We start from the raw sequence: 110,770 nt of genomic DNA on the forward strand, positions 1-110,770 counted from the left end.
GGAAATCTCGTTCATGAAGCTGATCTTGGTGGCCAGCATGGCGTTGGCCGCGTATTTGGTGAGCTCCGCCTCCCGCACGCCCATGAACATCAGCTTGTCGTGGTTGCGGTTGTAGGGCGCGTAGCATTCCCGCATCGCCTCGCGCACCGCCTCGGAATCGGTTCCCACCACGATCCGCGCACCGCGCGTGAAGTCATCGATGGCGTTGCCTTCCTTGAGGAATTCGGGGTTGGAGCAGACATCGAACGCCACGTCGACGCCCCGCTCCTTGAGGCGGGCGGCGATGGTCGCACGAACCTTGTCTGCGGTTCCGACCGGCACGGTCGACTTGTCCACGATCACCGTGCGGTGCGAAAGGTTGTCGCCGATCATGGCCGCCACGTTCAGCACGTGCTTCAGGTCAGCCGCTCCGTCCTCGTTGGACGGCGTGCCTACCGCGATGAAAATCAGCTCCGCGTCTTCGATCGCCGGCGCCGCCTCAGTCGTGAACGAGATGCGCGACTGCCGGATGTTGCGCGCGATCATCTCGGCAAGGCCGGGCTCGAAGATCGGCACTTCGCCGCGTTTCAGCGCCGCCACCTTGCCGGCATCGACGTCCACGCAAACCACCTCGTGGCCGACATCCGACAGGCAAGCACCGGTAACCAGGCCCACGTAACCCGAGCCGAATATGACAATCTTCATGATCGTAGTCCCGACGGTTGCGCAAAAGTCATCAGCAATGTCCGCTGACCCGCTATAGCCAAACCGGCCCTGCGTCAAACGTCGAGCCATGGCACAAGCGGCGCCGCGCAGCCGTCAAAAGCGGCACGCGCCAGCCATCCGGCTTGCGCAAGACGTGGACGGATACGCCTTTCGGAGACGTCCCATCGGCGCAGGGATGCCGCCCGGAACCGTTGGTTGGACAGCCCTCCGGCAAAGTCGGGAGAAGCGCACCGGCGCCGACTGCTTGACCGGTTTTTTTCCCGTCGAATAATGCTCGGCGCTTGCCACCGGCAGGCGCACATCGTTTCCTACGGGGCGCAATCATCCGATGGCCAGGACAGCCCTCATCACCGGGATTACCGGACAGGACGGCTCCTATCTCGCCGAACTGCTGCTGGAAAAGGGCTACGACGTGCACGGCATCAAGCGCCGGGCCTCGCAGTTCAACACGCAGCGGATCGATCACCTCTACCGCGATCCGCATGCCAACCACGTGGCGATGCGGCTCCACTACGGCGACCTCACCGACACCAGCAACCTGACCCGCATCCTCAACGACGTGCGGCCGGACGAAGTCTACAATCTGGGCGCCCAGTCCCATGTCGCGGTCAGCTTCGAGGCCCCCGAATACACCGCCGATGTCGACGCCATCGGCACGCTGCGCCTGCTGGAGGCGATCCGCTTTCTCGGGCTCGAGGGAAAGACCCGCTTCTACCAGGCCTCGACGTCCGAACTCTACGGTCTCGTGCAGCAGGTGCCGCAGGGCGAGACGACGCCGTTCTACCCGCGCAGCCCCTATGCCGTGGCCAAGCTCTATGCCTACTGGATCACCGTCAATTACCGCGAAGCCTACGGCCTTTATGCCTGCAACGGCATCCTCTTCAACCACGAGTCGCCGCGCCGGGGCGAAACCTTCGTGACGCGCAAGGTGACGCGCGCCCTGTGCAACATCGCCCAGGGTCTGGAAAGCTGCCTCTTTCTCGGCAACATCGACAGCCTGCGCGACTGGGGGCATGCGCGCGACTATGTGCGCATGCAGTGGATGATGCTGCAACAGGACGAGCCCGAGGACTTCGTCATCGCCACGGGCAGGCAGTATTCGGTGCGCCAGTTCATCACCTGGGCCGCCGCCGAACTGGGGCTGGAACTGGAGTTTTCCGGCAAGGGCGTGGACGAAATCGCCACCGTGGCCGCCGTCTGCGGAGACCAGGCGCCGGCGCTGCGGCGCGGCGACGTCATCATGCGCATCGACCCGCGTTATTTCCGGCCGGCCGAGGTGGAAACCCTGCTCGGCGATCCGGACAAGGCAAAGCGGAAGCTCGGGTGGGAGCCCACGGTAACGGTCCGCGAGATCTGCGCGGAAATGATCGCCGAAGACCTGCGCACCGCCCGCCGCCACGCGCTGTTGAAGGCGCACGGCATGGATTTTCCCGTCTGCGTCGAAGACTAGCACCGAAGGGACACAGGCCGCCGATGAAGATCTACGTCGCCGGGCACGCAGGCATGGTCGGCAGCGCCATCCGGCGGCGGCTGCGGCAGGAGGGCAGCCATGAGATCGTGACGCGCTCGCGCGCCGAACTCGACCTGACGGACCAGGCGGCGGTGCGCATCTTCCTGGAGGCGCAAAGGCCCGACCAGGTCTATCTCGCCGCCGCGCGGGTCGGCGGCATCTACGCCAACAACACGTTTCCGGCCGACTTCATCTACGAAAACCTGATGATCGAGGCCAATGTCATCGAGGCCGCCCACCGTGCCGGCGTGCAGAAACTGCTCTTCCTCGGCTCCTCCTGCATCTATCCGAGGATGGCCGGACAGCCGATGCGCGAGAACGCGCTGCTGACCGGCCAGCTCGAACCCACCAACGAGCCCTACGCCATCGCGAAGATCGCCGGCATCAAGCTGTGCGAGAGCTACAACCGGCAGCATGGCCGCGACTATCGCAGCGTCATGCCGACCAATCTCTACGGGCCGGGCGACAATTTTCATCCCGACAACGCCCATGTCATTCCCGCCCTGATGCGGCGCCTATACGAGGCGGTGGAAAGCGGTGCCAGCGAGGTGGCGATCTGGGGAAGCGGCCGGCCGAGGCGGGAGTTCCTGCATGTCGACGACATGGCGGCGGCCAGCGTCTTCGTCATGAACCTCGACGAGGTGACCTATCGCGCCAGCACCGAGCCGATGCTCTCGCATATCAATGTCGGCACGGGGACCGATTGTACGATCCGCGAACTGGCGGAAACGCTGGCCAGGGTAACGGGCTTCAAGGGCAGCCTGCGCTTCGACGCCGGCAAGCCGGACGGCACGCCGCGCAAGCTGCTGGATGTCTCGCGGCTGGAAGCGCTCGGCTGGCGTGCCTCGATCCCGCTGGAGGCCGGCCTGCGCTCGACCTATGCGTGGTTCCTGGCCAACGGGAACTCGCTGCGATTCTGACTGAAGCGCGGCCGTTCCCGACTCAACGGCCGGTCAGCAGGCCACGCCAGCTTTCCGGCGCGTTGCCGTGGCAGACGAAATGCGGGTTCGCCAGGTCGTCGGGCTGGCCCGGCAGCCGTTTGCCATAGGCGAGTGGGCGGCCGTCGAGCGTCAGCGTCGCGCCGCCGGCCGCGCGCAGCACGGCGTCACCGGCGGCGGTATCCCATTCCATGGTGCGGCCGAGACGCGGATAAAGGTCCGCCTCCCCCGCCGCCAGCAGGCAGAACTTGAGCGAGGAGCCGACCGAAACAAGTTCCGCGCCCGGAAAGCGGGCGATCACGTCGTCCGTTTCCGGCGTCCGGTGCGAGCGGCTGGCGACGATCATCGGCGGACTGGCGGCCGCGCGTACCGAGATCGGGGTGCGCCCCTCGATGGTGCCGGAGGCGGTGACCATCGCGCGCCAGGCCTTCCTGCCGCCGCCCGAATAGAGCGCGCCGCGCGCCGGCGCGTAGACGGTGCCGGCGACCGGAACGCCCGCCTCGATCAGCGCGATGTTGACGGTGAAATCCTCGCGCCGGTTGACGAATTCCTTGGTGCCGTCGAGCGGATCGACCAGGAAGAACGCCCCGTCGCCGAGCACGGGCAGCTTGCCGGCGGAAACCTCTTCTTCGGCCACGCATGGAATCTGCGGCCAGGCCTGCCGCAGCCCGGCGAGGATGATGGCCTCGGCCTGACGGTCGGCCTCCGTGACCGGTGAAGCGTCGGCCTTGCGCTCGACATCGATCGGCCCGGCGTAAACCGCCATTATGGCGTCGCCGGCCGCAACGGCCAGCCGTTCGAAGACCGCGACGAAACCTTCCAGTTCGGACTCAGTCGCCATCGTTGCCCTCCAGGTCGGACGGCCGATATTCACGAAGCCAGCGCTCCACGGCCTCGGTCATTTCCTCCGGCGTGCGCCCTACTGTTTCGAGGTGGATTTCGGGGGCTTCCGGCGCCTCGTAGGGCGAGGAAATGCCGGTGAAATTCGGGATTTCGCCCTTCAGCGCCCGCGCATAAAGCCCCTTCGGGTCGCGCCGCACGCATTCTTCGAGCGGGGTATCGACGAAGACCTCGACGAACTCGCCCGGCCGCATCATCTCGCGCGCGGCGCGGCGCTCGGAGCGGAACGGCGAAATGAACGAGACGATGACGATCAGCCCGGCATCGGCCATCAGCTTGGCGACTTCCGCCACGCGGCGGATGTTTTCCACCCGGTCGGCGTCGGTGAAGCCGAGGTCGCGATTGAGCCCGTGGCGGACATTGTCGCCGTCGAGGATGTAGGTATGCTTGCCTTCCGAATAGAGCTTTCTTTCCAGTAGGTTGGCGATGGTCGACTTGCCGGAGCCGGACATGCCGGTGAACCACAGCACGCGTGCATGCTGGTTCTTCAGCGCCGCGCGCGCGCCGCGGTCGACGTCGAGTGCCTGCCAATGGATATTGGTCGCCCGCCGCAGGCCGTGGACGATCATGCCGGCGGCGATGGTGCGGTTGGTGGTACGGTCGATCAGAATGAAGGCGCCGGTGGCCCGGTTGTCCGCATAGGCGTCGAAGGCGATCGGGGTTTGCAGCGAGACATTGCAGCGGCCGATCTCGTTCATCGACAGCGAGGATGCCGCCTCGTGCGCGAAATTGCCGATGTTCACCCGGTATTTCAGCTCCGAGACGGTCGCCGGCGTCTGGTCGTTTTCGGTGCGCAGGATATAGGAGCGGCCCGGAAGCAGGGGGTGCTCGTCCATCCACACGATATCGGCGGTGAACTGGTCCGCGACCTCGGGCGGCCTGTCGGGCGCGACCAGCATATTGCCGCGCGAAAGCTCGATTTCGTCCTCCAGCAGCAGCGTAACGGCCTCGCCGGCGCCCGCGCCGGAAACGCTGCCGCGCGGCGACAGCACCTCGCGTACGCGGGACTGCTTGCCCGACTTGGCGACGCGGACGAGGTCGCCCACCGCCACCCGGCCTGCCGCGACTGTGCCGGCAAAGCCACGGAAATCGAGGTTCGGCCGGTTGACGTACTGGATCGGGAACCGCAACGGCGCATCGACGCGGCTGTCGTCCACGACCACCTGTTCCAGGTGCTCGATCAGCGTCGACCCCTCGTACCAGGGCATGTTTTCGGAGCGGAGGCTGACATTGTCGCCATAGCGCGCCGACAACGGGATCGGGACGATCGAGGCGAAGCCCAGCGTATCGGCGAAGGTACGGTACTCGGCGACGATCGCCTCGTAGCGCGGCTGGTCGAAATCGATCAGGTCGATCTTGTTGATCGCCAGCACGACGTGGCGAATGCCGAGCAGCGAGGCGATGAAGGAATGGCGGCGCGTCTGCGCCAGAATGCCCTTGCGGGCGTCGACCAGCACCACCGCGAGATCGGCCGTTGAGGCGCCGGTCGCCATGTTGCGCGTGTACTGCTCGTGGCCGGGCGTATCGGCGACGATGAACTTGCGAGCCGGCGTGGCGAAGAAGCGGTAGGCCACATCGATGGTGATGCCCTGCTGGCGTTCGGCCTCGAGCCCGTCGACCAGAAGCGCCAGGTCGATATCCTCGCCGGTGGTGCCGAATTTGCGTGAGGCATTCTCCAGGTCGGCAAGCTGGTCCTCGAAGATCAGCTTGGTGTCGTAGAGAAGCCGGCCGATCAGCGTCGACTTGCCGTCATCGACCGAGCCGCAGGTCAGGAACCGCAGCAGGCCCTTGCGCTTCTGGGTGTCGAGATAGGCGCCAAGCCGGGCCTCGGCCTCGTCGCGGGAAGGCGTTTCCACCAGCGCCATCAGAAATAGCCCTCGCGCTTCTTCTTTTCCATCGAGCCCGCCTCGTCCTTGTCGATGAGTCGCCCCTGCCGCTCAGAGGTGCGCGCCGTCAGCATCTCGCCGACGATCTTCTCGACCGTATCGGCCTCGGATTCGATGGCGCCGGTCAGCGGGTAGCAGCCGAGCGTGCGGAAGCGCACCAGGCGATTCTCGACCGCCTCGCCGTCGCGCAGTCTCATGCGCTCGTCATCGCGCATGATCAGCATGCCGTCGCGCTCGACAACCGGGCGCTCCCTGGCGAAGTAAAGCGGCACGATGGGGATGTTTTCGGCCAGGATGTACTGCCAGATATCCAGTTCCGTCCAGTTCGACAGCGGGAACACGCGGATCGATTCACCGGGCATGACGCGCGTATTGTAGATGTTCCACATCTCCGGCCGCTGGTCCTTCGGATCCCAGCCGTGCTGGCGGTCGCGGAACGAAAAGATGCGCTCCTTGGCGCGCGACTTCTCCTCGTCGCGGCGGGCTCCGCCGAAGGCCGCGTCGAACTTGTAATGGTCCAGCGCCTGCCGGAGCGCGACCGTCTTCATCACATGGGTATGGACGCTGGAGCCGCTGTCGAAAGGGTTGACGCCGGCGGCCACGCCTTCCTGGTTGATGTGGACCAGAAGTTCGAACCCCGTCTCGGCCGCCATGCGGTCGCGGAAAGCGATCATCTCGCGGAATTTCCACGTCGTATCCACATGCAGCAGAGGAAACGGCGGCTTTGCCGGGGCGAAGGCCTTCATCGCCAGATGCAGCAGCACCGACGAATCCTTGCCGATCGAATAAAGCATGACCGGATTGGAGAAGGTGGCCGCAACCTCCCGGAAGATGTGGATCGATTCCGCTTCCAGCCGGTCAAGGTGGGTAAGCGCCGCTGGTGTGTGGTTCGAACTGAGCATCGTTATATTTCGGATTTTCTTTCGTGGCCCGTCACCGGACCGCAGGCCGGTAAAATGTATCTACCCCGGCTGGCAGACAAGGTCGATACGCCTATTCGCACCTTCACACGGGAAGGTTCTTTGCAAAATTCATCCCGGACATGGAAATCGAATTTGGCTGACGGGCCGGCTTGAGCCCACGCGGGCACCCTGCGGTCAGCCGGCCTCGCGCATGGCCTCGGCCGCCTGCAGGTCCACCGACACCAGTTGGCTGACGCCCTGCTCGGCCATGGTGACGCCGAACAGCCGGTTCATGCGCGCCATGGTGATCGGGTTGTGGGTGATGACGATGAAGCGCGTCTCGGTCGACGCCGCCATCTCGTCCATGAGGTTGCAGAAGCGCTCAACGTTCTGGTCGTCCAGCGGCGCATCGACCTCGTCCAGCACGCAGATCGGCGCCGGGTTGGTCAGGAACACGGCGAAGATCAGCGACATCGCCGTCAGCGCCTGCTCGCCGCCGGAAAGCAGCGTCATCGTCTGCGGCTTCTTGCCCGGCGGGCGGGCAAGAATTTCGAGGCCGGCTTCGAGCGGATCTTCGGATTCGATCAGTTGCAGTTCCGCCGTACCGCCGCCGAACAGATGCGAAAACAGCCGCTGGAAATGGCCGTTGACCACCTCGTAGGCGGCCAGCAGCCGCTCGCGGCCCTCGCGGTTGAGGCTCTGGATCGCTTGGCGCAGCTTGCGGATCGCCTCGATGACGTCCTCGCGCTCGGAAACGATCGCTTCCAGTTGCTGGGACAGTTCCCGCTGCTCCTCCTCGGCACGCAGGTTGACAGCACCGAGGCGCTCGCGCTCGATCTTCAGCCGCTCAAGGCGGTGCTCGACATCGGCCATATCCGGCAGAGCCTCGTCCGGTTCCAGCCCGGTATGGCGGATGACCAGATGCGGCGGCGTACCGAGCGTTTCCTGGATGCGGGCCTCGACCTCGGCCCGGCGCTCGTCGGCGGCGGTCAGGCGTTCTTCGGCACGGGCACGCGCTTCACGGGCCTCGGCCAGCCCCTGAATGGCGGAAATCGCCGCCTTGTCGAAAGCCGCCTGCCGGTTTTCCGCTTCCTGCAAGCGGTCGGCTGCCGCCTTGCGCAGGGCCTCGGCCTCGGCGATCTGCGATAAAAGGGCACGCCGCCTGGCGTCGATCTCGTCCGGCGCGTCGATCAGTTTCTCGCGCTCGGCCTCGGCTTCGGCCTTGCGCTCGCCGAGTGAGGCGATCTGCGTGGAGGCGTTTTCGGCGCGCGCCAGCCAGTTGTGGCGCTCGGCGCCGATCGCCTCCAGCCGGCGCGTCCGCGCTTCGGCCTCGCGCCGCAAGCCCTCATGCAGGGCGCGCGCATCGGCAAGGGCTGCCCGCTCGCTGGAGACATGGCCAGCGGCCTGCTCAAGCTGCGCCTGCAGGTCGCCGAGATCGGCGGCATCGCGCAACAATTCCTCGGCCTCGACGACCGCCGCCGCCGCTTCCTCGTGGCTATCCACCACCCGCGCGCGCGCCTCCTCCAGCGCGGCACGCCGGCTGGAAAGCTCGCCGGCCGCCTTCTCGGCCTCGGCCAGGGCGCTGCGGGCGGCGTCCAGCCGGTGCTGGGCGTCGCGCCAGCCCTGGCGGGACTCGCGCTCGGCCTCGCCGGCTTGGCGCAGCGCATTTTCCGCCGAGGCCAATGCCTCCTCGGCGGCGCGCAGCGTGCGCGTCGCCTCGACGGCCTTGGCATCGAGTTCGGCCAGCCGATTCTTCTGGGCCAGGCGCAGTGCTGCCGCCGTCGGCGCGTCGGCGCTCGCGCAAAAACCGTCCCAGCGCCACAAAGCGCCTTCGCGGCTGACCAGCCTCTGCCCCGCCGCCAGCAGCCCTTGCAGCCTGCCGCCCTCCCCCTGCTCGACGATGCCGATCTGCGCCAGCCGCCGCGCCAGTTCGGCCGGCGCGCTGACCACCTCGGCAAGGCTTTGCACGCCTTCGGGAAGCGCCGGATCGCCGGGCTGGACGGCACTTTCACCCCAGTGAACGGGCGCGCTGCGGTCGAGCGGGGCGTCCAGGTCCTCGCCCAGGGCCGCGCCCAGCGCCGTCTCGAAGCCGCGCTTGACGCCGATCTTCTCCAGCACGGCCGGGAAAAGGTCGCCGCTGGCGGCATTGAGCATTTTTGCCAGCGTGCGGGCCTCGGTCTCGATCGCGGCCAGCGCCGCCTTTGCGTCCTGCACCGGCGTGCGCGCCGCGGCCTCGGCCGCCCGCGCTTCCGTCACCGCCTGCTCCGCATCCTCGGCAGCGGCGGCGGCCTCCTCCAGCATGGCCTCGGCCTGCTCGGCCAGCACCTTCTTCTGCGCCGGATCGGGCAGCAAGGAGATGCGCGACGCGATCTCGGAAAGCTCGCGGTCGGCCTCGGCAAGCTGGCGGGCGAAGCGGTCGCGGCGCTCGGCGGTTTCGCGCAGGGTGCGCTCCACCTGCGTGCGCGAAGCCGCCGCTTCCGCCCGCTCGGCGGTCAGCCGGGCGAGTTTCGCCTCGCTCATCTCCAGCGTCGCGGCCGCCTGCTCGAAGGCCGCGCGGGTGGCGGCCTCACGCTCGGCCGCGCCGGCGTTGTCGGCATTGAGTTCGGCTTCCTCTTGCGCCAGCCGTTCCAGGATGTCGGCATTGTCGGCCACCATGCGCTCCTCGCGCTCGATGTCGGCATCGAGCTGCTGGAGCCGGCGGATTAGTTCGGCCTGCCGCTGGTTGATGCGCCCGGCTTCCTCGTCAAGCTGCGTGCGGGCGATCGACAGTCGCTGGAAGGCGGCGGCGGCGGCGGCTTCCGCCTCGCGCAGTTCCGGCAGGTGATGGGCACCGATACCCTGCTCCCTCGCTGCCGTCATCTGGGCGGCGGCGCGTTCGCCCACCAGCGCGGTGGCGATCGCCAGCGCCGAGCGCGCCTCGCCTTCCTGCGCCTTGGCCAGCGACCAGCGCAGGTGCAGCAGCGTGGCGTCCGCCTTGCGGATATCGGCCGACAGGCTCTTGAAGCGCGAAGCCTGGCGGGCCTGCCGCTTCAGGCTTTCGATCTGGCTTTCCAACTGGCCGACGACGTCGTCCAGCCGTTCCAGGTTCTGTTCCGCACCCTTCAGCCGCAACTCGGCTTCGTGGCGGCGGGTGTGCAGGCCGGAAATGCCGGCCGCCTCCTCCAGCAGCGCGCGGCGGGCCTGCGGCTTGGCCTGGATCAGTTCGCCGATGCGGCCCTGCCCGACCATGGAGGGCGAGCGAGCGCCGGTCGACTGGTCGGCGAACAGCAGTTGCACGTCCTTGGCGCGGGCTTCCTTGCCGTTGATGCGGTAGACGGAGCCAGCCTCGCGCTCGATGCGGCGCGAAACCTGCAGCTCGTCGGCGTCGTTGAAGGCGGCGGGCGCGGTGCGGCTCGAATTGTCGAGGAAAAGCGTGACTTCGGCCGTGTTGCGGGCCGGACGGGTGCCAGACCCGGAAAAGATCACGTCGTCCATGCCGGACGCGCGCATGTTCTTGTAGGAGCTTTCGCCCATTACCCAGCGCAGCGCCTCGACGAGGTTCGACTTGCCGCAGCCGTTCGGCCCGACCACGCCGGTCAGGCCATGCTCGATGACGAACTCACCGGGCTCGACGAAGGACTTGAAACCGAGAAGGCGCAGGCGCGAAAACTTCATGCGCGCACCGCAGAGGGCGGCCGCGCGCGAGGGCGCGGCCGAAACGGGGCTGCCGTCGCCTTAAAGCAGCGGGTCGATAATGGCCGACATTTCCTCAATGGACATCGCGCCCTTGTAGGTCTTCCCGTTAACGAAGAAGGTCGGCGTCGAGTCGATCTTGAACTCGTCGGCGCCGCGCTTCTGAACCGCTCTCACTTGGTCAAGAAGCGCCTGGTCCGTCAAGCACTTGTCAAAGCTCTCCTGTGTAAAACCGGCCAGCTTGGCAAGTTGCAGCAGCGCATCCTTGACGTTGTCGACCGTCGCCCAGTTCTGCTGCTGCTTGAACAGGACATCGACCATCGCGAAATATTTGTCGCCGGAGCAGCGCGCCAGCATGAAACCGGCCTCGGCGCGCGGATCGAACGGGAATTCGCGCAGGATAAAGCGCACCTTGCCGGTGTCGATGTATTTCGTCTTCAGTTCCGGGAACGTCGTCTCGGCGAAATGCGCGCAGTGCGGGCAGGTCATCGACGCATATTCGACGATGGTGACCTTGGCGTCCGCGCTGCCCAGCGCCTCGTCGGGCAAGGCGCCCGGCTTCAGCAGTTCGGCCATGTCGACCGAACCGGAGGATTCGGGCGCCTGTGCCGCCGCCGCCGACGCGGCCGGCTTCATGGCCGGCGCGGGCTTGGCTTCGGCCGCCTTGGCCTCCTCGCCCGAGTCGCTGCAACCGGCGAGCAAAGCCACGGCGGGTACCGCGACCAGCGAGGACAGGACGGTTCTACGAGACAGGAAGCGGTTCATTCGAATCACCCGATTGAAACTTGGTTGCATTACTGTGGCATGAAAAGGCGCAGTCTCGCGCGACTTAAGACATCCTTTTCGCCGAACCAATCGCCAAAGCTGCGTCCGGCGATCACGAATACGCGAGATTTTACTTCCGCCTGCCGAGAATCGTCGCGCCCAGCCGCTCCAGCGAGGCGCGCAAGCCATCGTCCTCGATCTGCTCCACCGTGGTGGCAAGCTTTTCGTGCTCGGACGCAGACAGCGGCCTGAGCGTCGGTTTCGCCCTGGCCTTGTCTCCGGTCAAGGGCTTTTGCACGATCCGGATGCGGCCGATGGCATTGAAGCCGAGGAAACCGTTGACACGAGCGATCACCTCGCCCGTCTCGTGCTGCAAATGCAGCGCGGCCAGCCCCTCGCAGGCAATGACCAGCACCGCCGGCTGGAACGGGTCATCCTCATGCAGGCGGCGCGGCCACTGGATTTTTTCCGGCCGCGACGACCCGGCAAGGCGCGGCCCGACGATCTCGTCCCACGACTGCACGAGTTCGATCGAAATCCCGGCCCGCTTGCGAAGCACCGGATCGATGACCCCGGCGGCAAGATCGCTCACCGGGACGGGATTGCGGAAACGTGGTTTGCCTGCCATTCGTCAAATCCAGAACCAATCGACACATGAAGGCCGGTCTTTCTTCGATCAATGGCATCCCAGCATCAACCCCGCAAGCCCGACCCGGAAACCGGCGACGCCATCGCCGCCCTGCTGCTTGCCTGGTACGACCGGCATCATCGGGAATTGCCGTGGCGGGTGGCGCCGCGCGAACTGGCGCGCGGGGCACGGCCCGATCCGTATCGCGTCTGGCTTTCCGAGGTGATGCTGCAACAGACCGGGGTCGAGACGGTAAAGCCCTATTTCTCTGCCTTCGTCGAGAAATGGCCAACCGTGGAGGCGCTGGCGGCGGCCGATACCGAGGCGGTCATGAAGGCATGGGCGGGGCTCGGCTATTATTCGCGCGCCCGCAACCTGAAGGCGTGCGCCGAAAAGGTGGCGGCGCTGGGCGGCCGCTTTCCCGACACCGAGGCCGGCTTGCGCGAACTGCCCGGCATCGGTCCCTACACGGCGGCCGCCATCGCGGCCATCGCCTTCAACCGGCCCGCTGCCGTAGTCGACGGCAACATCGAGCGGGTGGTCTCGCGGCTCCACTCGATCGCCACGCCGTTGCCGCAGGCCAAGGCCGAAATCCGCGAGCGGATGGAGCAACTGACGCCGGCTTCGCGGCCGGGCGACTTCGCGCAAGCGATGATGGATCTGGGTGCCACCCTCTGCACGCCCCGCAAGCCGCGCTGCATGCTCTGCCCGCTGGTCGAGAAGTGCAGCGCCGTCATCGCCGGCGACCCGGAATTCTATCCGGTCCGCCCGGCGAAGGCGGAAAAGCCCTTGCGCCGGGGCGCTGCCTTCGTCGCGGTGCGCGCCGACGGAGCGATCCTGCTTCGCAAGCGCCCCGACAAGGGCCTGCTCGGCGGCATGAGCGAAGTGCCGACCACCAATTGGACCGCCCGAAGCGACGGCGAGGCCACCGCGAGCGCCGCGCCGTTTCTTGCGGACTGGCGGCGCGTCGGCAGCATCGGCCACGTCTTCACGCATTTTTCGTTGGAACTGGAAGTGTTCCGCGCCAAAACGGGCGGCGACACGCCCGCCGGACATTTCTGGTCGCTGCCCATCGACATTTCCGGCGAGGCCTTGCCGACCGTCATGAAAAAGGCCATCGAGGCGGCCATTCCGGGCGCAACCAGAAAAACCCTGAAGAGGCCAGCATGACTGCCATCCGCCACATCGTCTTCGACATCGGCCGGGTCCTCATCCACTACGATCCGAACATTCCGTTCAGCCGGCTGATCCCGGACGCGGCCGAGCGCCAGTGGTTCTTCGACAATGTGTGCACGCATGACTGGAACATCGAGCAGGATCGCGGCCGCTCGTGGGAGGAGGCGGAAGCGCTGGCCATCGCGGCGCATCCCGCGCATGCCGAGAACATCCGCAACTTCCGGCGCCACTGGAGCGCCATGGTGCCGCATGCCTATGAGGACAGCGTGGCGCTGATGGACCGGCTGATCGACGCCGGCCACGACGTCACGATGCTGACCAATTTCGCCGCCGACACCTTTGTCGAGGCCAGGCGGCGGTTTCCGTTCCTGCACCGGCCGCGCGGGGTGACGGTTTCCGGCGAAGTGCGCAAGATCAAGCCGGACCGGGAAATCTACGACCACCATGTGGCGGCGTTCGGCCTCGACCCGGCGGCAACGCTGTTCATCGACGACAGCCGGCCCAATGTCGACGGCGCCATCGCCGCCGGCTGGCAGGCGGTGCTTTTCACCGGCGCGGCGAAGCTCGAGTCGGACCTCAGGGCCGCCGGGATCGCCGTTTGATTTGAATCGCTTGGCGGCGCGCCTTCAGGATTCGATTCAGCCGCGCGATCGCCGCCGCGGCACCTCCGCTGGCCGCCGTCATGCGCCGGCGCGCTCCATGCCGAGGCGGGCGATGCGGCGCAACTCGTCGATCGGAGTCAGCCCGCCGTTGCGCTCATAGTGCCAGAACGTCCAGCCGTTGCAGGCGTCGAGCCCCTGCACGCGCGCACCCATCTTGTGGATAGAGCCGGCGGCCTCGCCGATCGCCAGCGTGCCGTCGGCGCGCACCTTGGCGGCGAAGCGCTTGCGCGCGTCGTAGAGCGTGGCGCCGGGCTTCATCAGCCCGGTGTCGATCAGGCTGACGAAGGCGACGCGCGGCTCGGCGCGCTTGCCCGACAGTACCGTCAGGTCCGCGCGATCAAGCGTGGTCACCGCGTCGATGCGCTTCCTTGCAGCGTCGATATAGGCCTGCTCGCGCTCGATCCCGACGAAATGGCGGCCGAGCCGCTTGGCGACCGCGCCGGTAGTGCCGGACCCGAAGAACGGGTCGAGCACGATATCGCCCGGCTGGGTCGAGGCCATCAGGATGCGGGCAACCAGCGCCTCGGGCTTCTGCGTCGGATGGATCTTGTCGCCGTTCTCGTTCTTCAGCCGCTCGCCCCCGGTGCAGATCGGGAACAGCCAGTCGGAACGCATCTGCACGTCGTCGTTGGAGGCCTTCAGCGCCTCGTAATTGAAGGTATAGCCCTTAGACTTCTGGTCGCGGGAGGCCCAGATCATCGTCTCATGCGCGTTCTGGAAGCGGCGGCCGCGGAAGTTCGGCATCGGGTTGGTCTTGCGCCACACGATGTCGTTCAAAATCCAGAAGCCGAGGTCCTGCAGCTTGGCGCCGACGCGGAAGATGTTGTGGTAGGAGCCGATGACCCAGATGGTGCCGTTCGGCTTCAGCACGCGGCGCGCCGCCAGCAGCCAGGCGCGGGTGAAGGCGTCGTAGGCCTCGAAGCTCTCGAACTGGTCCCAGGCGTCGTCCACGGCATCGACCTTGGACTGGTCGGGGCGGTGAAGGTCGCCGTCGAGCTGGAGGTTGTAGGGCGGGTCGGCGAAGATCACGTCCACCGATTTTTCCGGCAGCCGCTCCAGCGCGGACACGCAGTCGCCCTTGAGGATGGTATCGAGCCATTCGGATTGCCGCACGGCAGGAGAAAGGTCGGCGAGAGCACGCACGGCAGACATGATTACACCCGAGATACGCGGTTACTGTTTACGCGCTGTTATGGTTACCGTTTTGCGTAAACATTTAGTGAAGTGCCGCTCGGGGCAGCGCGCCCGGAATTTGCCGTTCAACCTTGCTTGGTGTATGTCGCTTCCCGCCCTGCCCTGCCCGGCATAACCCAGCCCCCGTTTTTCCGGATTGCCATGCACAGACCCGATCTTGTCATTTTCGATTGCGACGGCGTGCTCGTCGATTCAGAAATCGTCGCCGCCCGCGTCGAGGCCGAAATGCTCACGGCCGCCGGGTTCGAAATCTCGACCGAGGAACTGATCGCGGCCTATGCCGGCCTGACCTTCAAGGACATCCTGATGCGGGTCGAGGAAATCTCCAAGATCCCGTTCCAGGTGTCGCTGATCGACCGTACCGAGGAAGCGGTGGGTCGGCGGCTGCGCACCGAGGTGCGCGCGATCGAGGGCGTGCACGAGGCGGTGGCGGCCGTGCCGGTGCCGTTCTGCATCTGCTCCAACTCGCGGACGGAGCGGATCGAGTTCATGCTGGAGAAGGTGCGCCTGCTGCCGCTGTTTGCCGGCCGCATCTTTTCGGCGCTGGAAACGCCGACCGGAAAGCCGAAGCCCGCGCCGGACGTGTTCCTGCACGCGGCCGAAACGCTGGGGGCCGATCCCGCGCGCTGCTTCGTCATCGAGGATTCGGTGCATGGCGTGACGGGCGCCGTCGCCGCCGGGATGCGGGCGATCGGCTTCACCGGCGCCTCGCACAGCTATCCCGGCCATGCCGACGCCCTGACGGAGGCCGGCGCCGAAACCGTCATCCGGCGCTGGCCGGAACTGAAAAGCGTGCTGGCGGCGCTATCGGAATGGTCGGCAGATATCTGACCGCGCGATGACCGGCGCCAGCCTGCCTTTTCCTGCTGCCAGCCTACTTCTTCCTGGAAGGCGGGCCTTCGTCGTAGCCGGCAAAGACCTGGTAGCCCTTGTCGGTCGGCTCGGGAATGGTCACGTTCGGATCGTTGAAGACGAACTGCGTGGCCGCCGAGGTGTCGGTGACCTGAAGCTTGTATTGATGAAGCTGGGAATAGAGCACGTCCGAACCATGCACGACGACGATGCGGATCGGCATGGTGATCGAACCGGCCCCGCCTTTCGGACCGGGCACGACCTTGCCGGCCACGGCGACGTTCATGGTCAGCGAACCGCCGCTGCGGCTGCAATCGCGCGTCACGTCGGTGATGGCGGCCTGGTAGACGATGTTGGCGGAATCGTCGCTGGCCGCCGTGGCCGAGCCGTCCTCGGTGTCCGCTTTCTTCGCCTTCTTGCCGCCCTTGGCGTAGGTGTTGAAATAGGCGGTGCCGTCGCGCAGCGTGATGATCGGGCAGTAGGCCAGCAGATCGCTCGCCTTCACCCTCGTGTCCGCGGCAGCCGCCGCCTGCGGGTCGCCCCCGACGCCGAGCGCGCCTTTGCCGCCCGATTGACAGCCGGCGACGGCAAACATCAAGCCAGTCAGCGCCATACCGGCGAAAATGCGACCGTTAAAACTACCAAACACCATGAATCTGCACTTCCCTCTCGCAAAGTCAGCGGCAGGACCTATAGCAAGCCAACGGCGAAAATGCGACTGACGAAGCGTATAAATCCACGGCCTTGCCACGACCGGGCAGGCCTCGAAGCAACGGACGGCCAGCGATGCAATATGTGAGTACCCGTGGCGAAGCACCCGTTTTGGGGTTTTCCGACACCGTCATGGCGGGGCTTGCGCGCGACGGCGGCCTTTACGTTCCGCGCGAGTGGCCGCATTTCTCGGCGACCGAAATCCGCGCCATGCGTGGCCTCGCCTATCCCGATCTCGCCATCCGCGTGCTCACTCCCTTCCTCGGCGGGGAAATTGCGGCACCGGTCTTCGAGCGGCTGGTTCGTGAGGCCTACGCCACCTTCCGCCACCCGGCCGTCTGCCCGCTGGTGCAACTGGATACCGGCCGCTTCGTGCTCGAACTTTTCCACGGCCCGACGCTCGCCTTCAAGGACGTCGCCATGCAGTTGCTGGCGCGGCTGATGGACCATGTGCTGGCCGAGCGCGGCGAGCGCGCGACGATCGTGGGCGCCACCTCGGGCGACACCGGCGGTGCGGCCATCGACGCCTTTGCCGGGCGCGAGCGCACCGACATCTTCATCCTGTTCCCGCACGGCAAGGTCTCGCCGGTGCAGCAGCGGCAGATGACCACCTCGCGCGCCGCCAACGTGCATGCGCTCGCGGTCGAGGGCAATTTCGACGACTGCCAGGGACTGGTTAAGGGCATGTTCAACAACCATGCCTTCCGCGACCGCGTCGCGCTCTCCGGCGTCAATTCGATCAACTGGGCGCGCATCATGGCCCAGATCGTCTACTACTTCTCCTCCGCGCTGTCGCTCGGCGGCCCCGACCGGCCAGTCTCGTTCACCGTGCCGACCGGCAATTTCGGCGACATCTTCGCCGGCTATGCCGCCAAGAAAATGGGCCTACCGATCGAGCGGCTGGTGATCGCCACCAACGACAACGACATCCTCGCGCGCACGCTGGCCGATGGCGAGTACCGGACCCGGGGCGTGGTCGAGACGACCTCGCCGTCCATGGACATCCAGGTTTCGTCCAATTTCGAACGGCTCCTGTTCGAGGCATCGGGGCGCAACCCGGCGCAGGTGCGGCGCTACATGGACGGGCTGAAGCAGGGCGGGGCCTTCACCATCGAGGCCGGGGAACTGGACAGGATCCGCTCCGAATTCGACGCCGGCCGCGCCACCATGGACGAGACGGCCGCGACGATCCGCTCGACGCTTTCGGCCGGGGGCTACCTGCTCGATCCGCATACGGCGACCGCCGTGCATGTGGCGGCCGGCCAAGCCGGCGGCACGCCGATGGTCCTGCTCGGCACCGCCCATCCGGCGAAGTTCCCCGCCGCCGTCGAGGCCGCAAGCGGGGTGCGCCCCGCCCTGCCCGCATGGCTCGGCGGCTTGATGAGCGCAGAAGAAAGATTCACGGTACTTCCATCCGACCTCAAAATGTTGGAAGATTATGTCAGCCGCCACACGCGGGCGGCGAGTTAGGGAGTCTAGTCTTTATGGGTGTAGAGGTAAGCCGTCTGTCGAACGGCCTGACAGTCGCAACCGAAACCCTTCCGAACATCGAATCCGTCGCGCTGGGTGTGTGGATCAAGTCCGGCGCCCGCAACGAGCGCGACGAAGAGCACGGCATGGCTCACCTGCTGGAGCATATGGCGTTCAAGGGAACCCGACGGCGCAGCGCCTTCGAGATCGCCTCGGAGATCGAGAACGTCGGAGGCGAGATCAACGCCGCCACCAGCGTCGAGACGACTTCCTACTTTGCGCGCGTGCTGGCGGCCGACATGCCGCTCGCCGTCGATATCCTCGCCGACATCCTGCAGGAATCGGAATTCGACCCGGACGAACTGGAACGCGAGCAGCATGTCATCCTGCAGGAGATCGGTGCCGCCCACGACACCCCCGACGACGTGGTTTTCGACCATTTCACCGAGACCGCCTTTCGCCACCAGACCCTGGGGCGCTCGATCCTCGGCACGCCGGAAACGGTGAGATCCTTCACCTCAACGCAACTCCACGACTATATCGGGCGCCAGTACGGCGCCGAGCGCATGGTGGTGGTGGCGGCCGGTGCCGTCGAGCACGACGCCTTCGTGCGCGAGGTCGAAAAGCGGCTGGGCGGCTTCCGCAGCCGCGCCGACGCCACCATGCCGCAGTATGCGCAATATGTCGGCGGCGATTTCCGCGAGAACCGCGACCTGATGGACGCGCAGATCGTGCTCGGCTTCGAAGGCCGCGCCTATCACGTGCGCGACTTCTACGCCTCGCAGGTGCTGTCGATGATCCTCGGCGGCGGCATGTCGTCCCGGCTGTTCCAGGAAGTGCGCGAGAAGCGCGGCCTGTGCTATTCGGTCTATGCCTTCCACTGGGGCTTTTCCGATACCGGCATCTTCGGCGTCCATGCCGCGACCGGCCACGCCAGCCTCGGCGAACTGCTGCCGGTCATCATGACCGAATTGCAGAAATGCGGCGACAGCATCGGGCAGGACGAACTCGACCGCGCCCGTGCGCAGTACCGCGCTGGCCTCATCATGTCGGCCGAAAGCCCGGCGAGCCGCGCCTCGCAGATCGCCCGCCAGTTGCTCCTGTTCGGGCGGCCGGTCACCAAGGAAGAGCTGATGACGCGGCTCGACGCGTTGACGGTCGCGCGGTTGACCGACCTGTCGGGCCGGCTGTTTTCCACCCGGCCGACGCTCACGGCGGTCGGCCCGGTCGGAACGCTGGCGCCCTACGAGGAACTTCTCGACCTGGTCTCGGGTTCGCAGGCCGCCACCCGCAAATTCGCCGTCTGATCCGGGCCCGTGTTGGCGCTTCCCTTCCTACGCCGCGAATTCCCGGCACTGAAGGGTGAGCGCGTCACGCTCCGGGTGCCCATGCAGGGCGATTTCCGCGAATGGTCGACGCTGCGCGGCGAGAGTCGCGCCTTCCTCGAGCCGTGGGAGCCGCGCTGGACGGCGGAGGAACTCGACCGCGCCACCTGGCGCCACCGCATGCACCGCTACCGCGACGACTACGCGCAGGGGCTGGCGATCGCCTTCTTCATTTTCGAGCGCCAGAGCGGCAAGCTTGCCGGCGGCATCACCCTCGGCAACATCCGCCACGGCGTTTCGCAGAGCGCCCATATCGGTTACTGGATCGGCGAGCGCTACGCCGGGCGCGGCCTGATGACCGAGTCCGTCAAGCTTCTTTCGCGCTTCGCCTTCGATACGCTGCGGTTGCACCGGATCGAGGCTGCCTGTATTCCCGGCAACACGCGTTCGATCCGGGTGCTTGAAAAAGCCGGATTCCAGCGCGAAGGACTGCTGCGATCCTATCTCAGGATCAACGGCTTCTGGCAGGACCACTATCTTTACGCTCGCATCGTCGACGACGAGCCGAGTGCCCGAACAAAGGACTGATCTTGACGTATTGCGCGCGAAAAGGATCGTTGCTGGCGATTGTCCTGGCGGCAATCGTCACCGTCCTCGCAGCCACCGCGGCCTTCGCCATCGAGCCCATCAAGATCGCGCGCGACGATGTCGCGCTCGACCTGTCGGGCGCGGTCGAAATCTACCGTAACCAGGGCGAAAACTTCCAGGTTTCCACGGCGCCCGGGCCGGACGGCATCGTGCGGCGCATCGAAGTCGAGGCCAACGACAAGCGCTCCACCGGCGACTGGGCGGTGTTCGCGCTCGCCAACACCACCGACCAGCAGCTCGATCGGCTGATCGTCGCGCCGCATTTCCGCCTCGTCAATTCCGGCATCTTCTGGCCGGACCTCGGCTCGACCCGCATCGCCGCCATCACGCCCAGCGAGGGCTTCGCGCTCGACCGGCAGGCAAGCCCGGACGCCGACGTGTTCCGGGTGACGCTCAACCCCGGCACGGTCGTCACCTTCATCGCCGAGCTCGCCTCGCCGAAACTGCCGCAGGTCTATCTGTGGGAACCGGAATCCTACAAGGACACGGTCAACTCCTACACGCTCTATCGCGGCATCGTCATCGGCATCGCCGGCCTCCTGGCGCTGTTTCTGACCATCCTGTTCGTGGTCAAGGGAACCTCGATGTTTCCCGCCACCGCCGCGCTTGCCTGGGCGGTGCTGGCCTATATCTGCATCGACTTCGGCTTCCTCAACAAGATCATCGAGATATCGCCCGGAAACGAGCAGATGTGGCGGGCGGCGACCGAGGTCGGACTGGCCACCACCTTCGTCGTCTTCCTGTTCGCCTATCTCAATCTCAACCGATGGCACGGCCATTTCAGCTATGGCGCGCTGGCCTGGGTCGCGGCCCTGCTGCTGATCGCCGGCGTCGCCATCATCGATCCGGCCATCGCCGCCGGCATCGCCCGCCTCTCCTTCGCCGCCACCGCCCTGCTCGGCCTCGGCCTGATCATCTATCTCGGCATTCGCGGCTACGACCGCGCCATCATGCTGGTGCCAAGCTGGGTGATGGTGCTTCTGTGGCTGGTCGGCTCGTGGATGGCGGTCACCGGCATGCTCGACAACGACATCGCCCAGCCGGCGCTCGGCGGCGGCCTCATCCTCATCATCCTCCTGATCGGCTTCACCGTCATGCAGCACGCCTTCGCCGGCGGCGCGCTCTACCAGGGCCTGTTCTCCGACCTCGAGCGGCAGGCAATGGCGGTGGCCGGCTCCGGCGACACGGTGTGGGACTGGGACGTGCTGCGCGACCGCGTCGTCACCCGGCCCGACATCAGCGTCGAACTGGGGCTCGCGCCCAACAGCCTGGGCGGCCCTGCGCGCAACTGGCTGCCGGTGCTGCACCCCGACGACCGCGACACCTTCCGCACCACGCTCGACATCGTGCTGGAGCACCGGCGCGGCAAGATTTCGCAGGAATTGCGCCTGCGCGGCGCCGACGGCCATTACCATTGGTTCGCCCTGCGCGCGCGCCCGGTCGTCGGCTCCGACGGGCAGGTCATCCGCTGCGTCGGCACGCTGATCGACATCACCGAGCACAAGAAGTCGGAAGAGCGCCTGCTGCACGACGCGGTGCACGACAACCTGACCGGCCTGCCCAACCGCGAACTTTTGATGAACCGGCTGGAGGCGATCATCTCGATTGCCCGCACCGAGGAAAAGGTGCGCCCGACCGTGTTCGTCATCGACATCGACCGCTTCAAGCAGGTCAATGACGGGCTGGGCATTTCAGCCGGCGACACCATCCTGCTCACGGTCGCGCGGCGCCTTCACCGCCTGCTCAAGCCGAAGGATTCGCTCTCGCGCTTCGCCGGCGACCAGTTCGCGCTGATGCTCCTGTCCGAGCAGGAACCCGGCCGCATCGCGGCGGTCGCCGACGCCATCAAGCACGCGATCAACGCTCCCATCACCTTCGCCAAGCGCGAGATCGTGCTGACCGCCTCCGTCGGCCTGATAAGCTGGACTGCCGACCAGACCTCGGCCGAGAACATGGTCAAGGACGCCGAGCTTGCCATGCAGCAGGCCAAGCGCTTCGGCGGCGATCGCATCGAGCCGTTCCGGCCCGCCTTCCGCACCGCCGGGTCCGACCGGCTGCAATTCGAATCCGACCTGCGCCGCGCCGTCGAGCGCAAGGAATTTACCCTCGCCTACCAGCCGATCGTGCGGCTGGAGGACAACAGCATCGCCGGCTTCGAGGCATTACTGCGCTGGGACAATCCGCGTCGCGGCATGATCCCGCCGGCGGACTTCATCCCCGTCGCCGAAAGCTGCGGGCTGATCGTGCAACTCGGCCTTTTCGCCATGCAGAAGGCCGCCGACGACCTCGCCTCCTGGCAGAAGCAGATCAGCGACGCGCCGCTGTCGGTATCCGTCAATCTCTCCAGCCGCCATCTCATCCGCCGCGACCTGGTCAGCGACGTGCGTTCGGTCATTTCGCGCGCCAACCTGAAGCCGCGCTGCTTCCGGCTCGAACTCACCGAATCGCTGGTGATGGACAATCCCGAGCAGGCCGTGCATGTGCTCAACAAGCTCAAGCACCTCGGCGTCGGCCTCTCGCTCGACGATTTCGGCACCGGCTATTCCTCGCTCTCCTACCTGACCCGCTTCCCCTTCGACACGATCAAGATCGACAAGAGTTTCGTCGACGACACGACGCCCAAGCGCTCGGTGCTGTTGCGCTCCATGGTCAACATGGCGCACGAACTCGGCCTGTCGGTGGTGGCGGAAGGGATTTCGGACGAAAGCGACGCGCTGGAACTGCGCCAGATGGGCTGCGAATACGTGCAGAGCTTTATGTTCGGCCCGCCCATCGACGGCGACATGGTGCTGAAACTGCTGAAGGAGCAGTATCCGCTGGGCGTGAGTTAGGGGAGTAGGGGAGTAGGGGAGTAGGGGAGTAGGGGAGTTTAAAGAACGCCCCTTCGGCCGCCCGCAAGGGAAACATGGTCCCTTACTCCCTTACTCCCTTACTCCCTTACTCCCTTACTCCCTTACTCCCTTACTCCCTTACTCCCTTACCTCACGCGTGGCCGGCGGTGCCGCTCAAGTGGGCGAGGTCGATGCCGATCGAGGCCAGCGCCTTGTCGTACTGGTGGTCGATGTCGGCATCGAACAGCAGTTCGGGCGTGGCCGGGCAGGTCAGCCAGCCGTTTTCGGCGATCTCGTTTTCCAGTTGGCCGGCCGCCCAGCCAGCGTAGCCCAGCGCCATCAGCGCCTGGCGCGGACCATTGCCGCTGGAAATGGCGCGCAGAATATCGACGGTTGCCGTCAGGCAGATGTCGTTGGAGACGACGAGCGAGGATTCCACCCGGTAGTCGCCCGAATGCAGGACGAAGCCGCGGCTGCGGTCGACCGGGCCGCCGTTGCGCACGACGAAATCGCGCGCCGGTGGCGGCAGCCGGATCGCTTCCTGTTCGTCCAGTATGCCGAGTTGCACGAGCAGGTCGGGGAACAGCATCTGCTGGGCCTGGTTGACGATCAGGCCCATCGCGCCCTCGTCGCTGTGGGCGCAGACATAGATGACGGCGCGCGCGAAGCGATCGTCCTTCATACCGGGCATGGCAATCAGGAACTGGTCGTCGAGGAACCCGCCCCGACCGTTGGTGCTCTTGTCGCGTAACAGATCCATAACAGGTAGCCTAACGCGTTTCCGGATAGCTTGAAAGACGACTTTCGTTGATATTCCGGCACCGCGCCGGCCGAACCCGTCACCGAAAGCGCCGCCGGGCTGCCTCGCCCCAGCCCCGCACGTCACACAAATATGATGAGATTTCGCGGCCTCGGCGGTTGCTTCGCCGCGCCGGCGCGGGCAAATCGTTGCCATGCGCATCCTGACAACCTTCGGCCTCGCGGCCGCCGCCACGCTGGCCGCCACGCTTTGCGCCTCTGCTGCCTCCTCCGCCTGGCACGACAGCGAGGGCGGGCGCATCCGGCTCGTCACCAGCGGCCAACCGGACTCCGCCGGCCGCCTCGAAGGCGTGCTCGAGGTCGCGCTGAAACCGGGCTGGAAAACCTACTGGCGCGACCCCGGCGACAGCGGCGTTCCCCCGCAACTCGACGTCTCGGCCAGCACCAATATCAGCCAGGCCGCCCTCTCCTTCCCCCCGCCCCGCCGCCACGAGGACGGCTACGGCGGATGGGCCGGCTACGATCATCCGGTGTCGCTGCCGGTCGTGTTCACGCTGGCAACGCCCGGCAGCCCTGCCGTGATCGACGCCAACGTCTTTCTCGGCATGTGCGAGACGATCTGCATTCCGGTGCAGGCGTCGCTGAAGCTCGACCCGTCCTCCGCGCCTAACGACGCCGGCGACGCAGCACTGGTCCAGGCCGGGTTTTCGGCCCTGCCCGCCGAGGCAAAGGCGGATTTTGGGGCAAAAGCCCTGCCGGGCAGCCATGAAGCGCTGGTGGTGGAAGCGACCGCACCGGGCAAGGCTTCCGCCGTCGATCTCTTCGTCGCCGGGGAAAACGGCTTTATGTTCGGTCCGCCCAGCCGCGAGGAAAGCGGCGGCAAGATCACGTTCCGCATTCCCGTCCTCGACCGGCCCGCCGCCCCGCCGACTGGCGCGGGCCTGCCCTATACACTGACCGGCGAAACGGGCGCCGTCCAGGGACTGCTGCCTTATCCCTGAACAAGCCCGTTCGCCGATTGCCGGGCGCGCCCTAATTCGCTATCGCATCTTCACCCATTCACCCGAGCGAGGATATCCATGACCATTTCCGTAGGCGACAAGCTGCCCGAGGCGACTTTCAAGACCATGACCGACGACGGCGCCAAGGAGATCGGCACCGCAGACATCTTCCCGGGCAAGAAGGTCGTGCTGTTCGCCGTGCCGGGCGCGTTCACGCCCACCTGCAGCAACAACCACCTTCCCGGCTACCTGGAAAACCGCGACGCGATCCTAGCGCGCGGCGTGGACACCATCGCGGTGGTCTCCGTCAACGACGTCCATGTCATGGGCGCGTGGGCGCGCTTCACCGGCGGCGAGGGCAAGATCCTCTACCTGGCCGACGGCAGCGGCGAATTCGCCAAGGCGCTCGGCCTAGACCTCGATCTTTCGGCCGGCGGCATGGGCCTGCGCTCCAAGCGCTATTCGATGATCGTCGAAGACGGCAAGGTCACGGCGCTCAACATCGAGGACAAGCCCGGCCAGGCGGTCGAATCCAGCGCCGCCAAGCTGCTCGAGCAGCTCTGATCGCGGCAGCGCTGCCTCAGTAGCTTTGCGTCGAACGCCGGGGCGTGCGCGCCGCCGGCTTCGGCGCCACGCGTTCCCCGCCCTGCGAACCGCCTGCGGCGGGTGCCTGACGTGCCGGCGTGCGCTTGAACGGCGCCATGCCGGCGCGGGCAAGTTCGTCGGCGCGCTCGTTTTCCGCGTGGCCGGCGTGGCCCTTGACCCAGTTCCAGGTAACCTGGTGACGCCGGTTGGCGGCATCGAGCGCCTGCCACAACTCGCCGTTCTTCACGGGCTTCTTGTCGGCCGTCTTCCAGCCGTTCTTCTTCCAGCCATGGATCCATTTGGAAATGCCGTCCATGACGTATTTGCTGTCGGTGTGAAGCTCGACCTTGCAGGGTTCCTTCAGCGCATCGAGCGCGGAAATCGCCGCCAGCAGTTCCATGCGGTTGTTGGTGGTGACGGCCTCGCCGCCGGACAGTTCCCTGGTCGCGCCGTTGAAGCGCAGGATCGCGCCCCAGCCGCCGGGGCCGGGATTGCCGGAACAGGCGCCGTCCGTGAAGATTTCCACCTGTTTCATGCCGGCGCGCCTTCCATGGTCAGCCCGTATTCCGATGCCGAGCGGATCTGGCGGTGGAAGCGCATGCGCCGCAGGTACTCGATCGGGTCTTTCTTGACGACAAGGCTGCCGGCCGGCGTGTTCAGCCAGTCGTAGAGCCGTGTCAGCATGAAGCGCAGCGCCGCCCCATGCGCGAGCAGCGGCAGCATCCTGGCCTCGGCGGGTGAGATCGGCCGCACCGCCGTATAGGCCGACAGCAGCGCCGTGCCCTTGGTCAGGTTGAAGGAATAATTGTCCTTCTCGAAGCACCAGGCATTGAGGCAGATGGCGAGGTCATAGACCAGGGTGTCGGTGCAGGCGAAATAGAAGTCGATCAGCCCCGACAGTTCCTGCCCGAGAAAGAAGACGTTGTCAGGGAACAGGTCGGCATGGATGACGCCTTGCGGCAGGTCGGTCGGCCAGTTGGCCTCCAGCAGCGCCAGATCGGCCTCCACCTCGCGCGCAAGCCCTTTCTGGACCTCGTCGGCGCGCGCGGCCGCCCGCTCCCACAGCGGCCGCCATCCGCCCACCGAGAGGGCGTTGTGGCGGCGAAGCGGGAAATCCTGCCCGGCAAGGTGCATCGCCGCCAGCGCTGCCCCCACCTCGCGGCAGTGCTCCACCGTCGGCCGGCGCATCCACATGCCTTCGAGGAAGGTCACCACGGCGGCAGGCCGCCCGGCCAGTTCGCCGATCGTGCCGCCATCCTTGCGCTGGACGGGCAGCGGGCAGTTGATGCCCTTGTCGCTCAGATGCTGCATCAGGCCGATGAAGAACGGCAGGTCGTCCGGGTTCACCCGCTTCTCATAAAGCGTGAGGATGTAGGCGCCGCTCGACATGTGCAGCAGGAAGTTGGAGTTCTCGACGCCCTCGGCGATCCCCTTGTAGGAAAGCAGGGTGCCGATGGAATAGGCATCGAGGAAGGACGCCAGTTCCCCTTCGGAAATATCGGTATAGACGGCCATCAGGCGGTTCCGTTGACGAAGGCCATGTCGGCGGGGGTAAGTTCGACGTCCCGCAGCACGCGCATGACCGGGAAATCCTCGGTCTCGGTCGCGGTCACGGCCAGTTCGACGGAAACGTCGAAGCGCGCCCGGAACGCGTCGATGATCTCGTCGACGATGATCTCCGGCGCCGACGCACCGGCCGACAGGCCGAGCGTGGCGATGGTGCCGACGCGCTCCCACGGGATTTCGGCGGCGCGCTGCACCAGCATCGACAATTTCGCGCCGGCGCGCTCGGCCACCTCGACCAGGCGCCGCGAATTGGAGGAGTTGGGGGCGCCGACGATCAGGAACAGGTCGGTGCCGGCGGCCGTTTCCTTCACCGCCTCCTGCCGGTTGGTGGTGGCATAGCAGATCGATTCGGCGGCGGGCGCCTGCAACAGCGGAAACCGCTCCTGCAGCGCCTCCAGTACGTGGGCGGTGTCCTCGACGGAAAGCGTGGTCTGGGTGACGAAGCCGAGCGCTTCGGGATCGGCCGGCGTGAAGGCGCGGGCATCGTCCTCGGTCTCGATCAGCGTCACCGCCCCTTCCGGCAGCTGGCCCATGGTGCCGATCACCTCCGGGTGGCCGGCATGGCCGATCAGCAGAACATGGCGGCCGTGGCGCTGGTGGCGCATCGCCTGCTTGTGCACCTTGGAGACCAGCGGACAGGTGGCGTCGAGGTAAAACAGGTTGCGGGCGGCTGCATCGGCCGGCACCGACTTCGGCACGCCATGGGCGGAAAACACCACCGGGCAGTGCTGGTGTTCCGGTGGGATTTCCGAAAGTTCCTCGATGAACACCGCGCCGAGGTTCTGCAGGCCCTCGACGACATAGCGGTTGTGGACGATCTCATGGCGGACATAGACCGGGCGGCCGTATTTCTTCAGCGCCAGCACGACGATCTGGATGGCGCGGTCGACGCCGGCGCAGAAGCCGCGCGGCTGGCACAGGCTGATCGTCAGGGGAGGTTTGGTCTGGAGCATCTTCTATCGCAATCGCTGGCAGAGAACCGTCGGCTTCGAAATGGGCCGCCGACCTGCCCGCTGTCAAGGGCGGGACGGCGCGCGAGGTCGATACTGTCGCCCCGCTCCTCCTACTTGATGCAAACAATCGCATTGGGAGCAGTGGACCCCCACTCCGGTTTGCTCTCGCAAACCACCTCTCCCTCAAAAGGGGAGAGGAAAAGCGCCACGCCTGGACAACGCTGTTCCTCTCCCCCCGTCGATCGGGGGAGAGGTGGCTCGGCGAAGCCGGGACGGAGTGGGGTCGAACTTCATCCGCGTTTCCCGTTCCCTTGCGTTCTCGCCGGACGGCGCAGCCAGACAAGCAGCACGCCCACCAGCGCCGCCGCAAGCCCGTACCAGGTCACGGCATATTGCAGGTGGTTGTTGGGCAGGTCGATGAGGGTGACGCCGCCGACCGGAAGCCCGTCGGGATTGGGAGCGTTGTTGGCATCGAGCAGGAAGGGCACCAGCCGGTAGCCGGCGGGCAGGCCGGCGGTGGCCGCCATGGCGTCGCGATCCTTCCAGTAGAAGATGTTCTTGGCCGGATCGTTGTCGGGGATCATCCGCGACGGCTTTTGCGTCAGCGGATTGCGGGCGAGCCCCGTCACCGTGACCTCGCCCGTCACCTGTCCGGCCGGCCGTTTGGCGGCATCCTTCAGTTCGTAGGGCACGAAGCCGCGATTGACGAGAAGATAGCGGCCGTCGTCGAGGCGAAGCGGCGTATAGACGTCGAACCCGGAGGCTCCCTCCCAGGTCGAGAAGAAGTGGCGCTCGTCCTCATGCAGGAAGGTGCCGCGCACGGTCACCGGCATGTAGTCGACGTCGCCGGTGGCGGCGAAGCGGGCTTCGGCTTCCGGGAGCGGCACCGCGGGCGCGTGCATGCGCTCGTCGATGGTGTGGAGGAGGTCTTCCTTCCAGTGCAGGCGCTGCACCTGCCAGGTGCCCAGCCCCAGCAGGATGACGAAGGCGACCAGGCCGAAGCCGAGCGCCATGGCGACGCTGCGCCGGGAGCGCCCACCCGCCGGTGTGTCGGGGGCCAGGGTGTCGGGCCTCGTCATCGCATGGTGTCCAGCCGCCCCTCTGCCGCCTGCCGGGCGAACTGAAGCGTCAGCAGCACGCCCTTGATCAGCCGCAGCGCCGTCAGCGCCAGAACCACCGTAAGCGGCAGCCAGACGACGAAGTGGACCCAGAGCGGCGGATTGAGGTTGACCTCCGTCCACAGCGCCAGGCCGACCATGATGAAGCCGATGATGAGGATGGCGAACACCGCCGGCCCATCGCCGGCATCGGCATAGGAATAGTCGAGCCCGCAATTCTCGCAGCTTTTGCCGACGGTAAGGAAGCCGCTGAATAGCCGACCTTCGCCGCAGCGCGGGCAGCGCCCCCGAAGGCCTGCGGGGACGGGATCGACCGGCGGCCAGATTGCCTTGTCTTCGCTCATCGCAGTTTCTTACCAGAAATCGGAAATCCGCTCCAAAAGATAAGGCGGCCACGTTGCCGCAGCCGCCTTTCCTTGCGCCTTTCGGCAGCGATCAATGCGCGATCACGGCACCGGACGAAGCCCAGACATAGATCGACGCGAACAGGAAGAGCCACACCACGTCGACGAAGTGCCAGTACCAGGCAGCTGCCTCGAAGCCGAAATGCTGCTTCGGGGTGAAGTCGCCCTTCATCGCACGGATCAGGCAGACGATCAGGAACACGGTGCCGATGAAGACGTGGAAGCCGTGGAAGCCGGTCGCCATGAAGAAGGTGGCGCCATAGATCGAGTCCTTGAAGGCGAACGGAGCATGCATGTACTCGTAGGCCTGCACGAAGGTGAACAGGACGCCGAGCCCGACGGTGAGCGCAAGCCCGTTGACCAGGCCCTTGCGGTCGCCCGTCAGCAGCGAATGGTGCGCCCAGGTGACCGTGGTGCCCGAGAGCAGCAGGATGATGGTGTTGTAGAGCGGCAGGTGGAAGGGATCGAGCACTTCCATGCCCTTGGGCGGCCACACCCCGCCGGTGAAGGCGGCGCGGGCGTACTGCTCGGATTCGGCCGGGAACAGGCTGGCATCGAAGAAGGCCCAGAACCACGCCACGAAGAACATCACCTCGGAGGCGATGAACATGATCATGCCATAGCGCAGATGCAGCGCCACGACGCGCGTGTGGTGGCCTTCATGCGCTTCCTTGATCGTGTCCGACCACCAGGAGAACATGGTGTAGAGCACGATCAGCAGGCCGACGAAAAAAATCCACGGCGTCGCGACGTTCATGCCGAGAATGTGGAATTCGTTGCCCTTCAGGTACTGCATCCAGCAGACGCCGCCGAACGCCATCACCAGGGCGCCGATCGAGCCTATGAACGGCCAGGGGCTTGGATCGATAATGTGGTAGTCGTGTTGCGGTTTTGCGTGCGCGTCTGACATGTCAACCCCCGAAGCTTTCCTGGGTACCCGAAATTGCCTTGCCGTCCTGGTCCTTGGCCGGAGCCGATGCCACCGGCTTCTCTTCCTCCGGGAACATCGTATAGGACAGCGTGATCGTCTTGATATTCTTTGCCTGCGCTTCGTTGACGATGTCGGGATCGACATAGAAAACGACCGGCATGTCCAGCGTCTCGCCGGGCTGGAGCGTCGTATCGGTGAAGCAGAAGCACTCCACCTTGTTGAAATAGGAACCGGCGATATCCGGCGTGACGTTGAACGTGGCGCGGCCGGTGACCGGCTTGTCGGCCGTGTTGGTCGCGGTGAAATGCGCCTGCGCCGTCTCGCCGATCTTGATCGTCATCGAGCGCTTTACCGGCTCGAACGTCCACGGAATCCCCGCCGTGTTGGTGTCGAAGCGGATGGTGACCTCCTGGTCCAGCACCCGGTCCGCATATTGCGTGGCGCGCTGCGTGGTGCCGCCGTAGCCGGTGACCTGGCAGAACACGCGGTAGAGCGGCACCGCGGCATAGGACACGCCGATCATGCCGCAGAAGAACGCCACGCAAACGCCGAGAATGACCCGGTTCGAGATGCCCTTGCCGGCAGCAGTGCTTTTATCCTCATTCATCGTCATCTCCGTTACCCGATGAACTTGACGATGGTTGCGACGTAGAAAATCACCACCAGCAGGGCAAGCGCCAGCCCGATCGCCAGCGAACGGCTGTTGCGGGCCTTTTCCTGCTTGGGCGTCAGCTTTACCGTTTCCATCTTGTGTTCCTCATCCATGATCAGGAACCGCTCAGGACAAGCACGCGTTCAAACACGCTGTCGGCGAGATAGGCGGCGAAGATGACGAAAAGATAGAGCAGCGAATAGCCGAACAGCGCCTTGGCCGGCTTCATGGCGCGGTCGCTTTCCGGCATCCGCAGCACCGCCCAGGAATACCAGACGAAGCCGATGCCAAGCAGCGCCGCGACGATGCCGTAAGCCACCCCGGCATAGCCGAGGAAGGTGGGGAGGACCGCCACCGGCGCGAGCAGCAGCGCGTAGACGAAGATCTGGCGCTTGGTCGAGGCCTCGCCGGCGACGTTCGGCATCATCGGAACGCCGACGCGGGCGTAGTCCTGCGCCTTGAACAGCGCCAGCGCCCAGAAATGCGGCGGCGTCCACAGGAAGATGATGAGGAACAGGACGACGCTTTCGAAGCTGACCGAACCGGTCACCGCGGCCCAGCCGATCACCGGCGGGAAGGCGCCGGCCGCACCGCCGATGACGATGTTCTGCGGCGTCCACCGCTTCAGCCAGATTGTGTAGATGACGGCGTAGAAGAAGATGGTGAAGGCGAGCAGGCCCGCCGACAGCCAGTTGACGAGGACGCCGAGCGTCATCACCGACAGCGCCGACAGGATCAGCCCGAACGTCAGCGCCTCGCCGGGGCGCACGCGGCCCGCCGGGATGGGACGGCTGGCGGTGCGCGTCATCACCTTGTCGATGTCGGCGTCGTACCACATGTTGAGCGCGCCGGAGGCGCCCGCGCCGATGGCGATCGACAGGATCGCGATGACGGCCAGCAGCGGGTTGATGGCGACGGGAGCCGCGACAAGGCCGACGAAAGCGGTGAATACCACCAGCGACATGACGCGGGGCTTCAGCAGGGCGAAATAATCGCCCGCCGTCGCTTCCGACATGCACAAAGCGGCATTGTCAATCTGCGTATCGTCGATCAGGGCCATGCCTACTACTTACAACTCCAACCGTTCAGTTTCCGGAACCGCCGGCATATGCCGGCGGTTCCGAATCTCCTGCTGCCTTACTTGACGCGCGGCAGCTGCTCCCACTGGTGGTAGGGCGGCGGCGAAGACAGCTGCCACTCCAGCGTGGTCGCACCCTCGCCCCACGGATTGGCGCCGGCGATGCGCTTCTTGGCGAAGGCCTCGACCACGCCGACGAGGAAGATCAGCACGCCCAGAGCCGAGATGTAGGAGCCGTAGGACGACACCAGGTTCCAGCCCGCGAACGCGTCCGGATAGTCGATGTAGCGGCGCGGCATGCCCGACAGGCCGAGGAAGTGCTGCGGGAAGAAGATCAGGTTGACGCCGATGAACGTCACCCAGAAGTGCGCCCGCGCGATCAGCGGCGAGTACATGTAGCCCGACATCTTCGGGAACCAGTAGTACCAGCCGGCGAAGATCGCGAACACCGAGCCGAGCGACATCACGTAGTGGAAGTGCGCCACCACGTAGTAGGTGTCGTGAACCGCGCGGTCGAAACCGGCGTTGGCAAGCTGGACGCCGGTGACGCCGCCCACGGTGAACAGGAAGATGAAGGCGATCGCCCACAGCATCGGCGCACGGAAGGTGATCGAGCCACCCCACATGGTCGCGATCCAGGAGAAGATCTTGACCCCGGTCGGCACCGCGATGACCATCGTGGCGAAGGTGAAGTAGCGCTGCGCGTCGAGCGAGATACCGGACGTGAACATATGGTGCGCCCAGACCACGAAGCCGACAGCTCCGATCGCCACCATCGCATAGGCCATGCCGAGATAGCCGAAGATCGGCTTCTTGGAGAAGGTCGAGATGATGTGGCTGACGATGCCGAAGGCCGGCAGGATCAGGATGTACACTTCCGGATGCCCGAAGAACCAGAACAGGTGCTGGTAGAGGATCGGGTCGCCGCCGCCGTCAGGCGAGAAGAAGGTGGTGCCGAAATTGCGGTCGGTCAGGAGCATGGTGATGCCACCCGCCAGGACCGGCAGCGACAACAGCAGCAGGAAAGCGGTGATCAGCACCGACCAGGCGAACAGCGGCATCTTGTGAAGCGTCATGCCAGGTGCGCGCATGTTGAAGATGGTGGTGATGAAGTTGATCGCGCCCAGGATCGAGGAAGCGCCGGCGATATGCAGCGACAGGATCGCCAAGTCGTTGGCCGGACCCGGCTGGCCCGTCGTCGAGAACGGCGGATACATCGTCCAGCCACCCCCGATGCCGAAGGAGCCAGGGCCGCTCGGAATGAAGAGCGAGAGCAGCAGCAGGAACAGCGCCGGCGGCAGCAGCCAGAACGAGATGTTGTTCATGCGCGGGAACGCCATGTCCGGCGCGCCGATCATAATCGGCAGCATCCAGTTGGCGAAGCCGCCAATCAGCGCCGGCATGACCATGAAGAAGATCATGATCAGGGCGTGCATGGTGGTGAAGGCATTGTACATGCTGCGGCCACCGTCGACGGCGGCGTTGCCTTCCATGCCGTAGACCATCTGCGCTAGGCCGGTGAAGATCTGCACGCCGGGCTCGGCGAGTTCCATGCGCATCATGACGGACATGCCGCCACCGATCACGCCCGCAATGATGGCGAAGATGAGGTAGAGCGTCCCGATGTCCTTGTGGTTGGTCGAGTAGACCCAGCGGACCCAGCCCCGATACGGGGAACGGGAGTGGTCGTCGTGCGTTGCGGCATTTGCCATGGTTGGTTCCGTTTACTGGTCGTTGATCGGCCGCGGAGTCAGTTACCGGCGGATGCTAGCTTGTTCGATTGTTCGATTTCGGCCATCAGGTCCTTGTCGGCCTTGTCGACGTCCGTCCTGGCTGCCTCGAGCCAGGTGCCGTACTGGGCCTCGGACACGACGCGGATGGCGATCGGCATGAAAGCGTGGTTCTGGCCGCACAGTTCGGAGCACTGGCCATAGTAGAGGCCTTCCTTCTCGGCCTTGAACCAAGTCTCGTTGGTACGGCCGGGGACGGCGTCCGTCTTGATGCCGAAGGACGGCATCGCGAACGAGTGGATGACGTCGCTCGCCGTCACCAGCACGCGAACCATCGTGTTCACCGGCACCACCATTTCATGGTCGACGGCCAGCAGGCGCGGATAGGCCTGCTTGTCTTCCTTGCCGAGCTTGGCGCGATCGCCCTCGTCCATCATCGCGGAGTTGAACGAAAGCGGCTGGTCGACCTGGTACTCATAGTCCCAGTTCCACTGGTTGCCGGTCGCCTTGACGGTGAGCTTGGCTTCCTCGGGCGGCGAATACTGGGCGGTCAGGAGCTGGAAGGAGGGAATGGCGATGCAGAGCAGGATCAGGACCGGCCCGACCGTCCAGATCACCTCGATCAGCGTATTGTGGCTGGTGCGCGAAGCGACCGGGTTGGCGCTCGCCCGGAACCTGACGATCGAATAGGCCAGCAGAACCAGCACCAGCAGCGTGATCGGAACGATGAACCACAAGGTGTAGTGCTCGAACCAGGTGATCTGCCGCATGATGTCGGAGCCGGCCGGCTGGAAATTCATCTCCCAGGGAGAGGGCTGAGCCGCATGAGCGGCGACCGTCGCAAAAAGCGAGGCACCAATGCCCGCAAGAAATGTCTTCATCGCTCTCATCATTTCCCCCGCGATCAACCGCAAGCAACTGAAACAGCGCCGGGACGAGAATCCCGTACACTGCGATATCCGGTTCAAACCATACTCTATTCCCTACCGCAAGGAAGGAGGGCCGCCATCCGTGCGGCATTTTTGCGCGCGCGAGCGGACAAAGCCCCTTCGCGCGCGAGGCGGATGCGGTAAAATCCGGCCCTTCGACCGCCAGACGAGGCCGTGTTTGGCGACGGATCGGCCAGAATCGATGTGAAAAACGTATTATTGCCGCAGTCTGCCCCAATTGACCGGGGGCTCGTGCTTTTCCTCGGGCATGACGCGGCTTAAAGTGCCGTGATTCGGGAATGGAGCCGTCATGAACCCTTGGCTTTCGAGAACCTTGGCGAAGGGCGTTTTCCTCGCCGCCTCGCTCTGTGTCGCGCAGGCTTTCGCCGCCCAGCCGAGCGGAACGGTGAAATCGACGCACGGCGCGTGGTCGATCATCTGCGACACGCCGGCCGGCGCCACCTCCGAGCAATGCGTGATGATGCAGAACGTCGTCGCCGAGGACCGCCCGGAAATGGGGCTTTCGGTGGTCGTGCTGCGCACCGCCGACAACAAGGCCGAGATCCTGCGCGTGCTGGCGCCGCTCGGCGTGCTGTTGCCCAACGGCCTCGGCCTCAACGTCGACGGCAAGGACATTGGCCGGGCCTATTTCGTGCGCTGCTTCCAGGACGGCTGCTATGCCGAGGTCATTCTCGAAAAGCCGCTGCTCGAAACGCTGAAGAACGGCAAGGCCGCCACCTTCATCGTCTTCCAGACGCCCGAAGAGGGCATCGGCATCCCCGTCGACCTGCAGGGCTTTGCCGACGGCTTCGCCGCCCTGCCCTGAAACGCGGGTCCTGGCCTGCCCAGCATTGCCGAAACGCCGTGGCGCGCCTACATCCGGGCATTGCCTTTGCTGAAGCGAGACGCGCCATGACGAGCCTGATCGGCCAATTCGACATCTCCGAAGATCGCATCAAGCGGATCGTCGCCGACACCATCCAGGGCGCCGACGACGGCGAGCTTTTCCTCGAAATCAGCCAGAGCGAAGCGCTGATGTTCGACAACGGCAAGCTCAAGACCGCGAATTTCAACACCGACCAGGGCTTCGGCCTGCGCGCGGTGGCCGGGGAGGCCAGCGGCTACGCCCATTCGAGCGAGCTTTCCGAGGCCGCACTGCTGCGCGCCAGCGACGCCGTCTCGGCGGTGAAGGGCGGCTATTCCGGCACGCTGGCGGCGGCGCCAGCGCGCACCAACCGGCATCTTTACGGCGACGAGAACCCGATCCCCTCGCCCTCCTTCGAGGCCAAGGCCAAATTGCTGCAGGAGATCGACGCCTATCTGCGAAGCGCCGATCCGCGCGTGCGGCAGGTCACCGCCTCGCTCGCCTCGTCGTGGCAGCAGGTGGAAATTCTGCGCGCCGACGGCGAGGTGGCGCGCGACGTGCGCCCGCTGGTGAGGGTCAATGTTTCCGTCGTCGTCGGCGACGGCGACCGCCAGGAAAGCGGCTCCTACGGCATGGGCGGGCGCAAGGCCTTCGGCGAGTTCCTGACCGAGGAAAGCTGGCGCCACGCCGCCGACGAGGCGCTGCGGCAGGCGCTGGTCAACCTCGTGGCCGTGCCCACCCCCGCCGGCACGTTCGACATCGTGCTTTCGAGCGGCTGGCCGGGCGTCATGCTGCATGAGGCGGTCGGCCACGGGCTGGAGGGCGACTTCAACCGCAAGAAGACCTCGGCCTTCGCTGGCCTGATGGGCCAGCAGGTTGCCGCCAAGGGCGTGACGGTGGTGGACGACGGGACGATCGCCGAGCGGCGCGGCTCGCTCACCATCGACGACGAGGGCACGCCGTCGGGCCGCAACGTGCTGATCGAGGACGGCAAGCTGGTCGGCTACATGCAGGACCGCCAGAACGCACGGCTGATGGGCATGAAGGCGACCGGGAACGGCCGCCGGCAGGGCTATGCCCACCAGCCGATGCCGCGCATGACCAACACCTACATGACCGGCGGCGACAAGACGCCCGAGGAAATCATCGCCTCGGTGAAGAAGGGCATTTACGCCGTTTCCTTCGGCGGCGGGCAGGTCGACATCACCTCCGGCAAGTTCGTGTTCGGCTGCACCGAGGCCTACATGATCGAGGACGGCAAGGTGACGCAGCCGATCAAGGGCGCGATGCTGATCGGCAACGGCCCGGACGCCATGCACCGCGTCTCCATGATCGGCAACGACATGAAGCTCGACACCGGCATCGGCATGTGCGGCAAGGCCGGCCAGGGCGTGCCGGTCGGCGTCGGCCAGCCGCATCTCAGGATGAACCAGATGACGGTGGGCGGCACGCAGGTGTGAGGCCTTGCCGAGGGGGCCAGGCCCCCTGCGGCTGAGTAGCCGCATCGGGTTCCCCTCTCCGTCTCGGCTTCGCCGAGCCACCTCTCCCCGCAAGCGGGGCGAGGAACTTCTGCCGCAACCTCGGCGCTTTTCCAGCTTGGGTTCCTCGCCCCGCTTACGGGGAGAGGTGGCGCGCGTAGCGCGACGGAGAGGGGCCTTTGCGCCGTCGCCTCACAGCCACGAAGCGGGTGATTTCGGCAGGCGATGTTCCGGGTCGATAACGTCGAGGCGCGGCGCGTCCTTGTCGTTCCAGCGCCACAGCGCCACGCAACTGCCGCCCGGCGACATGAAGGAGGGGTAGATCACGCCGTGCCAGCCCTTGCGCAGCAGGCGCCTGGCGAGCGCATGGGTTTCGGGCACCCGGCCGCGATCCATGGCGTCGCGCCATTCGCAGCGGTGGATGGCAGGTTTCACCGTCAGTTCGGCCAGGACCGCCTCGTCCGTCAGGTCAGCCAGCCGGGCGCCGGATAGGCTCAGCCTGGCGATCAGCGCCGGATGCTGGACGAAACCCTGGTTGTATTCGGCCCAGGCGGTGGACAATTCGCGCGCGGCGTAGATCGCCGGCATGCCGACCGGGTTCCAGCGGCCGCCGAAGCGTGCGGCTCCCTCCCCCGACAAAGGCAGATGCGCCCAACGCGGCACGAAGGCGCGCCATAGTTCGAGCGGCGGTGCGCCGTCAGGCATAGACGCCGGAGCGCACGGCCTCCAGATAGGCCAGCACCTTGTCGGCCTTGCCCTCATGCACCAGGTCGTAGGCGGTCTTGCCTGCCCAGCCGGGGATCGGCTGGTGCTTGAACCAGAGCGCCGCGCGCTGCTCGTCGCCGGCCATCTCGCCGGCCATCGACAGGATGCGCACCACCGGGCTCAGCGCGGCATCGACCTTGCGCGCGCCGGCCTTGGCGGCCAGCGTGTTGCGGGCGACGCCGATCAGGCCCGCCAGTTCGGAAAGCGTTACGCCCAGCAGTTCGGCAACGCGGCGGGCCGATAGGAACGGCGCGCCCTTGTCGCCAAAGCGGGTGACCGGTATTTCAAGGATCGCGGCGGTCATTCACCCATCCTCCTTGCGCGATTTGACATCTACCGGTCAAAATAGGCGCAACGGGGGCGCAATTCAAGCGCAGGGAAGATCGTGGGTAAGAATCCCCTCTGCGTCTTGGCTTCGCCGAGCCACCTCTCCCCGCAAGCGGGGCGACCTTCTATGGCCTTCCCTCACCGCCGCTTGCGCGGCTTCTCCAAGAGTGCCACCGTTTCCACATGCGGCGACCACAGGAACTGGTCGACGGGGGTCACGCTCTTCAGGCGATAGCCGCCGGCAAGCAGGATCGCCAGGTCGCGCGCCAGGGTAACCGGATTGCACGACACCGCGGCCACCAGCGGAACGTCCGAACGGGCAATCTGCTTCGACTGGTCCTCCGCGCCGGCGCGCGGCGGGTCGAACACCAGTCCGTCGAAGGCGTTCAGTTCCTTGAAGGTCAGCGGCCGCCGGAACAGGTCGCGCCGCTCGGTGGTCACCCGCCTCAGGCCGGTGGCGAAGCGAAAACCGTGGTCAAGCGCGGCCAGCGCCGCCGCATCGCCTTCCACGGCATGCACTTCCGCCTTCGCGGCTAGCCGCAGCGCAAAACTGCCGCAGCCGGAGAACAGGTCCGCCACCCTTTTCGCCCGCGCCAGATGCGCGCCGACCCGTTCCGCCATCGCCGCCTCGGCCGCCGCCGTCGCCTGCAGGAAGACGCCAGGCGGCACGTTCACGGCGACATCGCCGAAGCGCACCATCGGCTTCTGCGGCTCGATGACGATTTCGCCATCGACGGAAAGCCGGGCGAAGTGCTGGGCGATGACGAAATCGGCGGCGGCGCGGCGCTGGCGTTCATCCATCTTGCCGGTGTCGGAGGCGGCGATATCGAGTCCCGACCCCGTTGCCGTCACGGTCATGTGGAACGGCTTCGTCGTCACACAGATCAGGCTGGCCAGCGCCTTCAGCGGCTCCAGCCGGGCCATGATCTCCGGCACCGCGATCGGACACTCGCCAATGGAGATGATCTCGTTCGACAGCGCCCGGACGAAGCCGAACAGCATACCGCCGGCGGTCCTGCGGGCGCTGAAGGTGACACGGCGTCGGCTGTGCGGCTCGCAAGGCACGATGGCGTCGACTTCCGCCTCGATGCCCTTCGATCTCAGCGCGTGCTCGACCTTGCCGCGCTTCCATGCGCGATAGGCGTCGGCCTCCAGATGCTGGATGGCGCAGCCGCCGCATTCGATGAAGTGGCGGCAGGCCGGCGCGACCCGCTGCGGCGAAGGCTCGACCACCGCCATCAGCGTAGCGCGGTTCTTCTCGCGCGCCGCGGTGACGGTCTCGCCGGGCAAAGCGAAGGGGATGAAAACCTCGCCCTCCGCCGTCGCGGCGATGCCGTCGCCCTGGGCGCCAAGTCTCTGAACGGTAAAGCGCGTGGTCATCGTGTCTTTTCCCCGCCAAGCAGGAATTCGCGGTTGCCGTCGCCGCCTTCGATGGGCGACGGGCAGAAGCCGATCGCCCGCCACCCGGGCATGCCATCGAGCCAAGTGCGCAGGTCTTCGGCGAGGCGCGGCGCATCCGCAGGATTCTTGAGCAGGCCGCCCTTGCCGATCGCCTCGCGCCCGGCCTCGAACTGCGGCTTGACCAGAAGCACCGCTTTCGCCCCCGCCCTCGCCAGCGCGAGCGCCGGCGGCAGCGCCAGTTTCAGCGAGATGAAGCTGACATCGGAGACGACGAAATCCGGAACGCGGCCGCCGAGGGTCTCCGGCGTCAGGTCACGCGCGTTCAGCCCCTCGATGACGGTCACGCGCGGATCGCCGGCAAGGCTCGGGTGGATCTGGCCGTGGCCTACATCGACGGCGCTGACATGCGTTGCGCCCCGTTCCAGCAGCACCTGCGTGAAACCGCCAGTCGAGGCGCCGATGTCGAGCGCCTCCGCCCCTGCCGGATCGAAGCCGAAATGGTCCAGCCCGGCGACCAGTTTCAGCGCCGCGCGCGAGACATAGGCCTGCGCCGGATCGTCGACAACAACGGCGGCATCAGGCCGGAACGCCTGCCCCGGCTTGCGCACCACCGCGCCGTCGACGGCAACGGTGCCGCGCTCGATGGCGTCGCGGGCGCGCGAGCGGCTGACGAACAGGCCCCGGCCGACGAGCAGTTCGTCGAGCCGCTGGCGCTGGCTGGCTGGCTGATGCGGGTTCATCGGCCTTCCTTGGCGAATGCCGGCCGCCGTGGCAAGAGCCGTCCGACAGGATCAGGTCAAAGACGCGGCACCGACGACGGCGGCAGGCCGGTATTTGCCGCGTTATCCGCGTTTACCGTCGGCATTTCCGCATCCGGGGACCGGGCCTGGTCCTGCCTGACGACAAGTTGCACCTTCTGCGTATAGATGAAGCCGCCGCGAAGGTCGCCGATCTTGCCGGCGACGATCTCCATCGCCGCCTGTTCGAGCTTTCGATCATAGCGCATCTCGGCAAAGGCCGGCGCGGTGAGGATGGCCAGGGCGGCCATTCCGATGACGATAGTGTTCATTCTTGTCGCTCCCTGCCTGGCCACTGCTAGCAGGGAGACTTCAAAAAACCGCCAAGATAAAGGGTAAGGAAAGCCCCAAAGGTCAGCGTGAACAATCGGTTACGGCAAATCGCCGAGACCGTGATTCATCTCGCTCAACTAGTGAATCAGGCGCGCTGGGCCTGCGCCGTGCGGCCGAGCGCGGTAAATACGGCATGCACGATGCCGGCGGCGTCGAGCCCGGCGTCGGCAATCATCTTTTCCGGCTTGGCGTGGTCGGTGAAGGCGTCGGGCAGCACCAGCGGCCTTACCTTCAGGCCGCTGTCGAGCAGCCCCTCGATCGCGAGGAACTGCAGGACATGGCTGGCGAAGCCGCCGATCGCGCCTTCCTCCACCGTCAGCAGCACCTCATGCGAGCGGGCGAGACGACGCACCAGATCCTCGTCCAGCGGCTTGGCGAAGCGGGCGTCGGCCACCGTCGTCGACAGGCCGGCAGCCCCCAGTTCCTCGGCGGCGAGCAGGCAATCGGCCAGGCGCGTGCCGAAGGAAAGCAGCGCCACCTTGGTACCTTCGCGGACGATGCGCCCCTTGCCGATCTCCAGCACGGAACCGCGCTCCGGCAGGTCGACGCCGACGCCGTTGCCGCGCGGATAGCGGAACGAGATCGGGCCGTCGTCATAGGCGGCGGCCGTGCGCACCATGTGGCGAAGCTCGGCCTCGTCGCTGGCCGCCATGACGACGAAGCCAGGCAGGGTCGCAAGGAACGTCGTGTCGAAAGCGCCGCAATGGGTCGGCCCGTCGGCGCCGACGAAGCCGGCGCGATCAATGGGGAAGCGCACAGGCAGGTGCTGGATCGCCACGTCGTGCACGACCTGGTCGTAGGCGCGCTGCAGGAAGGTGGAATAAAGCGCCGCGAACGGCTTGTAGCCTTCGGTCGCAAGGCCGGCGGCGAAGGTCACGGCGTGCTGTTCGGCAATGCCGACATCGAAGGTGCGCTTGGGGAACGCCTTGGCGAACAGGTCGACACCGGTGCCAGACGGCATGGCCGCGGTGATGGCGACGATGCGGTCGTCCTCGCGGCCTTCCTGCACCAGGCTTTCGCCGAATACCTTGGTATAGCTCGGAGCGTTGGCCGGCGCCTTGGCCTGCGCGCCGGTGATGACGTCGAAGCGGTTGACGCCGTGGTACTTGTCGGGCGCGGCCTCGGCCGGCGCATAGCCCTTGCCCTTCTGCGTCACGACATGGATCAGGACCGGGCCGTGGCCGTTGTCGCGCACGTTCTTCAGCACCGGGATCAGGTGCTCCAGATTGTGGCCGTCGATCGGGCCGATGTGGAAAAAGCCCATCTCCTCGAACAGCGTACCGCCGGTGACGTAGCCGCGCGCATGCTCGACGGCGCGGGTGATGGCGCGGTCGATGGTCTTGCCCAGATAGGAGGTCAGTTTCTTGCCGACGTCGCGGATGCCGAGATAGGTCTTGCCGGAGGCCATGCGCGCCAGATAGGCGCTCATCGCTCCGGTCGGCGGGGCGATCGACATATCGTTGTCGTTGAGGATGACGATCAGCCTGGCGTCGAGCGCACCGGCGTTGTTCAGCGCCTCGTAGGCCATGCCGGCCGACATCGCCCCGTCGCCGATGACGGCGATGACGTTGTTCGTGCCGCCGGACAGGTCGCGCCCGACCGCCATGCCGAGGCCGGCGGAGATAGAGGTCGAGGAATGGGCCGTCCCGAACGGATCGTATTCGCTCTCGGTGCGCTTGGTGAAGCCGGAAAGCCCGCCTTCCTGCCGCAGCGTGCGCATGCGGTCGCGCCGGCCGGTGAGGATCTTGTGGGGGTAGGCCTGATGGCCGACGTCCCAGATCAGCCGGTCCTCGGGCGTGTTGAAGACGTAATGCAGGGCGACGGTCAGTTCGACCACGCCGAGCCCCGCGCCGAGATGGCCGCCGGTCTGGGAAACGGTGTCGATCAGTTCGGCCCGGACCTCGGCCGCCAGTTGCGGCAAGTCCTTCTCGGCAAGCTTGCGCAAGTCTGCCGGGATGCTGACCGTGTCGAGAAGCGGCGTGCTGGGTCTTGGATTCAATTTATACCGGCCTGCTGAATATCTGAACACGCACGAGATAAGACGCTGTCCCCGGAAGGTAAAGGCGCGTCAATGCCGCGCCTAGCTTTCGGGCAGCGGAACGAACTCTTCCTCGTCTCCGGGGACAATATCGAAGCGGCCGGTTTTCCATTCCTGCTTGGCCTGCTCGATCCGTTCCTTGGACGAGGACACGAAATTCCACCAGATGTAGCGCCTCGTGGCCAGCGATGCACCCCCGAACAGCATGAAATGCGCGCCGAGCGACGACGAAACGACGATTTCATCGCCGGGTTTGAACACCAGCAGGCGCTGCGCCGGGAAAACATCGCCCGAAATCGCGACCTCGCCTTCCAGCGTGTAGATGGCGCGCTCCTCGGCGTCGGCCGGGATTTTCACCCGCGCGCCGGGCGCGAGCCGGATATCGGCATAAAGCGTTTCCGACGTCGGCCGGACCGGCGAGCGATGCCCGTGAAAATCGCCGATTATGAGGCGCCCGCTGACCCCTTCCGCGTCGAACACCGGCAGTTCGCCGCCGATCGTATGGGCAAAGGAGGGCGCAATCTCCTCCTTGTCCTCCGGCAAGGCGAGCCAGGTCTGCAAGCCGGACACCGACATCGGAGCGCCGCGCAGTTCCTCGGGCGTACGCTCGGAATGGACGATGCCGCGCCCCGCCGTCATCAGGTTCACGTCGCCCGGCTCGATCACCATTTCGGTGCCGAGCGAATCGCGGTGCCTGATCTTGCCGTCGAACAGGTAGGTGACCGTGGAAAGGCCGATATGCGGGTGCGGCCGCACGTCGAGCGCCTGCCCGGCCCGAAGCAGCGCCGGCCCCATCTGGTCGAAGAAGATGAACGGCCCGACCATGCGCCGGCGCGCGGTCGGCAGCGCGCGGCGTACCTCGAAGCCGTCGATGTCGCGCACGTTGGGAATGACCATCAGCTCGATCTGGTCGCAGGCATAGACGTCGCCGATATTGGGATCGTTTCCGGGAAAGAAGCTCATATGTCCGCGTCCTTGGTCATTGCCAGGTGAGTATCCCTGCGCCGTAGCGCGCCAGATGGCGATCGTATGTCACCAATTGCATGTCCTCCACGATCGCCTGCGCCAGCATGAGCCGGTCGAACGGATCGCTATGCAGCAAGGGCAGGCGCTCGACGACGGCGGCGTGCGCGGGCGCGACGTCCAGCAGAGCGAACCCAGCCGTCTCGAAATGCCCTATTGCCTCATGACCGGAAAACGGTGGGCTGTCTGGCCGTTGCAGCCGATGCTTTATCGCGATCTCCCAGATGGCTACCGCTGAAACAGCGACGATATTTTCAGCGCTGCCAAACATTTCCATGAACCGCTGGGGAATGCGCTTAGGCTCAGTAAGGGTCCAGATCGCGACATGCGTATCGAGAAGAAACTTCACTTCTCCTCACCGAGGAACATGGCCTCGATCTCGGCATCCATTGCCTGGAAGGCATCAAAATCCATCGGTGGATACTTGCCGGCAAGCACCCCCAGCCGAAGCTTCTTCTTCGGCGCCTCGACCGGCACAAGCTTGGCCGCCGGCTTGCCGTCGCGCGCGATGATGATTTCTTTCTCGGCGCCGCTTTCCACGGCCTCGACCAACTCGGACAGCGTGGTCTTGGCCTCCAGCATGTTGACCATACCCATCACAGCCTCCTTAGCCAGATTTAGCTAAGTATAAGATGGCAGCGCCGCAGCTTCAACAAGCGCGCCGCGGCTCGGCTACTCGCCGTCCAGCGGCTCGGTGCCGGCCGGCTTGCCGTCGCGCGAAAGGCGAATCTTTTCAACCTTGTCTTCGGCAGCCTTCAACAAGCGGTCGCAATGCGCCTTCAGCGCTTCGCCGCGTTCGTAGATGCGGATCGACTGGTCGAGCGGGACATCGCCGCGCTCGAGGTCGTCGACGATCTTCTCCAGCGCATCGAGCGCCTGCTCGAAGCTCATCTGTGCGACATCCTCGTTCGCTTGGTCAGCCATGATCATCCTTTCATCAGTCGCCCGACATGGGCGGCCACAGAAAACGCCAGTCCTTGCAGATCGTAACCGCCTTCGAGCAGGCTCACCAGCTTGCCCCCGCAGTGGCGATCCGCCCGCTCCATCAACTGGCCGGTCGCCCAGTCGAAGTCGTCCTCGGTCAGGTTGATCTCGGCCAGCGGGTCGAGATGATGCGCGTCGAACCCCGCCGAGACGATGATCAGGTCGGGCGCGAAGTCGTCAATGGCCGGCAGCACCCGCGACTGCATGGCGTCGCGGAACAGATCGCTGCCGGTGCGTGGCGAAAGCGGCGCGTTGACGATGTTGCCCGCGCCGACCTCGCTGGTCGCGCCGGTACCGGGATAAAGCGGCATCTGGTGCGTCGAGCAATAGAGCACCGAGGGATCGTCCCAGAAAATGTCCTGCGTGCCGTTGCCGTGATGCACGTCCCAGTCGACGATGGCGACGCGCCCGACGCCGTATTTTTTCTGGGCATGGCGGGCGGCGATGGCGGCGTTGTTGAACAGGCAGAAACCCATCGCCGTGGTCTTTTCCGCATGGTGGCCCGGCGGCCGCGCGGCGACGAAGACGTTGTCGGCGCGCCCCTCGAACACGTCGTCGACGGCGGCATTGGCCGCTCCGATCGCCGTGATGGCGACCTGCCAGCTTCTGGGGCTGGCGGTGGTGTCGGCGTCGATGCGCGCGATGCCGGTTTCCGGAATTGCGGAGCGCACGCGCGCGACGAACTCGGCCGGATGCGCATGCAGGATGGCCGCCTCGTCGCCCTCCGGAGCCTCGACGCGATCGAGCGCCGCAAAGGCCTCGTCCTCCAGCACCCGCGCGATGGCGCGCAGCCGGTCGGGGCGCTCGGGGTGACCGGGCGGGGTGATGTGCTCAAGGAAAATCGGATGCGTGTAGAGCCGTGTAGCCATGCCCCGATATAGGCGTCCATGGCCGCTTTGACCATGGACAGCGCCATCTAAAGCCAGGCCGTCAACAGTTCAGGCATCCTGCGCGGCCGCTGCCGGACGCCGGCCGCCGAAGCCACCCAGCGCCTGGTCCTTGAGTTCGCGGAACTTGGAGGAAGCCTCCGCCAGCCGCCTGTCCCAGGCCGGATCGGGAACCTGGTCCTCGATCGCCTTGAAGTAGACCTGCATCAGGCAGGCGATGGCGAACGGCTCGACGAAGGCCGCCTTCAGCGCCCAGGCGAAGACGATGGCGAACACGAAGGCCCAGCCGCTCAACTGGCCCGGCATGAAGTAGACCACGGCGCCGGCCGGCGCCAGCATCAGCAGGAAAATGGCACCGGCCACGCCCCACATGATCAGCGCGAGCCAGACGGCGTTCTTGACCATGGCCTTGCCGTTCTGGGCATAGAGCACGACGCCCTGCCTTGCCGTTTCGAACGGCGAGGCCGAATTGACGCGGATATTGTAGCCGAGGATCAATTCGTCGACATAGATCATCGACAGGCGAACGATCGTGTTGATGAAGCCGACCACGCCGCTCAGGCCCGGAATGGGAAGGAAGGCGGCCACGCCGCCGATAAGCCCGGTGACCGCGCGGATCGCGCCCTTGACCAACTGGTCGACCACGAACAGGACGTTGGCCTCGGCAAAGCGCTCGGTCACCACTTCCCGTGCATAGGCAATCTGGCCCTTTCCCGCCGGAACCTCGTGGCCATCGACGAGATGGACCATGACGGCAACATGGCCGGCCTTGACCACGTAGAGGATGTATTCACGCAGCCAGTAGACGACCATCGATACGACCGAGAACCCGGCTATGCCGCCAAGAAGCGCCGCGCTCTGCGGGCCTCCGTCGGCAAGGATATGGCCGACGCCCCAGCCGACCCCGGCGCCGGTGCCGGTCGCCACGATATAGGCCAGCGTGATGCCGAAATAGACGATCATGCGAAGGACAATGAACGGCCATGTCCGAAGCATGACGGACACCGACCTGCCGACGCTGAAATCCCACATTTCCCCCTCCCCCCGAGAAAACGGAGAGCATCGCCAGCCGGCGGCCTTTGTCAATCGCCGGCGAGGCCCTATTCACGGGTGGACGGAAGCTGCTTCAGGCAAGCAGCCCGGTCAGAGAATTTCGGTCCGGGCGATGTGGATGCCGAACCCCTCAAGCCCGACATAATGCCGCTCGCGTGAGGAAATCAGGTCGATCGAGGAGATGCCGAGATCCTTCAGGATCTGCGCGCCGAGCCCGATCTCGCGCCACTCGCTCTCGCGACGGCGCGCTTCCTCGTGGTCCTCGCGCCCTTCCTGCAGGGGCCGCTTGCGGTCCTGGTGCGCAACGCCCACCGAGCCCTCGCGCAAATAGACGATGACGCCGCGCTTGCGCTCGCCCATCAGCTTCATGATGGCGTCGAGGCGATGGTCGGTGCCGAACACGTCGCTGACCACATCTTCGGGGTGCAGCCGCACCGGAACGTCCTCGCCGTCGCGGATATCGCCGAAGACGATGGCGAGGTGATGCATGACGTCCCACGGCAGCGTGTAGGAATAGACGGTCGCCTTGCCGCACGGCGTCGAAATCTCGGCGCAGGCGACGCGCTCGATCAGCTTTTCCTGGCGCTGCCGGTAGGCGATGAGATCGGCCACCGAAATCTGCCGCAGCCCGTGCTCCTCGGCGAACGCCTTCACCTGCGGGCCGCGCTTGACCGTGCCGTCGTCATTGACCAGTTCGGAGATCACGCCGACCGGCGGCAGGCCGGCGAGCTTGCACAAGTCGACCGCCGCCTCGGTATGGCCGGAGCGCATCAGCACACCGCCTTCGCGCGCGACCAGCGGGAAGATGTGGCCGGGACGCAGGAAGTCGGAGCCGGCGACATTGCCGTTGGCGAGGTTGCGCACGGTCAGCGTGCGGTCCTCGGCCGAGATGCCGGTGGTGGTGCCGTGCTTGAAATCGACGCTGACGGTAAAGGCCGTGGTATGGGCCGAATCGTTTTCCGCCACCATCGGGGCGAGGTTCAGCCGCTTGGCCTCTGCATGCGGCATCGGCGTGCAGACGATGCCCGAGGTGTGGCGCACGATGAAGGCCATCTTTTCGGGCGTGCAATGAACCGCCGCGACGATCAGGTCGCCCTCGTTCTCGCGGTCGTCATCGTCGGTCACCACGACGATCTCGCCGCGTTCGAAGGCTCGCAGGGTCTCGACGATTTTCTTCTGGTCGTACATGGCTCGGCTCGCTCGCAAAGGGCAGTAGGGCAGTAGGGCAGTAGGGCAGTAGGGCAGTAGGAAGATAGGGAGGTTGGGCGGAAGCCGGCAAGGGGCAGTTCAACATGCTGCCCTACTGCCTTATTGCCCTACTGCCCTCATCTTCCTGTCTGGCCGCGATGGCGCAGGTAGTGGTCGGCAAGCGCACAGGCCACCATTGCCTCTCCGATCGGCACCGCGCGGATGCCGACGCAAGGGTCGTGGCGGCCCTTGGTGACGACATCGACATCGTTGCCGTCCTTGTCGATGGACTTGCGCGGCGTGAGGATCGAGGAAGTCGGCTTGACGGCGAAGCGCGCCACGATCGGCTGGCCGGTCGAAATGCCGCCGAGGATGCCGCCGGCATGGTTGGAGAGGAACACCGGCTTGCCGTCGTTGCCCATGCGCATTTCGTCGGCGTTCTCCTGCCCGGTGATGCGCGCGGCCTCGAAGCCGTTGCCGATCTCGACGCCCTTGACCGCGTTGATCGACATCAGGTTCGACGCGATGTCCTGGTCGAGCTTGGCGTAGATCGGCGCGCCGAGACCGGCCGGCACGCCGTCGGCGACGATCTCGATGACGGCGCCGACCGAATTGCCCGCCTTGCGGAGGCCGTCGAGATAGTCTGCGAAGACGGGAACCGAGGCCGGATCGGGGGTGAAGAACGGATTTTCGGCGTCGTCGACGAAATTCCAGTTCCAGTTCGCCCGCTCGATCGACTTTTCGCCCATGGAAACGAGCGCGCCGCGCACCACCACGCCCGGCACCACCTTGCGGGCGATCGCGCCGGCCGCCACCCGCGCCGCCGTCTCGCGGGCGGAGGAGCGGCCGCCGCCGCGGTGATCGTGCAGCCCGTATTTCACGTCATAGGTATAGTCGGCGTGGCCCGGCCGGTACTGCCGGGCGATCTCGCCATAATCCTTGGAGCGCTGGTCGACATTCTCGATCATCATCGAAATGGGCGTTCCGGTGGTGATCAGCGTCTCGCCGTCCTCGTCGAGGATGGTGCCGGAAAGGACCTTTACCGCGTCCGGTTCGCGCCGCTGGGTGACGAAGCGCGACTGGCCCGGACGGCGGCGATCGAGTTCGGCCTGTATCTCGGCCACGGTGAAGCGGATGCCGGGCGGGCAGCCGTCGACCACGCAGCCCAGCGCCGGGCCGTGGCTTTCGCCCCAGGTGGTGACACGGAAGAGATGACCGAACGTGTTGTGCGACATGAAAACAAAACCTTCAGCGGCCACGGGCCGGCACGTCGCAGCCTTCTATTGGCGTTTTGAGCGGGGGTCAAACGGGAGAACGGGCACGCAATCCCCAGCCGCGATCTAAGCTTTGACACATTGATCTGGTTTCTGCATCTTCCACCACCAGCCATCATCCCCTCAGGGAAACGGGCGTACGAAAATAAAGGAAGATCATGCGTAACCCAGTCGGACGTGCCCTGCTCGGCGCCGTCACCGCCACGCTGCTGATTTCCACGGCCGCCTTCGCGGCGCAGACGGAGGGCCTGATCAAGAAGATCGACCGCAACGCGCTCACGATCACGCTCGACGACGGCAAGACCTACAAGATGAATGCCGAGACCGATATCGATTCGCTGAAGGAAGGCATGGATATCGTCATCGCCTACGACGTGACCGATAGCGGCAACGTCATCACCGACATGCAGCTGCCGGACGCCGAGGACGCTGACTAGAGCATTTCCAGCAAAAGCATGGAACGCTTTTGCGTCCGGAATGCGGATAAAACAAAGAGATAGAGCGGTTCTGCCGTTTCCGTGGAAACCAGAACCGCTCCAGTTCATATCCACTCGAGGTGGCCGTCCCTTAGCCGCAGCAGGCGATCCTGCGGCGTGTCGAGGCTGGCCGCCACTTCCTTGGGCGTATTCTCGACGATGCGGAACAGGGCGCGGATGACGCCGCCATGCGTGACGCAAACCGTGTCGTGCGAAAGTTCCTCGAACCACGGCCTTATCCGGTCACAGAGCATCTGGTAGCTCTCGGCGCCCTCGCCGGAGGGAAGATAATCCCATTTGTCGAGACTGCGCTCGTTGGAAATGCCGGGGCGCACGGCTTCGAGCTCGGCATAGGTGAAGCCCTGCCAGTCGCCGAAATTCACTTCCACCAGCCGGGGATCGGTCCGGTAGGCATGGGGATCGAGGCCCATCGCGGCCCGCAGAAGTTCCATCGTCTCGCGCGTACGTCTCATCGGGCTGGCGACGAAGTCGAAGCCTTTCGGATCGGCGATCAGCCCGGCCAGCTTGCGGCCGTTCTCGCTCGCCTGCTCGCGCCCGAGCGCATTGAGGTCGGTGTCGGCCTGGCCTTGCAGCCGGTTCTCCGCGTTCCAGTCGGTCTGGCCGTGGCGAACGAAATAGACAAGCAGGGACATCAGTCCAAAGCCTCCGCAGGGGCTTCCGCCCGGCTCCGACACGCGAATGGAAGGGGCGTCAGTCCTTGATGGTGGAAATGTCGGGCGCGTCCACCGCCTTCATGCCGACGACGTGGTAGCCGGAATCGACATGATGGACCTCGCCGGTCACGCCGCGCGACAGGTCGGACAACAGGTAAAGCCCGGACGCGCCGACTTCTTCCGGCGTCACCGTGCGCTTCAGCGGCGAATTGTATTCGTTCCACTTCAGGATGTAGCGGAAGTCGCCGATGCCGGAGGCTGCCAGCGTCTTGATCGGGCCGGCGGAGATCGCGTTGACGCGGATGCCCTTGCCGCCGAGATCGACCGCCAGATAGCGCACGCTGGCCTCCAGCGCCGCCTTGGCGACGCCCATGACGTTGTAGTGGGGCATCACCTTCTCGGCGCCGTAATAGGTCAGCGTCACCAGCGATCCGCCGTCGGGCATCAGCGCTTCGGCACGCTTGGCGACATCGGTGAAGGAGAACACCGAGATTTCCATCGTGCGGTTGAAATTGGCGCGCGTCGTCTCGACGTAGCGGCCGTCCAGTTCCTCCTTGTCGGAGAAGGCGATGGCGTGGACGAGGAAATCGATCTTGCCGAAATGCGCGGCGACATCGGCAAACACCGCGTCGAGGCTCGCCGGATCGGTGACGTCGCAATGGCCGGCGACGTGGGCGCCGAGTTCGGCCGCCAGCGGCTCGACGCGCTTCCTGAACGCCTCGCCCTGATAGGTCAGCGCGATTTCCGCGCCCTGGTCCACGCACGCCTTGGCAATGCCGTAGGCAATCGACCGGTTATTGGCCACGCCCAGGATAAGGCCGCGCTTGCCGGCCATCAGGCCCTGTCCACCCGCCATCGAAAGGCTCTCCGTCACATGTTCCGATTGGCCAGCCTATCGCACAGCCGCCCTTCCCCTTCAAGCGTGCAAACGAGGCCGGGCCGCCGGCAATCGGGCCGGTCTAATCGTTTTGCCTGCGCAAAAGCGCCTCCAGTTCCGCGTTTCCGCCTTCCGGAAGCATGATCTGGACATGGACGTAAAGGTCGGCATGGCCGCCGGTCTTGACCGGCAGGCCGCGGCCCTTCAGCCGCAGTACCTTGTCCGAACTCGACCAGGCGGGCACGGTCAGCGCCAGCCGCCCCGACGGCGTCTCCACCGCCACCTTGGCGCCCAGCACCGCATCCTTGAGCGAAACCGGCAGGTCGACATGCAGGTCGCGGCCCTCGACGCGGTAGCGGCCGTGCTTGCGGAAGCGGATCTTGACCAGCGCGTCGCCCGCCTTGCCGCCGAACGGCGAGGGCTCGCCCTGCCCCTTCAGGCGGATGGTCTGGCCATCCTCGAGATAGGCCGGCAGCTTGACCGCGATCTTGCGCCCGTTAGGAAACATCGCCGTCACCTTGGGCGCGGTCGCGGCTTCCTCGATGGTGACGTCCAGCGTCACCGAAATATCCTCGCCGGCGGGGGCTGCCTGCGTGCGCCGGCCGCCCGCCTGCTGGCCGAAGGCGTCGCCAAAGATCTGGCTGAAGATGTCGCTGTTGCCGTCGAACGGATCGCCGCCCGGCCGCCCGCCCGAGCGGAACTCGAAATGGCTCGCGCCCGGCCCGCCGCGCTGCTGGCGCTGGCGGAAAGCGGCAAAGGGATCGCCGCCGCCCTGGGCGTTCTGGAAGCCTTCGAAACCCTGGAACCGCGGCTTCCCCTCGGCATCGATCTCGCCCCGGTCGAAGGCGGCGCGGTTCTTTTCGTCGCCGACCACCTCATAGGCCTGGTTGGCGGCGGCAAAGCGTTCCTTCGCCTTGGGATCGTCCGGGTTCTGGTCCGGATGATACTTCTTGGCGAGCTTGCGGTAGGCCGATTTTATATCCTTGGCCGAAGCGTTCCTGGCAACGCCCAGCACCTCATAGGGGTCGCGCATATACCCTGCCCTGAACAAAGGTGAAGTTATAGTCGCCTACTATATGCGTGCGACTAGGAAGAAATTCCAGTGCCTGCCGGGCCGGCCGCCGCAGAATCCGGCGCGGCCCAAAAATTCTCGATACGCCAGGCGCCGGTGCCTACCATGCAGGCCTCGCCGCTGAACAGGGTCACCCCGTCGAAGCTTTCGCGCGTGGTCGTGAAGCGCCGGCACAGCCGGCCGGTCACCTTGTCTTCCGCCAGCTTCAGGATGGTGCCGCGCGAGCCGGTCTCGGCATTGGCCCAGGGCAGTTCCTTGCCCGCCAGCGTCTCGACATCGGCCGAGGACACCGCGTTGCGGATCGTCGCCTGATCGGCGGCAAGCGTCGAGTCGTCCGGGGCGGCCGGCGAGCCGACGCTGGAGGTGACGATGGATCTGTCGACATCGGCCTGTTCGAGGCTGAAACCGCCGACGCCGCAACCGCACAGCATGAACAAGCCGGCCAGCAGCCCCGCCTTCAGGCTGGCCGAACCGAAAAGGCTTGCAGGCAGGGTGTCAAATGCTTGCGCAAAGCGCGACAATCGGCAATCTCCCGCCAACGGATAGAGTTTGAAGAAACTATGAGCGATGCCGCGTTAACAGACAGTGACTTCACCGAAAGCACGGAGCCGTTCCGGCTGTTCGCCAAGTGGCTGGAGGACGCCACGAAATCGGAGCCGAACGACCCCAACGCGGTGGCGCTGGCGAGCGTGGACGCCGACGGCCTGCCCGACGTGCGCATGGTGCTGCTGAAGGGTTTCGACGAGCGCGGCTTTGTCTTCTACACCAATTTCGAGAGCGCCAAGGGCAGAGAAATCCTCGGCAACATGAAGGCCGCCATGTGCTTCCACTGGAAGTCGCTGCGCCGGCAGGTGCGCGTGCGCGGGCCCGTCGAGATCGTCAGCGACTCGGAAGCCGACGCCTACTACGCGTCGCGGCCGCGCGGCAGCCGCATCGGCGCCTGGGCCTCGAAGCAGTCGCGGCCGCTGGAAGGCCGTTTCGCGCTGGAAAAGGCGGTCGCCGAATACACCGCGCGCTACGCCATCGGCGACATCCCGCGCCCGAAACACTGGTCGGGCTTCCGCATCCTGCCGAGCCATATCGAGTTCTGGCACGATCGTCCCTTCCGCCTGCACGACCGCGTCGTGTTCGACCGCGAGGGCACGGGAGAGTGGACGAAAACCCGACTTTATCCGTGAGGCCGAGATGAACGCGCTGGAGAGCAAGGCGCAAGCGCTGTTTCTGGACTATAGCCGACTCAGCAATGAGGCCTTGCGCGGCGCCGCCCGCGCCAACATCGATGCCCTGGCCCAGGCCTTTGCCGGCTATTTCGTCGGCGCAAGTCCGACAGGGGTCATGGGCTGGGCAAAGGACGAGACCCTCCCCGCAACCTTGCGGCAGAACTTCGAGGCATATCGCGCCATGGGCGGCACACGCTTCGAGATCGTGCATATGACGGTAGAAGCCCTGGACGGCACGAACGCCATGGTCCGTGCCGATTGGGAATTCGACTATCTGCGCCCCCGCGACGACGCAGCGGGAACCATCGCCTTCCGGAATATCTATTTCGTCAACTTTGCCGGCGACCGACCGGCGATCTTCGCCTGGATCGCCCAGGACGAAGCGCAGGCGATGCGGGATCACGGCTTGGCCTGACGGCTATCCCCGTCACCCCTTCTTGCGCTCCATGAACGCCGTCAGCGCGGCGCGGGCTTCATCGGACTTCAGGCGCTCGCGGAAATGGTCGGCTTCGATATCGATGCGCGCGACGAGTTCCTCGCGGGAGCCACGCATCAGGTCGCGGGCGATCTTCAGCGCCTGCGGCGGCTTGGCGGCGATCCTTTCGGCGGCGGCAAGCGCCGTCTGTTCCAGCAGGTTCTCCTCGACCACGTCGTAGATCAGGCCCATCTCTTTCGCCTCTTCGGCCGAAAGCCCTTCGCCGAGGCCGAGCAGGGCAAAGGCGCGCTGGCGGCCGAGGATTTGCGGCACGAGCAGGCTGGAGCCCGCTTCCGGCACCAGCCCCAGGTCGACGAAGGGCGTGCGAAAGACGGTACGCGGCGTGGCGAAGGTGAGGTCGCAATGCAGGTTGAGCGTGGTGCCGATGCCGACCGCGATGCCGTCGACGCCGGAAACCATCGGCTTTTGGGAACGCGCCAGCGCCAGCAGGAAATCCCAGACCTCCTGCCCGCCCTCGCCGCCGCTGGCGATGGTCAGGAAATCGGCAAGGTCGTTGCCGGCCGAAAAGGCGCCGGGAACGCCGAGGAAAACATGGACCCGCACGGCAGGATCGGCATCGCCAGCGACGAGTGCCCGCGTCATCGCCGCATACATGGCGCGCGTCAGCGCATTCTTCTTGTCCGGCCGGTTCATGCCGATCACCTGCACCGCGCCGCTCCGCTCGACGAGAATCTGGTCGCTCATGCCGCCATTCATTCTGCGATCAGCGCCCTGGCCGCCGCCGCGAGGCTGCCGGCGCCGGCAATGACGCGCTGCTTGAGCGCGGCCACTTCGCCAAGCAGGTTTTCGGCCGCGAACCGGCAGAGCGCGGCGCGGGCCTCGGAGCGGTCGGCAACCGCCGCGCGCGCCAGATAGGCGCAGCCGGCGGTCAGCGAAAGCAGTCGCAGATAGGGTGTCGCGCCTGCCAGCAGCACCTGCTGGTCGCCGGCCGCGAACCGGTCCTGGAGAAACCGCGTTGCCTCCGACACGTCCTCCAGCGCCCGATCCAGCAGATCGGCCGCCTCGCCCAGTTCGGCTATCTCGGCGGTACGGGCTGCGGCGGCGATCGCCACCAGTTCGTCGAGGTAGGCGTGAACGACCTCGCCATTGCCAAGAGGCAGCTTGCGCGTCACCAGATCGATCGCCTGGATGCCGTTGGTGCCCTCATAGATCGGCGCGATGCGCGCGTCGCGGTAAAGGGCTGCGGCTCCCGTTTCCTCGATGAAGCCCATGCCGCCATGCACCTGCACGCCGAGCGAGGCGACCTCGACCCCGACATCGGTGGAAAACGCCTTGGCGAGCGGCGTCAGAAGGTTGGCGCGCTCTCGCCAGTACCCGGCCTCGCCGCCGCGCACCACCCGGCCCATGTCGAGGGCAAAGGCACAGGCGTAGCAAATGCCGCGCGCCATCTGCGTCAGCGCCTTCATGGTCAGGAGATTGCGCTGCACGTCCGGGTGGTGGACGATCGCGGCCATGCCCCCGCCGGCATGATCCGCCGCCTTGCCCTGCCGGCGCTCATTGGCGTAGGCGAGCGCCTTCTGCGTCGCCGCCTCGGCAAGCGCCATGCCCTGGATGCCGACGGCTAGGCGCGCATTGTTCATCATGGTGAACATGCAGGCGAGCCCCTTGTTCTCCTCACCGATCAGCCAGCCGATGGCGCCGGGCTCGGCTCCCGCGAAGCCGTCGCCATAGATCATGGTGCAGGTGGGCGAGCCGTGAATGCCGAGCTTGCGCTCCAGCCCGGAGCAGAACACGTCGTTGCGCCGGCCCAGCGATCCGTCGTCGTTGACGAGGAACTTCGGCACCAGGAACAGCGAAATGCCGCGCGTGCCGGCGGGCGCGTCGGGAAGGCGCGCCAGCACCAGATGCACGATGTTGTCGGAAAAATCCTGCTCGCCGTAGGTGATGAATATTTTTTGGCCGAACAGGCGATAAGTGCCGTCGCCGGCCGGTTCGGCGCGGGTGCGCAGCGCCCCGACATCCGAGCCCGCCTGCGGCTCGGTCAGGTTCATAGTGCCCATCCATTCGCCGGACACCAGCCTGGCCAGGTATTTCGCCTTCAGGTCCTCGGTCGCGTGCTTGTCCAGAGCCTCGATCGCCCCCATGGTCAGCATCGGGCCGAGGCCGAAGGCCATCGCGGCGGAATTCCACATTTCCTGCGTGGCCATCGCCAACTGGGTTGGCAGCGCCTGCCCGCCATAGGCTTCCGGGCCGGACAGCGCGTTCCAGCCGGCCTCGACCCAACGCCGGTAAAGTTCCTTCCAGCCCGGCGGCGTCGCCACCTTGCCGTCCTTCAACAGTGCACCGTGTTCATCGCCGACCCTGGCCAGCGGCGCGATTTCCTCCGAGGCGAAGCGGCCCGCCTCGCCCAGCACGGCATCGACCAGGTCGCTTGTGAGGTCGCCGAACAACCCGGCCTCGAGCGCCTCCTCCAGCCCGGCGACATGCTTCAGCGTAAAGGCGATTTCCTCGACTGGCGCGCGGTACATGCGCTTCCTCCAGATTGGCAACCCGGCCACTATCGCGCCACGCGGGCGGCAAGGCCACTGGTCATTCAGCCTGTCAGGTTTGACGTAAACGTCAAATCTTGTCACGCGGATTCTTGCCGGCAGCGAGGCTGCCCAGTGGAATCAAAACGTTAACCATAAGCGTTCAGGATCAGCGCAAGGTATCGTGGTGATGCCTGCGAGGTCCGGGGCTTGAAGCAGAAGGCGCGATTCCTTTTACGCGCGGCGTTGACCGCCTTCGCCGTCGCGGCGGCCGCGACCGGCGCCGCCGCCTCCGATTTTTCGGAGCCGTGGAAAAGGCCGGACCGGGCGCTGGTCATCGACGCCTACGAATACAATCCGATCGATTGGGCCGCGCTCGCCACCGACAAGCGCATCGCCGGCTTCATCGCCAAGGCATCGGACGGGCTGCCGCCGCCCTATTTCTGTGCCGGCGACGAAACCGCGTACCGGCTGTGCAAGGCGCTGTGGAAACGCCATGCGGTGGCACGCGAGCTTTTCCATACGCGCAAGGCGATGGCCGGCATGCTCGGCCTGAAATGGGGCGCCTACCACCTTGCCCGGCCGGGCAACCCGGTGGAACAGGCCGACAACTTCATCGACTTCGCCGAGCCCGGACCGGACGACCTCATCGCCCTCGACATCGAGGACAACGATCCGGAAAAATGGATGTCTTTGGAAGACGCGGAAGAATTCGTGCGGCAAATCCGCCGCCGCGTCGGCCGTTTTCCCGTGCTCTACACCAATGGCATGACCGCCCGGCACATTGCCGAAAACCGCCTGCGCTACCCGCTGCTGTCGCGGCTGCGGCTCTGGTACGCGCGCTACAAGCCGGAAATCGACGTTCATTTCCCGATGGGGTACTGGCAGAGCTACACGCTGTGGCAGTTCTCCGCGCAGGCCAATTGCGGCCGCGTACATTGCCCTTACCGTGTCGCCGGCACGCCCAACGACATCGACGTCAACGTAGTCCCGATGTCGGCCGAGGACCTGCGCCAGCAATGGCCGTTCGGCGGGCTGGTGGACGCGCCGGCCGAGATGCTGGCCAGCGTACCGGTGCCGATTTCGCGGGAAGAGGCGCTCAAGGGCAACGTTTCCCTGACCTATGTCGCCGTGGCGCCGACGCCGACTTTCGGCGAACTGGTGGCGGCACTTCGCCAGCGCTGGAGCACCTTCCGCAGCGACTGGACGATGGCCGTGGCGCAACTGCCGGCGCAGGCGATGATCGAATTGGCAGCGGCGAAGCTGGAAGGGCCGCCGCCGGAACTGGTGCTGGCAAGTTCACCGGAGCCCGGCATCGACCCCGTCGCCACCGGATCGATCGGCCGCAGGCCTCCTGCCGGCCACCCTTGATCGGAGCGGTTGAGCCCGCGTTTCCGCCTATCCGCCAGTCCTCACCACCTCGCCGTCTTCCTTGACGAAGTCGCCGATGTGCGGATTGGCAAGCACCTCCAGCACCCGCTCCGAGGGCCGCGCCAGCACGGCGCCTTTTTCCGACACGACAATGGGGCGCTGGATCAGGATAGGATGCGCGAGCATGAAATCGAGGATTTCGTCGTCGCTCCATTTTGGATCGCCGAGGCCGAGTTCGGCATAGGGCGTTCCCTTTTCGCGCAGCAACTCGCGCGGCTTCAATCCGAGCAGGCCAAGCAGCTCGACCAGCCGCTCCCGCGACGGCGGCGTCTTCAGGTATTCGATGACCACCGGTTCCTCGCCCGAGGCCCTTATCATGGCCAGCGTATTGCGCGACGTGCCGCAGGCCGGGTTGTGATAGATGGTCACGCTCATTTCGCGGTTTCCCGCTCGACCGCCCGCCAGCCGATGTCGCGGCGGCAAAAGCCCTGCGGCCAGTCGATGCGGTCGACGGCCCGGTAGGCCCGTTCCTGCGCCGCGCCTACTGTCGCCCCCGTGGCGGTGACGTTGAGCACGCGCCCGCCGTTGGCGACCAGCGCGCCGTCCTTCACCGCCGTGCCGGCATGGAAGATCTCGACATGCTCGCCCGACGCCTCGTCGACGCCCCCGATGGGCGAGCCTTTTTCAGGCGTGCCAGGATAACCCTTCGCGGCCATCACCACCGTCAGCGCCGCCTCGTCGCTCCAACGCACCGACATGTGGCCAAGCTGGCCGTCGACGGCGGCGTTGAGCAGCACCAGGAGATCGTCCTTCAGACGCATCATCAGCACCTGGCATTCCGGGTCGCCGAAGCGGACGTTGTATTCGATCAGCTTCGGCCCCTCAGCGGTCATCATCAGGCCGGCGAACAGCACGCCGGAAAACGGCATGCCCATCTCAGCCATGCCGCGCATGGTCGGCTCTATAATCTCGCGCATGGTGGCCTCGACCATGGCCGGGCTCATCACCGGCGCCGGCGAATAGGCCCCCATGCCGCCGGTGTTCGGGCCGGTGTCGCCCTCGCCCACCCGCTTGTGGTCCTGCGCGGTGCCGAAGGGCAGCGCCGTCGTGCCGTCGCACAGGCAGAAGAAGCTGGCCTCCTCGCCGGTCAGGAATTCCTCGACCACCACTTCCGCCCCGGCGCTACCGAACGAACCGTCGAAGCAGGCTTCCAGCGCGGCCAGCGCCTCGGCCATGGTCATGGCGACGGTGACGCCCTTGCCTGCCGCCAGGCCGTCCGCCTTGATGACGATCGGCGCGCCCGTCTTCTCGACATAGGCCCTCGCCGGTTCCAGCCGGTCGAAGCGGCCGTAGGCGGCGGTGGGGATGGCGTAGCGGGCGCACAGGTCCTTGGTGAACCCTTTGGAGCCTTCGAGCTGGGCCGCCGCACGCGACGGGCCGAAGACGCGGATGCCGGCGGCGCGCAGGTCGTCGGCAAGCCCCGCCACCAGCGGCGCTTCCGGCCCGACCACGACGAGGCCGATTTCCTTCTCCCGGCAGAAGGCAGCTACGGACGAATGATCGGCCACGTCGAGCGCCACCAGTTCCGCCTCGCGGGCGATGCCCGGATTGCCGGGGGTCGCGTACAGCTTCTTCAACATCGGCGAGGCCGCCAGTTTCCACGCCAGCGCATGTTCACGGCCGCCGGAACCAAGGAGAAGTACGTTCATGGATATGCCCTCACGGTGATCAGCCGAAGAACCACCCGGTATTTGGCTGTCGGTGCCGGGTCAAGCCACGGTCGCCCCGATAAAGAACTAATCACTGGCTTGACGCGATGCTCCGGCGCTGCCACTCCACCGGCATGGAAACCATACAGTCGAAAGCCTCGCAGGGTCGCGTCGCCGACGCGCCGAGCGGCCACTGGGTCTACCGGGCGCTGCCGCGGTGGCTGTGGCCTTATGCGCAGCTTGCCCGCTGGGACCGCCCGATCGGCTGGCAGTTGCTGTTGTGGCCCTGCTGGTGGTCGGCGGCGCTGGCCGCGAGCGCCTATGCGCGGCCGGGCGATTCGCTGCCGTCGCTGCTGCCGACGCCGTGGACGCTCGTCCTCTTCCTGGTCGGCGCGATCGCCATGCGCGGCGCCGGCTGCACCTATAACGACCTCGTCGACGAAGGCATCGATTCCGAGGTCGAACGCACCCGCTCGCGCCCGCTGCCTTCCGGCCAGGTCAGCCGCCGTCAGGCCTGGACCTTCCTGGTCCTGCAGGCGCTCGTCGGCCTCGCCGTGTTGCTCCAGTTCGAAAGCTTCACCATCGGCCTCGGCATTTCCTCGCTGGCGATCGTCGCCGTCTACCCGTTCGCAAAAAGAGTCACCAACTGGCCGCAACTGGTTCTCGGCCTTGCCTTTTCCTGGGGCGCGCTAATGGGCTGGTCGAACGAGTTCGGCGATATCGACGGGCCGGCCGTGCTGCTCTACATCGGCTCGGTGATGTGGACGATCGGCTACGACACGATCTATGCGCACCAGGACAAGGAGGACGACGCCATCGTCGGCGTGCGCTCCACCGCGCGCCTGTTCGGCGACAATACCAAGTCATGGCTGGTCGGGCTTTATGCCGGCACGCTGATGTGCTTCGCCGCCGCCTTCGCCATCGCCCAGGCGCCGGTGGTGGCGCTCGCCGGCCTGATCGCCGCCGGCGCGCATATGGCGCGCCAGATCCTGGTGCTCGACATCGACAATCCGGAGCAATGCCTGAAGCTGTTCAAGTCGAACAACCAGGTCGGCTGGCTGATCTTCCTCGGCCTGCTCGGCGGCGGCGTATGGGTGGCGCTGAAGCCGCTGGTGTGAGCGCCCGGGACCCTCGACTGCTTTCCGTTTCCGCCCGCCGCACACCGTTCTCAATTGCGGGCGATGATTTCCTCGCCGTGGACGACCAGCCTCAGGCCGAGGTCGCCGGTGGCGCGGCGGGCGAGAAAACGGGGGCGGCGCATGTTCGACACCCTGCCCTTGCGGCGTTCCCTCGGCGGCATCGCCTTGATGGCGGCGCCGAGCGACTCCTCCAGCGTGCGGGCAACGCCGTCCGCCTCGATCAGCAGCATCGGCAGCCGATAGGCGTCGGCCCAGGCGCGCCAGTCGGCGGCGATGTCGGCGAGATCGTCGGCGACCAGAAGCGGCACCGACAGCATCGGGTCATGATGCAGCAATTCCAGCGTCACCGTGACGTTGCCGTCGGGGTCCTCCATGGCGCGTGCGGCGACGCCGCGAAAAGCCATCGCCGGCAGCGCGATCGTCGCCCGCAGGCCGCTCATCTCCAGCATGCGATGCACCACCGCGCCGCGCTGGTCGATGGTGAAGGTCACGTCGCCAAAGGCATCATTGGTGGCATAGCTGACCACCTGCGGCAAACGAAAGGGGTCGAGGCGCATGTTGCGCCCCGCCCAGACTGGCTTCAGTCCGGTGTTCATACGTTGCTTTCCCTGTCTCTCCTGAGAGCCGGTTTTCCGGTCCCTCCGGGCCAGTTTTCCCGGCCTCGTTATGGAAAGAGCCTAGCGCGGGGTCCTTACCGGCGCGCTTAAGAAAGTCAGTTAAATTTTGCTGATCTCGCGAATGGTTATCGGATTGCCACCAGCAACGGGCAATCAGATGACCTTGCCGGGGTTCATGATGCCGGCGGGGTCGAAGGCCGCCTTCACCCGGCGCATCAGGTCGATGGCCATCGGCGGCGCGGTGGCGATCAGTTCGTCGCGCTTCAACTGGCCGATGCCATGTTCGGCCGAGATCGAGCCGCCGAGCGAGCGCACGACCTCATGCACGGCGTGGTTCATCGGCGGATAAAGCGCCAGGAAAACGGCGTTGTCGGCGCCGACCGGCCGGGTGATGTTATAGTGCAGGTTGCCGTCGCCCATATGGCCGAAGCAGACGGGGCGGGCGCCGGGGCTCACGGCCTCCACCGCCTTCGCCGCCTGTTCGATGAAGGCAGGGATGGAGGCGATCGGCACGGAAATATCGTGCTTGATCGAAGCGCCTTCCGGCTTCTGCGATTCCGGCAGCATCTCGCGGAAATTCCAGAATGCGTTGGCCTGCCCGATCGAGGCCGACACCACCGCGTCGCCGACCGTGCCCGCCTCGAGGCCGGCCGAAAGAATGTCCTCGACCAGTCCCCTTGCATCCTCGGCCGAGCGGCCCGAGGAAATCTCCATCAGCACATACCACGGCCAGTCGTCGGCCAGCGGGCGCACCACGCCCGGGGCGTGCTTCAGCGTGAAATCATAGGGCCGCTGCTCCATCAGTTCGAAGGCGGTGAGGCTTGCGCCTGCGCGGTCCATCGCCAGCGAGAACAGGTCGAGCGCGGCGCTGGCCGAGCCGAGGCCGACGAAAGCCACCTCGCGGCCGCGCGGCTTGGGGAAAAGCTTCAGGACGGCCGCCGTGATGACGCCGAGCGTGCCTTCCGCGCCGACGAACAGGTTCTTCAGGTCGTAGCCGGTATTGTCCTTCTTCAGCTTGCGCAGGTCGTCGAACACCTCGCCGGTCGGCAGCACGACCTCCACCCCGAGACAAAGCTCGCGCGCGTTGCCATAGGCCAGCACGCCGGTACCGCCGGCGTTGGAGGAAAGGTTGCCGCCGATCTGGCAGGACCCCTGCGAGGCGAGCGACAGCGGAAACAGCCGGTCCACTTCGTCGGCGGCGTCGTGCAGGTTCTGCAGGATGACGCCGGCTTCCACCGTCGCCGTGTTCGACTTGACGTCGATCTCGCGGATGCGGTTCAGCCGCGACAGCGACAGGATCACCTCGCGGCCGGAAGCATCGGGCATCTGCCCGCCGACCAGCCCGGTATTGCCGCTTTGCGGGACGATGGGCGTCCCGGTTTCACTCGCCAACCTCATGATGCGGCTGACCTCCTCGACGCTGCCCGGGCGCAGCACCAGCGACGTGCTGCCATGCCACAGGCCGCGCGGCTCGATGAGATAGCCGGCGATGTCGCCCGGGTCCCGCAAGGCGTGGCTGTCGCCGACGATGGCGGCGAAGCGCTCGATCAGGGCCGGGTCGAGGGGATGAGACGCCATGGGGCCCGCCTATGGTGCAGCCGAAAGCGCATCGCGGGGAGCCGCGGCACGCCCGAGGCGGTCGTTGATCGCCTCGCCGAGGCCTTCGGGCGGAACCGGCTCGACGACGATGGTGCCCGCGCCGCTCGCGTCCAGCTCCCGCAGGTAGGCGAACAGGTTGCTCGCCGCTTCCCGCAGATCGCCGGCCTCCGAAAGGTTGCGGATCGCCGCCGCATCGCGCCAGCCCTGCGCCCGCACCGGACCGAAGGCGAGCAACGCCTCGCCCTTTTCCACGCTGCCGGCATTGAGCCGTACCGCCGCGCCCGGCGCATAATGCGAGGCCATCATGCCCGGCGCCTGGATGCCGCCCGCCCCGCCTCGGATCGGCCGGATGCCGATGGCCGCCTCGACATCGTCGGCGGTGACGGCGCCCGGCCGCAGCAGCCGCACGGCCTGGCCCTCGACCTTGAGGATCGTCGACTCCAGCCCGACCGTCGTCGCGCCGCCATCCACGACCAGCTTGATCCTGTCGCCGAGCGAAGCCGCGACCGCCGCCGCACTGGTCGGGCTGATGCGGCCCGACGCATTGGCGCTGGGCGCGGCCAATGGCCGGTCGAAACGGGCGATCAGCTTCGCGCCGAAGCCGCGCGGCATGCGCAAGGCGATGGTTTCGAGCCCCGCCGCCACCAGCGGATGGATGCCCGCCTCCGGCCGCAGCGGCAGCACCATGGTCAGCGGGCCCGGCCAGAATTTTTCCGCGAGCTTGCGCGACAGCGGGTCGAAAACGCCGATGCGCTCGGCCATGGCGAGGTCGCTGACATGGGCGATCAGCGGGTTGAAGCGCGGCCGGCCCTTGGCCTCGAAGATGCGCGCCACGGCCGCGCCGTTGGTCGCGGCGCCCGCCAGGCCGTAGACCGTCTCGGTCGGAATGGCGACCACCTCGCCAGCCTCGAGCAGGGCCAACGCCTGCTCCATCGCCTCGTCCGCTCCAACGATCTCAACCAAGACAGCACACCTTTCCGGAGCCTCGGCCCCTCACCGGCGGTGCTATAACGCCATGGCCCGCGCCGCAAGCGCGCGTTGGCGAATTATAAAGCCCCCAGCTGCTACACATCCGACCAAAGCGGCATCGGTGCCCGAAAGAGGCGGGCAGAGGCAGCGGGGGGTTGCTTGTGTTCATGCACATTCCTGGAATGCTGGCCCTGGCGGCCACGCTGACGGCGGGGGCAGCCAGCGCCTCGTCCTTCGCGGTCGTGGAAGGATCTTCGTCCTCGGCAACGCCGTCCATCGTCACGCTTGGCACGGCCGGCCAGCAAACCCCGTCGATCCTGAGCATGGGCGAGCCCTTGCCGGCTGTCGCGAACGAGAAGGTCGCGGCCATTCCATCCCAGCGTCGGCACGGCCGCCCTGCCCCGGCACCGCTGGTCATCCGGGGCGGCGTCGCCGGCAGCGCCTTTGCGCCGGCCCGGCCGGCGGAGAAAACGGCCGAGTCAGCCGCGATTGCCCAGCCGAACGAACAGGCCTCGGCCACGCAAGGAGATGCGGCCGGCCAGACGGCGGCACCCGATACCCCGCCCGCCTACCTGCCCCCGAACGGCTACGGCAAGCACCGGCCGCTGTGACTCGGCCGGCGGAGGCAGCGCCTCAGCCGGCGATCCTGGAAAAATCGGCGACCTGGTCGGTGGCGGCGCGGATGCGCGAAAGCAAGGCCAGCCGGTTTGCCCGCACGGCCGCATCCTCGTCGTTGACCAGCACTTTTTCGAAGAATGAATCGACCGGTTCACGCAAGACGCTGAGCGCCAGCATGGCAGCGGAAAAGTCTTCCTTTTGAATCGCTTCGCCAGCTTTCTTCTCGGCCTGATTCACAGCGTCGAACAGCCTTTGCTCCGCGTCTTCCCTGAACAGCGAAGGGTCGACGGAGGCGGCGACGGCGGTGCCCTTCTTCTCCTCGGCGGCCAGGATATTGGCCGCGCGCTTCGTGCCCGCAAGCAGGTTCCTGCCGTCGTCCGTATCGAGGAAATGGCCCAGCGCCTCGACCTTGCGCACGATGATGAGCAGGTCGTCGTTGGCCGACGGCCCCTCACCCGGCTCGCTGCGCGAGCCACCCTCTCCCCGCCGGGGAGAGGAGGAAGCCGGCGCCGCCCCGCTCTTCTGCCCGCCGGGGAGAAGATGGCCCGAAGGGCCGGATGAGGGGGAAGCGCGGCTCGCCAGCACGGCGTCGATCAGGTCATGCCTTGCCCCCTGATCGCGGAGGTAAACCTTCAGGCGATCATGGAAGAAGGACAGGAGGTCGAACCTGAACGTCGGCATTGCCGCTTCATCGGCTCCTGCGGCCTCCATGAACGCTGGCGCAGTATCCGCGGAAATCACGAAGCTCATTACAGGCAGAAGCGACAGCCTCACCCCGTTCTCGATCAGTATCCGGATCACGCCCAGCGCGGCCCGCCGCAGTGCGAACGGGTCCTTGGAGCCGGTCGGCTTTTCGTCGATGGCCCAGAAGCCGACCAGCGTGTCGAGCTTGTCGGCGAGCGCCACAGCGATCGACACCGGATTGGTGGGCACGCGGTCGGACGGGCCTTGCGGCTTGTAGTGATCCTCGATGGCCGCCGCGACCGAGGCGTGCTCGCCCTGCAGCAGCGCGTATTTGCGGCCCATCGCGCCTTGCAATTCCGGGAACTCGCCGACGATCTCGGTCTGCAGGTCGGCCTTGGCCAGCACCGCCGCGCGTTCGGCCAGGTCCGGATCGGCGCCGACGACCGGCGCCACTTCGCGCGCCAGCCGGCGGATGCGCTCCACCCGCTGCCCTTGCGTGCCCAGCTTGGCATGGAAGGTGACGTTCAGATGATCGAGGCGCGCCATGCGCTGGTCGAGCGGCTTTTTCAGGTCCAGCCCGAATTTTTGCGCCGACGCCGCCAACAGGTCGAAGTCGGGAAGATCGGCCTGGTCGGTTTTCCAGAAATGCACCGCGTCGGAAAGCCTTGCGCGCACCACCTTGCCGTTGCCGCGCGCGATTTCCCGGCCGCCGTCCTTCGCCTCGATGTTGGAGACGAGGATGAAGCGGTTGGACAGGTTCTCGCCCTCGCCCTGCGGGCGGGTGACGAAGCACTTCTGGTTGGCGCGGATGGTGAGCCGGATGACTTCGGCAGGAATCGCCAAAAATTCCTTTTCGAACTCGCCCATCAGTACGACCGGCCATTCCACCAGCCCGGCCACCTCGTCCAGCAGGCCTACGTCCTCGACCAGGTCGAGCCCGCTGGCGAAGGCGAGGTTCTTGGCATCCGACAGGATGATTTCCTTGCGCCGGTCCGCGTCGAGCACGACCTTGGCGGCCTCCAGCTTCGCCGCGTAATCCTCAAAGCGCTTGACGCTAATCGCCTCCGGGGCGTGGAAGCGATGTCCATAGGTGACGTTGCCGGCGCGAATGCCCGCCACCTCGAAATCGACCACGACCGGCTCCTCGGTTTCGGGGCCGAAGGTGCACAGGATGGATTGCAGCGGCCGCACCCAGTGCAGCGCGTCGCCGCCGCAGCCTTCCGTCTGGCCGTAGCGCATCCCCTTGGGGCCGGACGCCGCGCCCCAGCGCATCGACTTCGGCCATGGGAAGCCGCGGATGATGCCCGGCATCAGGCCGGCGATGATCTCTTCTGCCGCCCTGCCCGGCTTCGAGATGCGGGCGACGTAGAAATCGCCTTTCTTCGGGTCGGTATGGACCTGCGCCTCCTCGATCGACGCCAGCCCTGCCGAGCGCAGGAAACCCTGGATCGCCTGTTCCGGCGCCTTGGTCGAGGGGCCCTTGCGCTCCTCGTGGATGTCCTTCGAGCGGGCGCTCACGCCACGGATATCCAGCACCAGCCGGCGCGGCGTAAAATATTCGCGCGTCGCCTCGTAGAGCAGGCCGGCCTCGACCAGCCCGTCGGTCACCAGCTTCTTCAGATCAGCAGCGGCTTTCCGCTGCATGCGGGCCGGAATCTCTTCGGAACGAAGTTCAAGCAGAAGATCGGGCATCAGAGCTGTTCCACCCGCATGCTGTTTTCGTGATTGCGCGTCCTCGCGCCTTCGGCGCTGAGGTCGCGCGGCGGCGCCGGAATTTCCTCGGAGCGGAGTTCAAGCAGAAGATCGGGCATCTACGCGGCCTCCCCGACGAGCGAAAAGCCGCCGGCCTCGGTAAGCAGGAACGCCTCGCCGCAGGCCTTGGCCAGGTTGCGCACGCGCAGGATGTAGCTTTGCCGCTCCGTCACCGAAATGACGCCGCGCGCGTCGAGCAGGTTGAAGCAGTGCGAAGCCTTGATGCACTGGTCGTAGGCCGGCAGCACCATGCGGTGCGCTCCGTCATCCGTCGGCGCGCCGGCGGCGAGCAGCGCCACGCATTCCTTTTCCGCATCGATGAAATGCTGGTGCAGGACGGCGGTATCGGCGAACTCGAAGTTGAAGCGCGAATATTCCTGCTCGGCCTGCAGGAAGACGTCGCCATAGGTGACCTTGCCCTCCCCTTCGCGGCCGTTGAAGTTGAGGTCGTAGACGTTGTCCACGCCCTGCACATACATGGCGAGCCGCTCCAGCCCGTAAGTGAGCTCGCCCGCGACCGGCGAGCACTCGATGCCGCAGACCTGCTGGAAATAGGTGAACTGCGACACTTCCATGCCGTCGCACCAGCATTCCCAGCCCAGCCCCCAGGCGCCGAGAGTCGGGCTTTCCCAGTCGTCCTCGACGAAACGGATGTCGTGCAGCAGCGGATCGACGCCGATCGCCGCCAGCGAACCCAGATAGAGCTCCTGCAGGTTTTCGGGGTTGGGCTTCAGGATCACCTGGTACTGATAGTAATGCTGCAGCCGGTTGGGGTTTTCGCCGTAGCGGCCGTCCTTGGGCCGGCGCGAAGGCTGCACATAGGCGGCGTTCCACGCCTTCGGCCCCAGCGCGCGCAAGGTCGTCGCCGGATGGAAGGTACCGGCGCCCACTTCCATGTCGTAGGGCTGCAGGACGACGCAGCCATAGTCGGCCCAGTAGTCATGCAGGGTAAGGATCAGCCCCTGGAAGGAACGGCTGGGGTGCATATGGGCGGGAAGTTCGACGCTCACGGAACAGGCCTCGGCGGCAATGGCAGGATGGCGCTTTCCCTAGTGCCCCGCCGGGTGAGCGTCAAGGCAAAGGCCAAGCGCCCGCCCTCTCATCGATCCTTAACGGAATCCGCGTAGACTTCGGGCCTGACCTCGATGCGGCCATGGCAACCATGCGTGAGACCTATGCTTGAAGCCCTGATTTTCGTCGTTTTCCCGTTCTGCATGGTGTTTGCCGCGCTGTCCGACATGCTGTCGATGACGATCGCCAACCGCGTTCCGCTGCTGCTCATCGCCGTTTTCGCGCTGGTGGCGCCGCTGACGGGCATGGAATGGTCCACCTACGGCCTGCACTTCGCCGCCGGGGCGATGGTGCTGTGCGCCACCTTTGCGCTGTTCGCCATGGGCGGCATGGGCGGCGGCGACGCCAAGCTGATGGCCGCGACGGCGCTGTGGATGGGCTTCGACATCCAGCTGGTGCAATACCTGCTCATCTCGACCGCCCTCGGCGGCCTGCTCACGCTCGGCATCCTGCTTTACCGCGGATCGGTGCTGGCCATGTTCACGCGCCACAACCAGTTCCTCCAGCACTTCGCCGACGAGACCAACGGCATCCCCTACGGCATCGCGCTGGGGGTCGGCGGCCTGATCACCTACCCGGACTCGCCGCTGATGGTCTGGGCGCTCGCCCGGCTTGCTTCATGACAGGTGTTAAGGGTTTTCTGTTCTCGTTCATCTTAAGTTAATCACGATCATAAGCATTGTATTAACCTTAATTTGACGATTGCGACCGCAATGTCGCTCCCGGCTAGGTGGTTTGCCAGGGGCGAGGTTCGGACAGATGGCAGCATCCCGATTGATTATTCTGGGCGTGGCGGTCGCCGCCGCGGGCGGTGCCGGTTATGTCGCGAAGAACATGGCGGCGCTGGCCCCGCCCGAAGTCGTGGTGAACCCGGGACCGCAGGCGCCGACGATCGCGCTGCAGGACGTGCTCGTGCTTTCCGGCGACGTGCCGATGGGCGAGATGCTCGGCAAGAACATCGCCTGGCAAGCCTGGCCGTCCGACGGCATCAATGCCAATTTCATCACCCGCGCCACCGCCCCGGACGCGCTGGAGAAGCTGAAGGATTCGGTCGCGCGCATGCCGATGTACGCCGGCGAGCCGCTGCGGCGCTCCAAGCTGGTCGGCGAGGGCCAGAGCTTCATGTCGTCGATCCTGCCTTCCGGCAGCCGCGCCGTGGCCACCTCGATCGCCGCCGATACCTCCGCCGGCGGCTTCATCCTTCCCAACGATTTCGTCGACGTCATCATGACGCGCCGCGCCGACGCCGCCTCGGGCGGCACCGGCTTTTCCACCGAGACGATCCTGAAGAACATCCGCGTGCTGGCGATCGACCAGACGATCCAGGAAGACGAGCAAGGCAAGAAGACCCGGGTCGGCCAGACGGCGACGCTGGAGCTGACGCCGCAGCAGGCCGAGATCATCACCGTGGCGCAGCAGATGGCGGACCGCCTGACGCTCTCGCTGCGCTCGATCAAGGACACCCAGGAGAAGATCACCGACGAGGCCGACTATCTGGTGTCCGGCAACGGCCGGCGCGGAACGATACGGCTGATCAAGTCCGGCGAAGTCTCCGAAGTAGGGGCAAGGAAATGAAGTCGACCAGAAAACTGCCGGTGCTCGTCGCCGTTGCCGCCAGCCTTTCCTTCGCCGGCGCCTTCCCGCAGGGCGTCGGCGTGGCGAATGCCGGCAGCGCCCAGGTCACCGCTTCCAGGGCAACCCAGCGCGTGAAGCTCGGGCTCAACAAATCGGTGGTCATCGACCTGCCGAGCGACGCCTACGACATTCTCGTGGCCAACCCCGCGGTCGCCGACGCGGTGACGCGCACGGCGCGGCGCATCTATTTGTTCGGCAAGTCGGTCGGCGAAACCAACATCTTCGTCTTCGGCGCCAATGGCGAGCAGATCGTCAGCCTCGACCTCGCGGTGGAACGCGACGTCGCCGGGCTCGACGGCTACATCAAGCGCTTCATCCCGACCTCGGACGTGCGGGTCGAACTGCTGAACGACAACGTGGTGCTGACCGGCACGGTCGACACGCCGCTCGACGCCAAGCGGGCGGAAGAGCTGGCGACCATCTTCGTCTCCGGCGGCGAGGCCACGACCGGCCAGTATTCGCAGACGGCCGCCGGCGGCTCGGCGCAGAGCGGGGTCGACATCAACAATCCCGACTCCCAGCGCCGCACCTCGCGGATCATCAACCTGATCCAGATCGTCGGCGAGGACCAGGTGACGCTCAAGGTGACGGTGGCCGAAGTCAGCCGCAACGTCATGAAGCAGCTCGGCGTCAAGCTCATCGGCCAGGCCGACGGCATTTCCTTCCAGTCGCTGGCATCCGCGGCCGGGTCCGCCCTGAAGGCCGGCACCAGCGGCTCGGGCGTCGGCGGCGCGAGCTATCTCAGCGGCACGCTCAACGCCATGGAGCAGTCCGGCGTCATGAAGACGCTCGCCGAGCCGACGCTGAGCGCCGTGTCCGGCGAGAAGGCCACCTTCCGGGTCGGCGGCGACTACAAGTTCCGCACCTTGCAGATCAACAACGGCACCACCGTTTCCGGCATCGATTCCATCGAGTACGGCATCGGCCTCGAGTTCCAGCCCGTGGTCCTTTCGGCCGGCCGCATCAGCCTCAAGGTCAGGACTTCCGTTTCCGAGCCGACATCGAACCCGAGCGGGCAGGAAGTGGACGGGGCCATCCTGTCGCTGCGCAAGCGGCTCGCCGACACCACCGTCGAACTGCCCTCGGGCGGCTCGATGATGATCGCGGGCCTCGTCAACGACAATATCCGCCAGACCCTCGACGCGGTGCCAGGCCTGTCCAAGATCCCGGTGCTCGGCACGCTGTTCCGCTCGCGCGAGTTCGTGCGCAACGAAACCGAACTGGTGATCATCGTCACGCCCTACCTGGCGCGGCCGGTGGCGCGCAACGACCTGGTGCGGCCGGACGACAACTTCAATCCGCCGAGCGACGGCGCAGGCATGTTCCTCGGGCGCGTCAACCGCGTCTACGGAACCATGCAGACCGACAAGCCCAACGGTCGCTATCACGGCGTCGTCGGCTTCATCTACAAGTAAGCGGGGAGCGGGGATCATGTCCTCTCAGTCGACACTCGAAGCCAGAGACAGCATGGCGGCCCGCTGCGGCGGCCGCTCAAGAACCTCGCTCGCCGTCGCCCCAGTGCTGGCGGCCCTTGCCATCAGCCTGCTCTCGGGCTGCGCCAACCGCGACTCGGTCACGGTCGGCGCCATTCCGGACGACTACCGCACCAACCACCCGATCGTGATTTCCGAGAAGAACGAGACGCTCGACCTTCCGGTCGCCGCCAGCGCGCGCGGCATGACCCAGTCGCAGCGCGCCACGCTGCTCGGCTTCCTCGACGGCTACGACAAGGGCGCGGCCCCCACCCTGACCATCCTGGCGCCTTCCGGCTCGGCCAACGAAGTCGCGGCCGCGGCGGCAGCCCGCGATTTCTCCCGCCTGGCGACACGAAACGGCGTCCATTCCAGCCGCATCGCCATGCTCTCCTACCAGGCGGACCCGAACGAGGTCTCGGCCCCGATCCGCGTCTCCTACGCCAAGCTCAGGGCGCATACCGACAAATGCGGCCGCTGGCCCGACGACATCGCCGACACGACGGAAAACAGGCACTACGCCAATTTCGGCTGCGCCTACCAGAACAACCTGGCCGCGCAACTGGCCAATCCCGCAGACCTGCTCGGGCCGCGCAAGCAGTCCTCGATCGACGCCGCCAACCGCAGCAGGGTGATCGGCGTCTACCGCAACAGCGGCAACGGCGTGACCGCAGGGGAAGTGAACTACTGAGCGGCGCCTTTCACGGAAAGAGCATGACGATGAGCAATCTGGCTTACGACACCAGCCTCGACAGCGCCGACACCGCGCACCAGGACATTTCGGCAATGCAGGCCGTGCGGCCGATCCCGCGCATTTCGATCCAGGCATTCTGCGAAACCGAGGGCGTCGCCGGGCCGATCGAGCGGGCCGGCGAGGACCGGCGCATGGCGCGCGCGCACCTGAAGGTGCATATGGGCGGCATCCCGACCGCGATCGAGTTCTACCAGTCCGCGCCAACGCCCAACCTGATCATCCTGGAATCGCGCGCGGAACCCAAGCAGTTGCTGGAACAGCTTTACCAGCTTTCCGAACATTGCGACCCGACCTCGAAGGTGGTGGTGATTGGCCACTACAACGATGTCGGCCTCTACCGCGAACTGATCCGCTCCGGCATTTCCGAATATGTGATCGCGCCGATCTCGATGGCTGACATCGTCAGCGTCATCTCCTCGATCTTCGTCGACCCGGAAGCCGAGCCGATCGGGCGTTCGCTCGCCTTCATCGGCGCCAAGGGCGGCGTCGGCTCCTCCACCATCGCCCACAACGTCGCTTGGTCGATGTCGTCGCTGTTCAAGTCCGAGGTGGTCGTGGCCGACCTCGACCTCGCCTTCGGCACCGCCAACATCAATTTCGACCAGGACCCGGCGCAGGGCATGGCCGAGGCGGTGTTTTCGCCCGAACGCATCGACGAGGTCTATCTCGACCGCCTGCTTGCCCAGTGCGCGGAAAACCTGTCGCTGCTGGCCGCGCCCTCGACGCTCGACCGCGTCTATGATTTCGACGCCGAAGCCTTCACGCACATCATCGACACCGCGCAGCGTACGGCGCCCGTGCTGGTGCTCGACGTGCCGCATGCCTGGACCGGCTGGACCAGGAACACGCTGACCAAGGCCGACGACGTCGTCATCACGGCGACGCCGGAACTGGCCAATCTGCGTAATGCCAAGAACCTGGTCGACATGCTGAAGCGCCTGCGGCCCAACGATCCGCCGCCGAAGCTGATCATCAACCAGGCCGGCATGCCGAAGCGGCCGGAAATTTCGGCCGACGATTTTGCCGAGCCGCTCGGCCTCACGCCAATGGCGATCATCCCGTTCGACCCGCTGCTGTTCGGCAACGCCTCCAACAACGGGCGCATGCTGGGCGAAATGGACGCCAAGAGCCCGATCGTGGCTTCGATCGGCGAGATCGCCCATGTGCTGACCGGACGAAGCGACGTCAAGACGAAGAAGAAGGCCGCCCTGGGCTCCCTGCTCGAAAGGCTCAAGCGGGCCAGGAAGTAAGCGTTCACGCGAGATTGGGTATCAGTCATGTTCGGCAAAAGAGGCAGTGACGACGGCAGCCGGTCCATCCCGGAGGTTCGCCAGCCCGTGTCCGTGCCACCGGCACAAGGCGGCGCACGGGTGATGGAGACGGCCGTCCTTTCCCAGCCCGCTGCCTCGGCGATGCCGCCGCGCCGTGCCGTGGAGGCGCCGCCGCTGTCGGCCGAGCCGAAGCCCATGCGGCGCGAGCGCAGCGAAAGCTACTACGACACCAAGAGCCAGGTGTTTTCCGCGCTCATCGACACCATCGACCTGTCGCAGCTCGCCAAGCTCGAGCCCGACAGCGCGCGCGAGGAAATCCGCGACATCGTCAACGACATCATCGCGATCAAGAACTTCGCGATGTCGATCGCCGAGCAGGAGGAACTGCTAGACGACATCTGCAACGACGTTTTGGGCTACGGCCCGCTGGAGCCGCTGCTCGCCCGCGACGACATCGCCGACATCATGGTCAACGGCTCGCGCAACGTCTACATCGAGGTCAACGGCAAGGTCGAGCAGACCAGCGTCCGCTTCCGCGACAACCAGCAGCTCCTCAACATCTGCCAGCGCATCGTCAGCCAGGTCGGCCGCCGCGTCGACGAATCCTCGCCGATCTGCGACGCCCGCCTGCCCGACGGCTCGCGCGTCAACGTCATCGCGCCACCGCTGGCCATCGACGGCACCGCGCTCACCATCCGCAAGTTCAAGAAGGACAAGCTGACGCTCGACCAACTGGTCAAGTTCGGCACCATCACGCCGCACGGCGCCGAGGTGCTCAAGATCATCGGCCGGGTACGCTGCAACGTCATCATCTCGGGCGGCACCGGCTCGGGCAAGACGACGCTCCTCAACTGCCTGACCAACTATGTCGATCGCGAAGAGCGCATCATCACCTGCGAGGACTCGGCGGAACTGCAGTTGCAGCAGCCGCATGTGGTGCGTCTCGAAACCCGCCCGCCCAACCTCGAGGGCGAAGGCGAGGTGACCATGCGCGACCTGGTCAAGAACTGCCTGCGCATGCGTCCCGAACGCATCATCGTCGGCGAAGTGCGCGGACCGGAGGTGTTCGACCTCCTGCAGGCCATGAACACCGGCCACGACGGCTCGATGGGCACCATCCACGCCAACAGCCCGCGCGAATGCCTCAACCGCATGGAATCGATGATCGCCATGGGCGGCTACACGCTGCCGCAGAGAACCGTGCGCGAGATCATCGTCGGCTCTGTCGACGTCATCATCCAGGCCTCGCGACTGCGCGACGGCTCGCGCCGCATCACCCACATCACCGAGGTGATCGGCATGGAAGGCGACGTCATCATCACCCAGGACCTCGTCCTCTACAACGTCAAGGGCGAGGACGCGAGCGGCCGCCTTCTCGGCGAGCATGTCTCGACCGGCATCGGCAGGCCGCATTTCTGGGACCGAGCCCGCTACTTCAACGAGGAACAGCGCCTCGCCAACGCCCTTGAGGCGATGGAGAAGCGCAGCGAGTGAGATAGGGGCGGGGATCGATGTTCGGAATTGACAACACCATGCTCGCCATCGGCGGCCTCGCCGGCCTCAGCGCCGGCGCGGTGGCCTACGCGTTCCTGTTCAACCGCATCGACAACGAAAAGAAGGCCGAACGGCGCTTCCAGACCGTCAGGGCGGCCGAGACCGACCGATCGGTCGTAAAGGCGACGCGCGACCGCATGAACGAGGCCGCCAGGCGGCGCAAGACGGTCCACGACTCCCTGAAGGAGCTGGAGCAGAAGCAGAAGGCGCAGGGCGCCTACCTCAAGAAGCCGCCGATCAAGATCCAGATCAAGCAGGCCGGGCTCAGCGTGACGCCGCGGCGGTTCTATCTCTATTCCGGCGCCTGCGGCGGCCTGCTGGCGCTGGCGGCCGCCATCGCGGGCACCCCGCTGCTGGTGACCCTGGGCGCCCTCGTCGTCGGCGCGCTCGGCCTGCCGCGCTGGTTCGTCTCGTTCTGGCGGGCCCGCCGCGTCAAGGCCTTCCTCAACGAGTTTCCCAACGCGCTCGACATCATCGTGCGCGCCATCAAGTCCGGCCTGCCGCTCAACGACGGCATCCGTCTCATCGCCAACGAGTCCCCGGAGCCGGTCAAGACCGAGTTCCGGCGCATCGTCGATTCACAGCAGATGGGCCTGACGGTCCCCGACGCCGCCCTGCGCATGACCGAAACCATGCCCTGCACCGAGGCCGGCTTCTTCGGCATCGTCCTGCAGATCCAGGCTCAGGCGGGCGGCAACCTTTCCGAGGCGCTCGGCAACCTGTCGCGCGTGCTGCGCGACCGCAAGAAGATGAAGGCGAAAGTCCAGGCCCTGTCGATGGAAGCCAAGGCTTCGGCCGCCATCATCGGCGCGCTGCCGTTCATCGTGGCCGGCCTGGTCTACCTGACCAGCCCCAACTACATCATGCCCCTGTTCACCACCCATGTCGGCAACCTCGTCCTCGGCATCTCGGGCGTGTGGATGCTGATGGGAATACTGGTGATGCGCAAGATGATGAACTTCGAAGTGTAGGGTCCCGGTACCATGACCTCGCTCGTCATCAAGACGTTGACCGATCCGGCGTTTCTCATCGCCCTGCTCGTCAGCATCGCCGTCTTCGCCACCATCCTGACGGTCATACCGGCCTTCGGGGCGAACACGCTGAAAACCCGGATGCGGGCGGTGGCGCTGGAGCGCGACGAACTGCGCGCCAAGCAGCGCGCGCGCCTTGCCGCCGAGGCCGACCGCCGCCAGGGCGGCCTGCGCGAACATCAATCGCTCGGCATGCGCGCCATCGTCGACCGCCTCGACCTGAGGCGCGCGCTGGCCGACGAGAAGACGCTGCAACAGCTCAAGGTGGCGGGCTTTCGCGGACAGAACCCGCTGACCCAGTTCCTGTTCTTCCGCCTCGTCCTGCCCTTCGTCGGCTTCGCGCTGACCTTCGCCTACATCTTCCTTCTCGGCGGGCTCGCGGAAAAGCCGACTTTCGTGAAGCTGTTCGTCTGCATCCTGGGCGCCTATGCCGGCTTCTACGCCCCCAACCTCTATGTCTCGAACCGCGCCACCAAGCGCAAGAAGTCGATCCAGACCGCGTGGCCGGACGCGCTCGACCTGATGCTGATCTGCGTCGAATCCGGCATGTCGGTCGAGGCGGCGATGCGCAAGGTGGCCGACGAGATCGGCTCCCAGTCGGTAGAACTGGCCGAGGAGTTCATTCTCACCAATGCCGAACTGTCCTATCTGCAGGAACGCAAGCAGGCCTATGAGAACCTTGCCAGCCGCACCGGGCTGGAGTCCGTCAAGTCGGTGTCGCAGGCGCTCGTGCAGGCCGAACGCTACGGCACGCCGGTGGCGCATGCGCTGCGGGTGCTGGCCAGCGAAAGCCGCGACGCGCGCATGAACGAGGCCGAGAAGAAGGCCGCCGCGCTGCCGCCGAAGCTGACGGTGCCGATGATCCTGTTCTTCCTGCCGGTGCTGTTCGCCATCATCCTCGGCCCCGCCGGCATCCAGGTCAGCCAGCGCGGCCTGTTCGGCGACAAGCAGCAGACGACCAGCAGCAGCGAGCAATAGCGGGCCCGCACGCCAGCACATTGAAAAAGCCGCCCGGTCGAGGCGGCTTTTTCTTTTACGGCGGAGGGGAAACGGGCTTGCCAGGCCGTCAGTTGGTGGCCGACTTGCCCTTGTCTTCCTTCTTCAACTGGTTCCAGGCGTTCTGCTGGGAAAGCATGGAGCGCAGGTAGGCGACGTTGGCCTGCGCCTGCTCGGGAGAAAGCTCCTGCGAGGCGATCTGCTCGGCTTCGCCGAAGCGCCCCTGCAAACCGACGACCAGCGCCAGGTTCTGGCGCACGCGGCTGTCGGCGCCCGGCTGTGCGACGGCGGTGCGAAGATAGGTCTCGGCGGTGCGGACATCGCCGTCGAGCACGTAGGACATGCCGAGATTGGACAGAACGCTCGGCTCGTTGGGCTTCAGTTCCAGCGCCTTGCGATATTTCTGGCGCGCCTCGTCCTTCTGGCCCAGTTGGTCGAGGATCGCCCCTTCGGCCGAGGCCAGCCGCCAGTCCGGATATTCCGGCGTCTGCGCGCGGCGCACCGCATCCAGCGCCGGCTCCAGCTGGCCGTTGGCGGCCAGCGCCTTGCCATAGGCGGCAAGCACCTCACGGTCCTTGGGATAGGCGATGGCAAGCTTGCGCATCACGGCCAGCGACTGGTCGGCGTCGCCGTTCATCTGCAGTACCGCGGCGTATTTCATCGCCACCGGCTTGTCGCCGGGGTTCCTGGCATAGCTCTGGCCGAGCGAGACGGCAGCGCCCTGCAACTCGCCCGACGTCATGGTGTCGACCGACTTGCCGCCGGCACGGCTGATCGAGCCGGTGGTCATCTTGCTGGTGCCGCAACCGGCGGTCGCCGCCGCCAGCCCGACGACGAAAGCCGTCGTCAAAAGCCGCTTTCCCGTCCTTCGCATTGTGCGATCGCTCCCCATCGGCTTTCGCCTTTCCTTCTGCCCAGCGGATCAGCCCAGCCTGGCCTGCCGGCACCGCCTTTCCCGGCAAAGAAATATTCTGTTAACCCTAACGGATCGTTAAAGCGGCCATGAGTCGTGGCCATCGCGGAGGCGCCAGATGCCCGTCGAACTGCTTGCCAAGAAAACCAGGGCTTCCCTGCCGATCCACCTCGTCGAGGTAGGCGCGCTGGCAAAGGCCGGGCTGACCCCGGCGGATCGCGCCTGGGCGGAAGCCAACGGATTTTCCGGGGAAGCAGGCAGGACGCTGGTGCTGCCCGCGGCCGGCGGGGCGCTGGGCGGCGTCGTGTTCGGCGTCGGCAATGGCGGCGGCGCGCTGGCCCTGGGTGCGCTGGCCAAGGCGCTGCCGGAAGGCGACTGGCATTTCGCCACGCCGCCGCAAAACCCCGATCTGGCGGCGCTGGCGTTGAAACTCGGCAGCTACGCCTTCACTCGCTACGGCAAATCCGGTGGCCGGGCGCTGCGCGTCGCCCTGCCCGCCGGCGCGGATGCCGGCCATGTGCAGCGCGTGGCCGAAGGCGTCTTCCTGGCGCGCGACCTCGTCAACACGCCGACCAGCGACATGGGACCGGAGGCGCTGGAACAGGCGGCGCGCCGGCTGGCAAGCACCCACAAGGCGAGCGTGTCGGTCGTCAAGGGCGACGACCTGCTCAAGAAGAATTTCCCGATGATCCATGCCGTGGGCCGCGCAGCGGCCGAAGCGCCGCGCCTGATCGACCTCGCCTGGGGCCCGAAATCGGCGCCGAAGGTGACGCTGGTCGGCAAGGGCGTGTGCTTCGACACGGGCGGCCTCGACATCAAGCCGGCAAGTGGCATGCTGTTGATGAAGAAGGACATGGGCGGCAGCGCCAATGTGCTGGGCCTCGCCTCGATGATCATGGCGGCCGGGCTGAAGGTCCGGCTGCGCGTCCTCATCCCGGCGGTGGAGAACTCGATCGCCGGCAACGCCTTCCGCCCCGGCGACGTGCTGACGAGCCGCAAGGGCATCACCGTCGAGATCGGCAACACCGATGCGGAAGGCCGGCTGGTGCTGGCGGACGCGCTGGCGCTGGCCGATGAGGAGAAGCCGCACATGCTGGTCGACATGGCGACGCTGACGGGTGCCGCGCGTGTCGCGCTCGGCCCGGACCTGCCGCCCTTCTACACCGACGACGAGGCGCTGGCCGCCGAGATCGCCGCCGCCTCGACGGCGGTGGAGGACCCGCTGTGGCGCATGCCGCTGTGGCAACCCTACCAGGCACGGCTGGCTTCCCGGATCGCCGACACCAACAACGTCACCACCGACGGTTTCGCCGGCTCGATCACCGCCGCCCTCTTCCTCAAGCGCTTCGTCGAGAAGACACCGGGCTGGGTGCATTTCGACATCTTCGCCTGGAACCCGTGGGAGCGCCCGCATGGGCAGATCGGTGGCGAGGCGCAGGGCATCCGCGCGCTGGAAAAGGTCATTTCCGGCCGATTCGGCTGAATAGCCGCCCCCCCGAACTGAAACGGAAGCGAAACGAATTGCCGCCATAGTGGCGTGATGGCGATCGTGATGCGTCCCATCCAGGCTTTGCGGCTGTGGCAGCAGGTAACGCTGTCGCAGGTACGCGGCGACGCGCCCGACCTCACCATGCGCCAGGTGACCATCCTGCTCACCATCTACCTCGATCCGCCGCCGCACACCGTGCGCGGGCTCGCCGAAAAACTCGGCGTGACCAAGCCCGTCATCACCCGCGCGCTAGACACGATGGGCGCGCTGAAGCTGGTTTCGCGCCACCGAGACGAACGCGACAAGCGCAACGTGCTGGTCAAGCGCACGGTGGAAGGCGCGCTTTACATCGAACGCATTGGCGACGATATCATTGCCAAGGCCCTCGACCTGCCCCTGTAAAACGCGACCGAGTGAAAGCGACCGAATTGACCACCCAGGATACCCGCCTCAACGCCTTCCGCGCCGACCTTGCCGATGCCCGGTTGAAGGGCGCGGTCGAGGCCGACCGTTTCGTCGCCGGCCACCCGGGGCGCATCGCCGTCGCTGTCGCCGACGTGCGCAAGGCACCAGCCGCGGATGCCGGCGTCAACACGCAATTCCTGTTCGGCGACGACGTGCAGGTGTTCGAGGAAAGGGACGGGTTCGCCTGGGTGCAGGGCGCGCGCGACGGCTATGTCGGCTATGTCGCGTCCACCGCGCTGGGACCGCGCGACGCAGCGCCCACGCATGTCGTCTCGGTGCCGCGCACCTTCCTCTATCCGGGGCCGGATTTGCGCTTTCCGCCAAGCGGCCGGTTGTCGATGGGCTCGAGCGTGGCCGTCACCGGCAACGCCGAGACGCGGGGGACGGCCTATGCGGTGCTGGAATCCGGCGAAGCGGTGATCGCGCGCCACCTGCGGCCGGTCGCCGACCACGCCGCCGACTACGTCACGGTGGCGGAAGAATTCCTCGGCACGCCCTATCTGTGGGGCGGCGCCTCCGGCTTCGGCATCGACTGCTCGGGCCTCGTCCAACTTGCGATGCGCATGGCGGGGCGAGACGTGCTGCGCGATTCCGACATGCAGGCCGCCAATCTCGGAGAACCGTTCGATCCGGGCGCGGACTTTTCGGCGCTGCGGCGCGGCGACTTGGTGTTCTGGAAGGGCCACGTCGCCATCATGACCGACGACAAGGACATGATCCACGCCAACGGCCACACCATGCTGGTCTCGCGCGAAGGTTTTCGCGAGGCGGTGGAGCGCATCGGATATCTCTACGGCGGGCCGACCGGCTTTCGCCGCCCGTAGAGTCCAGAGCCCTCAGGAATTTCCGGCGCCGCGCCGCAGATGCTCGTCGAGGCGCGGCATGATCTCCACGAAATTGCAGGGCATGTGGCGGTAATCCAGTTGCTGCTTGAGAATGCCGTCCCAAGCGTCCTTGCAGGCTCCGGGGGAGCCCGGCAGCACGAACACGAAGGTCGCGTTGACGACGCCGCCGGTGGCGCGGCTCTGCACCGTCGAGGTGCCGATCTTGTCGTAGGAAATGCGGTGAAAAACTTCCGAAAAGCCGTCCATGCGCTTTTCGAAGATCGCTTCCAGCGCTTCCGGCGTCACGTCGCGGCCGGTAAAGCCGGTACCGCCGGTGGTGATGACCACGTCGATTGCCTTGTCCCGCGACCAGCCGAGCACGATGGCGCGGATTTTTTCCACCTCGTCGGTGACGATCTGCCGGTCGGCCAGAACATGGCCCGCCGCGACGATGCGGTCAGCAAGCGTCTGGCCCGACCGGTCTTCGGCGAGCGAGCGCGTATCGGATACGGTGAGCACCGCGATGCCCACCGGGATAAAGGGACGGCTTTCGTCAAGCGCCATGGAGATCGCCTCCCGCCGGCAGGGTCCGCGTCGCCGCCACGAACCAGTCCGGATGGCGGGCGCGGATCGTAGCGGCCGCCCGCTTGGCGACATTGCCGGTCTCGAACAGGCCGAAACAGGTCGCGCCCGAGCCCGACATGCGGACAAAGCCGGCATCCGCCCGCTTCAGGGCGGCTAGCGCCTTGCCGATCTCGGGCCGAAGCGTGCGCGCTACCGGTTCCAGGTCGTTGCGCGTGGCCTCCAGCCAATTGCGCAGGCTGTGAAAGTCGATGACGCGGGGCAGCGGCGGCAATCCGCCGTTGTCGCGCTTCTGCAGGCCGGCAAACGCTTCCGCCGTCGACACGGCCACGCCCGGATTGACCAGGACGAGCCCGAGCGAAGGGAAATCCGCGACGGCTTCCAGGTCCTCACCGATACCGCGTGCGAGCAGCGGCTCTGCCGCAAGGCACATCGGCACGTCCGCGCCGAGCGCAAGCCCGATGCGCGCCAGGTCGGCCTCCTCCATGGAAAGCCTCCATACGCCAAGCAGCGCGCGCAACGCCGCGGCCGCGTCGCTCGAGCCGCCGCCGACGCCGGAAGCCACTGGCAGGTTCTTTTCCAGCGAAATCCTCACCGGCGGCGTCGCGGCAATGCCGAAACAGCCGCGCAGCGCCTCGCGCGCCCGCACGATCAGGTTGCCGTCGTCGAGCGGTACGGCGGCGGCATATTTTCCGGTGACGACCAGTTCGTCGCCCTCCGCCGGCGCGGCCTCGATGCGGTCGCCGAAGCGGGTGAAGACGGCGAGGCTTTCCAGTTCATGGTAGCCGTCCGCCCTCTGGCCGACGATATGCAGGGCAAGGTTAATCTTGGCGGGAGCCAGACGCGCACCGACACCCGCATTCACCACGGCGAGATCGATGATGGTCAATCCTTAGCCAGACGGTATTCGCCGGTGACCGGATCCTTGACCAGCGTTCCCATGGTTCCGTTGGCGCGCTGCCGTTCGGCGCGGCGCAGCTTGGCGGTAACCCGTTCCGCTTCCTTGACGAAGGCACGGTAGCCGACATAGGCGGCAACGCCGACGGCGGTGAAGAAAATGATCTGCGGCATGTCAAAACACTCCTTCGCGTTCCGGCGCCGGAGGCCTCTGGGGTCGATCAGCGGCATGCTAACGCATAAGCCTTAAAAATCGAAACCGTTTTCTGGGCGGCGTCCTGCGGCAAACCGGCCCTGTAAACCCGCGCTGCCAATTCGATGGCACCAGTTCCGCAAGGTTCCCGAACTTAAAGGCCGAAACGTGACCACAGCGCGCGTTCCTCGGCCGCGTCGATCAGCCCGCCGGCCGCAGCCGCGGCCATCTCCTCCGGGAGAGCCCCGCGCGAGCCGAACAGGCCGAACCTACCGAACAGGCCCTTTTGCGCGGCGATCAGCTTCAGTCGGGTCTTCTCGCCATAACGGGCCTTCATCACCGTGCGCATGTCGCCCAGCGCATCGACAAGGCCGAGTTCCAGCCCTTTCCTGCCGGTCCAGAACAGGCCGGTGAACAGGTCGGGATCGTCCTTCAGTTTCTGGCCGCGCCGCTCCTTCACCATGTCGATGAAGGTCTCGTGGACCTCCAGTTGCAGCGCCTTCAGCCGCTCGATGTCTTCCTCCTTCTCCGGCCGGAACGGGTCGAGCACCGCCTTGTTCCTGCCGGCGGTATGGACACGGCGCTCGATGCCGACCTTCTTCAGCAGTTCGGGAAAGCCGAACGAGGCCGAAACCACGCCGATGGAACCGACGATGGAGGAAGGGTCGGCGATGATCTCGTCGCCGGCGAGCGCGATCATGTAGCCGCCGGAGGCCGCCACGTCCTCGGTGAAGACGAACACCCGCTTGTTCTTTTCCGCAGCAAGGTCGCGGATACGCTTGTAGATCAGGCGCGACTGCACCGGCGAGCCGCCGGGCGAATTGACCGAAATGGCGACGGCCGGCGCATCGAAGGCGAACGCCTTTTCGATCAGGCCGGCGCTGGAGGCGAGGGACAGGCTCGGCCGCAGCCGGCCGCCGTCGGCCATGATGGTGCCGTGCAGCCGGATCACCGGTATGGTGACGGCATCGGAGCGCCAGGATTTCGGCAGCAGGCGTCTGAAAAGGCGTTTCACCGGGGCAGTTCTCCTTGAAGGCCCGTTGCATGTAGGCATTTGCCGGTAAACGGCAATGCGGCCGGTTTCATCCTTCGCCGAAAAGCGGGGCGAGCCCGTTGCAGACCAGGTCGGCCCGGGCCGAAAACCCGTTGCCCGATCCTTCGTGCATGACCAGCGGCGGCAGGATGGAAAGCTTTCCGCGCGCCCCGCGCCATGCCCGGACGACGATGCGGATGGCGGCGGCCTGCGGGCGCGGGTGTACGGCGATCATTTCAGCGGAGCCGAAGCGGCCGTCCAGCGCGTCGAGGATTTTGCGCAACTGCTCCGGACGGGCAATGAGCGCAACGCCGCCGGTCGGCTTCAGCACGGCGGCGGCGCTGCGCAGCCAGTTTTCGAACAGTCCCTCCCCCATCACATGCGCCTGCCGGCGCAGGGCGTCCGGGGTCGCGCGATCCTCCACGGCGTTGAAAGGCGGGTTCATGACGACGAAATCGAAGGAACGGTCCGCCAGTCCGGCACTCTGCCGGGCAGACCCAGCGAGGGTGACGTCGGCGCGCAGCACGCTGGCGCGGTCGCCCAGATGCGCGTTGCCGGGATGGCCGAGCGTGGTGTCGGCGAACGCCGCCATCTCCTCGGCCAGTTCCACCAGCACCGCCTCGGCCCCGGGGCAGCGCGACAGCACGGCAAGGCCGGCGGCGCCCGCCCCGGCGCCGAAATCGGCGAGCCGCCCGTTGAAGGCCGAAGGCACCGCCGCCGCCAGCATCATCGCATCCATGCCGGCGCGGTGCCCGCGCCCGACCGGCTGCACCAGGAAGAAGCGGCCCCGGTGGAAGGCATCGACCGTATAGGCGGCCGGCCCGGCGGAAACGGCCTGCGCCACCGTCTAGCCTTCCCGCATCTCTGCGCCGACGCCGGCATCGGTCAGGATGCGCCGGGCCTCGTCGGCCCGCGCGGCATCGATCATGACGCGGCGCGGCAGGATGCCGAGCGAACCGTCCATCACGCTCATGTTCTGGTCGGCGACGAAGCAGCCGATGCCGGCGTCGCGCATCAGCGCCTCGACGAAGGAGATGACGACGACATCGTTGGTGCGCAGAAGCTCGATCATGGCGCGAAACTCGCAATTTGTTGCGGCGATGTAAATGCGGGCGTTTCAGCGCGCCTCGAAACGGGCTTTCAGCCGTTCGATATCCGAATCCGACCAGCCTTTTACGTCCGTCACCTCGACCCATGCGTCAATATAGTGTTCCGGCGCGTAGACATGGCCGTGCCCCATCGGCGCCGTGGTCGCTGTGGCGATATCGACAAGTTGCTGCAGGAAGCTGACCACCGGATACCAGCGCAGGGCCGGCGACACGTCCGGGCCGCGCGGCTCGGCCATCCATTGCGGCGCGCGATAGAACGACAGCGGATCGAAAAAGGTGATCGGGTCGCTCGCATATTGCAGGTAGACGACCCGCATCGGCCCCCAATGCGCATCGGGAATGGCCAGCGCGTTCTGCTGGCTGGTGAAGCGGACATAGGAGCCGTCGCGGAAGCGCGGCAGCCAGAAGGGCGAGCCCTCGTCGCGCTGGTCGGTGATCGAGCGCCAGATGCCGCTAGGGAACGGCGGCCCGGCCAGCAGCACGCCCTGGTAGGGATCGCCCAGCACCTCGAACAACTCGTTCGACCGCTCCGTGTTCATGGCCCCGAGGCTGAGCCCATAGAGATAGAGTTTCGGCCGATGATCCTTCGGCAGCGTCGTCCAGTAATCGTAGACCTCGTGGAACAGCGCACGCGAGGCCTCGCCGCCATAGCCGGGTTCGACCAGCAACGACAGCCAGCTTGCCAGGTAGGAATACTGGATGGCGACGCTGGCGACATCGCCGCCATGCAGGTATTCCAGCGTATCGATGCCCTCCGGATCGACCCAGCCGGTTCCCGTCGGGGTGATGATGACGAGCATCGAGCGGTCGAAGCCGCCGACCCGCTTCAGTTCCTGCAAGGCCAGCCGGGCGCGCGCCTGCGGCGTTTCGGCCGAATTGAGGCCGGCATAGACGCGGATCGGTTCCTGCGCCGGCCGGCCGAGGAAGGCGCCGATGTCGTTCGCCGAAGGGCCGGAGGCGATATAGCCGCGACCCATGCGCCCAAGCTCGTCCCACTTCATCAGCGAGGCGGAACTGCCGGTCTTGCCCGGCTCGGCAGGCTGGGCGGTATCGGCCTCGATCATTTCGTCCAGCGCCTTGTAGGACCCGTCCGCCACATAGAGCGCGTAGCGCAGCAGCACGCCGTTGGCGAGGCTGCCGAAGAGCATCAGCGCGACCGTCAGGCCGATGACGTTGGCGACGCGGCGCGGCATGTAGCTGCGCAACCGGCCGGCGACCAGGCCGAGGGTGAACTGGAACAGGCGCGCGACGACGAGCAGCACCGCGAAGGCGGCGAGCGCGATCAGCGCGACGCTGAAGGGATAGACGCTGTCGACCGGCTCCAGGTCGAACAGGCGGCGGATGGAGTTCTGCCAGTCGGAAGCCCGCCACAGGAACAGCAAGGCGACGGCCGCGCAGAAAACGGCCGCGCCCGTCTTGATCCAGCGGGCGATGCCGTGCCTTGACTGTGGCAATTCCAGATAAGCCCACAGCCAGGCGCCGAACACGCCGATGCCGTAGCCTGCCGCCAACGAGACGCCGGCCAGCACGCCCTGCACCACGTAGGCACGCGGGATGAGCGATGGCGTAAACGATGCGGCGAAGAACAGCGTGCCGACGAGCAGGCCGGTCGTGGAAAGCGACAGCCACAGCCGTGAAGCCAGTCCCTGCATCGTTCCGCAACCTTTGCGTTTGTCAAACGAGCCGCCAATACGCCAGACTCGCGCCGCCGCGGTCAACGCGAAACCGGGCATGCCGCGCCAATTCGCCACTTGCCGTCTCTATCCAGTCTCCCTAGAATCGCGCGCGTCAGGTCAGGGCCGCCGCGCCCGTGTTCCAGCGGGAGTTGTTTTGGTGGGTGTGGTTCTCAATCTCGACAATGGAAAGCGCGAAACCGCGACCATCAAGGAACTGATCGCCTTGACGGCCTCCGACATGGGGCGGGTCAACGAGCTGATCCTGTCGAAGGCCGGTTCCGACGTCGAAATGATCCCGGAAATCGCCAACCACCTGATCTCGTCCGGCGGCAAGCGGCTGCGCCCGATGGTGACGCTCGCCGCCGCGCAGATGTTCGGCTATTCCGGCGAAGGCCACGTCAAGCTCGCCACCAGCGTCGAATTCATGCACACGGCAACGCTGCTCCATGACGACGTGGTCGACGAAAGCGACCTGCGGCGCGGCAAGAAGACGGCGCGCACCATCTGGGGCAACCAGGCGAGCGTGCTGGTCGGCGACTTCCTGCTCGGCCAGGCATTCCGCATGATGGTCGACGTCGGCTCGCTCGACGCGCTCGACATCCTGTCTTCCGCCGCCTCCATCATCGCCGAGGGCGAGGTGATGCAGCTTGCGGCGGCAAAGAACCTCGAAACCACCGAGGACGAGCATTTCGCCGTCATCAAGGCCAAGACCGCGGCGCTGTTCTCGGCCGCCGCCGAAGTCGGCCCGGTGATCGCCGACGCCTCGCGCAACGACCGCGCGGCGCTGCGCTCCTACGGCATGAATCTCGGCCTCGCCTTCCAGCTCATCGACGATGCGCTGGACTATGGCGGCTCCAGCCAGGACCTCGGCAAGAATGTCGGCGACGATTTCCGCGAAGGCAAGGTGACGCTGCCGGTCATTCTCGCCTATCGGCGCGGCACGGCGGCGGAACGCAGCTTCTGGCAGGGGGCGATCGAGAACAACGCCACCGACGATACCGAACTGGAAAAGGCGATCGGCCTGATGGCCCGCCACGGCGCGATCGCCGACACGATCGGCCGCGCCCGCCATTTCGGCGAGATCGCCCGCGACGCGCTGGCGCCGCTGGAGGCCACGCCGCAGAAGGCGGCGCTCATCGACGTCATCGATTTCTGCATCAGCCGGGTCAACTGACCCGGTCATCCCGGCGCCAGCGTGTCCAGCAGCGCCGGCAGCTCCTTCATCATCGCCTCACGCGTGCGCAGGCCGGGGCTGACGGCTTCCTTCCTGTCGTTCTGGACCAGGCGAGCGAACACGATCGTCCTGCCGTTGCGGCTCGCCCAGCCGACGAACCAGCCATAGGCGCGGTTGTTGGCGAAGCTGCCGTCGGCGTTGCGCGGCGCGCCGGCTCCGGTCTTGCCATGAACCTCCCAGCCATTCGGCAGGGTTCCCAGCGCCGTGATCCGGTCGGTCATGTCATAGGCATGCGCGCTCACCGGCAACTGCCGGTTCACCACCCGGCCGAGAAAGGCCAGTTGCTCCAGCGGCGAGATCGTCAGCGAGGAACTGAGCCAGGACCGGGACAGGCCGTTATGCTTGCCGGGGTCGCCCGAGACGTCCTGGTTGCCATACTGGAACTGCCGGACATAGCGCCGGAACCGCTCTTCACCGAGGTATTTCGTCACCTGCTGCGAATACCAGACGACGGAGTTCTTCATCCAGCTGGTCGGGTCGGTGGTGGCGCGCCAGGAAGCGACCCAGTCGGGATAACCCTTCCTGAACGGCAGCGCCGGCGCGTGCTCGCTGGTGAGGAAGCCGGAATCATAGCCCATCAGGCTGATCGGGATCTTGAAGGTGGAGGCGGCGAAGGCGCGCGTGCCGCAGGCGCCCTCCTGTTTCAGCACCTTGCCGGTGGCGGCGTCGGCGAATGCCGTGCACAGCGTTTTTGCCTGCGCGGCCATCGGCACCGCCGCCATCATCATGGCACTCAGGATCAGACTGCGCGCAAACATCGGGTCCCCTTTCCCGCTCGTCGATTCACCCGGACGCCCACTTGCGCGGCAAACATGGTTTAATCACGTCACGCTCCGCCTGCGTTCGCGCAAATGCCGCCGCCGAATCGGGAACTGCGCCGTTGAAGCGCGACCGCAAAAAGGCCATGCTTTGCCGCGACAGATGGATTCTGCGACGAAGGGCACTCCGGCGGTGCTCGTCTTCGACCGAAAGGATTACAATGCGGCAAGCAAGCATGCGCTGGCTCTCGGGGCTGGCCGTTTTGACGGGTGTAGTGGTGTCGGGCCTGCCGGCCCATGCCAAGCAGACGAACGAGCCGGTGGAGATCACCTCGTTTTCCGGGGCCTATCTGGCCGCGCATGTGGCGCAGGCCGACAACGACCTCGACAACGCCATCGCCTACTACAAGCAGGCGCTCGCCTTCGCGCCCGAGGACGCTACGCTCCAGCAGAACCTGATGCTGTCGCTGATCGCGCAGGGCCGGTTCGATGAATCGCTGCCCTATGCCGACAAGCTCAAGGAAACCCCAGACGTGGAGCGATTCTCGCGGCTGGCGCTGGCCGTGGATTCGTTTCGCAAGAAGGATTTCGACAAGGCCCAGTACTGGCTGAAACTTTCGCTCGAATCCGACCTTGACCGGCTGATCGTCGGCGTCATGACCGGGTGGGCCATGGAGGGCGCTGGCCAGGGTGCCGACGCCATGGCCTATATCGACAAGCTATCCGGGCCGGAATGGTTCGACCTGTTCAAGTCCTGCCACCGGGCCCTCATCGCCGATGTCGCCGGGCTGAACGACCAGGCGGACAAGGCCTATGCCGCGACCATCGAGAACGTCGCGTCAGGGAGTGCCGCGCCGGAAACCTGGCTTCGCTGCGCCCAGTCCTATTCCGCCTTCCTTGCCCGCAAGGGCGACAAGGACAAGGCGCTGTCGATCCTCGACCAGGCGGAAACCTTCGCGCCCGGCAAGATCGAGATCACCGCGCTGCGCGACAAGATCACCAAGGGCGAGAAGGTCGAGCCGCTGATCGCCACCCCGTCGGACGGGGCCGCCGAAATCCTGCTCGACCTCGCAACCGCGCTCAACCGCGGCGGCGGCGAGCCCTTCGTGCAGCTCTACCTCGAATATGCGCTGGCGCTGAAGCCCGACAGCGACGCCGCCCTCGTCCAACTGGCCTCCGTCGCCGAGCAGACGAAGGACAGCCAGAAGGCGATCGACCTCTACCGCCGCATTCCCGACAATTCGCCGCTGAAGGAGGTCTCCAACCTCCAGCTCGGGCTGAACCTCGCCGATCTCGACCGCAAGGACGAGGCGGTCGGCCACCTCAAGGCGCTCGTCGAGGCCAACCCCACCGACATGCGCGGCTACCTGGCGCTGGGCGGTGTCTACTCGTCCAAGGAAGATTTCCGCTCCGCCGCCGACCTCTACGACCAGGCGGTGTCCGTCCTCAAAACGCCGACCGCCGCCGACTGGAACATCTTCTACCAGCGCGGCATCGCCTATGAGCGGCTGAAGGAATGGGCGAAGGCCGAGCCGAATTTCCGCAAGGCGCTCGAACTCAACCCCGACCAGCCGCAGGTCATGAACTATCTCGGCTATTCCTGGGTCGACCGGGGCATGAACCTCCAGGAAGCCATGGCGATGATCAAGAAGGCCGTCGACCTGCGCCCCAGCGACGGCTACATCGTCGATTCGCTCGGCTGGGCCTATTACCAGCTCGGCCAGTACGACGATTCCGTGCGCGAAATGGAGCGCGCCATCTCGCTGAAGCCGGAAGATCCGGTACTCAACGACCACCTTGGCGACGCCTATTGGCGCGTCGGGCGCAAGCTCGAGGCGACGTTCCAGTGGACGCATGCCCGGGACATGAACCCGGATCCGGAACTTCTGGCAGCGGTGCGCGAAAAGCTGCTCAAGGGCCTGCCGCCGCTTCCGGGCAAGGCGACCGCGCAGGAAACACCGAGCACCAAGCCCGCTCCGGCCCCCGCGCCGAAGGGATAGCGGCCATCCGCCCGGAGGGCGGGCTTCAACACCCTGCCCCTCCGGCACTTAACCCTTGGTTCACCATTCTCGTTCATTGTCCCTCGGCGGTTTTCCGTTCCTGGGGAGCATGATGGCTAGTTTCAAAACGACCCTGCTGATGGCGATGGTTGTCGGCGCCGGTTTCGCCATGCCGGCGCAGGCCGAGGCGGGCATCGAGGTCACCATGAACCAGGCCAAGATCGTCAAGCTGGCGCGGCCGGCCGATACGATCGTGGTCGGCAACCCGGCCATCGCCGACGCCTCCGTCCAGGACGCCTCGACCGTCGTGCTGACGGGCAAGGGCTTCGGCGTGACCAACCTCGTCATCCTCGACAGCGACGGCAGCCCGATCATCGACGAGCAGGTGACCGTCATCCGCCAGACCGCCTCGTCGGTGCGCATCTACCGGCGCGCCGACGTGCAGACGATGTCCTGCACGCCCTATTGCGAAAGCGCCTACAAGACCGACGCCGAGCGTTCGTCCGAAGCGGAAATGAACGGCCGCTGACCGAGCGCGCCCCGCCCTGCGACGTCGGCCGCTGCATGGTTAGCAGCCGGTAAAGGCACACCGGACAAATCGAACGATCCTTCAAACGGGCCTTCAACAGGTTTCGGCTAGGCTCCGCGCCAGGGTACACAGGATCGGCGGAAACCGGACATGAGCAGCCACTCCAGACCGGCGGGAGATGCGCGCAAGGCGCAACGGGCAGGCTTTCCTGGCCGCTTTCTTCGCGACCGCAGCGGCAGCACGGCCATCGAGTTCGCCGCGCTCGCCCTGCCCTTCTCGATGCTCGTCTTCGCCATCCTGGAAAGCTGCATCGCCTTCGCCGGCCAGGAAGTCATGGCCAACGCCACCGACGACGTCGCGCGCCAATTGCGCACCGGGCAGGTCCGCAGCATAACCGCGCCCGACCTCAAGGCCATGATCTGCGCAAGGCTCGAGGTCATGGTGTCCAGCGACTGCCCGAACCAGATGATCGTCGACCTGCAGCAATACGCGACCTTCCAGGACGCGGCCGCCGTGGGCTTCGCCATCGTCAACGGCGAAATCAAGCCGACCAGGAACCGGCAGGTCATCTCCACCGATTTTTCCGTCACCACCGGCGGCGCCTCCAGCATCAACATGCTGCGGGTCTTCTACAAATGGCCGGTGATGACCGACTTCGTCAGCAAGTGGATGGCCAACCTGAACAACGGCAAGACGCTGCATTTCACATCGATCACCTGGCAGAACGAGCCGTTCAACTAGGACCATCGCCTCGGGCGCAACAAAAAGGGCAATCGACATGCTGTCTGGTGCGGGGGCACGGCGCAAAATAGCGCATTTCTGGGGCAGGACGATCCGCTTTGCCAGGGACCGACGGGGCGTAGCGGCGATCGAGTTCGCCTTCCTGGCGCCGGTTCTCCTGGGGATGTATTTCGTGACCATGGAGATTTCCCAGGCCATCGAAACCAACAAGAAGGTCAGCCGCGTCGCCAGCATGGTGGCGGACCTGGTGACGCAGCGCAATTCCATCGCGCCGGCCGAAATCCAGGCGATCATGAACATCGGCTCGTCCACGCTGCAACCCTACAACCGGTCCGTCCCGAAAATCACCGTCGCGGAACTCAAGATCGGGGCGCTCACCGCTCAGCAGGTAACCAACGGGGACAAGCCCCCGGTGACGGTGGTCTGGTCGCGCAAGCTGGATGCCAACGGCTTTGGCGCCGGTGTCGGCGACGGCGTGGCCGTGGGAACGAATGCCGCGCTGCCGGGTTCGTTGCGAATCCCGAACACGTCGGACGCCTATCTCATCCGCGTGCAGACGGAACTCTCGTACCGGCCGATGATCACCTGGGCGGCCAGCGGCAAGGAAGCGGCGGGCCTTTCGGCCGCTTTCGACAGTATCGCGATGAGCGAAACCTATTACCTCAAGGCCCGCATGAGCCAGAGGGTCGATTGCCCGGCGTGCTAGATCGCCAAGCATTCCCGCCATAACGGTCACGCCGGACCGTGCCGTCCGGCGATCGCGCCGATTGCCAAGGCGCGCGCGCGCTCCTATGTCTTGGCCTCAGGCAGACGCAGGTTTTGATGGCACGCGCATTCGTCTTCGTTCTCGATTCCTTCGGCATAGGCGGCGCGGCCGACGCGGAACGCTATGGCGACAAGGGCGCCGACACCTTCGGACACATCGCCTCGGCCTGCGCGGCCGGCGCCGCCGACCGGGCCGGATTGCGCAGCGGCCCGCTTGCCGTTCCCAACATGACGGCGCTCGGCCTGGGCGAAGCCGCCCGGACCGCTTCCGGTTTTTCGTTCGACGGGCGGACCCACCGGTTGCTCGCCTCCTCCTTCCACGGCGCGGCGCAGGAAATTTCGGCGGGCAAGGACACGCCTTCCGGCCATTGGGAAATCGCCGGCCTGCCGGCCCGCTTCGACTGGGGCTATTTCCCCGACACCATCCCCTCCTTCCCGCAGGAACTGACGGACGCGATGATCCGCGAGGGCAAGGTGCCCGGCATCCTCGCCAACCGCCACGCGCCCGGAACGACGGTGATCGAGGATTTCGGCGAAGAGCACATCGCGACCGGCAAGCCGATCTGCTACACCTCGGTCGACTCCGTGCTGCAGATCGCCGCGCATGAGACGCATTTCGGGCTGGAACGGCTTTATGCGTTCTGCAAGGTCGTGCGCCGGCTCTGCGACCCGCTGAGGATCGGGCGAGTGATCGCCCGGCCCTTCATCGGCGAGACGCGCGAGACCTTCGTGCGCACGCCCAACCGCAAGGACTATGCCACGCCGCCGCCGGAACCGACGCTGCTCGACCGGGTCACTGACCATGGCGGCAGGGTCATCGCCATCGGCAAGATCGGCGACATCTTCGCCCATCGCGGCATCTCCGAAATACGCAAGGGCGCCGGCAACATGGCGATGTTCGACAAGGCGCTGGGCGCCATGGAGGACGCCCGGCCGGGCGACTTCGTCTTCGCCAATTTCGTCGATTTCGACACCGAATTCGGCCACCGGCGCGACGTGCCGGGCTATGCGGCCGCGCTCGAGGCCTTCGACCGGCGGCTGCCGGAAGCGCTGTCGCGGCTGAAGGCGGGCGACCTGTTCATGCTGACCGCCGACCATGGCAACGATCCGACCTGGCGCGGCACCGACCACACGCGCGAGCGCACGCCCGTCCTCGGTGTCGTTCCCGGCCTGCGGGGCGGCGATATCGGCCTCAGGCAGACCTTTTCCGACATCGGCGCCACCGTGGCCGAGCATCTCGGCCTCGCGCGCGGCGGCAGCGGAGCGTCGTTCCTCAGCGCCCTCGGCGGTCATCATGCCTGAACTGCCGGAAGTCGAGACGGTGCGGCGCGGCCTGCAACCGGTGCTGGAAGGCGCGCGCATCGCCCGTGTCGAGGCGCGCCGGCCCGACCTGCGCTTCCCCTTCCCCGAACGGTTCACGCAACGGCTGCAGGGAAGAACGATCATATCGCTCGGCCGGCGCGCCAAGTACCTGACGATGGAGATGGACGGCGGGCCGGGCCTGATCTGCCATCTCGGCATGTCCGGCTCGTTTCGCATCGAGGCCCCGCAGGGCGAAAGCACGCCCGGCCTGTTCCACCACGACCGCTCCAAGAACACGGTGCACGACCATGTCGTCTTCGACGTCGTTTCGGCATCGGGGACGGCTGCCAGCGTGATCTTCAACGATCCGCGCCGCTTCGGCTTCATGCTGTTTTCCGAAGGGCCCGTGGGCGAGCATCCGATGCTGGCGGGGCTCGGCGTCGAGCCGACCGGCAATTCGCTGGACGGGCCGCTGCTCGCCTCGCTGCTCCAAGGCCGCAAGTCGCCGCTGAAGGCCGCACTGCTCGACCAGCGGCTGATCGCCGGCCTTGGCAACATCTATGTGTCGGAGGCGTTGTGGCGCGCCGGCCTGTCGCCGCTCAAGCCCGCCGGCCGACTTGCCCGTCCGGGAAAGAAGGCGCGCGAGGAAAGCGAGCGGTTGGCCGGGGCCATCCGTGCCGTCATCGCCGACGCCATCGCTGCAGGCGGCTCTTCGCTGCGCGACTATGTCCATGCCGACGGCAGTCTCGGCTATTTCCAGCATTCCTTCGCCGTCTACGACCGCGAGGGCGAGCCCTGCCCCAAACCGGGCTGCGGCGGCCATATCGAGCGGATCGTCCAGAGCGGGCGCTCCACCTTCCTGTGCCGCGCCTGCCAACGCTGAGCCCCGCCCGCCATTGAGCGGCACCGGGCGTTGCGATAGACCAGAAGGAACCGGTCCCGAGCGCGAGGAGAATGCAATGGCCTACGAAACGATTTTGGTGGAAACGCGCGGCAAGGTCGGCCTGATCACGCTGAACCGCCCCAAGGCGCTCAACGCGCTCAACTCCCAGGTGCTGAAGGAACTGCTCGCCGCCACGCGGGCCTTCGAGGCCGACGACGGCATCGGCTGCCTCGTCGTCACCGGCTCGGAAAAGGCATTCGCGGCCGGCGCCGACATCAAGGAAATGCAGGCCAAGTCCTATGTCGAGGCCTATCTGGAGGACTTCTTCGCCGGCTGGGAGGATTTCACCCGCTGCCGCAAGCCGATGATCGCGGCGGTGGCCGGCTACGCGCTGGGCGGCGGATGCGAACTCGCCATGATGTGCGACTTCATCATCGCCGCCGACAACGCCAAATTCGGCCAGCCGGAGATCACGCTCGGCGTCATGCCCGGCATGGGCGGATCGCAGCGCCTGACCCGCTTCGTCGGCAAGGCGAAGGCCATGGACCTGGTGCTGACCGGCCGCATGATGGACGCCGCCGAGGCGGAACGCTGCGGCCTGGTCTCGCGAATCGTCGCCCCCGAGGTGCTGGTCGAGGAGGCGCTGAAGGCCGCGCAGAAGATCGCCGACTTCTCGCTGCCGGCGGCCATGATGGCCAAGGAGGCGGTCAACCGCGCCTACGAGACCACGCTTGCCGAAGGCCTGCGCTTCGAGCGCCGCCTTTTCCACTCCATGTTTGCGCTGGAAGACCAGAAGGAAGGCATGGCCGCCTTCGCCGAAAAGCGCAAACCGAATTTCGTCAATCGATGAGCAACATACCGCTATTAGCGTCACCTTCTCCGTTGACGCGTCGGAAAAGCTGAACTATAAGCCGCCCCAATCGAGGCAGCTCATCGCTGTCCGTTGTTTTTTGCGCGCTGCCGTATTCGCCAGCGTTCACCATAGAGATCAGAAAGAGGCATCATGGCCAACACCTCCTCGGCCAAAAAGGCAACGCGCAAGATCGCCCGCCGTGCAGCGATCAACAAGAACCGCCGTTCGCGCGTGCGCACCTATGTCCGCCAGGTCGAAGAGGCGCTTGCCGCCGGCGACAAGGCAGCAGCCGAAGCCGCCTTCAAGGCCGCCCAGCCGGAGCTGATGCGCGCCGCCACCAAGGGCGTTCTCCACAAGAACACCGCTTCCCGCAAAGTGTCGCGTCTGGCCAACCGCCTCAAGACCCTTTCGGCCTGAGTCGACCCCTTACTTATCCGGTTTCAGGAACCCGGCGCGACGCGTCGGGTTTTTTCGTTTGCCGGCAAGAACTTAAAGCTGGCGCTCATCAAAGCGGCCGGCCGGAGGGCCGAACCTTTGCCGGCACGTGAGCCCCGGCTAATGTCCGCGGCGGTGCCGGATGCGCCGGTCTTTTTCTTCGCCTGCCCGAAAAAGCCCTTTATTTTCATCTAGTTGCGACAGGTTATCCACAGCTTGCACACAGCACCCATCGCGGGCGTGAGATAACCGCCTGTCAAGCGAATTATTTCAAAAAATTTCTTCCGGTGACCAATTTTGCAGGGCGCCCAAAAAGGGTTTGAATCACAACGGCTTTGCGCGCGGCCCGTGTTTGGGCCGCCGATTTGGGGGCGTTCTGGTAACCAGATTCGTTAAAAATGTGTTAGAGGCGGCCTTGCCCTTTCCACAGGGATTTCGGTAGTGTCCATCCATCGAAGGGCGGGGGCCAGCGGCTCGCACCTGATCTAGATCGGCCAGCCAAAAGTGGCGAAATCCACAACACGGACCATCATCCGTGAACGGCGGGTTTTGCCCTTCGATATGGGGACCGGCGTAGCAGCGCGTGGAAGGGTGAGTAGTCCGGCAGTTCGCCGGGCGGCTGTGCTTTGTCTGCGCGGGAACGTGCGTCAAGCAGAGGGCCGTTAGGCCCTCGAGGTGGGACACGGTCAGGCCTTTGGGCGGGAACCGGGCGAGGCTTGCAGCCAGCGGCGGCGGCGGACCTCGTCGAGACGATGGATGTCGGATCAAGGATGCTGGAGGCGCATCCCCGGCACTGAACAGGTACGAGAAAGGAATTTTGAGAATGCACAGCGGCGTCGAGAGGGATTTCAGCGGCGACATTCCCCTTCCGGGAGAATTGATCGGAGAAGACGCGATGCCGGCCCCCACCGAGGCTGAACAGCGGTTCGAGCGGGTAAAGGTGCAGTTGAAGGCCCGCCTCGGCAGCGAGGTCTACTCGAGTTGGTTCGGCCGCATGAAGCTGGCCGAGGCGTCCAAGGGCATCGTTCGCATTTCCGTTCCCACCGCCTTCCTGCGCTCCTGGATCAACGGCCACTATCTCGATGTCATCACCGAACTGTGGAAGCAGGAAGACCCCGACACCCTCAAGATCGACATCATCGTTCGCACGGCCACACGTCGCACCGTGCGCGCTTCCGAGGCCAATGCGGCCACGGCCGCAGCGCCCCGGACGGCCCGGCAGACGCAGACGGCGCTCGCTTCGGGCACCACGGTTGGGCGCCCAGAGCGCGCCGGCATGCCGCACGGCCGGGCGGTGGAGGCGGAGCAGCGCCACAGCGTGCTCGGCTCGCCGCTCGATCCGCGCTACACCTTCGCCTCCTTCATCGAGGGGCCGTCCAACCGGGTCGCCTTCGCTGCGGCCCGCGCCGTAGCGGAATCGCAGTCGAGCGCCGTGCGCTTCAACCCGCTTTTCCTGCACGCCACGGTCGGGCTCGGCAAAACCCACCTGTTGCAGGCGATCGCGGCGGAATCGCTGAAGCAGAACCCGAAATCGCGCGTCGTCTACCTGACGGCCGAATATTTCATGTGGCGCTTCGCCACCGCCATCCGCGACAACAACGCGCTGACGCTCAAGGAGCAGTTGCGCGACATCGACCTCCTGATCATCGACGACATGCAGTTCCTGCAGGGCAAGTCGATCCAGCACGAGTTCTGCCACCTGCTCAACATGCTGCTCGACAGCGCCAAGCAGGTGGTCGTCGCCGCCGACCGGCCGCCGTCCGAACTGGAATCGCTGGAGCCGCGCGTGCGCTCGCGCCTCAACGGCGGCGTGGCGCTGGAAATGTCGGCGCCCGACTTTTCCATGCGGCTCGGCATGCTCAAGCTTCGCCTCGCTGCGGCGAACGCCGAAGGCACCCCGCTGGCGATTTCGGAGGAAGTGCTCAACCATGTGGCGCGCACCGTGACCGGCAGCGGCCGCGAACTGGAAGGCGCCTTCAACCAGCTTCTTTTCCGCCAGTCGTTCGAGCCGCAGATCACGGTCGACCGCATCGACGAGATCCTCGGCCACATCTACCGCACCGGCGAGCCGAAGCGGGTGCGCATCGAGGACATCCAGCGCATCGTGGCGCGCCACTACAACGTGTCGAAGACCGAGCTTCTGTCCAACCGCCGCACCCGCACCATCGTCAAGCCGAGGCAGGTCGCGATGTACCTCGCCAAGGTGATGACGCCGCGCTCGCTGCCGGAAATCGGCCGGCGTTTCGGCGGTCGCGACCACACCACGGTGCTGCACGCGGTGCGCAAGATCGAAGACCTTTCCGGCAACGACAACACGCTGGCGCAGGAACTGGAACTGCTGCGCAGGCTGATCAACGACCAGGCGTAAGGGGCGGCCCGCCGCCAGGGCGGGCGTTTTGCCCGAAAACCCCTGCAAAGCCGCATCCGGATGCCGGCACGGGCTTGCGTTCGAGCCGGTTTTCCTGTCAGTTTGACCGGGAATCCGGCTGTCGCCGGACCCTTTTCCGGGCCGCCTTCCTCCGGCGGCCCGCTCCAGTCAAGTGAGCTTAAATCGTCATGCGCGTCATTCTGGAACGGTCGAATCTCCTGAAGTCCCTCAACCACGTTCACCGCGTGGTCGAGCGCCGCAATACCATCCCGATCCTGTCCAACGTGCTGCTCGCCGCCAACGGCGCCAGCCTGGAAATGAAGGCGACCGACCTCGACCTCGAAGTGACCGAGGCGACGCCGGCCAAGGTCGAACAGGGCGGCGCGACCACCGTGCCGGCGCACCTGCTCTACGATATCGTGCGCAAGCTGTCGGACGGCGCCGAAGTGATGCTGCGCACCGACGAGGACGGCAGCGCCATGTCGGTCGTTTCCGGCCGCTCCTCCTTCCGCCTGCAGTGCCTGCCGCAGTCCGATTTCCCGGAACTGTCGGCCGGTTCCTTCCCGCATATTTTCCGTCTCGAATCGACCGCCCTCAAGAGCCTGATCGAAAAGACGCAGTTCGCGATCTCCACGGAAGAGACGCGCTACTATCTCAACGGCATCTACCTGCACACGCTGGAGGCCGGGGGCAAGCTTTTGCTGCGCTCGGTGGCAACCGACGGGCACCGCCTGGCCCGCGCCGAGATCGAGGCGCCGGCGGGCTCGGAAGGCATGCCGGGCATCATCATCCCGCGCAAGACGGTCAGCGAGTTGCAGAAGTTGGTCGACGACCCGGACGTCGCCGTCACCACCGAAGTCTCGGAAACCAAGATCCGCTTCACCGTCGGCAGCGTGGTGCTGACCTCGAAGCTGATCGACGGCACCTTCCCCGACTACCAGCGCGTCATCCCGACCGGCAACGACAAGCAGTTGATCGTCGACCGCCAGAGTTTCTCGACCGCCGTCGACCGCGTCTCGACCATCTCGTCGGAACGTGGGCGGGCGGTGAAGATGACCATCGCCGACGGCCAGGTGACGCTCGCCGTCAACAACCCCGATTCGGGCAGCGCCACGGAAGAACTGGCCGCGGACTATTCGAACGAGCCCATCGAGATCGGCTTCAACGCCCGCTACCTGCTCGATGTCGCGGCCCAGCTTACCGGCGGCAACGCCAAGTTCCTGCTGGCCGACGCCGGTTCGCCGACGCTGATCCAGGACACCGGCGACGAAACCACGCTCTACGTGCTGATGCCGATGCGGGTGTAGCCAGGGGAGGCGCCTAAGGGCGCGGGCCAATGGCCGAGAAGTCCGGCACCCATATCACCCGGCTTACGCTGACCAATTTCCGCAACTATGCGTCGGTGTCGCTCGACCTGCGCCCGGGCGCGGTCGTGTTCACCGGCGACAACGGCGCCGGCAAGACCAATCTGCTGGAAGCCGTGTCGCTGTTCACGCCGGGGCGCGGCCTGCGTCGCGCGCCTTATGGCGAGGTGGCGCGCGAGGGCGGCGACGGCGGCTTCGCACTGCACGCAATGATCGACGGCCCGGAAGGCGAGGTCGAGATCGGCACCGGCATGGTCGCCGGCGAGGCCAGCCGGCGCGTACGCATCAACGGCGCCCCGGCCCGCTCGGCCGACGCCATGCTGGAATGGCTGCGGGTGGTGTGGCTGACGCCGGCCATGGATGCGCTGTTCACCGGCCCGGCTGGCGACCGCCGCCGCTTCCTCGACCGCCTGGTACTCGCCATCGACGCCAGCCACGGCCAGCGCGCGCTCGACTACGAAAAGGCGATGCGCGGCCGCAACCGGCTGCTGTCCGAGGGCTCGCGCGACGGCGCCTGGTTCGAGGCCATCGAGACGCAGATGGCCGAGACCGGCGTGGCGATCGCCGCCGCCCGCGCCGAACTGGTGCGGCTGCTCGTCGCCATGATCGAAAAGCTGCCGGCTGACAGCCCTTTCCCGCAGGCGGAGCTGGCCCTTTCGGGCGATCTCGAAACACAGATCGCCGCCCTGCCGGCGGTCGAGGTCGAGGAAAATTTCCGGCGGGCGCTGGCCGGGGGACGCGAGCGCGACCGCGCCGCCGGCCGCACGCTGGACGGGCCGCACCGTTCCGATCTGCAGGTGCGCCACCGGCCGAAGGCGATGCCGGCCGAACTGTGCTCGACCGGCGAGCAGAAGGCGCTGCTGGTGGGCATCGTGCTGTCGCACGCGCGGCTGACCGGCGAGATGTCGGGCATCCGGCCGATCCTGCTCCTGGACGAGATCGCCGCGCATCTCGACACCGGCCGCCGCGCCGCCCTGTTCTCCATCCTCGAGGAACTGGACTGCCAGACGTTCATGACCGGCACCGAGCCGGCGCTGTTTTCCGCGCTCGCCGGCCGCGCCCAGTTCCTGACCGTCGACCACGGCACGGTTGGGCCAACCCAAGGCACCTGACAAGTATCCGGCCCGGCCCTATGCTCACGCGATGACCACGCTCACCGACCAGGAACTGGAACGCTACGCCCGCCACATCGTGCTGCCGGAAATCGGCGGCGCGGGCCAGCAGAAGCTGAAGCGCGCGCGGGTACTGGTGATCGGCGCGGGCGGGCTCGGCGCGCCGATCCTGCAATATCTGGCCGCCGCCGGGGTCGGCACGCTCGGCATCGTCGACGACGATACGGTCTCGCTTTCCAACCTGCAACGGCAGGTCATCCACGCCACCTCGGCGATCGGCGAAACCAAGGCCGACAGCGCCCGGACGGCGATCCTCGCCATCAACCCCAACGTCGCGGTCGAGCTTCACGTCATGCGGCTCGACGCCGAAAACGCCCCTGCCCTCGTCGCCCGCTACGACGTCGTCTTGGACGGCTCCGACAATTTCGAGACGCGCTACGCGGTGGCGGATGCCTGCGAAGCCGAGGCAAGGCCACTCGTGCATGCCGCCATCGGCCGCTTCGACGGCTCGATCACCGTGCTGAAACCGTTCGAAACGGGCGCGGACGGACGGCCAAACCCTTCCTACCGCGATCTGTTCCCCGAGCCGCCGCCGGCCGGCCTGGTACCGTCCTGCGCGGCCGCCGGCGTGCTCGGCGCGCTGCCCGGCGTCATCGGTACCTTGCAGGCGATGGAGGCGATCAAGCTGATCACCGGCATCGGCGAACCGCTGGTCGGGCGGCTCCTGCTCTACGATGCGCTGGCGGCGCGCTTCGACACCATCGCCTATTCCAGGCGGAAAGGGCGCTGAGATGGCACTGGACCTGTCCCCGGAAGAACGCGCCGTTGCCGGCGGCAGCCGCGGCGAAGGCACGGCCATGGCGATGCGCATCGTCGCCGAGAGCGCCCGCCTGCTCGGTGCACCGCGCCTGATCCCGATCGCCTCGGCGCATATCGACGGCGCGCTTTATCACGGCGACTCCGGCACGCTGTTTGCCGAAAGGCTGGTCGAAGGCGGTGCCAAGGTCGCCGTCCGCTCGACGCTCAATGTCGGGGCGCTCGACCTCATGGGCTGCTCCAAGGTGCGGCTGGAGGGCATGCCGCGCGCCATGGCGCGGCGCATGACCGAGGCCTATCGCAAGCTTGGCTGCGAACAAAGCTGGACCTGTGCACCCTACCAGGCCGGCCACCGCCCGTCGCAGGGCAGCGACGTCGCCTGGGGCGAATCCAACGCGGTGGTTTTCTGCAACTCGGTGCTCGGCGCGCGCACCAACCGCTATGGCGATTTCCTCGACATCGCCTGCGCGATTGCCGGCCGCGCACCCGACTACGGCCTGCACCGGCCGGAAAACCGGCGCGCGACCCTCGTCTTCGACCTTTCCACCCTGCCGGGCTCCTTTCTCGCCGGCGAGACCGCCTGGCCGATCCTCGGCAGCCTGTACGGCCGGGAGGTGGGCAATGCGATCGGCGTAGTCACCGGCGTGGCCGACCACCCCGGCGAGGACGCGCTGAAGGCGTTCGGCGCGGCGGCGGCTTCGTCCGGCGCAGTCGGCCTGTTCCATATCGCCGGTGTCACGCCGGAAGCCCCGGACGCCGCCACCGCCCTTGCCGGCGCCGCGCCCGCCGCCACCATCCGCGTGACGGCGCAGATGGCGTCGGCGGCACGCACCGCCCTTTCCACGGCGGTGAAGACCGATGCCATCGACGCGGTGGCCATCGGCAGCCCGCATCTGTCGCTGGCTGAATTCGACGCGCTGGAGCGGCTGATCGGCGGGAGGCGCCTCAGCGTGCCCTTCTACGCCTGCACCGGCCGCCACGTGCTGGCCGCACTAGAGCAGGACGGCCGGCGCGCGGCCTTGGAGAAAAGCGGCGTCACCATCGTCGCCGATACCTGCGTGGTGGTGACGCCGATCCTGCCCACGCTCGCCGGTGGCGTCTTGATGACGAACTCGGGCAAGTTCGCCCACTATACGCCGGGAAACACCGGCTACTCGGTTCTCTACGGCTCGCTCGGCGACTGCGTGGAAAGCGCCGTCCTCGGCCAGCCGGTGTTTTCGGAGATTGCCGCATGAGCATGCAGGCGGAAATCCTCGTTCCCGGCGAAGGCGGCAAAGGCGAGGCGCTGGTGCTCGATGCGCCGATCAGCTTCTGGGGCGGCGTCGACGCCGCCAGCGGGCGCATCGCCGATGTCCGCCATCCTCAATGCGGGCAAGGCATCGCCGGCCGCGTGCTGTTCCTGCCGGGAACCATCGGCTCGTCGTCGGCCTCGGCCGTACTGCTCGAACTGGTCCATAATGGCCATGCGCCGGCGGCGCTGGTGCTGCACGAGCCGGATGCCATCCTGCTGCTCGGGCTGATCGTGGCGCGGGAGATGAGCTGGCAGACGCCAATCGCGCTTCGCCTCGCGCGCGAGAGCTTTGGCGCCTTTCAGGGTAAAACCGTGCAGGTGGACGACAGCGGCGGGCTTGCTGCCGCGTGAACTAGATCCGCAGCGGCAGCACGCGGTCGGGCGGACGGTGGCCGTCGAAGAAGGCGCGGATGTTGATTATGACCTTCTCGCCCATGTCGATGCGGCCTTCGATGGTGGCCGAGCTCATATGCGGCAGCAGCACCATCTTGCCCTGCGTCGCCAGCCTGAGCAGCCTCGTGTTCATGGCCGGCTCGTTCTCGTAGACGTCGAGGCCGGCGCCGGCGATCTTGCCGTCCTGGATCAGCCTGACCAGCGCGTCCTCGTCGATGATGTCGCCGCGCGCGGTGTTGACGATGTAGGCAGTTGGCTGCAGCAGCGCCAGACGCCTGGCCGACAGAAGGTGGAAGGTGGCGGGCGTCGAAGGGCAGTTGACGGAGATGATGTCCATGCGGGCCAGCATCTGGTCGAGGCTTTCCCAATAGGTCGCCTCCAGCGCGTCCTCGATCGCCGCGGGCACGCGGTTGCGGTTGTGGTAGTGGATGGAAAGGCCGAAGGCCTTGGCTCGCTTGGCCACCGCCGTGCCGATACGGCCCATGCCGACGATGCCGAGCCGTTTGCCCCAGATGCGCCGGCCGAGCATCCAGGTCGGCGACCAGCCCGACCATTTCTTCTCGCCGGTCAGCACGTTGGCGCCCTCGGCCAGCCGGCGCGGCACCGCCAGGAGCAGCGCCATGGTCATGTCGGCCGTGTCCTCGGTGAGCACGTTGGGGGTGTTGGTGACGACGATGCCCTTCTTCGCCGCCGCCGCGACGTCGATCCGGTCGATGCCGTTGCCGAAATTGGCGATCAGCTTGAGGTTCTCTCCCGCCTGCTCGATCAGCGCCGCATCGATGGTGTCGGTGATGGTCGGCACCAGCACGTCCGCCTCGCGCACGGCGGCCACCAGTTCGGGCTGCGTCATCGGCCGGTCCTCGACATTCAACCGGGCGTCGAACAGCTCTCGCATGCGCGTTTCGACCGGATCGGGCAGCTTGCGCGTAATGACGACGAGGGGCTTCTTCCTGCCGGCCATTTTGTCCTCGATCCGGTTCGTGTTGAGACCTCTTTAACCAAGACAGGCGAAACTGAATGTCCGTCCTGGTACGCGATTATCCTGTAACAAGCGGTGCCACGGAAGACAAAGAAAAAGGCGCTCCCTGTCGCCGCCCCTCTTGGAGCAAGGAACGAACGTGTCTGGTTTTGCGCCGCTTCGCATGGTTCTCGGCACGGCCTTTCTTGGTGCAATGCTGTTCGCTCCCTCCCCCGTCGACGCACAGGGTGCGGCAAGCTCGGCACAGACCACGACCGTCCGGCTCGGACCGAGCGGGCTGCCGCTGCCGCGCTTCGTCAGCCTCAAATCCGGCCGGGTCAATTCGCGCATCGGGCCCGGCGTCAACTATTCCGTCGACTGGATGTACACCAAGGCCGGCCTGCCGATGGAGATCGTGCAGGAATACGATACCTGGCGGCGCGTGCGCGATGCCGAGGGTGCCGAGGGGTGGATCAACCAGTCGCTGCTTTCGGGCAAGCGCACGGCCATCGTCGCGCCCTGGCAGCGCGGCAAGGGCGGCACGGTCAACCTGCTCGACGATCCGTCGCAGGATGCGGGCATCGTCGCCATCCTCGAACCCGGCGTCATGGGCACGATCAAGTCCTGCAACGGGCAATGGTGCGAAATGACCTTCGACGGCCACAAGGGCTGGATCAACCAGTCGTCGCTATGGGGCGCCTATCCGGGCGAAAAGGTCAAGGACTGAGGCGCCCTCGCCTGCCGCGAGGCGACAAGGCCTAGTCCGCGCGCTTCGGCCGCAGCCTGACGACGATATCGACATTGGCGATTTCCATGCCCTCCGGCGGCGGCGGCAGGTTGGTGACCGAGACCGGCCCGCCGTCGATGTCGAAGATCCTGTTCTCGCCTTCGATATAGAAATGATGGTGGTCGGAAGTGTTGGTGTCGAAATAGGTTTTCGCCCCTTCGACCGCGAGAATGCGCAGCATCCCAGCCTCGGTGAACTGGTGCAGGGTGTTGTAGACGGTGGCAAGCGACACCGGCACGCCGGCGGCCAGCGCCTCCTCGTGCAGCTCCTCGGCAGCGAGATGGCGGTCGCCCTTGGCAAACAGCAATTCGGCCAGCGCGACACGCTGCCGCGTCGGCCTCAGGCCGGCATCACGCACCCGCTTGTCCACAGCACCCTTGTCCTTCAGCCAAACCAATCCCATTTTTCCCGGAAGCTGGCCCCTTGCTATCGACATGGCGAACCTGTTGAATCGCAACGTCGAATATGCGCGCTCACGCTTCACCATATATTCGTTCACGGCTATACGATCAATAGCGCGCATTGACCCGGCCGGAGTGGCAGGCTAATCGCAAATGGCGGTTTTCGGCCGGAATCGGAAATCGTGGTGACGGCGCACGTCGCCCAACCAGAGTGGAGACGGCATTCAATGGCGGGTAAATCCAGTTACGGCTACGAGGAATTGCTCGCCTGCGCGCGCGGCGAGCTGTTCGGGCCGGGCAACGCCCAGTTGCCGGCCCCGCCGATGCTGATGTTCGACCGCATCACCGAGATCAGCGAAACCGGCGGCGAATTCGACAAGGGGTTTGTCCGCGCCGAATTCGACATCAAGCCCGATCTCTGGTTCTTCCCCTGCCACTTCATCGGCAACCCGATCATGCCCGGCTGCCTCGGCCTCGACGCCATGTGGCAGTTGACCGGCTTCTTCCTCGGCTGGCTCGGCGAGCCCGGCAAGGGAATGGCCCTTTCCACCGGCGAGGTGAAGTTCAAGGGCATGGTCACGCCTTCGGTCAAGAAGGTCGAATACGGCATCGATTTCAAGCGCGTCATGCGCGGGCGCCTGGTGCTCGGCATCGCCGATGGTTGGCTCAAGGCCGACGGCGAGCCTATCTACAAGGCAACCGACCTCAAGGTCGGCCTGTCGAAACAGGAAGCCACCGCCTGACCGGCGCAGGAACCTTGGAAGGAAATCGCCCATGAGACGGGTCGTAGTCACTGGCCTCGGCATCGTATCGTCGATCGGCAACGATGCCGGCGAAGTGCAAGCTTCGCTACGCGATGCCAAATCCGGCATCACCTTCTCTGACTCCTTTGCCGAGCACGGCTTCCGTTGCCAGGTCTGGGGTTCGCCGAAGCTCGACGCCGCGGCGCTCGCCGAGATGGTCGACCGCCGGGCTTCCCGCTTCCTGTCGCAGGGCGGCATGTGGAACCACGTCGCCATGAAGCAGGCGATCGCCGACAGCGGGCTGGAGGAAACCGACGTTTCCGGCAACGAGCGCACCGGCATCATCATGGGTTCGGGCGGGCCGTCCACGCGCACCATCGTGGAAGCCGCCGAAATCACGCTGAAGAACAACTCGCCCAAGCGCATCGGCCCGTTCGCGGTGCCCAAGGCGATGTCGTCCACCGCCTCCGCCACGCTGGCCACCTGGTTCAAGATCCACGGCGTCAACTATTCGATCTCGTCGGCCTGCTCGACCTCGGCGCACTGCATCGGCAACGCGGCCGAGATGATCCAGTGGGGCAAGCAGGACGTCATGTTCGCCGGCGGCCACGAAGACCTCGACTGGACCATGTCCGACCTGTTCGACGCGATGGGCGCCATGTCGTCCAAGTTCAACGACCGGGCGCCGTCTGCCTCGCGCGCCTATGACGTGGACCGCGACGGCTTCGTCATCGCCGGCGGCGCCGGCGTGCTGGTGCTGGAGGAGCTGGAGCACGCCAAGGCGCGCGGCGCCAAGATCTATTGCGAACTGGTCGGCTACGGCGCCACCTCGGACGGCTACGACATGGTCGCCCCCTCGGGCGAAGGCGCGATCCGCTGCATGAAGCAGGCGCTTTCCACGGTGAAGTCGCCCGTCGACTACATCAATACGCACGGCACCTCGACGCCGGTCGGCGATTCCAAGGAAATGGGCGCCATCCGCGAGGTGTTCGGCGACAAGATGCCCTACATCACCTCGACCAAGTCGCTCACCGGCCACTCGCTGGGCGCGGCCGGCGTGCAGGAATCGATCTATTCGATCCTGATGATGCAGGGCAAATTCATCGGCGAAAGCGCGCATATCGAAAATCTCGATCCCGAGTTCGAGGGCATGCCCATCGTGCGCAAGCGCATGGACGACGCCACCATCGACACCGTCCTGTCGAACTCGTTCGGCTTCGGCGGCACCAACGCCACGCTCGTTTTTCAGCGTTATTCCGCATAAGGGGTGCCGGCGATGGAGGGATTGATGAAGGGCAAGCGCGGGCTTGTCATGGGGGTCGCCAACGATCATTCGATCGCCTGGGGCATCGCCAAGAAGCTTGCCGAGCAGGGTGCCGAGCTTGCCTTCAGCTACCAGGGCGAAGCCTTCGGCCGCCGGGTCAAGCCGCTGGCCGATCAGGTCGGCGCCGAGCTGGTGGTGTCCTGCGACGTCGAGGACAGCGCCTCGGTCGCCGCGACCTTCAAGACGCTGGAGGACGCCTGGGGCGGCCTCGACTTCATCGTCCACGCCATCGGATTCTCCGACAAGAACGAATTGAAGGGGCTTTACGCCGACACCAGCCGCGAGAACTTCATCCGCACCATGGTGATCTCCTGCTATTCCTTCACCGAAGTCGCCCGCCATGCGGCGGCGCTGATGAAGGACGGCGGCTCGATGGTGACGCTGACCTATGCCGGGTCGGTGCGCGTCATGCCCAACTACAACGTCATGGGCGTCGCCAAGGCGGGGCTGGAGGCGAGCGTGCGCTACCTCGCCAACGACTACGGCCCGCGCGGCATCCGCGTCAACGGCATCTCGGCCGGCCCCGTGCGCACGCTTGCCGGCGCCGGCATCTCGGATGCCCGCCACATGTTCGGCTACCAGCAGCGCAACTCGCCGCTGCGGCGCAACATCACGCTGGACGAGGTCGGCAACTCGGCGCTCTACCTGCTATCCGACCTTTCCTCGGGCGTGACCGGCGAAATCCACTATGTCGATTCCGGCTACCACATCGTTTCCATGCCGACGCTGGAAGCGCTGAAGGAAATGGACAACGGCCGCGACTGAGCGGCCGTATTGCCGGCGTCAGCGGCGCGCCGAAAACACCTTGAACAAGCCATCGGCCGCAATCTCGGCGTGACGCGAGAATACCGCCGCCAGTACCTTCTCATAGGGCAGCTTGCGGTTGGCCACCATCAGGAGCCGGCCGCCGGGCTTGAGCGCTACTGCCGCGGCGCGGATCATGCCGGCCCCGATTTCCGGCTCCGCCGCGCGGCTCTTGTGGAACGGCGGGTTCATCACGATCGCATCGTAGCGGCGCGCCACCTTCTCCGTGAGCAGGTCCTGCCAGTAAAAGGCCTTTGGCGGCCTCGCCCGTTCCAGGTTGACCTTCGCCGCCTCCAGCGCCTCGAAATCCGCCTCGTAAAGGTCGAGCGCCGCAACGCCGGGGCAGCGCAGGGCAACCTCGGCCGACAGATAGCCCCAGCCGGCGCAAAAGTCGGCTACGGCGCCGGACAGGTCCGCCGGCAGGTTCGCCGCCAACAGCCGTGAACCGGCATCGATACGCTCGAACGAAAACATGCCGGGCGCAGTGCGGAAGCGGTCTTCCACCAGCATCGGCGGATTGGCGCCGCTCAGTTCGGCGGCCACGGCCTCGTCGGCCGGGCGGCGGAACCAGAAGGCCAGCCCATGGTATTTCGGCAGCGAACCGTCGAGGCTAACAAAACCCTCCAGCCGCTTGCGCAGGCTGGCGATGCCGTCATCCTTGCTGCCGGCGACGAGGATCAGCCCGCCCGGCTTCGTCCGCTCGATCGCGCCAGCGATGAAAAGCTCGTTGCGGCCGCGATGGCGACCGGCGAGCACGAGCGCGCTGGAATAGCCGGCCCCTTCGGCGCGCGGGGTAACCGAGGACAGCCGCATGCCCTCCAGCGCGCGAAAATCCGGCCGAAAGCCCTGAACGGCACGCAGGTCAGCGCCCCATCCCTCCGGCAGCCGGAAACCCGGCTCGGCGCCAAGAAACAGCACCCGCTCGCCCTTGGCCGGCGCGGCGAGGACTCCCGCCTCGAACGGGTGAAACAGGGTCTTCAGCGCATCACCGGACATGGATCGCTTGCCGCTCCGTTCGCATTCGGTCAGGCGCGGCGGGACAGCGCCCTATCCGCCATGACCGCAACTCCAAATGCAAGGAGCGCGGCGTTGCCGCCGCGCTCCGTCTTTCTGCCCGAAAAGACGCCGATCAGGCAGCGTCTTCTTCGCCTTCCGGCTTCTTTTCCTTGACGATTTCCTTGCCAGTGGCCTGGTCGACGACCTTCATCGACAGGCGAACCTTGCCGCGCTCGTCGAAGCCCATCAGTTTGACCCAGACCTTGTCGCCTTCCTTGACCACGTCGGAGGTCTTGGCCACGCGCTCGTTGGCGAGCTGCGAGATGTGGACCAGGCCGTCCTTGGGGCCGAAGAAGTTCACGAAGGCGCCGAAGTCGGCGGTCTTGACGACCGTGCCTTCGTAGATTTCACCCACTTCCGGCTCGGCCACGATGGTGTGGATCCACTTCCTCGCCGCCTCGATCTCCTTGGCGTTGGACGAAGCGATCTTGACCGTGCCGTCATCCTCGATGTTGATCTTCGCGCCGGTCTTTTCCACGATCTCGCGGATGACCTTGCCGCCGGAGCCGATGACGTCGCGGATCTTGTCGGTCGGGATGTGCATGACCTCGATGCGCGGCGCGAACTCGCCGAGCTCGGCGCGGGCGCCGGTGAGCGCCTTGCCCATCTCGCCGAGGATATGCAGGCGGCCGTCCTTGGCCTGGCCGAGCGCGATCTTCATGATCTCCTCGGTGATGCCGTCGATCTTGATGTCCATCTGCAGCGAGGTGATGCCGCCTTCGGTGCCGGCGACCTTGAAGTCCATGTCGCCGAGATGGTCCTCGTCGCCGAGGATGTCGGACAGCACGGCGAAACGCTCGCCTTCCTTGATCAGGCCCATGGCGATGCCCGCAACCGGCTTGGCCAGCGGCACGCCGGCATCCATCAGCGCCAGCGAGGTGCCGCAGACGGTCGCCATCGAGGACGAACCGTTGGACTCGGTGATCTCCGACACCACGCGCAGCGTGTAGGGGAACTGGTCGGCCGAGGGCAGCATCGGGCGAACGGCGCGCCAGGCGAGCTTGCCATGGCCGATTTCGCGGCGGCCCGGCGAACCCATGCGGCCGGTCTCGCCGACCGAGTAGGGCGGGAAGTTGTAGTGGAGCAGGAAGCGCTCCTTGTACATACCGGTCAGGCTGTCGACATACTGCTCGTCCTCGCCGGTACCAAGGGTAGCCACGACCAGCGCCTGCGTCTCGCCGCGGGTGAACAGCGCCGAGCCGTGCGTGCGCGGCAGGACGCCCACTTCCGAAACGATGTTGCGGACCGTCTTCAGGTCGCGGCCGTCGATGCGCGAGCCGGTGTCGAGGATGTTCCAGCGCACGATCTTGGCCTGGAGTTCCTTGAACACGGTGGCGATCTGCTCGGACGAGTACTTGGCCTCTTCGCCTTCGGCCGGCGCGAACGCCGCCTTGACCTTGGCCTTGACCGCATCGACAGCGGCATAGCGGTGCTGCTTGTCGGTGATCTTGTAGGCGTCGCGCAGCTCGCCTTCGACGATCTTCAGCATCTCGGCTTCGAGCTCGGAATAGTCCGGCGCGGTGAAGTCGCGGGGGTCCTTGGCGGCCACTTCGGCGAGCTTGATGATCGCGTCGATGACCGGCTGGAAGCCCTTGTGGCCGAACATGACGGCGCCGAGCATGACGTCCTCGTCGAGCTCCTGGGCTTCCGACTCAACCATCAGCACGGCGTCGGCGGTGCCGGCGACGACGAGGTCGAGCTTGGATTCTTCCATCTCGTCGATGTGCGGGTTCAGCACATATTCGCCGTTGATGTAGCCGACGCGGGCGCCGCCGATCGGGCCCATGAAGGGCACGCCCGACAGCGTCAAGGCCGCCGAGGTTGCGACGATCGACAGGATGTCCGGATCGTTCTCGAGGTCATGCTGGACGACGGTGACGACGATCTGCGTGTCGTTCTTGTAGCCGTCGGCGAACAGCGGGCGGATCGGACGGTCGATGAGACGGGAAACCAGCGTTTCCTTCTCGCTCGGACGGCCTTCGCGCTTGAAATAGCCACCCGGGATCTTGCCGGCGGAATAGGTCTTTTCCTGGTAGTTGACGGTCAGCGGGAAGAAATCGAGGCCGGGCTTCGGCTCCTTCATCGAGACGACGGTGGCCAGGACCACGGTCTCGCCATAGGTGGCGAGCACCGCGCCATCGGCCTGGCGAGCGATCTTGCCCGTCTCGAGAATGAGCGGGCGCCCGCCCCATTCGATTTCCACTTTGTGGTGATTGAACATTGCTTGTCCTTCATATGCGGAAAGTGCCGCGC

At 66.1% G+C, this 110,770-nt stretch carries 110 protein-coding genes; 49 read left to right on the forward strand and 61 right to left on the reverse strand.

The features are described from left to right. Window positions 1-684: UDP-glucose dehydrogenase family protein (locus ACFOHJ_RS20430; protein ID WP_378224108.1), on the reverse strand; the 684-nt coding region annotated here is incomplete at its 3' end. Window positions 685-1,033: 349 nt separating this feature from the next. Here ACFOHJ_RS20430 and gmd point away from each other — a divergent pair. Next, a complete protein-coding gene (gmd, locus tag ACFOHJ_RS20435; RefSeq protein WP_378224111.1) occupies window positions 1,034-2,155 on the forward strand; it encodes a GDP-mannose 4,6-dehydratase in 1,122 nt (373 codons plus the stop codon). Between the two features lie 23 nt (window positions 2,156-2,178). Then, complete coding sequence (gene fcl, locus ACFOHJ_RS20440; protein WP_378224113.1) at window positions 2,179-3,135, forward strand: GDP-L-fucose synthase; 957 nt, start codon at window positions 2,179-2,181, stop codon at window positions 3,133-3,135. Between the two features lie 22 nt (window positions 3,136-3,157). On the opposite strand, the gene cysQ is transcribed toward fcl, so the two are convergent. The 6 genes from cysQ to ACFOHJ_RS20470 all read right to left on the reverse strand — a co-directional run bounded on the left by cysQ (window position 3,158) and on the right by ACFOHJ_RS20470 (window position 11,906). Next, the gene (gene cysQ, locus ACFOHJ_RS20445; protein WP_378224116.1) at window positions 3,158-3,994 is read right to left on the reverse strand and encodes a 3'(2'),5'-bisphosphate nucleotidase CysQ; all 837 of its coding nucleotides are present in this window, start codon (window positions 3,992-3,994) and stop codon (window positions 3,158-3,160) included. Beyond that, window positions 3,984-5,918: a sulfate adenylyltransferase subunit CysN gene (gene cysN / locus ACFOHJ_RS20450; RefSeq protein ID WP_378224118.1), complete on the reverse strand. Its 1,935-nt coding sequence runs from the start codon at window positions 5,916-5,918 to the stop codon at window positions 3,984-3,986. The genes cysQ and cysN overlap by 11 nt, the downstream gene beginning before the upstream one ends. After that, complete coding sequence (gene cysD / locus ACFOHJ_RS20455; RefSeq protein WP_378224120.1) at window positions 5,918-6,841, reverse strand: sulfate adenylyltransferase subunit CysD; 924 nt, start codon at window positions 6,839-6,841, stop codon at window positions 5,918-5,920. Before cysD ends, cysN begins: the two co-directional genes overlap by 1 nt. A 195-nt stretch (window positions 6,842-7,036) precedes the next feature. Continuing rightward, on the reverse strand, window positions 7,037-10,495 hold the full coding sequence (gene smc, locus ACFOHJ_RS20460) for a chromosome segregation protein SMC (protein WP_378224122.1): 3,459 nt from the start codon (window positions 10,493-10,495) through the stop codon (window positions 7,037-7,039). Window positions 10,496-10,555: 60 nt separating this feature from the next. Beyond that, a complete protein-coding gene (locus tag ACFOHJ_RS20465; protein WP_378224124.1) occupies window positions 10,556-11,278 on the reverse strand; it encodes a DsbA family protein in 723 nt (240 codons plus the stop codon). Window positions 11,279-11,408: 130 nt separating this feature from the next. Then, window positions 11,409-11,906 carry a DUF721 domain-containing protein gene (locus ACFOHJ_RS20470; protein ID WP_378224126.1) on the reverse strand — a complete coding sequence of 166 codons (498 nt, stop codon included), beginning with the start codon at window positions 11,904-11,906 and terminating at the stop codon, window positions 11,409-11,411. 51 nt (window positions 11,907-11,957) lie between these two features. Here ACFOHJ_RS20470 and mutY point away from each other — a divergent pair, with 51 nt between their 5' ends. Together mutY and ACFOHJ_RS20480 are read left to right on the forward strand one after the other, a co-directional pair. Then, a complete protein-coding gene (gene mutY, locus ACFOHJ_RS20475; protein ID WP_378224129.1) occupies window positions 11,958-13,076 on the forward strand; it encodes an A/G-specific adenine glycosylase in 1,119 nt (372 codons plus the stop codon). After that, a complete protein-coding gene (locus tag ACFOHJ_RS20480) occupies window positions 13,073-13,684 on the forward strand; it encodes an HAD family hydrolase (RefSeq protein ID WP_378224132.1) in 612 nt (203 codons plus the stop codon). The genes mutY and ACFOHJ_RS20480 overlap by 4 nt, the downstream gene beginning before the upstream one ends. A gap of 78 nt (window positions 13,685-13,762) precedes the next feature. Here ACFOHJ_RS20480 and ACFOHJ_RS20485 read toward each other — a convergent pair whose 3' ends face one another. Further along, window positions 13,763-14,896: a site-specific DNA-methyltransferase gene (locus ACFOHJ_RS20485; RefSeq protein ID WP_378224134.1), complete on the reverse strand. Its 1,134-nt coding sequence runs from the start codon at window positions 14,894-14,896 to the stop codon at window positions 13,763-13,765. A gap of 183 nt (window positions 14,897-15,079) precedes the next feature. On the opposite strand from ACFOHJ_RS20485, the gene ACFOHJ_RS20490 reads away from it, so the two are divergent. Continuing rightward, entirely contained in the window at window positions 15,080-15,769 is a 690-nt protein-coding gene (locus ACFOHJ_RS20490; protein ID WP_378224135.1) for an HAD family hydrolase, read from the forward strand. A 43-nt stretch (window positions 15,770-15,812) separates the two neighbouring features. Here the strand turns inward: ACFOHJ_RS20490 and ACFOHJ_RS20495 are convergent, their stop codons facing one another. Next, window positions 15,813-16,385, reverse strand: coding sequence for a hypothetical protein (locus tag ACFOHJ_RS20495; RefSeq protein WP_378224712.1), 573 nt, complete (start codon window positions 16,383-16,385; stop codon window positions 15,813-15,815). Between the two features lie 191 nt (window positions 16,386-16,576). Between ACFOHJ_RS20495 and thrC the strand changes: the two genes are divergently transcribed. Genes thrC through ACFOHJ_RS20515 form a run of 4 tightly spaced genes read left to right on the forward strand, consistent with a single transcriptional unit; the run spans window position 16,577 to window position 22,775 of the window. Beyond that, the gene (gene thrC, locus ACFOHJ_RS20500; RefSeq protein WP_378224137.1) at window positions 16,577-17,971 is read left to right on the forward strand and encodes a threonine synthase; all 1,395 of its coding nucleotides are present in this window, start codon (window positions 16,577-16,579) and stop codon (window positions 17,969-17,971) included. 14 nt (window positions 17,972-17,985) lie between these two features. After that, window positions 17,986-19,278, forward strand: coding sequence for a M16 family metallopeptidase (locus ACFOHJ_RS20505; RefSeq protein WP_378224138.1), 1,293 nt, complete (start codon window positions 17,986-17,988; stop codon window positions 19,276-19,278). 9 nt (window positions 19,279-19,287) lie between these two features. Then, entirely contained in the window at window positions 19,288-19,884 is a 597-nt protein-coding gene (locus ACFOHJ_RS20510) for a GNAT family N-acetyltransferase (RefSeq protein ID WP_378224141.1), read from the forward strand. A gap of 29 nt (window positions 19,885-19,913) precedes the next feature. Then, on the forward strand, window positions 19,914-22,775 hold the full coding sequence (locus ACFOHJ_RS20515) for an EAL domain-containing protein (RefSeq protein ID WP_378224144.1): 2,862 nt from the start codon (window positions 19,914-19,916) through the stop codon (window positions 22,773-22,775). Window positions 22,776-22,926: 151 nt separating this feature from the next. Here ACFOHJ_RS20515 and ACFOHJ_RS20520 read toward each other — a convergent pair whose 3' ends face one another. Beyond that, the gene (locus ACFOHJ_RS20520) at window positions 22,927-23,535 is read right to left on the reverse strand and encodes a YqgE/AlgH family protein (protein WP_378224147.1); all 609 of its coding nucleotides are present in this window, start codon (window positions 23,533-23,535) and stop codon (window positions 22,927-22,929) included. Window positions 23,536-23,728: 193 nt separating this feature from the next. On the opposite strand from ACFOHJ_RS20520, the gene ACFOHJ_RS20525 reads away from it, so the two are divergent. Together ACFOHJ_RS20525 and ACFOHJ_RS20530 are read left to right on the forward strand one after the other, a co-directional pair. Beyond that, a complete protein-coding gene (locus tag ACFOHJ_RS20525; RefSeq protein WP_378224148.1) occupies window positions 23,729-24,535 on the forward strand; it encodes a protein-disulfide reductase DsbD domain-containing protein in 807 nt (268 codons plus the stop codon). Window positions 24,536-24,613: 78 nt separating this feature from the next. Further along, window positions 24,614-25,099 carry a peroxiredoxin gene (locus tag ACFOHJ_RS20530; protein ID WP_378224150.1) on the forward strand — a complete coding sequence of 162 codons (486 nt, stop codon included), beginning with the start codon at window positions 24,614-24,616 and terminating at the stop codon, window positions 25,097-25,099. Window positions 25,100-25,115: 16 nt separating this feature from the next. On the opposite strand, the gene rnhA is transcribed toward ACFOHJ_RS20530, so the two are convergent. The 11 genes from rnhA to coxB form a co-directional block, all read right to left on the reverse strand. Next, window positions 25,116-25,655: a ribonuclease HI gene (rnhA, locus tag ACFOHJ_RS20535; RefSeq protein ID WP_378224152.1), complete on the reverse strand. Its 540-nt coding sequence runs from the start codon at window positions 25,653-25,655 to the stop codon at window positions 25,116-25,118. Beyond that, window positions 25,652-26,635, reverse strand: coding sequence for a homoserine kinase (locus ACFOHJ_RS20540; RefSeq protein ID WP_378224153.1), 984 nt, complete (start codon window positions 26,633-26,635; stop codon window positions 25,652-25,654). The genes rnhA and ACFOHJ_RS20540 overlap by 4 nt, the downstream gene beginning before the upstream one ends. Further along, window positions 26,635-27,639 (reverse strand): 4-hydroxy-3-methylbut-2-enyl diphosphate reductase, encoded by a 1,005-nt coding sequence (gene ispH / locus ACFOHJ_RS20545; protein WP_378224156.1) that lies wholly within the window; start codon window positions 27,637-27,639, stop codon window positions 26,635-26,637. Before ispH ends, ACFOHJ_RS20540 begins: the two co-directional genes overlap by 1 nt. A 290-nt stretch (window positions 27,640-27,929) precedes the next feature. Continuing rightward, window positions 27,930-28,718, reverse strand: coding sequence for an SURF1 family protein (locus ACFOHJ_RS20550; protein WP_378224157.1), 789 nt, complete (start codon window positions 28,716-28,718; stop codon window positions 27,930-27,932). Beyond that, complete coding sequence (locus ACFOHJ_RS20555; protein ID WP_378224159.1) at window positions 28,715-29,101, reverse strand: DUF983 domain-containing protein; 387 nt, start codon at window positions 29,099-29,101, stop codon at window positions 28,715-28,717. Before ACFOHJ_RS20555 ends, ACFOHJ_RS20550 begins: the two co-directional genes overlap by 4 nt. A 91-nt stretch (window positions 29,102-29,192) precedes the next feature. Beyond that, window positions 29,193-30,071 carry a cytochrome c oxidase subunit 3 gene (locus tag ACFOHJ_RS20560; protein ID WP_378224161.1) on the reverse strand — a complete coding sequence of 293 codons (879 nt, stop codon included), beginning with the start codon at window positions 30,069-30,071 and terminating at the stop codon, window positions 29,193-29,195. A 1-nt stretch (window position 30,072) separates the two neighbouring features. Beyond that, window positions 30,073-30,699 carry a cytochrome c oxidase assembly protein gene (locus ACFOHJ_RS20565; protein ID WP_378224164.1) on the reverse strand — a complete coding sequence of 209 codons (627 nt, stop codon included), beginning with the start codon at window positions 30,697-30,699 and terminating at the stop codon, window positions 30,073-30,075. A gap of 11 nt (window positions 30,700-30,710) precedes the next feature. Then, the gene (locus tag ACFOHJ_RS20570) at window positions 30,711-30,839 is read right to left on the reverse strand and encodes a hypothetical protein (RefSeq protein WP_378224166.1); all 129 of its coding nucleotides are present in this window, start codon (window positions 30,837-30,839) and stop codon (window positions 30,711-30,713) included. Window positions 30,840-30,859: 20 nt separating this feature from the next. Then, window positions 30,860-31,804 carry a heme o synthase gene (locus ACFOHJ_RS20575; RefSeq protein WP_378224167.1) on the reverse strand — a complete coding sequence of 315 codons (945 nt, stop codon included), beginning with the start codon at window positions 31,802-31,804 and terminating at the stop codon, window positions 30,860-30,862. A 77-nt stretch (window positions 31,805-31,881) separates the two neighbouring features. After that, complete coding sequence (gene ctaD / locus ACFOHJ_RS20580) at window positions 31,882-33,534, reverse strand: cytochrome c oxidase subunit I (RefSeq protein ID WP_378224168.1); 1,653 nt, start codon at window positions 33,532-33,534, stop codon at window positions 31,882-31,884. Window positions 33,535-33,572: 38 nt separating this feature from the next. After that, window positions 33,573-34,433: a cytochrome c oxidase subunit II gene (coxB, locus tag ACFOHJ_RS20585; RefSeq protein ID WP_378224171.1), complete on the reverse strand. Its 861-nt coding sequence runs from the start codon at window positions 34,431-34,433 to the stop codon at window positions 33,573-33,575. Between the two features lie 358 nt (window positions 34,434-34,791). On the opposite strand from coxB, the gene ACFOHJ_RS20590 reads away from it, so the two are divergent. Together ACFOHJ_RS20590 and tldD are read left to right on the forward strand one after the other, a co-directional pair. Continuing rightward, complete coding sequence (locus ACFOHJ_RS20590) at window positions 34,792-35,307, forward strand: invasion associated locus B family protein (RefSeq protein WP_378224173.1); 516 nt, start codon at window positions 34,792-34,794, stop codon at window positions 35,305-35,307. A gap of 86 nt (window positions 35,308-35,393) precedes the next feature. Next, window positions 35,394-36,806 (forward strand): metalloprotease TldD, encoded by a 1,413-nt coding sequence (tldD, locus tag ACFOHJ_RS20595; protein WP_378224176.1) that lies wholly within the window; start codon window positions 35,394-35,396, stop codon window positions 36,804-36,806. Window positions 36,807-37,016: 210 nt separating this feature from the next. Here the strand turns inward: tldD and ACFOHJ_RS20600 are convergent, their stop codons facing one another. The 14 genes from ACFOHJ_RS20600 to aroC form a co-directional block, all read right to left on the reverse strand. Then, complete coding sequence (locus ACFOHJ_RS20600; protein ID WP_378224178.1) at window positions 37,017-37,529, reverse strand: RES family NAD+ phosphorylase; 513 nt, start codon at window positions 37,527-37,529, stop codon at window positions 37,017-37,019. Next, window positions 37,522-37,893, reverse strand: coding sequence for an antitoxin Xre/MbcA/ParS toxin-binding domain-containing protein (locus tag ACFOHJ_RS20605; RefSeq protein ID WP_378224180.1), 372 nt, complete (start codon window positions 37,891-37,893; stop codon window positions 37,522-37,524). Before ACFOHJ_RS20605 ends, ACFOHJ_RS20600 begins: the two co-directional genes overlap by 8 nt. Before the next feature lie 161 nt (window positions 37,894-38,054). After that, window positions 38,055-39,296, reverse strand: a complete 1,242-nt coding sequence (locus ACFOHJ_RS20610; RefSeq protein ID WP_378224182.1) for a class I SAM-dependent RNA methyltransferase — start codon at window positions 39,294-39,296, stop codon at window positions 38,055-38,057. Continuing rightward, on the reverse strand, window positions 39,293-40,057 hold the full coding sequence (locus ACFOHJ_RS20615; protein ID WP_378224184.1) for a TlyA family RNA methyltransferase: 765 nt from the start codon (window positions 40,055-40,057) through the stop codon (window positions 39,293-39,295). The genes ACFOHJ_RS20610 and ACFOHJ_RS20615 overlap by 4 nt, the downstream gene beginning before the upstream one ends. Before the next feature lie 56 nt (window positions 40,058-40,113). Then, window positions 40,114-40,386, reverse strand: a complete 273-nt coding sequence (locus ACFOHJ_RS20620) for a hypothetical protein (RefSeq protein WP_378224186.1) — start codon at window positions 40,384-40,386, stop codon at window positions 40,114-40,116. 146 nt (window positions 40,387-40,532) lie between these two features. Continuing rightward, window positions 40,533-42,446, reverse strand: a complete 1,914-nt coding sequence (gene dxs, locus ACFOHJ_RS20625) for a 1-deoxy-D-xylulose-5-phosphate synthase (RefSeq protein WP_378224187.1) — start codon at window positions 42,444-42,446, stop codon at window positions 40,533-40,535. Window positions 42,447-42,527: 81 nt separating this feature from the next. Continuing rightward, window positions 42,528-43,448 carry a pirin family protein gene (locus tag ACFOHJ_RS20630; protein ID WP_378224190.1) on the reverse strand — a complete coding sequence of 307 codons (921 nt, stop codon included), beginning with the start codon at window positions 43,446-43,448 and terminating at the stop codon, window positions 42,528-42,530. A gap of 16 nt (window positions 43,449-43,464) precedes the next feature. After that, window positions 43,465-43,857 (reverse strand): type II toxin-antitoxin system VapC family toxin, encoded by a 393-nt coding sequence (locus ACFOHJ_RS20635; protein WP_378224192.1) that lies wholly within the window; start codon window positions 43,855-43,857, stop codon window positions 43,465-43,467. Further along, a complete protein-coding gene (locus ACFOHJ_RS20640; RefSeq protein WP_378224195.1) occupies window positions 43,854-44,105 on the reverse strand; it encodes a type II toxin-antitoxin system Phd/YefM family antitoxin in 252 nt (83 codons plus the stop codon). The genes ACFOHJ_RS20635 and ACFOHJ_RS20640 overlap by 4 nt, the downstream gene beginning before the upstream one ends. A gap of 75 nt (window positions 44,106-44,180) precedes the next feature. Continuing rightward, entirely contained in the window at window positions 44,181-44,432 is a 252-nt protein-coding gene (locus ACFOHJ_RS20645) for an exodeoxyribonuclease VII small subunit (RefSeq protein WP_378224197.1), read from the reverse strand. Between the two features lie 2 nt (window positions 44,433-44,434). Then, entirely contained in the window at window positions 44,435-45,361 is a 927-nt protein-coding gene (locus ACFOHJ_RS20650) for a histone deacetylase family protein (RefSeq protein WP_378224200.1), read from the reverse strand. Between the two features lie 69 nt (window positions 45,362-45,430). Beyond that, the gene (locus tag ACFOHJ_RS20655) at window positions 45,431-46,411 is read right to left on the reverse strand and encodes a hypothetical protein (protein WP_378224202.1); all 981 of its coding nucleotides are present in this window, start codon (window positions 46,409-46,411) and stop codon (window positions 45,431-45,433) included. 111 nt (window positions 46,412-46,522) lie between these two features. Continuing rightward, window positions 46,523-47,620, reverse strand: a complete 1,098-nt coding sequence (gene ribB, locus ACFOHJ_RS20660) for a 3,4-dihydroxy-2-butanone-4-phosphate synthase (RefSeq protein ID WP_378224205.1) — start codon at window positions 47,618-47,620, stop codon at window positions 46,523-46,525. Window positions 47,621-47,757: 137 nt separating this feature from the next. Then, on the reverse strand, window positions 47,758-48,855 hold the full coding sequence (aroC, locus tag ACFOHJ_RS20665; RefSeq protein WP_378224206.1) for a chorismate synthase: 1,098 nt from the start codon (window positions 48,853-48,855) through the stop codon (window positions 47,758-47,760). 197 nt (window positions 48,856-49,052) lie between these two features. On the opposite strand from aroC, the gene ACFOHJ_RS20670 reads away from it, so the two are divergent. Further along, on the forward strand, window positions 49,053-49,331 hold the full coding sequence (locus tag ACFOHJ_RS20670; RefSeq protein ID WP_378224208.1) for a DUF1344 domain-containing protein: 279 nt from the start codon (window positions 49,053-49,055) through the stop codon (window positions 49,329-49,331). 104 nt (window positions 49,332-49,435) lie between these two features. Here ACFOHJ_RS20670 and ACFOHJ_RS20675 read toward each other — a convergent pair whose 3' ends face one another. The 4 genes from ACFOHJ_RS20675 to ACFOHJ_RS20690 all read right to left on the reverse strand — a co-directional run bounded on the left by ACFOHJ_RS20675 (window position 49,436) and on the right by ACFOHJ_RS20690 (window position 52,514). Then, window positions 49,436-50,023, reverse strand: a complete 588-nt coding sequence (locus tag ACFOHJ_RS20675; protein ID WP_378224210.1) for a histidine phosphatase family protein — start codon at window positions 50,021-50,023, stop codon at window positions 49,436-49,438. Window positions 50,024-50,081: 58 nt separating this feature from the next. Beyond that, the gene (gene fabI, locus ACFOHJ_RS20680; protein WP_378224213.1) at window positions 50,082-50,900 is read right to left on the reverse strand and encodes an enoyl-ACP reductase FabI; all 819 of its coding nucleotides are present in this window, start codon (window positions 50,898-50,900) and stop codon (window positions 50,082-50,084) included. Between the two features lie 103 nt (window positions 50,901-51,003). Continuing rightward, window positions 51,004-51,954: a DnaJ C-terminal domain-containing protein gene (locus tag ACFOHJ_RS20685; RefSeq protein WP_378224216.1), complete on the reverse strand. Its 951-nt coding sequence runs from the start codon at window positions 51,952-51,954 to the stop codon at window positions 51,004-51,006. Between the two features lie 53 nt (window positions 51,955-52,007). Then, window positions 52,008-52,514 (reverse strand): RT0821/Lpp0805 family surface protein, encoded by a 507-nt coding sequence (locus tag ACFOHJ_RS20690; RefSeq protein ID WP_378224217.1) that lies wholly within the window; start codon window positions 52,512-52,514, stop codon window positions 52,008-52,010. Between the two features lie 39 nt (window positions 52,515-52,553). On the opposite strand from ACFOHJ_RS20690, the gene pdxH reads away from it, so the two are divergent. Both pdxH and ACFOHJ_RS20700 read left to right on the forward strand, forming a co-directional pair. Beyond that, on the forward strand, window positions 52,554-53,171 hold the full coding sequence (pdxH, locus tag ACFOHJ_RS20695) for a pyridoxamine 5'-phosphate oxidase (RefSeq protein ID WP_378224220.1): 618 nt from the start codon (window positions 52,554-52,556) through the stop codon (window positions 53,169-53,171). A gap of 7 nt (window positions 53,172-53,178) precedes the next feature. Next, entirely contained in the window at window positions 53,179-53,628 is a 450-nt protein-coding gene (locus ACFOHJ_RS20700) for a hypothetical protein (protein WP_378224223.1), read from the forward strand. Between the two features lie 12 nt (window positions 53,629-53,640). Here ACFOHJ_RS20700 and ACFOHJ_RS20705 read toward each other — a convergent pair whose 3' ends face one another. Both ACFOHJ_RS20705 and ACFOHJ_RS20710 read right to left on the reverse strand, forming a co-directional pair. Beyond that, on the reverse strand, window positions 53,641-54,393 hold the full coding sequence (locus ACFOHJ_RS20705) for a crotonase/enoyl-CoA hydratase family protein (RefSeq protein WP_378224225.1): 753 nt from the start codon (window positions 54,391-54,393) through the stop codon (window positions 53,641-53,643). Between the two features lie 8 nt (window positions 54,394-54,401). Next, complete coding sequence (locus ACFOHJ_RS20710; RefSeq protein WP_378224227.1) at window positions 54,402-56,177, reverse strand: acyl-CoA dehydrogenase; 1,776 nt, start codon at window positions 56,175-56,177, stop codon at window positions 54,402-54,404. Between the two features lie 210 nt (window positions 56,178-56,387). Here ACFOHJ_RS20710 and ACFOHJ_RS20715 point away from each other — a divergent pair, with 210 nt between their 5' ends. Next, window positions 56,388-57,548, forward strand: coding sequence for a glycoside hydrolase family 25 protein (locus tag ACFOHJ_RS20715; RefSeq protein WP_378224229.1), 1,161 nt, complete (start codon window positions 56,388-56,390; stop codon window positions 57,546-57,548). 27 nt (window positions 57,549-57,575) lie between these two features. Here the strand turns inward: ACFOHJ_RS20715 and arsC are convergent, their stop codons facing one another. Both arsC and purD read right to left on the reverse strand, forming a co-directional pair. Then, window positions 57,576-57,983 carry an arsenate reductase (glutaredoxin) gene (arsC, locus tag ACFOHJ_RS20720; protein ID WP_378224232.1) on the reverse strand — a complete coding sequence of 136 codons (408 nt, stop codon included), beginning with the start codon at window positions 57,981-57,983 and terminating at the stop codon, window positions 57,576-57,578. After that, window positions 57,980-59,257, reverse strand: a complete 1,278-nt coding sequence (gene purD / locus ACFOHJ_RS20725; RefSeq protein ID WP_378224234.1) for a phosphoribosylamine--glycine ligase — start codon at window positions 59,255-59,257, stop codon at window positions 57,980-57,982. The genes arsC and purD overlap by 4 nt, the downstream gene beginning before the upstream one ends. Before the next feature lie 134 nt (window positions 59,258-59,391). Here purD and ubiA point away from each other — a divergent pair, with 134 nt between their 5' ends. Continuing rightward, on the forward strand, window positions 59,392-60,375 hold the full coding sequence (gene ubiA / locus ACFOHJ_RS20730; RefSeq protein WP_378224715.1) for a 4-hydroxybenzoate octaprenyltransferase: 984 nt from the start codon (window positions 59,392-59,394) through the stop codon (window positions 60,373-60,375). Between the two features lie 50 nt (window positions 60,376-60,425). Here ubiA and ACFOHJ_RS20735 read toward each other — a convergent pair whose 3' ends face one another. From ACFOHJ_RS20735 to ACFOHJ_RS20745, 3 genes are all read right to left on the reverse strand, one after another. Continuing rightward, window positions 60,426-60,992: a DUF6101 family protein gene (locus ACFOHJ_RS20735; RefSeq protein ID WP_378224237.1), complete on the reverse strand. Its 567-nt coding sequence runs from the start codon at window positions 60,990-60,992 to the stop codon at window positions 60,426-60,428. Between the two features lie 174 nt (window positions 60,993-61,166). Continuing rightward, window positions 61,167-62,591: an FAD-binding oxidoreductase gene (locus ACFOHJ_RS20740; RefSeq protein ID WP_378224240.1), complete on the reverse strand. Its 1,425-nt coding sequence runs from the start codon at window positions 62,589-62,591 to the stop codon at window positions 61,167-61,169. A 9-nt stretch (window positions 62,592-62,600) separates the two neighbouring features. Continuing rightward, window positions 62,601-63,575, reverse strand: a complete 975-nt coding sequence (locus ACFOHJ_RS20745) for an L-threonylcarbamoyladenylate synthase (RefSeq protein WP_378224243.1) — start codon at window positions 63,573-63,575, stop codon at window positions 62,601-62,603. 173 nt (window positions 63,576-63,748) lie between these two features. Between ACFOHJ_RS20745 and ACFOHJ_RS20750 the strand changes: the two genes are divergently transcribed. After that, window positions 63,749-64,192, forward strand: a complete 444-nt coding sequence (locus tag ACFOHJ_RS20750; protein WP_378224245.1) for a hypothetical protein — start codon at window positions 63,749-63,751, stop codon at window positions 64,190-64,192. A gap of 22 nt (window positions 64,193-64,214) precedes the next feature. Here the strand turns inward: ACFOHJ_RS20750 and glyS are convergent, their stop codons facing one another. Continuing rightward, window positions 64,215-66,575, reverse strand: a complete 2,361-nt coding sequence (gene glyS / locus ACFOHJ_RS20755) for a glycine--tRNA ligase subunit beta (protein ID WP_378224248.1) — start codon at window positions 66,573-66,575, stop codon at window positions 64,215-64,217. A 119-nt stretch (window positions 66,576-66,694) separates the two neighbouring features. Continuing rightward, window positions 66,695-67,621 carry a glycine--tRNA ligase subunit alpha gene (locus ACFOHJ_RS20760; RefSeq protein ID WP_378224717.1) on the reverse strand — a complete coding sequence of 309 codons (927 nt, stop codon included), beginning with the start codon at window positions 67,619-67,621 and terminating at the stop codon, window positions 66,695-66,697. A gap of 189 nt (window positions 67,622-67,810) precedes the next feature. Between ACFOHJ_RS20760 and ACFOHJ_RS20765 the strand changes: the two genes are divergently transcribed. From ACFOHJ_RS20765 to ACFOHJ_RS20800, 8 genes are all read left to right on the forward strand, one after another. Further along, on the forward strand, window positions 67,811-68,329 hold the full coding sequence (locus ACFOHJ_RS20765; RefSeq protein WP_378224251.1) for an A24 family peptidase: 519 nt from the start codon (window positions 67,811-67,813) through the stop codon (window positions 68,327-68,329). A gap of 136 nt (window positions 68,330-68,465) precedes the next feature. Next, window positions 68,466-69,281: a Flp pilus assembly protein CpaB gene (gene cpaB / locus ACFOHJ_RS20770; protein WP_378224253.1), complete on the forward strand. Its 816-nt coding sequence runs from the start codon at window positions 68,466-68,468 to the stop codon at window positions 69,279-69,281. Then, on the forward strand, window positions 69,278-70,756 hold the full coding sequence (locus ACFOHJ_RS20775) for a type II and III secretion system protein family protein (RefSeq protein WP_378224255.1): 1,479 nt from the start codon (window positions 69,278-69,280) through the stop codon (window positions 70,754-70,756). The genes cpaB and ACFOHJ_RS20775 overlap by 4 nt, the downstream gene beginning before the upstream one ends. 16 nt (window positions 70,757-70,772) lie before the next feature. Further along, on the forward strand, window positions 70,773-71,504 hold the full coding sequence (locus ACFOHJ_RS20780) for a CpaD family pilus assembly protein (RefSeq protein WP_378224257.1): 732 nt from the start codon (window positions 70,773-70,775) through the stop codon (window positions 71,502-71,504). A gap of 29 nt (window positions 71,505-71,533) precedes the next feature. Further along, window positions 71,534-72,817: an AAA family ATPase gene (locus tag ACFOHJ_RS20785; protein ID WP_378224720.1), complete on the forward strand. Its 1,284-nt coding sequence runs from the start codon at window positions 71,534-71,536 to the stop codon at window positions 72,815-72,817. A 27-nt stretch (window positions 72,818-72,844) separates the two neighbouring features. Beyond that, window positions 72,845-74,332 carry a CpaF family protein gene (locus tag ACFOHJ_RS20790; protein WP_378224259.1) on the forward strand — a complete coding sequence of 496 codons (1,488 nt, stop codon included), beginning with the start codon at window positions 72,845-72,847 and terminating at the stop codon, window positions 74,330-74,332. A gap of 17 nt (window positions 74,333-74,349) precedes the next feature. Next, complete coding sequence (locus ACFOHJ_RS20795) at window positions 74,350-75,363, forward strand: type II secretion system F family protein (RefSeq protein ID WP_378224261.1); 1,014 nt, start codon at window positions 74,350-74,352, stop codon at window positions 75,361-75,363. A 12-nt stretch (window positions 75,364-75,375) separates the two neighbouring features. Further along, the gene (locus ACFOHJ_RS20800) at window positions 75,376-76,401 is read left to right on the forward strand and encodes a type II secretion system F family protein (RefSeq protein WP_378224263.1); all 1,026 of its coding nucleotides are present in this window, start codon (window positions 75,376-75,378) and stop codon (window positions 76,399-76,401) included. An 88-nt stretch (window positions 76,402-76,489) separates the two neighbouring features. On the opposite strand, the gene ACFOHJ_RS20805 is transcribed toward ACFOHJ_RS20800, so the two are convergent. Then, window positions 76,490-77,311 carry a tetratricopeptide repeat protein gene (locus ACFOHJ_RS20805; protein WP_378224264.1) on the reverse strand — a complete coding sequence of 274 codons (822 nt, stop codon included), beginning with the start codon at window positions 77,309-77,311 and terminating at the stop codon, window positions 76,490-76,492. A gap of 139 nt (window positions 77,312-77,450) precedes the next feature. On the opposite strand from ACFOHJ_RS20805, the gene ACFOHJ_RS20810 reads away from it, so the two are divergent. From ACFOHJ_RS20810 to ACFOHJ_RS20820, 3 genes are read left to right on the forward strand one after another with little or no spacing between them, the layout of a single operon-like run. Continuing rightward, the gene (locus ACFOHJ_RS20810; protein ID WP_378224265.1) at window positions 77,451-78,815 is read left to right on the forward strand and encodes a leucyl aminopeptidase family protein; all 1,365 of its coding nucleotides are present in this window, start codon (window positions 77,451-77,453) and stop codon (window positions 78,813-78,815) included. 57 nt (window positions 78,816-78,872) lie between these two features. Further along, window positions 78,873-79,223: a MarR family transcriptional regulator gene (locus tag ACFOHJ_RS20815; RefSeq protein WP_378224268.1), complete on the forward strand. Its 351-nt coding sequence runs from the start codon at window positions 78,873-78,875 to the stop codon at window positions 79,221-79,223. A gap of 26 nt (window positions 79,224-79,249) precedes the next feature. Next, window positions 79,250-80,110 (forward strand): C40 family peptidase, encoded by an 861-nt coding sequence (locus tag ACFOHJ_RS20820; RefSeq protein ID WP_378224271.1) that lies wholly within the window; start codon window positions 79,250-79,252, stop codon window positions 80,108-80,110. Window positions 80,111-80,122: 12 nt separating this feature from the next. On the opposite strand, the gene moaB is transcribed toward ACFOHJ_RS20820, so the two are convergent. The 7 genes from moaB to ACFOHJ_RS20855 form a co-directional block, all read right to left on the reverse strand. Then, window positions 80,123-80,674 carry a molybdenum cofactor biosynthesis protein B gene (gene moaB, locus ACFOHJ_RS20825; protein ID WP_378224273.1) on the reverse strand — a complete coding sequence of 184 codons (552 nt, stop codon included), beginning with the start codon at window positions 80,672-80,674 and terminating at the stop codon, window positions 80,123-80,125. Continuing rightward, window positions 80,664-81,557 (reverse strand): 4-(cytidine 5'-diphospho)-2-C-methyl-D-erythritol kinase, encoded by an 894-nt coding sequence (locus ACFOHJ_RS20830; protein WP_378224721.1) that lies wholly within the window; start codon window positions 81,555-81,557, stop codon window positions 80,664-80,666. Before ACFOHJ_RS20830 ends, moaB begins: the two co-directional genes overlap by 11 nt. Before the next feature lie 20 nt (window positions 81,558-81,577). Then, on the reverse strand, window positions 81,578-81,763 hold the full coding sequence (locus ACFOHJ_RS20835) for a hypothetical protein (RefSeq protein ID WP_378224276.1): 186 nt from the start codon (window positions 81,761-81,763) through the stop codon (window positions 81,578-81,580). 173 nt (window positions 81,764-81,936) lie between these two features. Continuing rightward, window positions 81,937-82,797 carry a S49 family peptidase gene (locus ACFOHJ_RS20840; RefSeq protein ID WP_378224279.1) on the reverse strand — a complete coding sequence of 287 codons (861 nt, stop codon included), beginning with the start codon at window positions 82,795-82,797 and terminating at the stop codon, window positions 81,937-81,939. A gap of 67 nt (window positions 82,798-82,864) precedes the next feature. Next, the gene (locus ACFOHJ_RS20845; RefSeq protein WP_378224282.1) at window positions 82,865-83,659 is read right to left on the reverse strand and encodes a tRNA1(Val) (adenine(37)-N6)-methyltransferase; all 795 of its coding nucleotides are present in this window, start codon (window positions 83,657-83,659) and stop codon (window positions 82,865-82,867) included. A gap of 3 nt (window positions 83,660-83,662) precedes the next feature. Then, on the reverse strand, window positions 83,663-83,887 hold the full coding sequence (locus ACFOHJ_RS20850; RefSeq protein ID WP_378224284.1) for a putative signal transducing protein: 225 nt from the start codon (window positions 83,885-83,887) through the stop codon (window positions 83,663-83,665). Between the two features lie 45 nt (window positions 83,888-83,932). After that, window positions 83,933-85,576 carry an alpha/beta hydrolase gene (locus tag ACFOHJ_RS20855; protein WP_378224287.1) on the reverse strand — a complete coding sequence of 548 codons (1,644 nt, stop codon included), beginning with the start codon at window positions 85,574-85,576 and terminating at the stop codon, window positions 83,933-83,935. Between the two features lie 181 nt (window positions 85,577-85,757). Between ACFOHJ_RS20855 and ACFOHJ_RS20860 the strand changes: the two genes are divergently transcribed. After that, window positions 85,758-86,774: a polyprenyl synthetase family protein gene (locus tag ACFOHJ_RS20860; protein WP_378224290.1), complete on the forward strand. Its 1,017-nt coding sequence runs from the start codon at window positions 85,758-85,760 to the stop codon at window positions 86,772-86,774. 5 nt (window positions 86,775-86,779) lie between these two features. Here the strand turns inward: ACFOHJ_RS20860 and blaOXA are convergent, their stop codons facing one another. Next, window positions 86,780-87,592, reverse strand: coding sequence for a class D beta-lactamase (gene blaOXA, locus ACFOHJ_RS20865; protein WP_378224292.1), 813 nt, complete (start codon window positions 87,590-87,592; stop codon window positions 86,780-86,782). A 221-nt stretch (window positions 87,593-87,813) separates the two neighbouring features. Between blaOXA and ACFOHJ_RS20870 the strand changes: the two genes are divergently transcribed. From ACFOHJ_RS20870 to ACFOHJ_RS20935, 14 genes are all read left to right on the forward strand, one after another. After that, window positions 87,814-89,592, forward strand: coding sequence for a tetratricopeptide repeat protein (locus tag ACFOHJ_RS20870; protein WP_378224295.1), 1,779 nt, complete (start codon window positions 87,814-87,816; stop codon window positions 89,590-89,592). A 112-nt stretch (window positions 89,593-89,704) separates the two neighbouring features. Beyond that, entirely contained in the window at window positions 89,705-90,121 is a 417-nt protein-coding gene (locus ACFOHJ_RS20875) for a pilus assembly protein N-terminal domain-containing protein (RefSeq protein ID WP_378224297.1), read from the forward strand. Window positions 90,122-90,271: 150 nt separating this feature from the next. Further along, a complete protein-coding gene (locus ACFOHJ_RS20880) occupies window positions 90,272-90,862 on the forward strand; it encodes a TadE/TadG family type IV pilus assembly protein (RefSeq protein WP_378224300.1) in 591 nt (196 codons plus the stop codon). Between the two features lie 37 nt (window positions 90,863-90,899). Next, complete coding sequence (locus ACFOHJ_RS20885) at window positions 90,900-91,568, forward strand: TadE/TadG family type IV pilus assembly protein (protein ID WP_378224303.1); 669 nt, start codon at window positions 90,900-90,902, stop codon at window positions 91,566-91,568. Between the two features lie 116 nt (window positions 91,569-91,684). Next, entirely contained in the window at window positions 91,685-92,929 is a 1,245-nt protein-coding gene (locus ACFOHJ_RS20890; protein ID WP_378224304.1) for a phosphopentomutase, read from the forward strand. Beyond that, complete coding sequence (gene mutM / locus ACFOHJ_RS20895) at window positions 92,922-93,812, forward strand: bifunctional DNA-formamidopyrimidine glycosylase/DNA-(apurinic or apyrimidinic site) lyase (protein ID WP_378224306.1); 891 nt, start codon at window positions 92,922-92,924, stop codon at window positions 93,810-93,812. The genes ACFOHJ_RS20890 and mutM overlap by 8 nt, the downstream gene beginning before the upstream one ends. A gap of 76 nt (window positions 93,813-93,888) precedes the next feature. Continuing rightward, a complete protein-coding gene (locus ACFOHJ_RS20900) occupies window positions 93,889-94,662 on the forward strand; it encodes an enoyl-CoA hydratase (protein ID WP_378224308.1) in 774 nt (257 codons plus the stop codon). A 153-nt stretch (window positions 94,663-94,815) separates the two neighbouring features. Next, the gene (gene rpsT, locus ACFOHJ_RS20905) at window positions 94,816-95,082 is read left to right on the forward strand and encodes a 30S ribosomal protein S20 (protein WP_378224310.1); all 267 of its coding nucleotides are present in this window, start codon (window positions 94,816-94,818) and stop codon (window positions 95,080-95,082) included. Window positions 95,083-95,923: 841 nt separating this feature from the next. Next, complete coding sequence (dnaA, locus tag ACFOHJ_RS20910) at window positions 95,924-97,468, forward strand: chromosomal replication initiator protein DnaA (RefSeq protein WP_378224313.1); 1,545 nt, start codon at window positions 95,924-95,926, stop codon at window positions 97,466-97,468. Window positions 97,469-97,656: 188 nt separating this feature from the next. Beyond that, window positions 97,657-98,775 (forward strand): DNA polymerase III subunit beta, encoded by a 1,119-nt coding sequence (gene dnaN, locus ACFOHJ_RS20915; RefSeq protein WP_378224315.1) that lies wholly within the window; start codon window positions 97,657-97,659, stop codon window positions 98,773-98,775. 29 nt (window positions 98,776-98,804) lie between these two features. After that, window positions 98,805-99,944: a DNA replication/repair protein RecF gene (gene recF, locus ACFOHJ_RS20920; protein ID WP_378224317.1), complete on the forward strand. Its 1,140-nt coding sequence runs from the start codon at window positions 98,805-98,807 to the stop codon at window positions 99,942-99,944. Between the two features lie 31 nt (window positions 99,945-99,975). Next, window positions 99,976-100,734, forward strand: a complete 759-nt coding sequence (locus ACFOHJ_RS20925) for a molybdopterin-synthase adenylyltransferase MoeB (protein ID WP_378224322.1) — start codon at window positions 99,976-99,978, stop codon at window positions 100,732-100,734. 1 nt (window position 100,735) lies between these two features. Next, window positions 100,736-101,995, forward strand: coding sequence for an aconitase X (locus tag ACFOHJ_RS20930; RefSeq protein ID WP_378224325.1), 1,260 nt, complete (start codon window positions 100,736-100,738; stop codon window positions 101,993-101,995). Further along, window positions 101,992-102,402, forward strand: a complete 411-nt coding sequence (locus ACFOHJ_RS20935) for an aconitase X swivel domain-containing protein (RefSeq protein ID WP_378224327.1) — start codon at window positions 101,992-101,994, stop codon at window positions 102,400-102,402. Before ACFOHJ_RS20930 ends, ACFOHJ_RS20935 begins: the two co-directional genes overlap by 4 nt. Window position 102,403: 1 nt before the next feature. On the opposite strand, the gene ACFOHJ_RS20940 is transcribed toward ACFOHJ_RS20935, so the two are convergent. Continuing rightward, on the reverse strand, window positions 102,404-103,405 hold the full coding sequence (locus ACFOHJ_RS20940) for a 2-hydroxyacid dehydrogenase (protein WP_378224330.1): 1,002 nt from the start codon (window positions 103,403-103,405) through the stop codon (window positions 102,404-102,406). Between the two features lie 157 nt (window positions 103,406-103,562). On the opposite strand from ACFOHJ_RS20940, the gene ACFOHJ_RS20945 reads away from it, so the two are divergent. Beyond that, on the forward strand, window positions 103,563-104,129 hold the full coding sequence (locus tag ACFOHJ_RS20945; protein WP_378224332.1) for an SH3 domain-containing protein: 567 nt from the start codon (window positions 103,563-103,565) through the stop codon (window positions 104,127-104,129). A 31-nt stretch (window positions 104,130-104,160) separates the two neighbouring features. Here the strand turns inward: ACFOHJ_RS20945 and irrA are convergent, their stop codons facing one another. After that, window positions 104,161-104,586, reverse strand: a complete 426-nt coding sequence (gene irrA / locus ACFOHJ_RS20950) for an iron response transcriptional regulator IrrA (protein ID WP_378224335.1) — start codon at window positions 104,584-104,586, stop codon at window positions 104,161-104,163. A gap of 231 nt (window positions 104,587-104,817) precedes the next feature. On the opposite strand from irrA, the gene fabA reads away from it, so the two are divergent. The 3 genes from fabA to fabI (ACFOHJ_RS20965) are packed head-to-tail and all read left to right on the forward strand — an operon-like array spanning window position 104,818 to window position 107,422. After that, window positions 104,818-105,333, forward strand: a complete 516-nt coding sequence (fabA, locus tag ACFOHJ_RS20955) for a 3-hydroxyacyl-[acyl-carrier-protein] dehydratase FabA (protein WP_378224338.1) — start codon at window positions 104,818-104,820, stop codon at window positions 105,331-105,333. A gap of 31 nt (window positions 105,334-105,364) precedes the next feature. Then, window positions 105,365-106,597 carry a beta-ketoacyl-ACP synthase I gene (gene fabB, locus ACFOHJ_RS20960; RefSeq protein ID WP_378224341.1) on the forward strand — a complete coding sequence of 411 codons (1,233 nt, stop codon included), beginning with the start codon at window positions 105,365-105,367 and terminating at the stop codon, window positions 106,595-106,597. Between the two features lie 12 nt (window positions 106,598-106,609). Next, a complete protein-coding gene (gene fabI / locus ACFOHJ_RS20965; RefSeq protein ID WP_378224344.1) occupies window positions 106,610-107,422 on the forward strand; it encodes an enoyl-ACP reductase FabI in 813 nt (270 codons plus the stop codon). 18 nt (window positions 107,423-107,440) lie between these two features. Here fabI (ACFOHJ_RS20965) and ACFOHJ_RS20970 read toward each other — a convergent pair whose 3' ends face one another. Both ACFOHJ_RS20970 and pnp read right to left on the reverse strand, forming a co-directional pair. Next, window positions 107,441-108,457 (reverse strand): class I SAM-dependent methyltransferase, encoded by a 1,017-nt coding sequence (locus ACFOHJ_RS20970; protein WP_378224346.1) that lies wholly within the window; start codon window positions 108,455-108,457, stop codon window positions 107,441-107,443. A 133-nt stretch (window positions 108,458-108,590) separates the two neighbouring features. Continuing rightward, window positions 108,591-110,738 carry a polyribonucleotide nucleotidyltransferase gene (pnp, locus tag ACFOHJ_RS20975; RefSeq protein WP_378224349.1) on the reverse strand — a complete coding sequence of 716 codons (2,148 nt, stop codon included), beginning with the start codon at window positions 110,736-110,738 and terminating at the stop codon, window positions 108,591-108,593. Between the last annotated feature and the right edge of the window lie 32 nt (window positions 110,739-110,770).

The sequence above is a fragment of the Aquamicrobium soli genome (genome assembly GCF_042646345.1).
Lineage (GTDB): Bacteria > Pseudomonadota > Alphaproteobacteria > Rhizobiales > Rhizobiaceae > Mesorhizobium > Mesorhizobium soli_A.

What these genes read in the sequence shown, in the direction of transcription:
- gmd (WP_378224111.1), top strand. Translation starts at nt 1,034, where the DNA reads ATGGCCAGGACAGCCCTCATCACCGGGATTACCGGACAGGACGGCTCC.
- fcl (WP_378224113.1), top strand. Translation starts at nt 2,179, where the DNA reads ATGAAGATCTACGTCGCCGGGCACGCAGGCATGGTCGGCAGCGCCATC.
- cysQ (WP_378224116.1), bottom strand. Translation starts at nt 3,994, where the DNA reads ATGGCGACTGAGTCCGAACTGGAAGGTTTCGTCGCGGTCTTCGAACGG.
- cysN (WP_378224118.1), bottom strand. Translation starts at nt 5,918, where the DNA reads ATGGCGCTGGTGGAAACGCCTTCCCGCGACGAGGCCGAGGCCCGGCTT.
- cysD (WP_378224120.1), bottom strand. Translation starts at nt 6,841, where the DNA reads ATGCTCAGTTCGAACCACACACCAGCGGCGCTTACCCACCTTGACCGG.
- smc (WP_378224122.1), bottom strand. Translation starts at nt 10,495, where the DNA reads ATGAAGTTTTCGCGCCTGCGCCTTCTCGGTTTCAAGTCCTTCGTCGAG.
- ACFOHJ_RS20465 (WP_378224124.1), bottom strand. Translation starts at nt 11,278, where the DNA reads ATGAACCGCTTCCTGTCTCGTAGAACCGTCCTGTCCTCGCTGGTCGCG.
- ACFOHJ_RS20470 (WP_378224126.1), bottom strand. Translation starts at nt 11,906, where the DNA reads ATGGCAGGCAAACCACGTTTCCGCAATCCCGTCCCGGTGAGCGATCTT.
- mutY (WP_378224129.1), top strand. Translation starts at nt 11,958, where the DNA reads ATGGCATCCCAGCATCAACCCCGCAAGCCCGACCCGGAAACCGGCGAC.
- ACFOHJ_RS20480 (WP_378224132.1), top strand. Translation starts at nt 13,073, where the DNA reads ATGACTGCCATCCGCCACATCGTCTTCGACATCGGCCGGGTCCTCATC.
- ACFOHJ_RS20485 (WP_378224134.1), bottom strand. Translation starts at nt 14,896, where the DNA reads ATGTCTGCCGTGCGTGCTCTCGCCGACCTTTCTCCTGCCGTGCGGCAA.
- ACFOHJ_RS20490 (WP_378224135.1), top strand. Translation starts at nt 15,080, where the DNA reads ATGCACAGACCCGATCTTGTCATTTTCGATTGCGACGGCGTGCTCGTC.
- ACFOHJ_RS20495 (WP_378224712.1), bottom strand. Translation starts at nt 16,385, where the DNA reads ATGTTTGCCGTCGCCGGCTGTCAATCGGGCGGCAAAGGCGCGCTCGGC.
- thrC (WP_378224137.1), top strand. Translation starts at nt 16,577, where the DNA reads ATGCAATATGTGAGTACCCGTGGCGAAGCACCCGTTTTGGGGTTTTCC.
- ACFOHJ_RS20505 (WP_378224138.1), top strand. Translation starts at nt 17,986, where the DNA reads ATGGGTGTAGAGGTAAGCCGTCTGTCGAACGGCCTGACAGTCGCAACC.
- ACFOHJ_RS20520 (WP_378224147.1), bottom strand. Translation starts at nt 23,535, where the DNA reads ATGGATCTGTTACGCGACAAGAGCACCAACGGTCGGGGCGGGTTCCTC.
- ACFOHJ_RS20525 (WP_378224148.1), top strand. Translation starts at nt 23,729, where the DNA reads ATGCGCATCCTGACAACCTTCGGCCTCGCGGCCGCCGCCACGCTGGCC.
- ACFOHJ_RS20530 (WP_378224150.1), top strand. Translation starts at nt 24,614, where the DNA reads ATGACCATTTCCGTAGGCGACAAGCTGCCCGAGGCGACTTTCAAGACC.
- rnhA (WP_378224152.1), bottom strand. Translation starts at nt 25,655, where the DNA reads ATGAAACAGGTGGAAATCTTCACGGACGGCGCCTGTTCCGGCAATCCC.
- ACFOHJ_RS20540 (WP_378224153.1), bottom strand. Translation starts at nt 26,635, where the DNA reads ATGGCCGTCTATACCGATATTTCCGAAGGGGAACTGGCGTCCTTCCTC.
- ispH (WP_378224156.1), bottom strand. Translation starts at nt 27,639, where the DNA reads ATGCTCCAGACCAAACCTCCCCTGACGATCAGCCTGTGCCAGCCGCGC.
- ACFOHJ_RS20550 (WP_378224157.1), bottom strand. Translation starts at nt 28,718, where the DNA reads ATGACGAGGCCCGACACCCTGGCCCCCGACACACCGGCGGGTGGGCGC.
- ACFOHJ_RS20555 (WP_378224159.1), bottom strand. Translation starts at nt 29,101, where the DNA reads ATGAGCGAAGACAAGGCAATCTGGCCGCCGGTCGATCCCGTCCCCGCA.
- ACFOHJ_RS20560 (WP_378224161.1), bottom strand. Translation starts at nt 30,071, where the DNA reads ATGTCAGACGCGCACGCAAAACCGCAACACGACTACCACATTATCGAT.
- ACFOHJ_RS20565 (WP_378224164.1), bottom strand. Translation starts at nt 30,699, where the DNA reads ATGAATGAGGATAAAAGCACTGCTGCCGGCAAGGGCATCTCGAACCGG.
- ACFOHJ_RS20570 (WP_378224166.1), bottom strand. Translation starts at nt 30,839, where the DNA reads ATGGAAACGGTAAAGCTGACGCCCAAGCAGGAAAAGGCCCGCAACAGC.
- ACFOHJ_RS20575 (WP_378224167.1), bottom strand. Translation starts at nt 31,804, where the DNA reads ATGGCCCTGATCGACGATACGCAGATTGACAATGCCGCTTTGTGCATG.
- ctaD (WP_378224168.1), bottom strand. Translation starts at nt 33,534, where the DNA reads ATGGCAAATGCCGCAACGCACGACGACCACTCCCGTTCCCCGTATCGG.
- coxB (WP_378224171.1), bottom strand. Translation starts at nt 34,433, where the DNA reads ATGAAGACATTTCTTGCGGGCATTGGTGCCTCGCTTTTTGCGACGGTC.
- ACFOHJ_RS20590 (WP_378224173.1), top strand. Translation starts at nt 34,792, where the DNA reads ATGAACCCTTGGCTTTCGAGAACCTTGGCGAAGGGCGTTTTCCTCGCC.
- tldD (WP_378224176.1), top strand. Translation starts at nt 35,394, where the DNA reads ATGACGAGCCTGATCGGCCAATTCGACATCTCCGAAGATCGCATCAAG.
- ACFOHJ_RS20600 (WP_378224178.1), bottom strand. Translation starts at nt 37,529, where the DNA reads ATGCCTGACGGCGCACCGCCGCTCGAACTATGGCGCGCCTTCGTGCCG.
- ACFOHJ_RS20605 (WP_378224180.1), bottom strand. Translation starts at nt 37,893, where the DNA reads ATGACCGCCGCGATCCTTGAAATACCGGTCACCCGCTTTGGCGACAAG.
- ACFOHJ_RS20610 (WP_378224182.1), bottom strand. Translation starts at nt 39,296, where the DNA reads ATGACCACGCGCTTTACCGTTCAGAGACTTGGCGCCCAGGGCGACGGC.
- ACFOHJ_RS20615 (WP_378224184.1), bottom strand. Translation starts at nt 40,057, where the DNA reads ATGAACCCGCATCAGCCAGCCAGCCAGCGCCAGCGGCTCGACGAACTG.
- ACFOHJ_RS20620 (WP_378224186.1), bottom strand. Translation starts at nt 40,386, where the DNA reads ATGAACACTATCGTCATCGGAATGGCCGCCCTGGCCATCCTCACCGCG.
- ACFOHJ_RS20630 (WP_378224190.1), bottom strand. Translation starts at nt 43,448, where the DNA reads ATGAGCTTCTTTCCCGGAAACGATCCCAATATCGGCGACGTCTATGCC.
- ACFOHJ_RS20640 (WP_378224195.1), bottom strand. Translation starts at nt 44,105, where the DNA reads ATGGGTATGGTCAACATGCTGGAGGCCAAGACCACGCTGTCCGAGTTG.
- ACFOHJ_RS20645 (WP_378224197.1), bottom strand. Translation starts at nt 44,432, where the DNA reads ATGGCTGACCAAGCGAACGAGGATGTCGCACAGATGAGCTTCGAGCAG.
- ACFOHJ_RS20650 (WP_378224200.1), bottom strand. Translation starts at nt 45,361, where the DNA reads ATGGCTACACGGCTCTACACGCATCCGATTTTCCTTGAGCACATCACC.
- ACFOHJ_RS20655 (WP_378224202.1), bottom strand. Translation starts at nt 46,411, where the DNA reads ATGTGGGATTTCAGCGTCGGCAGGTCGGTGTCCGTCATGCTTCGGACA.
- ribB (WP_378224205.1), bottom strand. Translation starts at nt 47,620, where the DNA reads ATGTACGACCAGAAGAAAATCGTCGAGACCCTGCGAGCCTTCGAACGC.
- aroC (WP_378224206.1), bottom strand. Translation starts at nt 48,855, where the DNA reads ATGTCGCACAACACGTTCGGTCATCTCTTCCGTGTCACCACCTGGGGC.
- ACFOHJ_RS20670 (WP_378224208.1), top strand. Translation starts at nt 49,053, where the DNA reads ATGCGTAACCCAGTCGGACGTGCCCTGCTCGGCGCCGTCACCGCCACG.
- ACFOHJ_RS20675 (WP_378224210.1), bottom strand. Translation starts at nt 50,023, where the DNA reads ATGTCCCTGCTTGTCTATTTCGTTCGCCACGGCCAGACCGACTGGAAC.
- fabI (WP_378224213.1), bottom strand. Translation starts at nt 50,900, where the DNA reads ATGGCGGGTGGACAGGGCCTGATGGCCGGCAAGCGCGGCCTTATCCTG.
- ACFOHJ_RS20685 (WP_378224216.1), bottom strand. Translation starts at nt 51,954, where the DNA reads ATGCGCGACCCCTATGAGGTGCTGGGCGTTGCCAGGAACGCTTCGGCC.
- pdxH (WP_378224220.1), top strand. Translation starts at nt 52,554, where the DNA reads ATGAGCGATGCCGCGTTAACAGACAGTGACTTCACCGAAAGCACGGAG.
- ACFOHJ_RS20700 (WP_378224223.1), top strand. Translation starts at nt 53,179, where the DNA reads ATGAACGCGCTGGAGAGCAAGGCGCAAGCGCTGTTTCTGGACTATAGC.
- ACFOHJ_RS20705 (WP_378224225.1), bottom strand. Translation starts at nt 54,393, where the DNA reads ATGAGCGACCAGATTCTCGTCGAGCGGAGCGGCGCGGTGCAGGTGATC.
- ACFOHJ_RS20710 (WP_378224227.1), bottom strand. Translation starts at nt 56,177, where the DNA reads ATGTACCGCGCGCCAGTCGAGGAAATCGCCTTTACGCTGAAGCATGTC.
- arsC (WP_378224232.1), bottom strand. Translation starts at nt 57,983, where the DNA reads ATGAGCGTGACCATCTATCACAACCCGGCCTGCGGCACGTCGCGCAAT.
- purD (WP_378224234.1), bottom strand. Translation starts at nt 59,257, where the DNA reads ATGAACGTACTTCTCCTTGGTTCCGGCGGCCGTGAACATGCGCTGGCG.
- ubiA (WP_378224715.1), top strand. Translation starts at nt 59,392, where the DNA reads ATGGAAACCATACAGTCGAAAGCCTCGCAGGGTCGCGTCGCCGACGCG.
- ACFOHJ_RS20735 (WP_378224237.1), bottom strand. Translation starts at nt 60,992, where the DNA reads ATGAACACCGGACTGAAGCCAGTCTGGGCGGGGCGCAACATGCGCCTC.
- ACFOHJ_RS20740 (WP_378224240.1), bottom strand. Translation starts at nt 62,591, where the DNA reads ATGGCGTCTCATCCCCTCGACCCGGCCCTGATCGAGCGCTTCGCCGCC.
- ACFOHJ_RS20750 (WP_378224245.1), top strand. Translation starts at nt 63,749, where the DNA reads ATGCACATTCCTGGAATGCTGGCCCTGGCGGCCACGCTGACGGCGGGG.
- glyS (WP_378224248.1), bottom strand. Translation starts at nt 66,575, where the DNA reads ATGCCCGATCTTCTGCTTGAACTTCGTTCCGAAGAGATTCCGGCCCGC.
- ACFOHJ_RS20760 (WP_378224717.1), bottom strand. Translation starts at nt 67,621, where the DNA reads ATGCACCCCAGCCGTTCCTTCCAGGGGCTGATCCTTACCCTGCATGAC.
- ACFOHJ_RS20765 (WP_378224251.1), top strand. Translation starts at nt 67,811, where the DNA reads ATGCTTGAAGCCCTGATTTTCGTCGTTTTCCCGTTCTGCATGGTGTTT.
- cpaB (WP_378224253.1), top strand. Translation starts at nt 68,466, where the DNA reads ATGGCAGCATCCCGATTGATTATTCTGGGCGTGGCGGTCGCCGCCGCG.
- ACFOHJ_RS20775 (WP_378224255.1), top strand. Translation starts at nt 69,278, where the DNA reads ATGAAGTCGACCAGAAAACTGCCGGTGCTCGTCGCCGTTGCCGCCAGC.
- ACFOHJ_RS20780 (WP_378224257.1), top strand. Translation starts at nt 70,773, where the DNA reads ATGTCCTCTCAGTCGACACTCGAAGCCAGAGACAGCATGGCGGCCCGC.
- ACFOHJ_RS20785 (WP_378224720.1), top strand. Translation starts at nt 71,534, where the DNA reads ATGAGCAATCTGGCTTACGACACCAGCCTCGACAGCGCCGACACCGCG.
- ACFOHJ_RS20790 (WP_378224259.1), top strand. Translation starts at nt 72,845, where the DNA reads ATGTTCGGCAAAAGAGGCAGTGACGACGGCAGCCGGTCCATCCCGGAG.
- ACFOHJ_RS20795 (WP_378224261.1), top strand. Translation starts at nt 74,350, where the DNA reads ATGTTCGGAATTGACAACACCATGCTCGCCATCGGCGGCCTCGCCGGC.
- ACFOHJ_RS20800 (WP_378224263.1), top strand. Translation starts at nt 75,376, where the DNA reads ATGACCTCGCTCGTCATCAAGACGTTGACCGATCCGGCGTTTCTCATC.
- ACFOHJ_RS20805 (WP_378224264.1), bottom strand. Translation starts at nt 77,311, where the DNA reads ATGGGGAGCGATCGCACAATGCGAAGGACGGGAAAGCGGCTTTTGACG.
- ACFOHJ_RS20810 (WP_378224265.1), top strand. Translation starts at nt 77,451, where the DNA reads ATGCCCGTCGAACTGCTTGCCAAGAAAACCAGGGCTTCCCTGCCGATC.
- ACFOHJ_RS20815 (WP_378224268.1), top strand. Translation starts at nt 78,873, where the DNA reads ATGGCGATCGTGATGCGTCCCATCCAGGCTTTGCGGCTGTGGCAGCAG.
- moaB (WP_378224273.1), bottom strand. Translation starts at nt 80,674, where the DNA reads ATGGCGCTTGACGAAAGCCGTCCCTTTATCCCGGTGGGCATCGCGGTG.
- ACFOHJ_RS20835 (WP_378224276.1), bottom strand. Translation starts at nt 81,763, where the DNA reads ATGCCGCAGATCATTTTCTTCACCGCCGTCGGCGTTGCCGCCTATGTC.
- ACFOHJ_RS20850 (WP_378224284.1), bottom strand. Translation starts at nt 83,887, where the DNA reads ATGATCGAGCTTCTGCGCACCAACGATGTCGTCGTCATCTCCTTCGTC.
- ACFOHJ_RS20855 (WP_378224287.1), bottom strand. Translation starts at nt 85,576, where the DNA reads ATGCAGGGACTGGCTTCACGGCTGTGGCTGTCGCTTTCCACGACCGGC.
- blaOXA (WP_378224292.1), bottom strand. Translation starts at nt 87,592, where the DNA reads ATGTTTGCGCGCAGTCTGATCCTGAGTGCCATGATGATGGCGGCGGTG.
- ACFOHJ_RS20870 (WP_378224295.1), top strand. Translation starts at nt 87,814, where the DNA reads ATGCGGCAAGCAAGCATGCGCTGGCTCTCGGGGCTGGCCGTTTTGACG.
- ACFOHJ_RS20875 (WP_378224297.1), top strand. Translation starts at nt 89,705, where the DNA reads ATGGCTAGTTTCAAAACGACCCTGCTGATGGCGATGGTTGTCGGCGCC.
- ACFOHJ_RS20880 (WP_378224300.1), top strand. Translation starts at nt 90,272, where the DNA reads ATGAGCAGCCACTCCAGACCGGCGGGAGATGCGCGCAAGGCGCAACGG.
- ACFOHJ_RS20885 (WP_378224303.1), top strand. Translation starts at nt 90,900, where the DNA reads ATGCTGTCTGGTGCGGGGGCACGGCGCAAAATAGCGCATTTCTGGGGC.
- ACFOHJ_RS20890 (WP_378224304.1), top strand. Translation starts at nt 91,685, where the DNA reads ATGGCACGCGCATTCGTCTTCGTTCTCGATTCCTTCGGCATAGGCGGC.
- mutM (WP_378224306.1), top strand. Translation starts at nt 92,922, where the DNA reads ATGCCTGAACTGCCGGAAGTCGAGACGGTGCGGCGCGGCCTGCAACCG.
- ACFOHJ_RS20900 (WP_378224308.1), top strand. Translation starts at nt 93,889, where the DNA reads ATGGCCTACGAAACGATTTTGGTGGAAACGCGCGGCAAGGTCGGCCTG.
- rpsT (WP_378224310.1), top strand. Translation starts at nt 94,816, where the DNA reads ATGGCCAACACCTCCTCGGCCAAAAAGGCAACGCGCAAGATCGCCCGC.
- dnaA (WP_378224313.1), top strand. Translation starts at nt 95,924, where the DNA reads ATGCACAGCGGCGTCGAGAGGGATTTCAGCGGCGACATTCCCCTTCCG.
- dnaN (WP_378224315.1), top strand. Translation starts at nt 97,657, where the DNA reads ATGCGCGTCATTCTGGAACGGTCGAATCTCCTGAAGTCCCTCAACCAC.
- recF (WP_378224317.1), top strand. Translation starts at nt 98,805, where the DNA reads ATGGCCGAGAAGTCCGGCACCCATATCACCCGGCTTACGCTGACCAAT.
- ACFOHJ_RS20925 (WP_378224322.1), top strand. Translation starts at nt 99,976, where the DNA reads ATGACCACGCTCACCGACCAGGAACTGGAACGCTACGCCCGCCACATC.
- ACFOHJ_RS20930 (WP_378224325.1), top strand. Translation starts at nt 100,736, where the DNA reads ATGGCACTGGACCTGTCCCCGGAAGAACGCGCCGTTGCCGGCGGCAGC.
- ACFOHJ_RS20935 (WP_378224327.1), top strand. Translation starts at nt 101,992, where the DNA reads ATGAGCATGCAGGCGGAAATCCTCGTTCCCGGCGAAGGCGGCAAAGGC.
- ACFOHJ_RS20940 (WP_378224330.1), bottom strand. Translation starts at nt 103,405, where the DNA reads ATGGCCGGCAGGAAGAAGCCCCTCGTCGTCATTACGCGCAAGCTGCCC.
- fabA (WP_378224338.1), top strand. Translation starts at nt 104,818, where the DNA reads ATGGCGGGTAAATCCAGTTACGGCTACGAGGAATTGCTCGCCTGCGCG.
- fabB (WP_378224341.1), top strand. Translation starts at nt 105,365, where the DNA reads ATGAGACGGGTCGTAGTCACTGGCCTCGGCATCGTATCGTCGATCGGC.
- fabI (WP_378224344.1), top strand. Translation starts at nt 106,610, where the DNA reads ATGGAGGGATTGATGAAGGGCAAGCGCGGGCTTGTCATGGGGGTCGCC.
- ACFOHJ_RS20970 (WP_378224346.1), bottom strand. Translation starts at nt 108,457, where the DNA reads ATGTCCGGTGATGCGCTGAAGACCCTGTTTCACCCGTTCGAGGCGGGA.
- pnp (WP_378224349.1), bottom strand. Translation starts at nt 110,738, where the DNA reads ATGTTCAATCACCACAAAGTGGAAATCGAATGGGGCGGGCGCCCGCTC.